The organism is Rhizobium sp. P1_C7 (assembly GCF_056406295.1).
The window spans coordinates 168,382-280,827 of the sequence record NZ_JBFUAL010000006.1 but is presented as its reverse complement, the minus strand read 5'-3'; the positions used below and the strand labels follow the sequence as shown (position 1 = coordinate 280,827).

At 59.5% G+C, this 112,446-nt stretch carries 106 protein-coding genes, 1 tRNA gene, 2 pseudogenes and 2 riboswitches (1 of these 111 only partly in view); of the genes and pseudogenes, 58 read left to right on the top strand and 51 right to left on the bottom strand.

What is annotated here, in order from left to right:
• From AC1D2R_RS12035 to AC1D2R_RS11995, 9 genes are all read right to left on the bottom strand, one after another.
• Window positions 1–8,495, bottom strand: the 5' portion of a protein-coding gene (locus AC1D2R_RS12035; RefSeq protein ID WP_477967496.1) for a glycoside hydrolase family 94 protein. Its footprint begins 25 nt before the window's first position; the window shows 8,495 of its 8,520 coding nt (coding positions 1–8,495); it begins with the start codon at window positions 8,493–8,495; its stop codon lies beyond the left edge, outside the window.
• Between the two features lie 366 nt (window positions 8,496–8,861).
• Entirely contained in the window at window positions 8,862–9,026 is a 165-nt protein-coding gene (locus AC1D2R_RS12030) for a DUF1328 domain-containing protein (RefSeq protein WP_477967495.1), read from the bottom strand.
• Window positions 9,027–9,446: 420 nt separating this feature from the next.
• Complete coding sequence (locus tag AC1D2R_RS12025) at window positions 9,447–9,629, bottom strand: hypothetical protein (protein ID WP_477967494.1); 183 nt, start codon at window positions 9,627–9,629, stop codon at window positions 9,447–9,449.
• A gap of 161 nt (window positions 9,630–9,790) precedes the next feature.
• A complete protein-coding gene (locus tag AC1D2R_RS12020; protein ID WP_477967493.1) occupies window positions 9,791–10,540 on the bottom strand; it encodes an ABC transporter ATP-binding protein in 750 nt (249 codons plus the stop codon).
• Complete coding sequence (locus AC1D2R_RS12015; RefSeq protein WP_477967492.1) at window positions 10,537–11,370, bottom strand: ABC transporter ATP-binding protein; 834 nt, start codon at window positions 11,368–11,370, stop codon at window positions 10,537–10,539. Before AC1D2R_RS12015 ends, AC1D2R_RS12020 begins: the two co-directional genes overlap by 4 nt.
• On the bottom strand, window positions 11,367–12,302 hold the full coding sequence (locus AC1D2R_RS12010) for an ABC transporter permease (protein ID WP_477967491.1): 936 nt from the start codon (window positions 12,300–12,302) through the stop codon (window positions 11,367–11,369). The genes AC1D2R_RS12015 and AC1D2R_RS12010 overlap by 4 nt, the downstream gene beginning before the upstream one ends.
• The gene (locus tag AC1D2R_RS12005) at window positions 12,299–13,366 is read right to left on the bottom strand and encodes an ABC transporter permease (RefSeq protein ID WP_477967490.1); all 1,068 of its coding nucleotides are present in this window, start codon (window positions 13,364–13,366) and stop codon (window positions 12,299–12,301) included. Before AC1D2R_RS12005 ends, AC1D2R_RS12010 begins: the two co-directional genes overlap by 4 nt.
• 18 nt (window positions 13,367–13,384) lie before the next feature.
• On the bottom strand, window positions 13,385–15,022 hold the full coding sequence (locus AC1D2R_RS12000; protein WP_477967585.1) for an ABC transporter substrate-binding protein: 1,638 nt from the start codon (window positions 15,020–15,022) through the stop codon (window positions 13,385–13,387).
• 50 nt (window positions 15,023–15,072) lie between these two features.
• Window positions 15,073–16,131: a dipeptidase gene (locus AC1D2R_RS11995; RefSeq protein ID WP_477967489.1), complete on the bottom strand. Its 1,059-nt coding sequence runs from the start codon at window positions 16,129–16,131 to the stop codon at window positions 15,073–15,075.
• Between the two features lie 190 nt (window positions 16,132–16,321).
• Between AC1D2R_RS11995 and AC1D2R_RS11990 the strand changes: the two genes are divergently transcribed.
• Window positions 16,322–16,831: a DUF1993 domain-containing protein gene (locus AC1D2R_RS11990; RefSeq protein ID WP_477967488.1), complete on the top strand. Its 510-nt coding sequence runs from the start codon at window positions 16,322–16,324 to the stop codon at window positions 16,829–16,831.
• Between the two features lie 6 nt (window positions 16,832–16,837).
• Here AC1D2R_RS11990 and AC1D2R_RS11985 read toward each other — a convergent pair whose 3' ends face one another.
• A complete protein-coding gene (locus AC1D2R_RS11985) occupies window positions 16,838–18,358 on the bottom strand; it encodes an alkaline phosphatase family protein (protein ID WP_477967487.1) in 1,521 nt (506 codons plus the stop codon).
• 10 nt (window positions 18,359–18,368) lie between these two features.
• Window positions 18,369–19,352, bottom strand: a complete 984-nt coding sequence (galE, locus tag AC1D2R_RS11980; protein WP_477967486.1) for a UDP-glucose 4-epimerase GalE — start codon at window positions 19,350–19,352, stop codon at window positions 18,369–18,371.
• A gap of 349 nt (window positions 19,353–19,701) precedes the next feature.
• Between galE and AC1D2R_RS11975 the strand changes: the two genes are divergently transcribed.
• Window positions 19,702–20,475 carry a class I SAM-dependent methyltransferase gene (locus tag AC1D2R_RS11975; protein WP_477967485.1) on the top strand — a complete coding sequence of 258 codons (774 nt, stop codon included), beginning with the start codon at window positions 19,702–19,704 and terminating at the stop codon, window positions 20,473–20,475.
• 181 nt (window positions 20,476–20,656) lie between these two features.
• Here AC1D2R_RS11975 and AC1D2R_RS11970 read toward each other — a convergent pair whose 3' ends face one another.
• The 4 genes from AC1D2R_RS11970 to AC1D2R_RS11955 are packed head-to-tail and all read right to left on the bottom strand — an operon-like array spanning window position 20,657 to window position 23,287.
• On the bottom strand, window positions 20,657–21,310 hold the full coding sequence (locus tag AC1D2R_RS11970; protein WP_477967484.1) for a CDP-alcohol phosphatidyltransferase family protein: 654 nt from the start codon (window positions 21,308–21,310) through the stop codon (window positions 20,657–20,659).
• On the bottom strand, window positions 21,307–21,699 hold the full coding sequence (locus tag AC1D2R_RS11965) for a hypothetical protein (protein WP_477967483.1): 393 nt from the start codon (window positions 21,697–21,699) through the stop codon (window positions 21,307–21,309). Before AC1D2R_RS11965 ends, AC1D2R_RS11970 begins: the two co-directional genes overlap by 4 nt.
• Window positions 21,696–22,646, bottom strand: a complete 951-nt coding sequence (locus AC1D2R_RS11960) for a phosphatidate cytidylyltransferase (RefSeq protein ID WP_477967482.1) — start codon at window positions 22,644–22,646, stop codon at window positions 21,696–21,698. The genes AC1D2R_RS11965 and AC1D2R_RS11960 overlap by 4 nt, the downstream gene beginning before the upstream one ends.
• Window positions 22,643–23,287: a lysophospholipid acyltransferase family protein gene (locus tag AC1D2R_RS11955; RefSeq protein ID WP_477967481.1), complete on the bottom strand. Its 645-nt coding sequence runs from the start codon at window positions 23,285–23,287 to the stop codon at window positions 22,643–22,645. Before AC1D2R_RS11955 ends, AC1D2R_RS11960 begins: the two co-directional genes overlap by 4 nt.
• A 190-nt stretch (window positions 23,288–23,477) precedes the next feature.
• On the opposite strand from AC1D2R_RS11955, the gene AC1D2R_RS11950 reads away from it, so the two are divergent.
• The 10 genes from AC1D2R_RS11950 to AC1D2R_RS11905 all read left to right on the top strand — a co-directional run bounded on the left by AC1D2R_RS11950 (window position 23,478) and on the right by AC1D2R_RS11905 (window position 33,030).
• Window positions 23,478–23,792, top strand: coding sequence for a DUF6074 family protein (locus AC1D2R_RS11950; protein WP_477967480.1), 315 nt, complete (start codon window positions 23,478–23,480; stop codon window positions 23,790–23,792).
• A 485-nt stretch (window positions 23,793–24,277) separates the two neighbouring features.
• Window positions 24,278–25,441 (top strand): isovaleryl-CoA dehydrogenase, encoded by a 1,164-nt coding sequence (locus AC1D2R_RS11945; RefSeq protein WP_477967479.1) that lies wholly within the window; start codon window positions 24,278–24,280, stop codon window positions 25,439–25,441.
• A gap of 38 nt (window positions 25,442–25,479) precedes the next feature.
• Window positions 25,480–27,087 (top strand): carboxyl transferase domain-containing protein, encoded by a 1,608-nt coding sequence (locus tag AC1D2R_RS11940; protein ID WP_477967478.1) that lies wholly within the window; start codon window positions 25,480–25,482, stop codon window positions 27,085–27,087.
• 7 nt (window positions 27,088–27,094) lie between these two features.
• Window positions 27,095–29,077: an acetyl/propionyl/methylcrotonyl-CoA carboxylase subunit alpha gene (locus AC1D2R_RS11935; protein WP_477967477.1), complete on the top strand. Its 1,983-nt coding sequence runs from the start codon at window positions 27,095–27,097 to the stop codon at window positions 29,075–29,077.
• 2 nt (window positions 29,078–29,079) lie between these two features.
• Window positions 29,080–29,961 carry a hydroxymethylglutaryl-CoA lyase gene (locus tag AC1D2R_RS11930; protein WP_477967476.1) on the top strand — a complete coding sequence of 294 codons (882 nt, stop codon included), beginning with the start codon at window positions 29,080–29,082 and terminating at the stop codon, window positions 29,959–29,961.
• Window positions 29,961–30,740 carry a crotonase/enoyl-CoA hydratase family protein gene (locus AC1D2R_RS11925; protein ID WP_477967475.1) on the top strand — a complete coding sequence of 260 codons (780 nt, stop codon included), beginning with the start codon at window positions 29,961–29,963 and terminating at the stop codon, window positions 30,738–30,740. The genes AC1D2R_RS11930 and AC1D2R_RS11925 overlap by 1 nt, the downstream gene beginning before the upstream one ends.
• Window positions 30,741–30,985: 245 nt before the next feature.
• Entirely contained in the window at window positions 30,986–31,120 is a 135-nt protein-coding gene (locus AC1D2R_RS11920; protein ID WP_477967474.1) for a hypothetical protein, read from the top strand.
• A 116-nt stretch (window positions 31,121–31,236) separates the two neighbouring features.
• Window positions 31,237–31,734 carry a hypothetical protein gene (locus AC1D2R_RS11915; protein WP_477967473.1) on the top strand — a complete coding sequence of 166 codons (498 nt, stop codon included), beginning with the start codon at window positions 31,237–31,239 and terminating at the stop codon, window positions 31,732–31,734.
• Window positions 31,735–31,824: 90 nt separating this feature from the next.
• Window positions 31,825–32,457: a DUF3631 domain-containing protein gene (locus tag AC1D2R_RS11910; RefSeq protein ID WP_477967584.1), complete on the top strand. Its 633-nt coding sequence runs from the start codon at window positions 31,825–31,827 to the stop codon at window positions 32,455–32,457.
• Window positions 32,458–32,613: 156 nt separating this feature from the next.
• Window positions 32,614–33,030, top strand: a complete 417-nt coding sequence (locus AC1D2R_RS11905) for a cupin domain-containing protein (RefSeq protein ID WP_477967472.1) — start codon at window positions 32,614–32,616, stop codon at window positions 33,028–33,030.
• Between the two features lie 76 nt (window positions 33,031–33,106).
• Here the strand turns inward: AC1D2R_RS11905 and AC1D2R_RS11900 are convergent, their stop codons facing one another.
• Window positions 33,107–33,433, bottom strand: a complete 327-nt coding sequence (locus AC1D2R_RS11900; RefSeq protein WP_477967471.1) for a hypothetical protein — start codon at window positions 33,431–33,433, stop codon at window positions 33,107–33,109.
• Between the two features lie 520 nt (window positions 33,434–33,953).
• On the opposite strand from AC1D2R_RS11900, the gene AC1D2R_RS11895 reads away from it, so the two are divergent.
• The gene (locus AC1D2R_RS11895; RefSeq protein ID WP_477967470.1) at window positions 33,954–34,661 is read left to right on the top strand and encodes a hypothetical protein; all 708 of its coding nucleotides are present in this window, start codon (window positions 33,954–33,956) and stop codon (window positions 34,659–34,661) included.
• Window positions 34,662–34,993: 332 nt separating this feature from the next.
• On the top strand, window positions 34,994–35,251 hold the full coding sequence (locus AC1D2R_RS11890) for a hypothetical protein (RefSeq protein ID WP_477967469.1): 258 nt from the start codon (window positions 34,994–34,996) through the stop codon (window positions 35,249–35,251).
• A gap of 132 nt (window positions 35,252–35,383) precedes the next feature.
• Here the strand turns inward: AC1D2R_RS11890 and AC1D2R_RS11885 are convergent.
• Window positions 35,384–35,473 (bottom strand) — tRNA-Ser (locus tag AC1D2R_RS11885).
• A 304-nt stretch (window positions 35,474–35,777) separates the two neighbouring features.
• On the opposite strand from AC1D2R_RS11885, the gene rplU reads away from it, so the two are divergent.
• The 4 genes from rplU (at window position 35,778) to AC1D2R_RS11865 (ending at window position 37,747) form a co-directional block, all read left to right on the top strand.
• Window positions 35,778–36,095: a 50S ribosomal protein L21 gene (gene rplU, locus AC1D2R_RS11880; RefSeq protein WP_037067978.1), complete on the top strand. Its 318-nt coding sequence runs from the start codon at window positions 35,778–35,780 to the stop codon at window positions 36,093–36,095.
• A 34-nt stretch (window positions 36,096–36,129) separates the two neighbouring features.
• Complete coding sequence (gene rpmA, locus AC1D2R_RS11875) at window positions 36,130–36,399, top strand: 50S ribosomal protein L27 (RefSeq protein WP_037067980.1); 270 nt, start codon at window positions 36,130–36,132, stop codon at window positions 36,397–36,399.
• A gap of 128 nt (window positions 36,400–36,527) precedes the next feature.
• Complete coding sequence (locus tag AC1D2R_RS11870) at window positions 36,528–37,163, top strand: GNAT family N-acetyltransferase (RefSeq protein ID WP_477967468.1); 636 nt, start codon at window positions 36,528–36,530, stop codon at window positions 37,161–37,163.
• Window positions 37,160–37,747, top strand: a complete 588-nt coding sequence (locus AC1D2R_RS11865; protein ID WP_477967467.1) for a GNAT family N-acetyltransferase — start codon at window positions 37,160–37,162, stop codon at window positions 37,745–37,747. The genes AC1D2R_RS11870 and AC1D2R_RS11865 overlap by 4 nt, the downstream gene beginning before the upstream one ends.
• Before the next feature lie 32 nt (window positions 37,748–37,779).
• Here the strand turns inward: AC1D2R_RS11865 and AC1D2R_RS11860 are convergent, their stop codons facing one another.
• Complete coding sequence (locus tag AC1D2R_RS11860) at window positions 37,780–38,646, bottom strand: endonuclease/exonuclease/phosphatase family protein (RefSeq protein ID WP_477967583.1); 867 nt, start codon at window positions 38,644–38,646, stop codon at window positions 37,780–37,782.
• A gap of 80 nt (window positions 38,647–38,726) precedes the next feature.
• Here AC1D2R_RS11860 and obgE point away from each other — a divergent pair, with 80 nt between their 5' ends.
• The 7 genes from obgE to modC all read left to right on the top strand — a co-directional run bounded on the left by obgE (window position 38,727) and on the right by modC (window position 45,969).
• Complete coding sequence (gene obgE / locus AC1D2R_RS11855) at window positions 38,727–39,794, top strand: GTPase ObgE (RefSeq protein ID WP_477967466.1); 1,068 nt, start codon at window positions 38,727–38,729, stop codon at window positions 39,792–39,794.
• Window positions 39,787–40,956, top strand: coding sequence for a glutamate 5-kinase (gene proB, locus AC1D2R_RS11850; RefSeq protein ID WP_477967465.1), 1,170 nt, complete (start codon window positions 39,787–39,789; stop codon window positions 40,954–40,956). The genes obgE and proB overlap by 8 nt, the downstream gene beginning before the upstream one ends.
• Window positions 40,949–42,232 (top strand): glutamate-5-semialdehyde dehydrogenase, encoded by a 1,284-nt coding sequence (locus AC1D2R_RS11845; protein ID WP_477967464.1) that lies wholly within the window; start codon window positions 40,949–40,951, stop codon window positions 42,230–42,232. Before proB ends, AC1D2R_RS11845 begins: the two co-directional genes overlap by 8 nt.
• A 37-nt stretch (window positions 42,233–42,269) precedes the next feature.
• A complete protein-coding gene (locus AC1D2R_RS11840) occupies window positions 42,270–42,857 on the top strand; it encodes a nicotinate-nucleotide adenylyltransferase (protein WP_477967582.1) in 588 nt (195 codons plus the stop codon).
• A 486-nt stretch (window positions 42,858–43,343) separates the two neighbouring features.
• Window positions 43,344–44,129: a molybdate ABC transporter substrate-binding protein gene (gene modA / locus AC1D2R_RS11835; protein WP_477967463.1), complete on the top strand. Its 786-nt coding sequence runs from the start codon at window positions 43,344–43,346 to the stop codon at window positions 44,127–44,129.
• Window positions 44,130–44,203: 74 nt separating this feature from the next.
• Complete coding sequence (gene modB, locus AC1D2R_RS11830; protein WP_477967462.1) at window positions 44,204–44,905, top strand: molybdate ABC transporter permease subunit; 702 nt, start codon at window positions 44,204–44,206, stop codon at window positions 44,903–44,905.
• Window positions 44,902–45,969 carry a molybdenum ABC transporter ATP-binding protein gene (modC, locus tag AC1D2R_RS11825; RefSeq protein WP_477967461.1) on the top strand — a complete coding sequence of 356 codons (1,068 nt, stop codon included), beginning with the start codon at window positions 44,902–44,904 and terminating at the stop codon, window positions 45,967–45,969. The genes modB and modC overlap by 4 nt, the downstream gene beginning before the upstream one ends.
• Here the strand turns inward: modC and AC1D2R_RS11820 are convergent, their stop codons facing one another.
• A complete protein-coding gene (locus AC1D2R_RS11820) occupies window positions 45,970–46,347 on the bottom strand; it encodes a winged helix-turn-helix domain-containing protein (protein WP_477967460.1) in 378 nt (125 codons plus the stop codon).
• Between the two features lie 200 nt (window positions 46,348–46,547).
• On the opposite strand from AC1D2R_RS11820, the gene rsfS reads away from it, so the two are divergent.
• The 6 genes from rsfS to AC1D2R_RS11790 all read left to right on the top strand — a co-directional run bounded on the left by rsfS (window position 46,548) and on the right by AC1D2R_RS11790 (window position 52,301).
• Window positions 46,548–46,994: a ribosome silencing factor gene (gene rsfS, locus AC1D2R_RS11815; RefSeq protein ID WP_196246823.1), complete on the top strand. Its 447-nt coding sequence runs from the start codon at window positions 46,548–46,550 to the stop codon at window positions 46,992–46,994.
• 120 nt (window positions 46,995–47,114) lie between these two features.
• Window positions 47,115–47,597, top strand: a complete 483-nt coding sequence (gene rlmH / locus AC1D2R_RS11810) for a 23S rRNA (pseudouridine(1915)-N(3))-methyltransferase RlmH (RefSeq protein ID WP_477967459.1) — start codon at window positions 47,115–47,117, stop codon at window positions 47,595–47,597.
• Window positions 47,598–47,717: 120 nt separating this feature from the next.
• Window positions 47,718–49,172, top strand: a complete 1,455-nt coding sequence (locus AC1D2R_RS11805) for a murein hydrolase activator EnvC family protein (protein ID WP_477967458.1) — start codon at window positions 47,718–47,720, stop codon at window positions 49,170–49,172.
• Complete coding sequence (locus AC1D2R_RS11800) at window positions 49,162–50,484, top strand: S41 family peptidase (RefSeq protein ID WP_477967457.1); 1,323 nt, start codon at window positions 49,162–49,164, stop codon at window positions 50,482–50,484. The genes AC1D2R_RS11805 and AC1D2R_RS11800 overlap by 11 nt, the downstream gene beginning before the upstream one ends.
• 75 nt (window positions 50,485–50,559) lie before the next feature.
• A complete protein-coding gene (locus tag AC1D2R_RS11795; protein WP_477967456.1) occupies window positions 50,560–51,756 on the top strand; it encodes a divergent polysaccharide deacetylase family protein in 1,197 nt (398 codons plus the stop codon).
• 14 nt (window positions 51,757–51,770) lie between these two features.
• Window positions 51,771–52,301 carry an RNA pyrophosphohydrolase gene (locus tag AC1D2R_RS11790; RefSeq protein ID WP_477967581.1) on the top strand — a complete coding sequence of 177 codons (531 nt, stop codon included), beginning with the start codon at window positions 51,771–51,773 and terminating at the stop codon, window positions 52,299–52,301.
• A 46-nt stretch (window positions 52,302–52,347) separates the two neighbouring features.
• On the opposite strand, the gene bfr is transcribed toward AC1D2R_RS11790, so the two are convergent.
• The 4 genes and pseudogenes from bfr to AC1D2R_RS11770 form a co-directional block, all read right to left on the bottom strand.
• Window positions 52,348–52,833, bottom strand: a complete 486-nt coding sequence (bfr, locus tag AC1D2R_RS11785) for a bacterioferritin (RefSeq protein WP_007528518.1) — start codon at window positions 52,831–52,833, stop codon at window positions 52,348–52,350.
• Window positions 52,799–53,212 (bottom strand): (2Fe-2S)-binding protein, encoded by a 414-nt coding sequence (locus AC1D2R_RS11780; RefSeq protein WP_477967455.1) that lies wholly within the window; start codon window positions 53,210–53,212, stop codon window positions 52,799–52,801. The genes bfr and AC1D2R_RS11780 overlap by 35 nt, the downstream gene beginning before the upstream one ends.
• Window positions 53,213–53,305: 93 nt before the next feature.
• Window positions 53,306–54,598, bottom strand: coding sequence for a Y-family DNA polymerase (locus AC1D2R_RS11775; RefSeq protein WP_477967580.1), 1,293 nt, complete (start codon window positions 54,596–54,598; stop codon window positions 53,306–53,308).
• Window positions 54,498–55,365 (bottom strand): annotated as a pseudogene (locus AC1D2R_RS11770) (hypothetical protein). Before AC1D2R_RS11770 ends, AC1D2R_RS11775 begins: the two are co-directional and overlap by 101 nt.
• Window positions 55,366–55,522: 157 nt before the next feature.
• Between AC1D2R_RS11770 and AC1D2R_RS11765 the strand changes: the two are divergent.
• Window positions 55,523–55,960, top strand: coding sequence for a metallopeptidase family protein (locus tag AC1D2R_RS11765; RefSeq protein WP_477967454.1), 438 nt, complete (start codon window positions 55,523–55,525; stop codon window positions 55,958–55,960).
• Window positions 55,961–55,969: 9 nt separating this feature from the next.
• On the opposite strand, the gene AC1D2R_RS11760 is transcribed toward AC1D2R_RS11765, so the two are convergent.
• Both AC1D2R_RS11760 and AC1D2R_RS11755 read right to left on the bottom strand, forming a co-directional pair.
• Window positions 55,970–56,176 (bottom strand): DUF1737 domain-containing protein, encoded by a 207-nt coding sequence (locus AC1D2R_RS11760; protein WP_477967453.1) that lies wholly within the window; start codon window positions 56,174–56,176, stop codon window positions 55,970–55,972.
• An 11-nt stretch (window positions 56,177–56,187) separates the two neighbouring features.
• Window positions 56,188–57,096 carry an HpcH/HpaI aldolase/citrate lyase family protein gene (locus tag AC1D2R_RS11755; RefSeq protein ID WP_477967452.1) on the bottom strand — a complete coding sequence of 303 codons (909 nt, stop codon included), beginning with the start codon at window positions 57,094–57,096 and terminating at the stop codon, window positions 56,188–56,190.
• 112 nt (window positions 57,097–57,208) lie between these two features.
• Between AC1D2R_RS11755 and AC1D2R_RS11750 the strand changes: the two genes are divergently transcribed.
• The 3 genes from AC1D2R_RS11750 (at window position 57,209) to leuD (ending at window position 58,736) form a co-directional block, all read left to right on the top strand.
• Entirely contained in the window at window positions 57,209–57,451 is a 243-nt protein-coding gene (locus tag AC1D2R_RS11750) for a hypothetical protein (RefSeq protein ID WP_477967451.1), read from the top strand.
• Window positions 57,452–57,567: 116 nt separating this feature from the next.
• Window positions 57,568–57,996, top strand: coding sequence for a VOC family protein (locus tag AC1D2R_RS11745; protein WP_477967450.1), 429 nt, complete (start codon window positions 57,568–57,570; stop codon window positions 57,994–57,996).
• Between the two features lie 131 nt (window positions 57,997–58,127).
• A complete protein-coding gene (gene leuD, locus AC1D2R_RS11740; RefSeq protein WP_477967449.1) occupies window positions 58,128–58,736 on the top strand; it encodes a 3-isopropylmalate dehydratase small subunit in 609 nt (202 codons plus the stop codon).
• 64 nt (window positions 58,737–58,800) lie between these two features.
• On the opposite strand, the gene AC1D2R_RS11735 is transcribed toward leuD, so the two are convergent.
• Entirely contained in the window at window positions 58,801–59,733 is a 933-nt protein-coding gene (locus tag AC1D2R_RS11735; RefSeq protein ID WP_477967448.1) for a pyridoxal-phosphate dependent enzyme, read from the bottom strand.
• Between the two features lie 177 nt (window positions 59,734–59,910).
• Here AC1D2R_RS11735 and leuB point away from each other — a divergent pair, with 177 nt between their 5' ends.
• A complete protein-coding gene (gene leuB / locus AC1D2R_RS11730; protein WP_477967447.1) occupies window positions 59,911–61,023 on the top strand; it encodes a 3-isopropylmalate dehydrogenase in 1,113 nt (370 codons plus the stop codon).
• A gap of 124 nt (window positions 61,024–61,147) precedes the next feature.
• Complete coding sequence (locus tag AC1D2R_RS11725) at window positions 61,148–61,909, top strand: phosphatase PAP2 family protein (RefSeq protein WP_477967446.1); 762 nt, start codon at window positions 61,148–61,150, stop codon at window positions 61,907–61,909.
• A gap of 65 nt (window positions 61,910–61,974) precedes the next feature.
• Here AC1D2R_RS11725 and AC1D2R_RS11720 read toward each other — a convergent pair whose 3' ends face one another.
• From AC1D2R_RS11720 to AC1D2R_RS11710, 3 genes and pseudogenes are all read right to left on the bottom strand, one after another.
• Window positions 61,975–63,861, bottom strand: a complete 1,887-nt coding sequence (locus AC1D2R_RS11720) for an MFS transporter (RefSeq protein ID WP_477967445.1) — start codon at window positions 63,859–63,861, stop codon at window positions 61,975–61,977.
• Between the two features lie 220 nt (window positions 63,862–64,081).
• Window positions 64,082–64,440, bottom strand: a pseudogene (locus tag AC1D2R_RS11715) (VOC family protein); the annotation flags it as partial.
• A gap of 29 nt (window positions 64,441–64,469) precedes the next feature.
• Window positions 64,470–66,233, bottom strand: coding sequence for a glucan ABC transporter ATP-binding protein/ permease (locus AC1D2R_RS11710; protein WP_477967444.1), 1,764 nt, complete (start codon window positions 66,231–66,233; stop codon window positions 64,470–64,472).
• Window positions 66,234–66,526: 293 nt separating this feature from the next.
• Here AC1D2R_RS11710 and AC1D2R_RS11705 point away from each other — a divergent pair, with 293 nt between their 5' ends.
• The 3 genes from AC1D2R_RS11705 to AC1D2R_RS11695 all read left to right on the top strand — a co-directional run bounded on the left by AC1D2R_RS11705 (window position 66,527) and on the right by AC1D2R_RS11695 (window position 71,478).
• Window positions 66,527–67,267 carry a LuxR family transcriptional regulator gene (locus AC1D2R_RS11705; protein ID WP_477967443.1) on the top strand — a complete coding sequence of 247 codons (741 nt, stop codon included), beginning with the start codon at window positions 66,527–66,529 and terminating at the stop codon, window positions 67,265–67,267.
• Window positions 67,268–67,382: 115 nt separating this feature from the next.
• Window positions 67,383–70,847, top strand: a complete 3,465-nt coding sequence (gene pyc, locus AC1D2R_RS11700) for a pyruvate carboxylase (protein WP_477967442.1) — start codon at window positions 67,383–67,385, stop codon at window positions 70,845–70,847.
• Window positions 70,848–70,917: 70 nt separating this feature from the next.
• A complete protein-coding gene (locus AC1D2R_RS11695; RefSeq protein ID WP_477967441.1) occupies window positions 70,918–71,478 on the top strand; it encodes an NADPH-dependent FMN reductase in 561 nt (186 codons plus the stop codon).
• A 21-nt stretch (window positions 71,479–71,499) separates the two neighbouring features.
• On the opposite strand, the gene AC1D2R_RS11690 is transcribed toward AC1D2R_RS11695, so the two are convergent.
• The 3 genes from AC1D2R_RS11690 to AC1D2R_RS11680 all read right to left on the bottom strand — a co-directional run bounded on the left by AC1D2R_RS11690 (window position 71,500) and on the right by AC1D2R_RS11680 (window position 73,819).
• On the bottom strand, window positions 71,500–72,261 hold the full coding sequence (locus tag AC1D2R_RS11690; RefSeq protein ID WP_477967440.1) for an amino acid ABC transporter ATP-binding protein: 762 nt from the start codon (window positions 72,259–72,261) through the stop codon (window positions 71,500–71,502).
• Window positions 72,258–72,938: an amino acid ABC transporter permease gene (locus tag AC1D2R_RS11685; protein ID WP_477967439.1), complete on the bottom strand. Its 681-nt coding sequence runs from the start codon at window positions 72,936–72,938 to the stop codon at window positions 72,258–72,260. The genes AC1D2R_RS11690 and AC1D2R_RS11685 overlap by 4 nt, the downstream gene beginning before the upstream one ends.
• 107 nt (window positions 72,939–73,045) lie before the next feature.
• Window positions 73,046–73,819: an amino acid ABC transporter substrate-binding protein gene (locus tag AC1D2R_RS11680; protein WP_477967438.1), complete on the bottom strand. Its 774-nt coding sequence runs from the start codon at window positions 73,817–73,819 to the stop codon at window positions 73,046–73,048.
• Between the two features lie 243 nt (window positions 73,820–74,062).
• Between AC1D2R_RS11680 and AC1D2R_RS11675 the strand changes: the two genes are divergently transcribed.
• The 3 genes from AC1D2R_RS11675 (at window position 74,063) to ispG (ending at window position 77,434) form a co-directional block, all read left to right on the top strand.
• Window positions 74,063–74,845, top strand: a complete 783-nt coding sequence (locus AC1D2R_RS11675; RefSeq protein ID WP_477967437.1) for a DeoR/GlpR family DNA-binding transcription regulator — start codon at window positions 74,063–74,065, stop codon at window positions 74,843–74,845.
• A gap of 47 nt (window positions 74,846–74,892) precedes the next feature.
• Window positions 74,893–76,086: an MFS transporter gene (locus tag AC1D2R_RS11670; protein ID WP_477967436.1), complete on the top strand. Its 1,194-nt coding sequence runs from the start codon at window positions 74,893–74,895 to the stop codon at window positions 76,084–76,086.
• Window positions 76,087–76,183: 97 nt separating this feature from the next.
• Complete coding sequence (gene ispG, locus AC1D2R_RS11665) at window positions 76,184–77,434, top strand: flavodoxin-dependent (E)-4-hydroxy-3-methylbut-2-enyl-diphosphate synthase (protein ID WP_477967435.1); 1,251 nt, start codon at window positions 76,184–76,186, stop codon at window positions 77,432–77,434.
• Window positions 77,435–77,447: 13 nt separating this feature from the next.
• Here the strand turns inward: ispG and AC1D2R_RS11660 are convergent, their stop codons facing one another.
• Entirely contained in the window at window positions 77,448–78,086 is a 639-nt protein-coding gene (locus AC1D2R_RS11660; protein WP_477967579.1) for a LysE family translocator, read from the bottom strand.
• Between the two features lie 137 nt (window positions 78,087–78,223).
• Complete coding sequence (locus AC1D2R_RS11655) at window positions 78,224–79,138, bottom strand: polyprenyl synthetase family protein (protein ID WP_477967434.1); 915 nt, start codon at window positions 79,136–79,138, stop codon at window positions 78,224–78,226.
• Between the two features lie 134 nt (window positions 79,139–79,272).
• Here AC1D2R_RS11655 and mtgA point away from each other — a divergent pair, with 134 nt between their 5' ends.
• The 5 genes from mtgA to AC1D2R_RS11630 all read left to right on the top strand — a co-directional run bounded on the left by mtgA (window position 79,273) and on the right by AC1D2R_RS11630 (window position 82,392).
• Complete coding sequence (mtgA, locus tag AC1D2R_RS11650; protein ID WP_477967578.1) at window positions 79,273–80,019, top strand: monofunctional biosynthetic peptidoglycan transglycosylase; 747 nt, start codon at window positions 79,273–79,275, stop codon at window positions 80,017–80,019.
• Between the two features lie 97 nt (window positions 80,020–80,116).
• Window positions 80,117–80,836, top strand: a complete 720-nt coding sequence (locus AC1D2R_RS11645) for a DUF1868 domain-containing protein (RefSeq protein ID WP_477967433.1) — start codon at window positions 80,117–80,119, stop codon at window positions 80,834–80,836.
• Window positions 80,837–80,850: 14 nt separating this feature from the next.
• Window positions 80,851–81,498 (top strand): glutathione S-transferase family protein, encoded by a 648-nt coding sequence (locus tag AC1D2R_RS11640; RefSeq protein WP_477967432.1) that lies wholly within the window; start codon window positions 80,851–80,853, stop codon window positions 81,496–81,498.
• 157 nt (window positions 81,499–81,655) lie between these two features.
• Entirely contained in the window at window positions 81,656–81,841 is a 186-nt protein-coding gene (gene rpmF, locus AC1D2R_RS11635; RefSeq protein ID WP_003543812.1) for a 50S ribosomal protein L32, read from the top strand.
• Between the two features lie 143 nt (window positions 81,842–81,984).
• Window positions 81,985–82,392, top strand: coding sequence for a hypothetical protein (locus AC1D2R_RS11630; RefSeq protein ID WP_477967431.1), 408 nt, complete (start codon window positions 81,985–81,987; stop codon window positions 82,390–82,392).
• A gap of 70 nt (window positions 82,393–82,462) precedes the next feature.
• Here AC1D2R_RS11630 and phaR read toward each other — a convergent pair whose 3' ends face one another.
• Complete coding sequence (phaR, locus tag AC1D2R_RS11625; protein WP_477967430.1) at window positions 82,463–83,035, bottom strand: polyhydroxyalkanoate synthesis repressor PhaR; 573 nt, start codon at window positions 83,033–83,035, stop codon at window positions 82,463–82,465.
• Between the two features lie 238 nt (window positions 83,036–83,273).
• Here phaR and AC1D2R_RS11620 point away from each other — a divergent pair, with 238 nt between their 5' ends.
• Together AC1D2R_RS11620 and phbB are read left to right on the top strand one after the other, a co-directional pair.
• Complete coding sequence (locus tag AC1D2R_RS11620) at window positions 83,274–84,455, top strand: acetyl-CoA C-acetyltransferase (protein WP_477967429.1); 1,182 nt, start codon at window positions 83,274–83,276, stop codon at window positions 84,453–84,455.
• Window positions 84,456–84,523: 68 nt separating this feature from the next.
• Window positions 84,524–85,249: an acetoacetyl-CoA reductase gene (gene phbB, locus AC1D2R_RS11615; RefSeq protein ID WP_477967428.1), complete on the top strand. Its 726-nt coding sequence runs from the start codon at window positions 84,524–84,526 to the stop codon at window positions 85,247–85,249.
• On the opposite strand, the gene AC1D2R_RS11610 is transcribed toward phbB, so the two are convergent.
• The 5 genes from AC1D2R_RS11610 to AC1D2R_RS11590 form a co-directional block, all read right to left on the bottom strand.
• Entirely contained in the window at window positions 85,246–85,404 is a 159-nt protein-coding gene (locus AC1D2R_RS11610; protein WP_477967427.1) for a hypothetical protein, read from the bottom strand. The genes phbB and AC1D2R_RS11610 overlap by 4 nt on opposite strands.
• The gene (locus AC1D2R_RS11605) at window positions 85,401–85,688 is read right to left on the bottom strand and encodes a hypothetical protein (RefSeq protein WP_477967426.1); all 288 of its coding nucleotides are present in this window, start codon (window positions 85,686–85,688) and stop codon (window positions 85,401–85,403) included. The genes AC1D2R_RS11610 and AC1D2R_RS11605 overlap by 4 nt, the downstream gene beginning before the upstream one ends.
• A gap of 90 nt (window positions 85,689–85,778) precedes the next feature.
• Window positions 85,779–86,933: an N-acetylglucosamine-6-phosphate deacetylase gene (gene nagA / locus AC1D2R_RS11600; protein WP_477967425.1), complete on the bottom strand. Its 1,155-nt coding sequence runs from the start codon at window positions 86,931–86,933 to the stop codon at window positions 85,779–85,781.
• On the bottom strand, window positions 86,933–87,964 hold the full coding sequence (locus AC1D2R_RS11595; RefSeq protein ID WP_477967424.1) for an SIS domain-containing protein: 1,032 nt from the start codon (window positions 87,962–87,964) through the stop codon (window positions 86,933–86,935). Before AC1D2R_RS11595 ends, nagA begins: the two co-directional genes overlap by 1 nt.
• Window positions 87,961–88,734: a GntR family transcriptional regulator gene (locus AC1D2R_RS11590; protein ID WP_477967423.1), complete on the bottom strand. Its 774-nt coding sequence runs from the start codon at window positions 88,732–88,734 to the stop codon at window positions 87,961–87,963. Before AC1D2R_RS11590 ends, AC1D2R_RS11595 begins: the two co-directional genes overlap by 4 nt.
• A gap of 129 nt (window positions 88,735–88,863) precedes the next feature.
• Here AC1D2R_RS11590 and AC1D2R_RS11585 point away from each other — a divergent pair, with 129 nt between their 5' ends.
• Window positions 88,864–89,493, top strand: a complete 630-nt coding sequence (locus AC1D2R_RS11585) for an IS607 family transposase (protein ID WP_477967422.1) — start codon at window positions 88,864–88,866, stop codon at window positions 89,491–89,493.
• Entirely contained in the window at window positions 89,490–90,713 is a 1,224-nt protein-coding gene (locus AC1D2R_RS11580; RefSeq protein WP_477967421.1) for an RNA-guided endonuclease InsQ/TnpB family protein, read from the top strand. Before AC1D2R_RS11585 ends, AC1D2R_RS11580 begins: the two co-directional genes overlap by 4 nt.
• Window positions 90,714–90,818: 105 nt before the next feature.
• Here AC1D2R_RS11580 and AC1D2R_RS11575 read toward each other — a convergent pair whose 3' ends face one another.
• Together AC1D2R_RS11575 and metA are read right to left on the bottom strand one after the other, a co-directional pair.
• Window positions 90,819–91,841: an aldose epimerase family protein gene (locus tag AC1D2R_RS11575; protein ID WP_477967420.1), complete on the bottom strand. Its 1,023-nt coding sequence runs from the start codon at window positions 91,839–91,841 to the stop codon at window positions 90,819–90,821.
• Between the two features lie 135 nt (window positions 91,842–91,976).
• Entirely contained in the window at window positions 91,977–92,900 is a 924-nt protein-coding gene (gene metA / locus AC1D2R_RS11570; protein WP_477967419.1) for a homoserine O-acetyltransferase MetA, read from the bottom strand.
• A 35-nt stretch (window positions 92,901–92,935) separates the two neighbouring features.
• Window positions 92,936–93,013: riboswitch (SAM riboswitch) on the bottom strand.
• Window positions 93,014–93,164: 151 nt separating this feature from the next.
• On the opposite strand from metA, the gene AC1D2R_RS11565 reads away from it, so the two are divergent.
• A complete protein-coding gene (locus tag AC1D2R_RS11565) occupies window positions 93,165–94,991 on the top strand; it encodes an ABC transporter ATP-binding protein/permease (protein WP_477967418.1) in 1,827 nt (608 codons plus the stop codon).
• Between the two features lie 4 nt (window positions 94,992–94,995).
• Here the strand turns inward: AC1D2R_RS11565 and AC1D2R_RS11560 are convergent, their stop codons facing one another.
• The 4 genes from AC1D2R_RS11560 to AC1D2R_RS11545 all read right to left on the bottom strand — a co-directional run bounded on the left by AC1D2R_RS11560 (window position 94,996) and on the right by AC1D2R_RS11545 (window position 98,814).
• On the bottom strand, window positions 94,996–95,619 hold the full coding sequence (locus AC1D2R_RS11560; protein ID WP_477967417.1) for a DUF5666 domain-containing protein: 624 nt from the start codon (window positions 95,617–95,619) through the stop codon (window positions 94,996–94,998).
• A 139-nt stretch (window positions 95,620–95,758) separates the two neighbouring features.
• Window positions 95,759–97,582 (bottom strand): ABC-F family ATP-binding cassette domain-containing protein, encoded by a 1,824-nt coding sequence (locus AC1D2R_RS11555; RefSeq protein WP_477967416.1) that lies wholly within the window; start codon window positions 97,580–97,582, stop codon window positions 95,759–95,761.
• Window positions 97,583–97,585: 3 nt separating this feature from the next.
• Entirely contained in the window at window positions 97,586–98,242 is a 657-nt protein-coding gene (locus AC1D2R_RS11550; protein WP_477967415.1) for a thiamine diphosphokinase, read from the bottom strand.
• A 41-nt stretch (window positions 98,243–98,283) separates the two neighbouring features.
• Complete coding sequence (locus AC1D2R_RS11545) at window positions 98,284–98,814, bottom strand: MarR family winged helix-turn-helix transcriptional regulator (RefSeq protein WP_477967414.1); 531 nt, start codon at window positions 98,812–98,814, stop codon at window positions 98,284–98,286.
• A gap of 121 nt (window positions 98,815–98,935) precedes the next feature.
• On the opposite strand from AC1D2R_RS11545, the gene AC1D2R_RS11540 reads away from it, so the two are divergent.
• From AC1D2R_RS11540 to AC1D2R_RS11520, 5 genes are all read left to right on the top strand, one after another.
• Window positions 98,936–100,471: an MDR family MFS transporter gene (locus AC1D2R_RS11540; protein WP_477967413.1), complete on the top strand. Its 1,536-nt coding sequence runs from the start codon at window positions 98,936–98,938 to the stop codon at window positions 100,469–100,471.
• A 60-nt stretch (window positions 100,472–100,531) separates the two neighbouring features.
• Window positions 100,532–100,648: riboswitch (TPP riboswitch) on the top strand.
• An 84-nt stretch (window positions 100,649–100,732) separates the two neighbouring features.
• Window positions 100,733–101,716 carry a thiamine ABC transporter substrate binding subunit gene (thiB, locus tag AC1D2R_RS11535; protein WP_477967577.1) on the top strand — a complete coding sequence of 328 codons (984 nt, stop codon included), beginning with the start codon at window positions 100,733–100,735 and terminating at the stop codon, window positions 101,714–101,716.
• Complete coding sequence (thiP, locus tag AC1D2R_RS11530; RefSeq protein ID WP_477967576.1) at window positions 101,716–103,350, top strand: thiamine/thiamine pyrophosphate ABC transporter permease ThiP; 1,635 nt, start codon at window positions 101,716–101,718, stop codon at window positions 103,348–103,350. The genes thiB and thiP overlap by 1 nt, the downstream gene beginning before the upstream one ends.
• Window positions 103,343–104,059, top strand: coding sequence for a thiamine ABC transporter ATP-binding protein (locus tag AC1D2R_RS11525; protein WP_477967412.1), 717 nt, complete (start codon window positions 103,343–103,345; stop codon window positions 104,057–104,059). The genes thiP and AC1D2R_RS11525 overlap by 8 nt, the downstream gene beginning before the upstream one ends.
• Window positions 104,060–104,300: 241 nt before the next feature.
• Entirely contained in the window at window positions 104,301–105,845 is a 1,545-nt protein-coding gene (locus AC1D2R_RS11520; RefSeq protein ID WP_477967411.1) for a M48 family metalloprotease, read from the top strand.
• Window positions 105,846–105,896: 51 nt separating this feature from the next.
• On the opposite strand, the gene AC1D2R_RS11515 is transcribed toward AC1D2R_RS11520, so the two are convergent.
• The 5 genes from AC1D2R_RS11515 to AC1D2R_RS11495 all read right to left on the bottom strand — a co-directional run bounded on the left by AC1D2R_RS11515 (window position 105,897) and on the right by AC1D2R_RS11495 (window position 112,113).
• Entirely contained in the window at window positions 105,897–106,760 is an 864-nt protein-coding gene (locus AC1D2R_RS11515) for an RNA polymerase factor sigma-32 (RefSeq protein WP_037059020.1), read from the bottom strand.
• A 376-nt stretch (window positions 106,761–107,136) separates the two neighbouring features.
• Complete coding sequence (locus AC1D2R_RS11510) at window positions 107,137–107,709, bottom strand: CarD family transcriptional regulator (protein WP_037059021.1); 573 nt, start codon at window positions 107,707–107,709, stop codon at window positions 107,137–107,139.
• 399 nt (window positions 107,710–108,108) lie between these two features.
• Entirely contained in the window at window positions 108,109–108,447 is a 339-nt protein-coding gene (gene fdxA, locus AC1D2R_RS11505) for a ferredoxin FdxA (protein ID WP_477967410.1), read from the bottom strand.
• A gap of 192 nt (window positions 108,448–108,639) precedes the next feature.
• Window positions 108,640–109,044, bottom strand: a complete 405-nt coding sequence (locus AC1D2R_RS11500; RefSeq protein ID WP_477967409.1) for an RNA-binding S4 domain-containing protein — start codon at window positions 109,042–109,044, stop codon at window positions 108,640–108,642.
• A gap of 3 nt (window positions 109,045–109,047) precedes the next feature.
• Window positions 109,048–112,113, bottom strand: a complete 3,066-nt coding sequence (locus AC1D2R_RS11495; RefSeq protein WP_477967408.1) for a helicase-related protein — start codon at window positions 112,111–112,113, stop codon at window positions 109,048–109,050.
• Window positions 112,114–112,446 lie beyond the last annotated feature (333 nt).

The following is a 112,446-nucleotide window of genomic DNA, read 5'->3' as shown; positions in this document are numbered from 1 at the left end:
GGATCGGTGACTTCGCGTCCGTTTATGGTGAGATCGTAGCCTCTCGGATGGGACGATTTTGAGACCGAAATGAGGTATTTGGCACCTACATGCTCAATCTCCGCGGAGAAACCTTCCCAAGTGCTTGGGAGCGCCGGACGTACATGGAGGCGTCCGTTTTTCAGGCGAATGCCGAGGATGCCTTCGACGGCTGCGCGGTAGAGCCAACCGGCCGAGCCTGTATACCAGGTCCAGCCGCCTCGACCGGTCAGAGCGCCCTCGCCATAAACGTCGGCGGCAATGATATACGGCTCCACGCGGTAGCGCTCCGCCGACGTCTGGTCTCGGGCATGGCTGATCGGGTTCAGCAGATCGAAGCAACGCATCGCATCGTCGCCGCGGTTCAGTTCCGCGAGCGCCATCACGACCCAAGTCGCCGCATGGGTGTACTGGCCGCCGTTTTCACGAACGCCGGGGGGGTAGGCCCTGATGTATCCCGGATCTTTGGCCGAGTTGGCAAACGGCGGCGTGAACAGCCGGATGATCCTCGCTTCCCGGTCGACAAGCTTTTCCAGAACCGAGTCCATCGCCTTTGCGGAGTGGGTGGGATCGCCCTCGCCGGAGAGGACACTCCAGGACTGCGCGATCGAGTCGATCTGGCATTCGAGGCTCTCCTTCGAGCCGAGCAGGCTACCGTCGTCGAAGGTTCCTCGGCGGTAATAGGAGCCATCCCAGGCCGCGGTCTCGAGTGCTGCCTTCAGTTCACCGAGATGTTTCGTCCAGCGTTCGACGCGGGCCGCGTCGCCACGCTCTTCGGCGTACGCTCCGAACGAGCGCAGGGCACCCGCCAGGAACCAGCCGAGCCAGACACTCGTGCCCTTGCCGCCGATTCCGACGCGGTTCATTCCGTCGTTCCAGTCACCGCCAAGGAACAACGGAAGACCGTTGGCACCCTTGCGGGCGATCGCAAGATCGAGGGCAAGGGCGGCATGCTCGTATACGCTGACCTTGTCCTCGGACACTTCCGGCCGATAGAACGAGTCATGCTGACCCTCGAGGAGCGCCGGTCCTTCGACGAAGGCCAGTTGCTCGTCCAGAACGCTCTTGTCGCCGGTGACCGTGCAGTAGTGATGTACGGCATAGGCAAGCCACACAACGTCGTCCGAGATCAGCGTACGGACGCCCGCACCTGTTCCGGGCAGCCACCAGTGTTGGACATCGCCCTCGCGGAACTGGCGCGATGCGGCATTGAGGATCTGCATGCGGGCAATCGACGGCTCATGCAGCACGAAGGCCAGCGTGTCCTGTAGCTGGTCACGGAAGCCGAAGGCGCCGCTAGCCTGATAGAACGCGGTGCGCGCCATGATGCGGCAGCCGAGGCTCTGGTAGGGCAGCCAGGTGTTGATCAGGTTGTTCATGCCCTGATCCGGCGTCGAAATCTGCACCTTGCCGGTGAAGCCCTTCCAGAAGGCGCGGTTTGCCTGCACCACGTCATCGAACCGGGTCTGGCGGATATCCGCGATCAGCGCACGCGCTTCCTCCCTCGTTGCTGTGTCTCCGAGGTAGAGGAACACATCGCGTTCCTCACCGGCCGCGATCTCTATATCGATCGCCAGCGCTGCCGCCGGATCGCCATCCGGTTCTATGGTGCCGGACAGTTTGGCGGCCGCATTCAATGCTATCGGCGATTGGATCGTCCCTGTCTTGCCGATGAACTCCCGGCGGCTTGCCGTGAAGCTCGATAGCTTTTCGCTGGCCGCGAAGAAGGCCACGCGGCCAGAGTAGTCAATGCTGTAGTTGTTGCTGGCGAACAGGGCGCCAGTCTCGTCGTCGAGCTGCGAAAGGATGAACGGCGCAGTCTTCTGCGCATTGTTGCCGAGGATCCACTCCAGGTAGCCGTAGAGACGTAGCTTGCGAGGCCTGGCTGCCGTGTTGCGCAGCCGCAGGCGTTGCAGCTTCACCGGCCGTTCGCGGTCGACAGTTTGCGTGAGTTCCAGGGTCACATCGTTCTGGACGCTCGAGAAGACGGAGTAGCCCAAGCCGTGCCGAGCCTCGAATCGGACTTCAGTTTGGCGCGAAAGGGTGGCGAATGGCGTCATTACGGCGCCGCTCTCGCGATCGACCACATAGATCGCTTCGCCCGGGCGGTTGATCACGGCGTCGTTCGACCACGGCGTAAGCTGATAGTCGCGCGAATTCGTGCTCCATGTGAACCCGGCACCTTCGGCCGACACGTGGAAGCCGAATTTCTCATTGGAGATCACATTGATCCACGGCTGCGGCGTGGAATGGCCACCCGGAAGGCGAACGACATACTCGCGGCCATCGCCGGAAAAGCCCCCGATACCGTTCCAGAAGTTGAGGTCACCCTCCTCCTCGATGACAAGCGTCGGTGTAGTGGGAGCCGCTGCGGGGACCACGCGTTTGGTGCGTGTCTTTGCGCTGTCGGTACGCTCCAGCTCCTGTTGCTCTTCCTTCGTCGGAGCAAGGAGCGCGGCGGCTCGGTTGATCTGATCGATGATCTTGCCGTTTTTTGCGTGGAAGGTAGCGCGCGAAGCGGCGATCAAGGCATGGTACGTCGCCTCTTCCATCAAATCCTTGCGGACCGTGAAGATGTGCTGACGCAGGCCGTCGGCCTGACCCAGGCGACGGACATTCTCCGCCATCTGGTCGACCGCATGCTGCATGTCCTGGGCGTAGGAGGATGCCCGCTCGTTCATGATGACGAGATCAGCCGTTACGCCGCGCGAACGCAGGTATTCCTGCGCAAGCAGCGCTTCGCGAGCGATATCGAGATCCATGTCGTCGTTAATACGCAGCGTGAAGATCGGGAAGTCGCCCGAAATCGCAAGCGGCCAAAGAGACGACTGGGATTGCATGCCGGCCTCCACCGCGGCCGCATCCGCACGCAGATACATATCCGGATAAACCAGATGACGACCGAGGTGCTGGAACGCGGCCGCCTGCTGCGACGTGACACCAACATGGCGCATCTGAACCTGCGTACGCGTCCAGGCTTGAACGAGTTCATGGTTGAATGCATCGGCATGACGATAGCGGTCAACGGCCTGGTCGACCTCGTTGCGGCTCGGAGCTGCGATGGTCCAGAAGATAACGCTGACCTTCTTGCCGGCCGGGACACGCACGGTACGTCGAAGCGACAGGACGGGGTCGAGCGTGAAGCCGTCCGTGCCGGAGAGGGTGGCACCGGCATCGAAGGCAGCGGCATTCGAAAGGCTGCGACCGCGACCCAGGAACTTGCGCCGATCAGTCTCGAACTCAGTGTGACGCGTGGTGCCGGCGTTATCCACGATCAGGTGGGCGACCGCCATATTCGGTTCGTTCGGGTCGCGCTTGTTGCGCTCGACGCGAATGACGTCCCCGCGCTTGCCGATTTCCGTCTTCACGAACATGCGGGCGAAGGCCGGATGTGCGTTGTCGGTGTCATCGGAGGCGAGTACCGGCTCCAGATAGGAGGTCACCTCGATAAAGCGGTCTTCGGTGCCGGTGTTGAGCAGTGTGAGACGTCGGCCTTCGGCATCGTGCTCAGTTGCGACGATGCATTCCACCTCGCTGGTCAGATCGCCGATGGTTTTGGTGAACTCGGCTTTTTCATCTGCAAACAGAACCTTGACGCGTTCTCCCTCTATGCTCTTCGGCTCTGCCGTCGTCGACCACCATTCGTTGGTTGCTGTATCGCGCAGGAAGATGAAGGTACCCCAGCGATCCTCGGTGGGGTCGGCCTTCCAGCGCGAAACGGACAGGTTGTTCCAGCGCGAATAGCCGGCACCGGTCGCTGTCAGCATCATCGAGTAGTGACCGTTGGACAGGAAAACGAGTTCCCGATCACGCGACGCCGGGTCGTAGATCTTGCGCAGTTCAGGCCGCAGGAGGTCGTCCTGAATGCTGGCGGGCGTGTCGGACTCGTGCTTGCCGCTCATGACAGGGATGTCGCGCGGCGCCTTTTCCTGCAGCAATAGCTCGGCTGCCTCGATCACAGGATCGGAATGGAAGAGTTCACGCAGGTGGCCGTTGAAGGCGACGTTGGCGACGGCAGCGATCGACATGCCGTGATGGTGGGCATAGTAGTTGTATACCACCGCGCAGGTCTTGCCTTCCGGCACGCGCGTCGGGGTGAAGTCGACGGCATCGTGGAAGCCGAACTTGCCAAGAGCCCCGAGTTTGCGCAGGCGCTCAAGGTTTTCGATCGCCGCCGGCGGATTGTACTGGCTGGCGAGGATCGATGCGTAAGGCGCGATGACGGCATTGTGGCCAAGGCCACGCTTCAGGCCGAGCGTTGGAACGCCGAAATTTGTGTACTGATAGTTGAGGTTGTGGTCGCGCGCGTTGAACGCGGCTTCTGAAATACCCCACGGGATACCAAGCTTGCGGGCGTAGTTCATCTGCTCGACCACGACCAGATTGTTGGTCTGGTTGAGGATACCGCCGCCGCGCTCCTGCATGACGAGAGGCGGCATCAGGTATTCGAACATCGAGCCGGACCAGGACACCAGGGCACCGCGCGAGCCAACCGGCACGACCTGGCGGCCGAGGCGATACCAGTGTTCCGTCGGCAGGTCGCCCTTGGCTATACCGAAAAGGCTGGTAAGACGGCATTCGGAGGCTAGCAGGTCATAGCAGGCCTGATCGAGCTCGCCGCTTTCCACGCGATAGCCGATCGAGAGAAGGCGCCGTTCCGGTCGGAACAGGAAGCCGAAGTCCATCGAGAAGGCGAGATCGCGTGCCTTGTCGCGAAGTGCGATCAGTCGGGGACGCAGAGGATCGATGTTGGAGAGGTCGTAGGTGCTGTCGGATATGTGGGCTTCGCAGACCTTTACCAGCGATTCCGCCCAGCGGGTCACTTCGCCACTCAGCGTCGACTTCACCTCGTGATCGAGGTTGGCCGCAAGCTTCTGAATGTCACGCGCAAGAACCGAGAGGTTGATGATGCGGATAGAGGCGAACTCATGTTCGCGCTTGACCGCTGCCAGTGCGTTTTGGAAGCCGATGATCCGTTCTTCCAGGCGGCGGCGCAGCGGGCGCACGGTCTTGCGATCGTCGGGCAGTTCGGCAAGCACTTCGGCAAGAATGCCGGCGGTGTCGCCGACGCCGTCGAGGTTGCCCTGCATGTGGGCCGACGGTGCTTCCGCCCAGTTGCGGCAGGCAGACGAGATCGCGATCAAGTGGCCGGCGAGGTTGCCGCTGTCGACGGCGGACACATAGCGCGGTCCGAGCGTCTGGAGCGTATCAGTGTGGTACCAGTTGAACAGATGGCCGCGGAACTTCTCCATCTTGTCGATCGTGGCGATCGTCTGCTCTAGCCGATCGATGGTTTCTTCGAACGAGAACCAGCCGAACTGCCGGCCGGACACGACGGACAGCAGGTAAACGCCGATATTCGTCGGCGAGGTGCGCGCTGCGACGATGACATGGGGTGTTTCCTGGACGTTATCCGGCGGCAGGTAGTTCTGCTCTGCCGTAGTGAACGTCTCGAAATAGCGCCATGTCCGGCGAGCGATCTTGCGGAGTTCGTTGGAAACGGAATCGGCGACTTCCAGCCGGTCTTCCGTCTCTGCCGATTGGCTGACGTAGTAGGCGACGAGCGGAGAGAGAATCCACAGCACGGCGAAAGGAATGCCGACCAGAAAGGCTTTGTCGCCGGAAAGCACCGCGAAGCCGAGAGCCAGCAGCGCCAAGACCGGTGCGTGCCACATTGCCTTGTAGTAGGAGATAATCGTTCCTTGTCTGCCGGCCTGAACGCTTGCCGCGGTGCGCCATTGCAGCATTAGCTTGTGGCTGACGAAGAGACGATAGAGAGAGCGGCCGATCGCATCGGCCATCATGCAGGCAGAGTCGGCGATGAAGACGATCCGCAGCGCCACCTGCGCGTTGGCTGCGCGAATATCGGACCAAACGGTGTAGAGGTGAGCGCGCGCAACGATATCGCTGGTGCGCGGTATGATGCCGTTGATGAGCGACAGGGTCGGAGCGACGAACAGGCAGAAGATCAGCAAGATCTGCCAGATGAGCGCGCCGAGCGGGTCCATGAAATACCAGCCGAGGACGGAGGCGAAGAACCAGGCGATCGGTGTCAGCGACCGGCGCAGGTTATCGAACATCTTCCAGCGGCCAAGGGCCGTGACCCCGTACTTCGCCTTGAACATGTAGGGCAGAAGCTGCCAGTCGCCGCGTGCCCAGCGATGCTGACGCGAGGTTTCGACTTCGTAGCGGGTCGGGAAGTCCTCGACGAGCTCGAGATCCGTCACAAGCGCGCAGCGCGCCATGGACCCTTCGAGAAGATCGTGGCTGAGGACCGAGTTTTCCTCGATGCGACCCTTCAGAGACGTCTCGAAGGCATCGACGTGATAGAGACCCTTGCCTGTGAAGGTCCCCTCGCCGGCGAGGTCCTGATAGACGTCGGATACAGTGAAAACGTAGGGATCGAGGCCGCGGTTGATGGAAAACACACGCTGGAAGACCGACGCATCCTTGCCTGTCGTAAGCGAAGGCGTCACGCGCGGCTGCAACACGCCATAGCCGCTCTCGACGCGGCCGGTTTCCGAATTGATGACGGGGCGATTGATCGGATGGTAGAGCTTGCCGACAAGCTTCGTGACGGTATCGCGCATCAGGCGGGTGTCGGCATCGAGTGTCATGACATACTGCACATCGGCGGGCACGATGTTTGCTCCTGGCAGGTAGGTCGTGTCGCGGTCTCCCCGCAGCAGTAAGTTCAGCTCGTGCAGCTTGCCACGTTTGCGTTCCCAGCCCATCCATGCGCCCTCGGCCGGATTGTAGAGGCGGCGACGATGCAGAAGGTAGAAGCGGGTCTTGCCGTCATAGGCATAGCGCGCCGAGAGGTTTGCGACTTCGCGGCGTGCATAATCAAGGACTTCGAGGTCGGCAGGTGTCTCTTCGACCTGGCTGTCGGGCCAGTCGCTCAGCAGGGCGAAGTAGATTTCGCCGCGTGGGTTCGCCAGATAGTGGACTTCGAGGTTGCGGACCAGTTCGTCGACGCTGTCACGGTTCGAAATCAGGCAGGGAACGACAAGCAAGGTCCGGGCGTCTTCAGGAATTCCTTCCTTGAATTCGTAACCAACCAGCCGCGCGGGCGTGACGAAGAACGACAGGACCGTGTTGAAAAGGCCGGTCGCCCCTTCGGATGCGGGCAGCGAGAACATCACCAGCAGCAGGATGATTTCCGCCGGTCCCATGCCGGCGTTCGCCATGAAACGACCGACGATGAACATGGCAAGCACCGTCAACAGAAGAACCGGCAGCGCGATCGACAGCCAGTTGAACTTACGCACAGTGCGGACGAAATGTTGTGTCAACGTTGGGCGGTAGTTGGACCGCGCTTCAAGCTTTGGCCTCTGCATTCCGGTGAGGAATCCGCCAACATTGGGTTCGTGCGGCTGTTCCTCCCCGGAAGCCTTGGCTTCATCGGTCATATCGAGGGCAAGCTGTGCGATTTCCATTTCGCTCATCGTGGAGCGCTTGGCGAGCTTCTCGATCTGCTTGCGATACTTGTTGCGCGAGCCTGAATCGAGAATGCCGTAGTCGGAATGTTCCCAAAGCAGCTTGTCGACATGGCTGACTTGCTCGACCCAGACGGACCATTCGGTATCATCGATCTCGCGAAGGCTGCGGATGATGTTGCCCATCGTGACATTGCCAGACGACAGCCGGCTGTGCTCAGCCATCGTCGTCTCTTCGGTGTCGCGACCGAGGGTCTCCAATTGCTCATCCAGCCATGCGATGGCGACGCTGGAGGCCTGCGAGCCATCGCGCATCCGGTAGAGAAACTGCGTCGAAAACGTATTGTCTTCCGCAAGCGGCTCCAGGGTCTTCAGATATTCGGCTGCCTTCGCCGGGTCCGTCAGCCGGACAAGCTCGTCGGCGGCCTCATTGGCGCGGCGCCGCATGCGGCGGCTGCGTTCGACACGAATTGAGATACGGCGCAGGTTTTCGACCAGCACATAGCGCACCAGTGACGGCAGTGCCCACAGTTCGCCGATCCGCAGCGTCTCGTGTTCTTGGAAGCCATCGACGAGCGCCGTCAGGCTTTCCTGTGAAATGGTGCTGTGCGTGTGCGCCACGTAGAGCCAGGCGAGCGCAAGAGTGCGCGGAATTTGCGCGCCGCCGACGTTGATGGTTGGCAATTCGCGATAAAAGCGCGTTGGGAAGTCGCGCCGGATTTCCTGGATCGCCTCTTCGACAATATAGTGGTTGTCGAGGAGCCATTCGGCGGCAGGCGTGATTGTTTCACCGGATTCTACGTCCGCTGCGGTCGTTCGATAGACACGCAGGATTTCTTTCTCGTTTTCCTTGTGCCGCGCGAAGAAGTCGAAAGGGGCAAAAGCTGGCAGCGAAGCCACCCCGCCACTGGCAACGGATGCGCCCATCGCCTTGATGTCGTCTATGGACATGTAGGCCGAGCGGATCGAATCATTGTGATCGATCTGCTTCGTTTCGGACTCGCGGGACGGGCTCGGAGACGTGTTTGAAATAGACATGGGTTCCGTTCTGGATCCAAACGTAGTGGTGGTGATTAGCGTTGCCTTTTGCACTGCCAAATATGACTGCCGCATGAACACGCCCGGGCTTTATCAAAAGCGACCAGGCTTAGTGCCAACGCCAATCAACAGACAATACGAAACGATTTAGACGCGAACATTCGAGCGGCTACGCGAGAGGGGTTTGGCTGAGTGGTGTTTCTCCCCCCGCAGAGCCAATTCGGAAAGTTGGACACTATTGCAATAATTCAAGTCAAGAGCTTTCACCTAAGGAGACCAGTCGAGCGCCAACAATCGTCTGTGTGGTGCCCAGACACAGAAAATCCGGCGCCTTTCGGACGCCGGATTTGGTCGATGCTGACTGATTCAGGCTCGGCGGAGCAGGCGCGCCAGCAGCGATACGACGAAAAGCGCCAGGAACAAGAAGAAGAGTACTTGGGCAATTGACGCCGACGCTCCTGCAATGCCGCCAAACCCCAGAACGCCTGCGATCAGCGCCACAACAAGAAATACGAGTGCATAGTAAAGCATTTCCATCTCCCTAGTCGTTTTGTGACGGGATAACGATGGTTCACATGATTGGTTCCGCCGAGGGCGAAGGACCTTCATATTGATATATCTATAAGCGGGTGCGATGCAGAAGTGCTTACTAAGCTTGTCCTAGCCAATGATTCCGCAGACGACAGCCGCCAAGAAAACAAACGCCGCTGTCACGAGAGTCGCATTCAACACAAGGTGAACCTTGCTGCGGGTTGTCGCAGGCTTCTTCGAGCGCACGGAACCATACTGGTTCACATGAGTATGCGATATACCCAGGTCTGCCATGTGCTGCCTCCATCTGTTCTAGCGCTCTTCATCGGAGCTTATTTTCTTATAATGTCTATGTGATTGGTAGAGATAAAATTCCACCGGATGCGGAAGGATGAGAAAATCCGTTCGACATCGACGGAGCTAGCAGAGAGTCCGCCAAGCCCAAATCAAAGAACGCTCAACCGCGGTTTCCTGATGTGGCGCGTTGGGGGCCTCGATCAGCCGGCGGTCTCGTTCTGCCGGTATGGACGTTTCATTCGCAGCTCTGTCGGTCTTGGCCGGAGGTGCGAGGTATCCCATGGTCATGCCGCCGAGAAAGAACATGCCTCATCTCCATGATCACGAAAACTAACAGTCGTTAACGCGATCATGACAGAAGCAAGGCAGGTGTCAATAGTCTAGTCGATTGGTCGTGTTTTAACGGACTGTTATTCTTAACGCGCCGACCGACACCAGGGATTTCAATCATTTGAAAATGTTGGCTTTCAGGCTTTTACAAAACCCTTGCTCGCGATCATCAAATTTCTCGTGTAGTCCTCGTGAACCGACGCCCGTGAGAGCTGCAACGCGGTCAGTCGTTCGACGACGGCGCCATTGCGCATAACGGCAAGCCGCTTGCACATATGGGTGATGACTCCGAGATCATGGCTGACCATGACAAATGTCAGCTTTCGTTCATGTCGGACTTCTTCCAGCAGATTCAGGACCTCGGCCTGCACGGATGCATCCAAGGCAGAGGTGGGCTCGTCGAGCAATAGGATGGACGGCTCGACGATCAGTGCGCGGGCGATGGCAACCCGCTGCCGTTGGCCGCCGGATAGCTGATGCGGGTAGCGGAAGCGGAAGCCGTTGCCGAGGCCGACCTCGTCGAGTGCGCGGGCGATGCGCCTTTCGCCGTCGCCGATGCCGTGGATCGCCAAGGGTTCGAGCAGCAGACGGTCGATGGTCTGTCGCGGATGCAGCGAGCCGTATGGATCCTGGAAGACCATCTGCACCTGCCGATAGAATTCCCTGCTTCGCCGTGAACCGACCAACGGCTCGCCGTGAATTCTGATCGCCCCGCTCCTGACCGGTGCGAGACCGGCGACCGCGCGTAGCAGGGTCGATTTTCCCGAGCCGGATTCGCCGACAAGTCCGAACGATTCTCCGGTTTCGATCTCTACGCTTACTTGTTTCAGCGCATGAAAATGGTCGTAGACAACGCTGAGATTGTCGATGGAAAGTGCTGCGCTCATAGGGCCCACTCCGGCTTTCGATCCAGGACCGGCAGCGGATGCCTGTTCTCGCCGATCTGCGGCATGCAGTTCAAAAGCCCCTGCGTGTAAGGATGTTGTGCATTTTTGAGATCCGAGGCCTTGAGCTCCTCCACGACCTTTCCGGCATACATGACGATGACGCGGTCGCAGAAAGACGAGACGAGGCGGAGGTCGTGAGAGACGAAAATCAGTCCCATACCGCGCTGCGAGACCAGGCGGTCCATGATACGAAGAACGTCGAGCTGGACCGTGACATCCAGCGCCGATGTCGGCTCGTCGGCAATCAGCAGCTCCGGATCGGCAATCAGCATCATCGCAATCATAGCTCGCTGTCCCATGCCACCGGAAACCTCGTGCGGATAGAGATCGAACACGCGTTGCGGATCGCGGATCTGCACTGCCTCCAGCATCGCGATGGCGCGGTCGCGTGCTTCTGCCTTGCCGACCTTCTCGTGCGTGCGCAGTGTTTCGCAGATCTGGCGGCCGATCGTCATGACGGGATCCAGAGAGTATTTCGGATCCTGCAGAACCATCGCGATGCGCTTGCCGCGCAGCTGGCGCCGCTGCTTTGCCGGTGCTGCCAGCAGGTCTATGCCGTTGAAATCGAGCGTATCGGCCGTCACGATGCCATGGCCTGGCGTGAGTCCCATGATCGCGCGCCCAGTCTGGGACTTTCCAGAGCCGGATTCTCCGACGATCCCAAGCCGCTCCTTTCCGAGTGTGAAGGAGACGCCGCGCACGGCCTCGATGACGCCGGTGCGCGTGGGATAGCTGACCTTCAAGTTCTTAACGGCGAGGAGAGCAGTCATTGTCCGCTCTCCTTCGGGTCAAGCGCGTCACGCAGCCCGTCGCCGAGCAGATTGAAGCCGAGGCTGACGATCAGGATCGCGATACCGGGCATGGCGGCAACCCACCACTGATCGAGGATGAAGCGGCGCCCCGAAGCGATCATAGCGCCCCATTCCGGAAGCGGCGGCTGTGCTCCGAGGCCGAGGAAGCCGAGGCCGGCTGCCGTCAGAATGATGCCTGCCATGTCGAGCGTTACGCGAACGATCAACGAGGAGATGCAGAGCGGCATGACGTGGCGAATCACGATGCGAAGCGGCGAGGCGCCCATCAGCCTGACCGCGGAGATATAGTCGGAGCGTCGGACCGTCAGTGTTTCGGCACGTGCTATACGGGCGTATGGCGGCCACGACGTGATAGCGATGGCGATGATAGCGTTCTGGATGCCGGGGCCGAGCGCTGCGACGAACGCAAGTGCCAGCACAAGCTTCGGGAAGGCGAGGAAGATGTCGGTGATACGCATCAAAACGGCATCGACCCACCCCCCGGCATAGCCCGATACCGTGCCGACGAGGAGGCCGATCGGCGCGGATATGACGGCAACGAGCACCACCACCATCAGCGTCAGACGGGACCCATAAATCAACCGCGAATAGATGTCGCGGCCCTGATCGTCTGTGCCAAGCAGGAAGCCGTCGGTGCCGGGCGGCAGCAGGCGAGAGTTCTTGAGGTCTCCGATGACAGGAGAATGCGTCGCGAGCACATCGGCGAATGCAGCGACTAATAGCAAAGCTATGATGATCAGAAGGCCGAGAACGGCGAGCGGGTTGGCGGTGAACTGGCGCCAGGTGACGTAAGCCCGTCCGAGGCGAGCCTGGGTGCGGGACTGCGGCCGATCGGACAGCAGCCACTCGCGGCGGCTAAGGGGTGGTGTTTGATTTGCGGGAGCGGTCATCGGCTTCGCGTCCTGGGATCGAGGGAGCGATAAAGTAGATCGGACAGAAGATTGATGCCGATGAACACGGTGCCGATCACGATCGTGCCACCGAGCACCGCATTCATGTCTGCGTTCTGCAGCGAGTTGGTGATGTAAAGTCCAATGCCCGGCCAGGAGAAGACTGTTTCCGTCAGAACCGAGCCTTCGAGCAAGCCGGCATAGGACAACGCAATGACGGTTACGAGGGGCACGGCCGCGTTGCGAAGCGCATGGCCCCAGATCACCCTTGTTTCCGACAGGCCCTTGGCCCGTGCGGCTACGACATATTCCTGGCTGAGCTCGTTCAGCATGAAGCTGCGCGTCATTCGACTGATATAGGCCAACGAGAAATAGCCGAGCAACGATGCGGGCAGGATGATGTGCCGGAACACGTCATAGAATACGTCCCATTGCCCCTGTACCGCGCTGTCAAAGAGATAGAAACCGGTTATCGGGGTAAAGGTGTATTCGAAGACAATATCGATCCGCCCAGGAAAAGCCACCCAGCGCAGTTTGGCGTAGAAAATAACAAGCGAGATAAGCGCCAGCCAGAAAATTGGGACGGAATAGCCGATGAGACCGATGACGCGCACGATCTGGTCGGCAAAGCTGCCGCGCCTGACCGCCGCGAGGACGCCGAGCGGCACGCCGATGACCGAACCGATGATCGTTCCGAGGGTCGCAAGCTCGATCGTAGCGGGAAAGACGCGCCTGATATCGGTCATCACAGGGTTGGTGGTCAGAACCGACGTGCCGAAATCACCCGAGAGGATGCTTCCTAGATAGATATAAAACTGCTGGTAAAGCGGCAGATCGAAACCGAGTTCGCGGCGAACGCGCTCGACGACATGGGCTGGCGCCCGGTCGCCGAGGATCGCGAGAACCGGGTCGATCGGCACAACGCGGCCGATGAAGAATGTCACGGCCAGAAGGCCGAGATAAGTGGTCACGGCGGCGACTAGAAAGCGGCCGATCGCTTTGGTAACAGGAAGAGCACGGCCGGGTTTCGGCCGTGCTTCCGTCTTTGTTTCGACGATGCTCAATGGATCAATCCTGCCGGATCATTCCTTGCCGATCGGGCCAACGTAGTTGGTGTCGAAGCTCGGTCCCAACTTGAAGCCGCTGAGTGCCTTCCGATAGCCGGCAACTTCCGTTTGCTGGAAGATGACCACGAAGGGGCTGTTGGCTAGGAATTTCTTCTGGATGTCTTCATACATCGCCGCACGCTTGGCGCTGTCGCGCTCCAGCAAGGCGGCCTTGGTCTCCTTGTCGAGCTCCGGTGCCTCCCAGGTGTTGCGCCATGCCAGCGTCTTCACCGTACCCGCATCCGAGTTGTCGGGATTCGTGGTGAAGGTGTCGGCATTCGAGTTCGGGTCGAAGTAGTCCGAACCCCACTGGCCGATGTACATGTCGTGGGTGCGGGCACGGTACTTGGTGAGCGTCTGCTTGCCGTCGCCCGGAATGATTTCCATCTTCACGCCTGCCTGCGCGAGTGACTGCTGCATCGATTCCGCAATGCCGGTGACGGGCTGCGTGTTACGCACATCCATCGTTACAGTGAAGCCGTCCTTCAGACCGGCCTTGGCCAGAAGTTCCTTGGCCTTGGCGACATCGAACTTGTACGGGTTCTCGCTCAGAGCGCCGAGCTGGCCTTTCGGCAGGAAGCTCTGATGGATATCGCCGATGCCCTTGATGAGTGTTGCGCCGATCGCATCATAGTCGACCAGATACTTGAATGCTTCCTGGACTTCCGGCTTTTTCAGGTTCTCGTTCTTCGAGTTGAGGCTAACGTAGTAGACGGTGCCCTTGGGGGCGCTTTCCTGAGCAAGATCGGCATTCTTCGCAACAGCGTCGAGATCGTTCGGCTCGAGGTTGCGGGCGATATCGATATCGCCGGATTCAAGCGCCAGACGTTGGGCGGAACTTTCCTTCATGTAGCGATAGATGACGCGGTTGAGCTTGGCCTTCTCGCCGTAGTAATTGTCGTTGCGCTCCAACACGACAACTTCATTCGCGCGCCATTCCCGGAGCTTGAAGGTGCCGGAACCGGCATAGCCCGTCTTAAGCCACTCGTTGCCGAAATCGTTGTCGTATTTGTAGTCGGCGCTCGGCGTGATCGGCTTGACGTGATCCAGAACCAGCTTCTTGTCGACAACGGAGGCAACCGTCGCGGTCAGGCAGTTCAAAACGAAGCTCGGTGAATACGGCTTGTCGACTGTGAAGACGAATGTGCCCGCATCCGCTGCCTTGGCCTTTTCGGCGACGTTGTCGCCGTTGATGCCGAACTGGGTGATGATGAAGGCCGGGCTCTTGTCGAGTTTGACCGCACGCTCGAACGACCAGGCTACGTCTTCCGCCGTGATCGGGTTACCGGAGGCGAACTTCAGGCCGGACTTCAGTTTGAAAGTGTAGGTCAGGCCATCATCGGACACAGACCAGCTATCGGCGAGATCGCCCTTGACCTTCGATGTGTCGTCCATGTCGAGGCGCACAAGCAGGCTGTAGGTGTTGCTGGTGACTTCCGCTGTCGACAGTTCAAATGCCTCGCCGGGATCCATCGTGATGATGTCGTCGATTGCGAAGCCTTCGACCAAGGTGTCCTTGGGGGTCTCTGCGAAGGCGGCTGGTGCAGCCATCAACAGAATGGAAAGTGCAGCGCCTGCGGAAAGCAGACGCAAATGGCTGTTCAGGTTGTTCATTTTCACGGTTTTATTCCCCTTTTTTAAGTTCCACACAAAGCACTACGAGCTCAGACGTCCTCTTCCCTCCACGCCGAAGCCAGTATCCGCAGCCAGTTCCCACTGGCAAGTTTTTCAAGATCGCGCGCGCCGTATCCAGCACGCTCGAGTGCGGCGATCAGCTTCTGATTGCCGGCCGCGTCGCCAATTTCGTCGGGAATCGTCGCTCCATCGAAATCCGAACCGAGAGCCACGCAATCGATGCCGACGCGCTCCACCAGGTAATCAATATGGCGAATCATGTCGCTTAGCGGTGTGTCGCCGTCTGAGCGTCCATCGCTGCGCAGCATCGCAGTCGCGTAATTGACGCCGACGAGGCCGCTGCTCTCCTTGATCGCATCCAACTGCCGGTCGGTCAAATTGCGGGCAACCGGCGTCAGTGCATGTGCATTCGAGTGGCTGGCGACGAGCGGTTGATCCGTGGTCTTCGCCACATCCCAGAAGCCCTTCTCGGTTATGTGGGCGAGGTCGATCATGATGCCGAGGCGATTGCACTCCCGAACCAGTTCGAAGCCGGCTGCCGTCAGCCCAGGTGCCGTGTCCGGCGACATGGGGAAGGCGAACGGTACGCCGTGGCCGAAGATGTTGTGGCGGCTCCAGACCGGGCCGAGCGACCGCAGACCGGCAGCATAGAAGACTTCCAGCGCAGCCAGATCGGCTCCGATCGCCTCGCACCCTTCCATATGCATGACGGCGGCAAATACGCCGTCCGCCATTGCTTGTCTGATACCCTTGCCTGTGCGGCACAGGCGCCAGGCGCCTGCGCTATCCAGACGCAGCGCGATTGCAGCCATTTCGGTCGCCACCCTTAGAGAAGGCAATGGCTCAAGCGGAGCGGCAAATGGTGTGACGTAATGGCCGTTCTTGTCGGGATCGGCGAAAACGAGGTCACCCGACGGCACATAGATTGCGCAGAGTCCGCCCACGAGCCCGCCCGCCTTGGCGCGAGGGGCATCGATGTGACCCGAAGCTATTCCGTTGGAAAACTCAGCGACTGGATCATCGCCTGCCTGCTCGTGTGTCCAAAGCCGGAGAAGAACGTCATTGTGGCCGTCGAATACGAATTGCATGTATGTTCCTGTTTGCCCGGGGGGGCGATACCAAGAGCGCAGAATAGAAAAGTTGGCGAAATACGCCACCCCCCTTCCTAATTATGTTTCTATTTTAGACAGACGGTTGGCGGGATGGAAATGTCATCGGAACTGACTACATGATCCCACGGCAAAGGTGGCTGATCGGCCGCGTTCGATGGAGAGATTTATGCCTATTTCGATGTATCGCCTGACTGTTCCTCTGTTCCGGCGTGGTTTGGCCACCTTGAGTGGCTATCTCGACAAGGCCGAGACGTTTGCCGGCGAAAAGGGCATGAACCCTTCCGAGTTGGTCGCCGTCCGCCTGGTTCCGGACATGCTCCCGTTCTCCGGGCAGTATCAACGGGCGACGGACAGCGCAAAGCTCGCGATCTCGCGCCTGACTGGCGTCGAAGCGCCGAAATTCGAAGACAACGAGACGACGATAGCCGAATTGCGGGCGCGTCTGGCCAAGACCGAGGCTCACCTTGCGACCATTGCGCTGGATGCGCTCGACGGAACGGAGACGCGCGAAGTTGTCATCGCGCCCGGTGGCAACAAGGTTATTTTCCGTGGCGAGGAATATCTTGTGACCTTCGCGCTGCCGAACTTCTACTTCCATATCTCGATGGCGCACGCGATCCTGCGCAATCAAGGCGTGCCCGTCGGAAAGATGGATTACCTCGGTCGTTTTACCTGAGGCTCTTCAGGGCCGGCGTTTGACCGGCCCTCCTTCCGTCAATTCGGTGTAGGCAAGCGTTTGATCGAGATGACGCGCACGTAGAGACAGCAGCTTCTCGGCGTAGGCGAGGCGCGTTGATGCATGAACCGGATCGGCGGCGATGTTGTTCAGCTCCATCGGGTCGTTGCGTAGATCAAAGAGCAGCGGCGGAAGCGCAGTGAAATGCACGAACTTGAACTTTTCGTCGCGCATGACGGCAAGGTTGCATTCGCTGGAGCGCAGCCTGAAATGTGCTTCCGCGGCTTGATGTTCGATGTCGCGGAAATCGAACTCCCAGAAGGCGGCATCGCGCCAGTTCTCCGCCTTGTGCCCGCGGGTAAACGGAAGGAGAGATTGGCCGTCGAGGCTGTTCTTCGGCTCGATGCCGAGACGCTCACAGAGCGTTGGGAAAATGTCCGCAGCGCTCGTGAAATGCAGTACCGTCGTGCCGATTGCCGGCGACCGGGGATCGCGAATAACGAGCGGGATGTGGTAGCTGCCGTCGAAGAAGCCGCCCTTGCCAAACGTCCAGTGATCGCCTGCCATCTCCGCATGGTCGGACGTGAATACCACAACTGTATTTTCCCAGGCGCCGGCTTGCTTGAGCGCTTTCCAGATCTCTCCCAGCTGAGCATCCACTTCGGCGATCATCCCGTAGTAGATGGCCCGGATGTCCGAAAAATCCTGTGCGCCCCAATCGCTGACGGGTCCCGTTGCGCCGTGGATGAAGCTGCCCTTATCGGTTCTCGGCATGGCATAGGACAGATAGGGATGGGACCGTTCTTCCGTTTCGCGAGTGGGCGCCCGTGCGAAATCCGGCCCGTCGCCGCGGCCGAACATGTCGTTGAACGGAGCTGGCGCTGAAAAGGGTGGATGCGGCCGCAGGAAGGATACGTGTGCAAACCACGGCGCATCCTGTTCTCCGAGCCAGCGGATGAATTCGCCGGTCATGAACGCGGTCTGGGTTTCATCCCTGGAATACTCCGTCGGCACCCTCGAAATCTCGCCGGGCTTCGCACCGACGGGAATATGGATATCCCGGCTTGTCGCATTCTCGTGGCCGCGCGAGCGCAACCAGGAAAGCCACTGCCTTTCATGTTCCGGCAGCAGCTGCCGCGCGGTGAAACCTGGGAGAAGTCCCTCGTAGGTCGTCAGATGCGGATCGCGCGCATCGAGACCGCGTGGGTCAGGCGCGGTATCGGTATATCCAAACAGCGTCGGGTCGTAGCCCGCCCGCCTTGCCGCCAGGGCAAGGTTGTCAAAACGCGCATCCAAGGGGGACCCGTTGCGGCAGACGCGGTGGTTCATCTGGTAAAGGCCGGTGTAGAGCGTGGCGCGTGCCGGTGAGCACGGGGCTGCACCGGCATAGTGGCGCGCAAACAGCGCGCCTTCTGCGGCAAGGGCATCCACGTTCGGCGTCTTCACGCAGGGGTGACCGACCGCTGAAAGACAATCACCGCGCCATTGGTCCGCGGTGATCAAGAGAATGTTCGGCTTGCCGCTCATGAAGATCCGCTCAATGCTGATTGGATTTGGCGTGCCAGTTCCAGGCGGAGCTGATGATCGCCGAGAGGTCATGCTGCGGCACCCAGCCAAGTACCTCGCGCGCCTTGTCGTTGTTGGCGACAAGAGTGTGCGAATCGCCTTCGCGGCGACCGACAAATTCGACAGGAAAGGGTTTTGCCGATACCTGCTCGATGGTCGAAAGCAGCTCCTTGACGGTCGTGCCCGTGCCGGTTCCGAGATTGAGGGCAACTGACTCCCCGCCTCTCAGCAGGTACTCGACCGCGCGAACGTGGGCGTCGGCGAGATCCAGCACATGGATGTAGTCGCGCACGCAGGTGCCGTCGCGTGTTTCATAGTCGCTTCCGAAGACCTTGAAGCCTTCGCGTCGACCGAGCGCTGCATCGATCGCGAGCGGGATGGCGTGGGTTTCCGGTTTGTGCCATTCGCCGATCCGGCCTTCGAAATCTGCGCCCGCGGCGTTGAAGTACCGTAGGACCACCGAGCGAAAGCCCGTGTACCTGTCGTAGTCGGAGAGCGCCTGCTCGACGATATATTTGGTACGGCCGTATGGATTGATCGGCACTTGCCGGTGTGTTTCGTCCAGCGGTACACTCAGTGGCAGACCGTATGTCGCGCATGTCGAGGAAAAGACGAAGGCCTTGATTCCCGCTTCCTGTGCGGCCGCGAGCAGCGTAAGCGTGCCGATCACGTTGTTTTCATAGAAAGCGACCGGATCTTTCACCGATTCGCCGACTTCAATCAGAGCCGCAAAGTGCAGGATTGCGGCCGGTTTGTGCTTGGCCAGAACCTCGTCTAGTCGGGCGCGGTCCCTGATATCTCCCTCTTCGGCTATTCCCCATTTGACGAACTCGCGGTGTCCGTTTGAGAAGTTGTCGAACACGACCGGCTTGAAGCCCTTGTTTGCGAGATCGAGACACGTATGCGAGCCGATATATCCCGCACCACCGACGACCAGTATCGTTTCACCTGCCATGCACCACCTTCTGTTGCTGTATTGGACGGGAAAGAATTAAAGTAAGGAGATGGCGATAAAAAGAAGGAAACGACAGACTCGCTGCTTTAATGCCATCATATCGCTAACGCGATTAGCAGATTTTTCGTTTCGCAATGTGACGAAGTCATTCGGCTTGCCTGCGGCAGACAAGTCAACGAAAACGCAACAGATCTCTCAGAACATACTGTCTCTCCGTTAGAATTCTCGTTGTCTTTCTCCGGGCGTATGCAATATTTTTGCTTTATAAATTGGAAATTCTTGTTTTATTGTCGATGGCAGGAATAATATTTCGAATTGAATTCAGCGATGACTTGGAAAGCCATTTCAAATGGATCCTGCGCTTCGGAAATTCGTCTTTCATGATCTTCAGGCGATCGAGGGTTATATAGATCCGCCGGATGCACTCGTTTTTCTGTCTCTTTTACGTTCCCAGGCGTCTTCGGGTCTCGGCGGAGCGGTGGCCGAAATCGGCGTCTACTACGGCCGATCCTATTTTCTATTCAGGAGAATTTGTGGCGACGAGGTTGTGGCAATCGATTCCTTCGACATCGGCGATACGGGCGGTATCGACCAATATGCTCGGTTTGTCGAAAACGGCCGCCGCCTTGGTTTGCCGGTGCGCGAGGATTTGGTGATCAAAAGCGACAGCACGCTGTTGAAGCCCTCGGACATCAAAGACAGGGCCGGTTCGATTCGCTTCTTCAGCGTCGATGGCGGCCATATGCTCTTCCACGTTGCGTCGGACAGCCAACTGGCAGCGAACTCGCTTGCCGACCACGGCATCATCGCCTTCGACGACACGTTCAACCCCACGTGGCCGGAGGTCACGGTTGGCGTTGCAGACTTCCTGCGCGCACAGCAAGGCGCATTCTCCGTTTTCTGCATAACGAAGTACAAGACCTATGTTTGCCGGCAGCCTTTTCATGGGTTCTATTCTCAGGCCATTGCGACATCGCCTGATCTTAGCGCATTCGGTCATGTAGAGACCGAATTTCTGGGCTCAAAGGCGACGCGCCTTGAGAATCCGATGCGGCGCAGAATCGTTCACGAATTTCTCGTTCGCACCGGCATGAGCATCTTATCAGAGAGAGTCTACAGATAGCGTCCGTGGCAATCTCGACAGGGAGTCAGCGCAAGGAGGCGAGGGCTGGAAAAATGCCTCGCCGAAGCGAGGCTAGTCCTAGGCCGCTTCGGGGAAAAGAAGAAGCGGCGTGGCTGTTTTATTGTTGCCCTGTGTTTCCACAAGCGCACTTTCGGCCATTCCGGTACTCTCGCCGCAGACGCTAGAGAGCTGATCGACTGTCCTTCAGTCGCTGAACGAGATTTCGGCTGCGGCGGAGGGCAGTAACGCCTGCGCCAACGGCGACGAGCCACAGAGCGATGGTCAGAACTTGATTTTCCCAGTTCCATAGTGGCTCAACTGTCGAGATCAGCGCGGCGGCGGTAATTGTCGCCATGCGGTGCTGCTTAGCCATCGGACCTGAAAAGTCGCTTGGCTGCCCCGTTGCGCGGCCGAGTTCGCGAACGTAGGCGGTCAAGATCGCAAATGAAGCCGCTGCCCAGCCCAGACCGGGCGATCCGATTCCGGCCCCTGCCCCGACGAGGATCAGGATGTCGGCAACGCGATCGGGAAATTCGTTCCAGAATGGACCGTCCGCTGCACCCTTGCCGCCTTCGACCGCCACCATGCCGTCAAAGAGGTTGCAGAGCAGCCGCACTTGGCAGAATCCGGCGGCCAACAGAAGAAGGATGATCCGCGCCCAACCAGTACTCGCTCCAGACAGGGAGAATGCGCCGCCCGCCAGCGCGGCCGCGAGCATGCTCGCCTGGGAGATCTGATTGGGCGTGACAGATTTCAACGCGAGCCATTGTGCGATCGACCGAGCCCAATGCGTGTCGCGGCTTGCAAGCGGTCTGCGTTCGCCCGGTTGGGTCATGTCCGGTCTCCCTTTCGGTACAAAGAGTAGCTGTAGATCGTCGCGTAGCTCGTAGAGACCGCGAGAGGCAAGGCGATGGTCTTGAGTATCTCAGGTGTCCCGCTCAACGCATGGATTGCCGTGAGAATGGCGCTCGAGGCGACGCATGCGATCAGCGGCGGCGCCCAGAATGCGGTCATTCCCGCGAACCGACCGGAGAGGCGCTCCACGGCGGTCTTGAGGAATAGTGTCAGGCATGCCGACAGAGTTCCCTGCACTGCGCCAGCCAGCAATGTTCGCGGAACCGGATACTCCCGGTTGGCCAGCACCGCCCATCCGCCCATGGCCAAGAACGCGAATGCGACATGGGTAATACTGCTGCTTGCGGCGCGCTGGAGCCCGCGGTTCATGTGTTCGACCACCAATAGCGCACGATGTGGAAGAAAATTGGCGCGGAAAAGACCACGGAGTCGAGCCGGTCAATCAGTCCACCGTGTCCTTCGATGAGATTGCCCCAATCCTTTACGCCGCGGTCCCGCTTGATAGCCGACATGACCAGGCCCCCGAAGAAGCCCATCAAGGTGATGATGAAGGCAAGCAGGCCGGCCTGAATGGGTGTGAACGGCGTGATCCACCACAGCCCGGCGCCAATCAATGTCGCGCTGGCGATGCCGCCAACGAAACCCTCGACCGTCTTTGAGGGCGACAGCTTCGGCGCGATCTTGGTTCGCCCGAACAACTTGCCCCAGACATATTGCAGTACGTCGCTGAGTTGGACAATGATTACGAGGAAGGCGATCAGCAGGACGTTGCGGCCTTCATAGCCTGCGATGTTCAGTGTCAGCAGCGCTGGAACGTGCGAGGCGCAGAAGACGCATATCATCAGCGCCCACTGCACCTCGGCAATCCTGTCGAGAAAGCGTTCGGTATCGCCACGCAAAACGGAGATGATCGGCATCAGAAGGAACGCGTATACAGGAATGAAGATCGAGAATATGCCGTATTGCTTTGCCCAGAGCAGGAAATACTGGATCGGGAGCACGACGAAGAAGGCGGCTGCGAGCGCCCAGTGATCGGCGCGTTTCGTATGGGTGAGGGTGATAAATTCGCGCAAGGCCGCAAACGAGCAGAAACCGAACAGGACAAGAACCCCAATCCGTCCGGCGAGGAAGGCGAGGCCGATCAGGATGGCCATGACCCACCACGCCTTGATCCGCGCATTGAGATTTTCGATGGAGGCGTTCGAGCCATCCGGAGATAAGCGGCGTTGGAGGATGTAGCCGATGGCAGATGCTGCGATCAGCACGGTCAGGATCCCGAGCACGAGTGTCCATAGATCGGAATTGGCCGTGTTCATGCGTTACCGCCTGCCTGTTTGGGGGACAGACCCAGAAGCGCGGTTCGCGCCCTGTTCAGGAACGCCTCCTTGCTCTCGTTGGGTTCGATCCGAAGGGCGCTGCCGAAACTGACCGTGCATATCAACGGGATAGGCACAATTTCTCCCTTCGGCATCACCCGGTTGAGGTTGTTGATCCAGACCGGCACAAGGCAGACATCCGGTCGGCTCGATGCGAGATGAAAAAGGCCGCTTTTAAACGGCAGCAGCGATGCGTCGGTCTGATTGCGGGTACCCTCCGGGAAGAGAATCAACGACGAGCCGGCATCGATTGCGGTTGCCATGACCTCAATTGGGTCATGTGTGCGCTTGTCGCGATCACGCTCTATGAGAACGGCGTCGAAGACATCGCGCCCGATGAATCGGCTTATCGATGACTTGAGCCAGTATTCGGCACCGGCAACCGGGCGGGTGTTTCGTCTCATCCGCGGTGGCAGAACCGCCCAGACCAGGATGAAATCGCCATGACTGGAGTGATTTGCAAAATAGACGCATTGCCCCGCGGGGGCGCCCTCGGCCGGCCAGATCGCGCGAACGGCAGTGATAGCGCGCGCAAACAGAACGATAGCCGCCGCCGCAGGCTTCGCGATCACCTTTCGCACCAATGTCGTCCCCCCTGTCCCGCCTGAAGCAGATTGCAAATGTGTAGCCTTCTTTGCAACCGATCAAAAGCCCGCTTTTGAGGCAGGCCCCGATGCCTGCCCGAAACGGTGCGGCACTTCATCCGACGGGTGGAGGAAAGCGTTAACTATGCTTCGGTAGGAATGACGTCGAACACAACGGAACGAATCGATGTCGGTACAAACACGCAAGAAGCTGCAGGCAATGACCATGAGCGAAATCATCCTCTTTCCGGTTGCCTCGCGTGCGGGCGACATCGATCGATGTGCTGCGGAACTGGAGCGTTGCCATGGTGAAGACGCTGTTCATTTCTGGAAAACGGAATGCCGCCGACTTGCCGATGAGCTCGCCTCGCTCGGCTTCTCTGAAGATCAAGTCCGCCAGCAGGTGATGATCTTCCAGACTGAAGTTCAGCAGGCGCTCGTCGAGCGCTGCCAGGCCCGTGCGATTTCCCAGAGCCGGAGCGGTCGCGCCCTCAAGCGTTAAACGGAATCACGCCTTGATTCTTCGGAGCGTGCCTTCGCTGCTCGCTTCCGAACGAACATATCGCGGCCGCGCGCGGATCTTTTCATTTGCTATAACAAGTTAGCCGTCTTCGTTCGGAAATTCCGCTCGCCAAGTGGTAGTGTGATAACGTCGCGCTGAGATCCGAAAGGGTCGTCCGTGGCGATCAAACAGTCGCGATCGCTGCCTGGGGAGGAGAGCTTATGTTGCATGCGAGCTCGTCGCCTGTGACAACACACGGCTAGAGGCCACGCCACAGAACCAGCTTGCCTCATTCGGGTCGGATCGGTCGATCTCAGGTGAACTCCTGATTGTGCTTGTCATTGCACGGGTCTTGGATGACATTTTAACCCTATTGGCGGCCACGGAGGAGGTTGTCGGCAACGTCACGTAGATTGCCAACCGACTGAAGTAATCGCACGCGGCCGGACGCCGCGTGATCGCGCCGGACAAAAGGGAGGAAGCCAATGTACTCCGGGGGCCTGAAGTTCGCGTTGACTGACGAGATAGAGGCATTGCGCGATGCGGTTCGCCGTTTTGCCTGCGACCGGATTGCACCGATTGCTGTCGAAACAGACGCCAGCAACAGCTTTCCGACACCGCTTTGGCGCGAGATGGGGGACATGGGGCTTCTCGGAATCACCGCCGAGGAGACATACGGCGGCGCGGGCATGGGTTATCTTGCTCATTGTGTTGCTATGGAAGAGATTAGCCGTGCATCCGCTTCGGTGGGTCTTAGCTACGGCGCGCACTCCAATCTCTGCGTCAATCAGCTCAGCCGAAACGGAACCGCCGAGCAGAAATCACGCTACCTTCCCGGGCTGATTTCCGGCCAGCATGTCGGTGCGCTCGCAATGTCTGAACCGTCGGCGGGATCGGACGTCGTGTCGATGCAGCTTCGTGCGGACAAGCGCGGCGACAGATACATCCTGAACGGGAGCAAGATGTGGATTACGAACGGTCCGGACGCCGATATGCTGGTTGTCTACGCCAAGACCGATCCCCAGGCCGGTCCGCGTGGAATCACGGCCTTCCTCGTCGAAAAAGATTTCGAGGGTTTTTCGACTGGTCCGAAGCTCGACAAGCTCGGCATGCGGGGCTCCAATACCTGTGAGCTGATATTTTCCGATTGTGAGGTGCCCGTGGCCAACATTCTCGGCACGCTCGGCGGTGGTGTCCAGGTGCTTATGTCGGGGTTGGACTATGAACGCGTCGTACTTTCGGCCGGACCTCTCGGGATCATGGCGGCTTGCATGGACGTCGTCGTCCCCTACCTTCACGAGAGAAAACAGTTCGGCCGGGCGATCGGCGAATTCCAGCTGATGCAGGGAAAGCTCGCCGACATGTACGTCACGATGAACGCGGCCCGCGCCTATGTCTACGCTGTCGCAGGGGCGTGCGATCGAGGCGAGGCGAGTCGCAAGGATGCCGCGGGCTGTATTCTCTACGCTGCAGAAAAGGCGACGATCATGGCGCTCGAGACGATCCAGGCGCTTGGCGGCAACGGTTATACGAACGATTACCCGGCTGCGCGGCTGCTGCGTGATGCCAAGCTCTATGAAATTGGTGCCGGGACCTCGGAAATCCGGCGCATGCTGATCGGCCGTGAACTTTTCGAGGAGACGGCATGATCGAGAGAATTCACCCGCGAACCTGGCATCGGTGACAAATGACGGTTCTGAAGTCGCAAATTTCGACAAACTCGGAAAACTTCAGGACGAACCGTGCCGCGATGGCGGACGCGGTGCGCGTCGTAGAAGAAGCTGCTGTCGCCGCTGTTCAGGGTGGTGGTCCCGTTGCGCGTGAGCGCCATGTTGGCCGCGGCAAGATGCTGCCGAGAGATCGGGTCGCCGCTTTGATCGATCCAGCCACCCCCTTTCTCGAAGTGGGGCTGACAGCGGCACACGGGATGTATGGCAACGAGGCACCCGCGGCCGGGCTGATCACCGGTATCGGCCGCGTGGCCGGTGGTGATTGCATGATCATATGCAACGACGCGACTGTCAAAGGCGGAACCTACTATCCCGCGACCGTGAAGAAGCACCTGCGCGCACAGGAGATTGCTGCGCAGAACAATCTCCCCTGCATCTACCTGGTGGATTCCGGCGGTGCGAATTTGCCGAACCAGGACGAGGTGTTTCCGGATCGCGATCACTTCGGCAGGATCTTCTTCAACCAGGCGAATATGTCTGCTGCCGGGATCCCGCAAATCGCTGTCGTCATGGGCTCATGTACGGCCGGGGGTGCCTATGTGCCGGCCATGTCTGACGAGGCCATCATTGTCGAAAGACAGGGGACTATCTTTCTAGCAGGCCCACCGCTTGTAAGAGCAGCGACGGGAGAGGTCGTTTCGGCCGAGGACCTCGGCGGCGGCGACGTGCACACCCGGCTATCGGGCGTTGCGGACCACCTGGCGCGCGACGACGCCCATGCGCTTGCGCTTGCCAGGCAGCTTGTCTCCAACCTCAATCGCGCAAAAGCACCGCCAACTGTGATCAAGAATGCAGACGCCCCGCTTTATGATCCGGCGGAGATCGCTGGTATCGTGCCAGCCGATCTCAGGACGCCGTACGACGTCCGCGAGGTGATTGCCCGTATTGTCGATGGCTCGCGCTTTGATGAATTCAAACCGCTCTACGGGGCAACGCTGGTCTGCGGATTTGCCTGCATTCACGGCATCCCGGTTGGCATTCTGGCGAACAACGGTGTGCTGTTTTCAGAGTCGGCACTCAAGGGCGCGCACTTCGTGGAACTCTGCTCGCAGCGAAAGATCCCGCTCGTCTTCCTGCAGAACGTCACCGGCTTCATGGTCGGGCGGAAGTATGAGACAGAGGGAATTGCCAAACACGGCGCCAAGCTTGTCACCGCGGTTGCGACAACTGCTGTCCCGAAGATAACGATGTTGCTCGGCGGTTCTTTCGGCGCCGGCAATTATGGCATGGCAGGGCGAGCTTTTTCGCCGCGTTTCCTCTGGACCTGGCCGAACAGCCGCATATCCGTGATGGGTGGCGAGCAGGCAGCTGGTGTGTTGGCAACGGTGCGCGGCGAAGCGCTCTCTCGCGCCGGCACGCCATGGACGGCGGAGGAGGAAGCCGGTTTCAAGCAGCCCGTTCTCGATCTCTTTGAACGGCAGAGCCACCCGCTCTACGCCTCCGCGCGTCTGTGGGACGACGGGGTCATCGATCCCGCCAAGAGCCGGGACGTGCTCGGCCTGTCGCTGTCGGTTTCGTTGAATACACCGATCGAAGACACCCGCTTCGGTCTTTTCAGGATGTGAGGCGGCCATGTTCCAGAAGATCCTTGTCGCAAATCGAGGCGAGATTGCCTGCAGGGTGATCCGCACGGCAAGGCGCATGGGCATTGCCACGGTTGCCGTCTATTCCGATGCGGATGTCGGCGCGCTGCATGTCGAAATGGCGGATGAGGCCGTCCGCCTGGGGCCGCCAGCCGCGCAGGAGAGCTATCTGTCGATCGAGCGCATTCTTGCGGCTGCTCAGCGCACCGGCGCGGAAGCCATCCACCCGGGCTATGGGTTTCTGTCGGAGAACGCTGATTTTGCTGAAGCGGTTGAAGCGGCTGGTATCATCTTCATCGGACCGCAGCCGTCGTCCATCCGTGCAATGGGTTTGAAGGATGCCGCGAAAGCGCTCATGGAGCAGTCCGGCGTGCCTGTCGTACCCGGCTATCACGGTCATGATCAGCGCGACGGTTTTCTTGCCGATCAAGCCGCTTTGATTGGCTACCCCATCCTCATCAAGGCGCGTGCTGGTGGTGGCGGCAAGGGCATGCGACGTGTTGATCACGAAGACGAGTTCCTGGAAGCCCTGGTGGCCGCGCGGCGAGAGGCGAACGCAGCCTTCGGCGACGACGGCATATTGCTCGAGCGTTATCTGCTACAGCCCCGACACATCGAGGTCCAGATCTTTGGAGATCGACATGGCAGCGTCGTTCATCTGTTCGAGCGCGATTGTTCTCTGCAGCGCCGACATCAGAAGGTGATCGAGGAGGCGCCCGCGCCGGGCATGACGGCGGACATGCGATGGACGATGGGGGAGGCCGCCGTCCGTGCCGCACGCGCTATCGGCTACCGTGGCGCCGGCACAGTCGAATTTATTGCTGATGTGACGAACGGATTGTTGCCGGACCGTTTTTACTTCATGGAGATGAATACGCGGTTGCAGGTGGAGCATCCAGTCACCGAAGCGATCACCGGCGTCGACCTTGTCGAGTGGCAGCTGCGCGTTGCTGCCGGGGAGCCGTTGCCCAAGACGCAGCCCGAGCTTGAGATCTACGGCTGGGCTTTCGAGGCGCGCATCTATGCAGAGGACGCTTCCAAGGGCTTTTTGCCCGCTACCGGGACGATCGGACAGCTGAGCTTTCCAGATGTCAACGCTCGCGTCGATGCCGGTGTTCGCGCCGGCGACGCGATATCGGCCTATTACGATCCGCTGATTGCCAAGATGATTGTGCATGGGCCGAACCGCGCCAGTGCGCTTTCCCGTCTCACCAGGGCGCTAAGGGCTTCGCACATCACCGGAATGACCACCAATCTCGAATTTCTCGCCCAATTGAGCAGCCAGGACGAATTCGTTTCCGGCTATCCGGATACCGGCCTGATTGATCGCAACATCCAGCATCTGACCGCGGTTCAGCCTCCGGAGGATATTGCAATCGCACTTGCAGCTGTCTTGTCGCTCGGCATACCCAAACGACAGGAAGGCGATCCCTGGCAGGCGCTGGGGTATTGGCAGCTCTGGAGCGACATGCAACGGATCGTTACTTTGGAACACGAGGGCGGTCGTTCAAGCTTGCGGATCGCTGCCAGGGGCTTTGATTTCTTCGCCGTTCACGACGGTAAGCGGGTGATTCCGGTGAAGATCGTCAGCCGCCTCGATGACGGATGCCGGACGGAGGTAGACGGTCGGCAGATCGAGGTGAAGGCCACGCTGGCTGCCCATCAGCTCGTCCTGCGAATGGATAGCAAAACGCATGTCTTTCGCCTCCCTGATCCCTTGAATGCCGATATTGAGACCGTTGTTTCCGGCAGCAGGCTAACCGCGCCGATGCCGGGTCTCGTCAAGATCGTACGGACACAACAGAATGCGGTTGTTTCGAAGGGTGCGCCGCTTGTGGTGATGGAAGCCATGAAAATGGAACTAACCCTCGTTGCCCCTCGGGGCGGTACCATCGATACTGTTGAGGTGAATGAGGGGCAGCAGGTAGAAGAAGGTGCCCTGCTCGTCACTCTCAAAGCGGAGGAGGCGTAACCATGCCGACCGGGCATTCCTCCCTACTTCCGCGAGATGTGTCGATCGTTGAGATGGCGCCGCGCGATGGGCTGCAGAACGAGAAGGACCCGATTTCGACGAATAAGAAGATCGAACTGGTCGACGTGATCTCCGATTGTGGCTTCGAACGCATCGAGGTTACGAGCTTCGTCAGCTCCAAATGGGTGCCGCAGCTCGCCGACGCTGCCGAAGTCATGGCCGGCATCCGTCGCCGACCCGGCGTGCGCTATGCCGTGCTGACGCCGAACATCAAAGGCTTCGAGGCCGCGATGGCGGCAGACGCCGACGAGATTGCGATCTTCGCTTCCGCCTCCGAGAGCTTTTCGCGTCACAACATCAACTGTACTATTGCAGAGAGCATCGAACGGTTCCGACCCGTCGCTCAAGCGAGCCGCGAGCGCGGCATTCCCATGCGCGGCTACGTCAGTTGTGTCGTCGAATGCCCCTACGAAGGCGCCGTGGCGCCGGAGGCGGCGGCAGGGGTCGTTGACCAGTTGCATGCGCTCGGGTGCTACGAGATCAGTCTCGGGGACACGATTGGTCGTGGCCGACCGGAGGAGGTCGACCGCATGCTGGTGACGGTTCTTTCCTATGCGCCAGCCACTATGCTGGCTGGTCACTTCCACGACACCGATGGGTGGGCTCTCGACAATATAGGCGTTTCGCTGGAGCACGGTCTTCGCGTCTTCGATGCATCCGTCGGAGGGCTCGGTGGTTGTCCCTACGCGCCGGGCGCAAAGGGCAATGTCGATACGCTGGCGGTCGCGCAGTATCTCGCCCTCAAAGGCTATCGAACAGGGCTGTCGCCCGAAAAGCTGGAACAGGCGGCGGCTTTTGCCCGCAGTCTGAGGAGTGCCGCCTGATGCCGGAAACGCTGAGAATCGAGACCGACAAGCGCGGCGTGGCGCGGCTGACGCTTGCGCGTGCAGACAAGCACAATGCGATGTCTGCAAGGATGATTGATGAGCTCACCGAGGCGGCTCGTCTCCTGGGTACGGACCAGAGCGTTCGCGCGGTCATCATGGCGGGCGCCGGCAAGAGTTTTTGCGCGGGTGGGGATCTGGAATGGATGCGCGCCCAGTTCGATGCCAGTCGAGGTGAGCGAATTGCCGAGGCCCGTCGGCTGGCAATGATGTTTAAGGCGCTGAACGAGCTTCCGAAGCCGCTGATCGCTTCCGTGCATGGAAACGTTTTCGGTGGCGGCATAGGTCTCATAAGCGTCTGCGATACCGTGGTGGCTGCTGAGACGGCGCGTTTCGGCCTGACGGAAGTTCGTCTCGGCCTCATCCCCGCAACGATCAGCCCCTACGTCGTCGCGCGGATCGGCGCCTCAGCCGCGAGGCCGCTTTTCATGTCCGGCAGAGTGTTCGATGCAGAACAAGCCAGTGCTATCGGGCTTGTTGGATCCGTCGTGGCCAACGATGACCTCGACCGTGCGATTGAAGCCGCAGCGAGCGAATTTCTCGCTGCGTCGCCGCAAGCCGCTGCAAGCGCCAAAGGGCTTGTCCGCTCGCTTGGAGCGCCGATCACAGAAGAGATCATCGAGGATGTCGTGCGGCGACTTGCTGATAGCTGGGAGACGCCTGAGGCACGGAAGGGTATCATGGGATTCCTTGAGAAGCGCAACCGGACTTCCCTATAGCTCTCGGTTGGTAGGCGCCAGCACCGTCGGTTGCGTAAGCCAATCAAGAACTGGCGCGATATATTTGCAAATGCTAATACGTGTAACTTGGGAATCGTGACAATTCAATTTCTTGGTCAATGATCCTCGGAACGTGAATTGCAGCCAGTCGGCGAGCCATCGAGTGAATCGCTCGATGGGAGAGCTGTTTTCAACGATATCATGCGGAGGAGGCACCACTGGCTATCAATCTTGTTTCCAATATCATGCAGATGCTGACACCTGACGTGGTTGGGCGGCGTATTGCCACCGCGCTGAGTTTTGAAAGCAGCAAGGTACAGAGCGCTGTCGGTGCTGCCGATGCCCAGATTGATCACGCCGACGCTCAAAGCGCTGTTTGACAAGGTCTGGCCATCCCCGGAGTCTCCGAGATCCTAAAACCGACTATTGATGTTCTGAAGTTCGCGTGATCCCGGCAATTACGTTTGTGGAACCGATAAGCAAAGGAGCGAAACTCATGGCTGACAAGTCGATGTTCACAGTAGACGAATGGAAGCTCTTGCTGGAGAGCGTAATGATGGCCGGCATAGCCGTTACCGCCGCAGAACCGAGCGGCCTGTGGGGAATGCTCAAGGAGAGTATTGCCAACAGCAGCGCGCTCCTGCAGGCGAAGGCCGACGCTGCGGCAAACCCGCTGATCAAAGCGATCGTCGGCGACTTCGAAACGTCGGAAGGGCGAAGTGCGGCCCGTGATGGATTGCAGGCGAAACTCAAGGGAGCCAAGCCACAGGAGATCAAAGCAAGGTGCATCGAAACGCTCCAGCAAGCCCGCACGGTCGTTGAGGCCAAGGCGCCCGCCGATTCGGCGGCCTTTAAAAGCTGGCTCTATCAGATCAGTCAGAAAGTGGCCGAAGCCTCAAAAGAGGGTGGCTTCATGGGCATAGGTGGCGTGACCGTCAGTGAGGCGGAGAAGGCGACGCTTGGGGAGATATCGGCGGCGCTGCAGCTTGGCTAGTACCCGCCGGCGCACTGCTTTTACGCTGTCGCGCTTGCCGGGCTCGGCAACCTTCCAGACACGATCCTGTCGCGATCGATCGTCGTGCGCATGCGCCGTCGCGCCAAAAATGAACCCGTCGAGCCTTTCCAGCGCCGAGAGGTAGAGGCGGAGGCGGAGGGGTTGCGAAAGAGACTTGAGAAATGGGCCGAGAGCGTGCAGCCGTCGTGGCCAGAGATGCCGCCGGGCGTTGCCGACCGGCAGGCGGACGTATGGGAGCCGTTGTTGGCTATTGCGCAGGCGTGTGGGGAGGACTGGCATGAACGCGCCAACGAGGCAGCGATTTCCCTGCTCGCGGCGAGCGTCGATGATGAACATACGCTCGGCGTCCTTCTTCTCCGAGATCTTCGCGCGGTTTTTGCAGATGCCGAGAGGCTGGACACTGCGACGGTGCTGGAGCGGTTGCATGAGCTTGAGGAAAGTCCGTGGCGCGACATCAGGGGGAAGCCGTTGGACACGCGCCGACTGGCGAAAATGCTGAGGCTCTACGGCGTGATGCAAAAACAGGTACGTGTGACGCTTGTGACGGATGTGACGCTTTTTTCAGGGAAGGGAGAGGTGACACAAAAGCGGTTCGACGTGGACAAAGATGAGAGAGAAAAAACACAACAAAAACAATTAAGAGGGTATGAGCGTTCTGACCTCGAAGATCCGTGGAACCGCTACCTGCCTCCCTTGTCCTGAAAATGCGTCACAAGCGTCACATCCGTCACAGGACCTCATGAAGCGGCATGCCATCCGATGGCGTAATGGGTGGCATGGGATGTCTTGTTATGCGGTCGGCGATCAGGCAGTCTGGCCGCGCGGAGCGCCTCCGCCCAATTGGCGCGGGAGGGACCGATGACAGAGACGATCGCAATCGGCGGGCTGACGCTGGAATTCCTGCATGACAAGGAGCAGACGGAGGGCGGCCTCGACATGTTCCGCATGACGGTGCAGCCGAAGGCGCGCGTGCCTGTGCCCCATTACCACGAAAGTTGGGACGAAGCTGTCTACGGGCTCTCGGGAACGCTCGCATTCCGCGTCGGCGGCGAGGACGTATTCCTGTCGCCGGGCGAAAGCGTTTTCATCAGACGCGGCGTCGTGCACAGCTTCCGAAACGACAGCGAAGCCCCTGCCGTCGTGCTGTGCGTTCTGACGCCGGGCGTGCTGGGGCCGCAATATTTCCGGGAGATGGCCGCACTGTTGGCCGACGGACCGCCGGATCCGGCCAAGATGAAGGAGATTATGGCGCGGTACGGGTTGGTGGTGGGATAGGCAGTCGAGACCTTGGCGACTGCGGGTTCCACGTCGGCGCCTTAACTAGTGCTTGTCGGTCGTTCGTCCCGCTTCGCTAAAGCTGTTTGCGCGTCCCTTCCAATTCTTGCCAGTCATAAACGAAGCAACGCTCCTGCTCTCGTTGCACATCCTCGGCGGTTGTAATCCCGAAGCGGCTGTAAATCTCCGCGCCAGTTGAGGGCAGCCCGGTATTTTTTCGGACGACCAAAACCGGAAGCAAGGGCAAACCTCGAAGGTAAAGCGAGGTCGCAATCGCTGTCAGCTTAGGTCCCCACCCATTTGGAATACCGCCAAAGGTCTTCGCCAACTCGCCATAAGTGACTGTCTGACGAGCCGCCGCCGCTTGCTTCAGGAACACTGTCACGCGATCGTAGATAGACAATTTATCAAACCTTCTTTTTGGTAGTGGGGCAAAACTGCACATCGCCAACGGCGCAGTAGGTCCAGCTTGGCTCCCCAGACAAGTCAGCATATCCAGTCGCATCGCGCCTTGAGCGTTTCGAACTGATCTTCAAAAAACGCCACCGCTCCGCCTCAGGGGAAGTGGCGCAATTGTCCAATTGGCGCTCACTTGTTGCCCGGGGGTCATACAGCATTGGGAGACGTTCGGGCTTGCGGTGATCTGACAAAAGTTTGCTTTGAGCTGCCGCGGTTCATATTGCGTCTGGCGTTCACATGAAAACCCTTCTGATCTTCAAAAGCTCCCCTCGAAGCCACACACTAGCCGCAATTTCCCAGACGAGGTATTTTGCCGTCATGCCGCCGCTTCAGAACACGCGACACGAACTTTTCGCTCGAGCCATTGCCCGTGGGGATCCGGCTTATCGAGCCTACGGCGACCTCTACGGCGCTGAAAGCCACGCCGCTGAGGCGAACGGGTCCAGGGTGATGAAAAATGTAGGGTGGCTACTCGGATCGGCGAGCTGAAGGCGCGGACAGCTGTCAGGACTGAAAAAACGGCCGCTTCGCTAGTCAAGGATCTCGACGTCGCCATCGAATTCGCCAAGGCATGCAAGAACCCCTCCGCCGTGGTTCGAGCCATCGTCGCACAGGCGCGGTTGCTCGGTCTCGTTGTCGATCGGAGCGAAGTCAGTGTTCAGCATCGCCCGGCACCATGGCCGACGAAAACCATCGAACTTTCCGAGGCGGAGTGGGTGGCAAAGTTTTCGACGGGACCAGGACCGAGGCCCGCGCTGACCGACCAAGGCAAGCGGCTGGAGGCGGAGAAGCGCAAGCTCAACGGCAACACCCGTCCTGAGCCGATCGGCGAGGACAGATCAGAGAGTTGGCGACCTGCCGCTGGATCGCTCACGGCGATACCGTCCGATGTGCGCGAATGCCAGGCCGAGATACATAAACGCGAGGGTGGCCTCTTCCTTATATGCCACGTCGTCTGCCTTAAGCCGCTGCCACGTCGCAGCTTYTCTGGTCGTCAAAAACCTGCCAATAAAATATACAGCCGCCAGAAGMCACGCCCCRCCAATCAATCCCATTTTGAGCTCTCTTACACCACGTCAAGGGATAATGACACTGCCGGTTGTATTTTTCAAAGCATACGGATGGGGTATAAGGCATGGGTGGGAGCCGTGGTCCTGCCGCAGCGAGATTAGTCGAGTGGGGGCGTTAAGGCGACGGTAAGCCTCTTCGACGTTGCAGCTTGTCGCAGAATTTGACTTTACCGATACTCTCCTCGGTTGCTGGAGGGTCGCAATGCAATATGTGATGGCTGCTGTTGTTGGCGCAGGTGTAGGCTTCTTCGCCTTCTGTTTGCTCGCACCGCTGCTCCAGAGGATGGGCCTTCCCCCGTTAAGATTGGACAACCGCTCAGAGAGCGAGAGGCGCTTCAGAGCGGTCTTTGCGGCAATGGCAAAGGCACAGCGGCAGTCGCTTATTGACTGCCACATGCAAAGGCTGGGGTGCAGCAGGGAGCAGGCAATGCGATATGCGGTTGAAGACAGAGAGCGCGGCTTTGATCGATGGTGAGCTGAGCCAAAGCATCGTCAGAGCGGAAGGACACAAGTGCGACCTTTCGCTTCTTGTCGGTTTGCTGCCGTTATTTGATCTTTCGGCGACCGAGGGCGGCGATCTTAACCAAAGAGCAGTATTGCGCCGTCATCGAGGGCGAGAAGCTGTTGCTGACGAAGACGGTTTGGGAGCAGGCGCGCAGGCGCTGGCATGGCTAAACGCGAACGGAAATTGATAACGCATCCACTCTAGTACTGGTGCAGCCGAAATCCCCCGCCTGCAGAGACGTAGGGTGCAGGGAAAGGTGCAGTGCTCGACTAGATCCTTCCAGAAAAGTATACACTATCAATTAATTATCGGTGATATATGGCGGAGAGGGTGGGATTTGAACCCACGATACCCTTGCAGGTATGCCGCATTTCGAGTGCGGTGCGTTCGACCACTCTGCCACCTCTCCGCAGTTTTGGTCGGCCCATAGGGGCGCGGGCTGTCTCATAGCGAGAGTTTGCCGGGCTGGCAAGACGAAATCTCAAAGCTTTTCATCCTTTTGCCTTGACAGTTTTTTTGGGCTCGCGTATCTGCGCTTCGCAATAGGCGTGGAAAAGTCCGTGCCTTGACAGGCCTTGCGCTCGCGTGGGGTATCACCGGCAGAGAGAGTTCCGGGCGAAAGCCTCTGAAAACCCTGCTTAACTTCGACTGATAAAAAGACGGCCACCTGTTTGATGCGGGTATGAGCCGGAACGAACATGAAAGGATAAAAAATGTTCGCAGTCATCAAGACCGGCGGTAAGCAGTACCGTGTGGCAGCAAACGATGTGCTGACCATCGAGAAGCTTGAAGTCACCGCTGGCGATTCGATCGAATTCACCGAAGTCCTCGTTATCGGCGAAGGCGCCGACGCTGCGATTGGTGCTCCCTTCGTCAAGGGCGCTTCGGTCAAGGCCGAAGTGGTCGAGCACAACCGCGGCAAGAAGGTCATCGCCTTCAAGAAGCGCCGTCGTCAGAACTCGAAGCGCACGCGCGGCCATCGCCAGCATCATACGGTTGTTCGTATTACGGACATCGTGGCTGCCAAGTAAGATCACGGGACTTAAGGTTTAAAGGAGAACTCCAATGGCACACAAAAAAGCTGGCGGTTCGTCGCGCAACGGTCGTGATTCCGAATCCAAGCGCCTTGGCGTGAAGAAGTTCGGCGGCGAAGCCGTCATTTCAGGCAACATCATTCTGCGTCAGCGCGGTACGCAGTGGCATCCGGGTTCCAACGTCGGCCTCGGCAAGGATCACACGATCTTTGCTCTTACCGCCGGCAATGTGAACTACCGAACGAAGGCCAACGGTCGCGTATACGTGTCTGTCATGCCGAAAGCGGAAGCAGCGGAATAAGCCGGTAGCGCTTTATAGCAGCCGGTGTCTCATCGACCCGGCTGAGCGTACAAGGTTCAGTCAAGAAAAAAGGGGAGATGGGGCACCACCCATCTCCCCTTTTTCTTTACCTCAAGGAGGACTGAACCATGCAAGGCGAATTGTTAAGGGAAGGCCAATTGCGGTCTCCCAAGGAGCGGCTGAGGCCGGAGCGGTTAAGGACCGATTGCCCCGTCTTATTATCGGAACGGCTCGTCATGCGCGCGCCGCACGAAGAAGACATCGACGCCCTTGCCCATCTCGCCAACAACGCCAAAGTCGCCACAATGGTATCGCGCATGCCGCACCCATATACGGCCAATGATGCCGCCGACTTCGTGCGCCGCACGAAAGATGGCGAGATTGGCAAGTGCGTCTATGCCATTACCAAAGCTGAAAACGGTGCCTTCATGGGCTGCTGCGGGGTGGAGCCGCATCTCGACGGGAGAACCGTCGAGATCGGGTATTGGCTTGGAGAACCATACTGGAATCAAGGCTTTATGACTGAGGCGTGCCACGCTCTCGTCGATATGGTCTTCCGCACGAGGCAGGATGTCGATCAGATCGACGCCCGTTGCCGGGTGATGAACGTCGCATCGCGGCGGGTCATCCAGAAGTGCGGTTTCCAGTTCCAGGGTTCCGGGCTGGCCGCGTCCCTGGCGCTCGGCAGCAACGTGCCGGTCGAATGGTACCGGCTCGACCGCAAGACCTGGATGTCGCTCAGAAGCTGGGGGAGCGTCCTATGAACGCGATCAGTGTCCAGAGACCCAGGAGCCAGTCTAAGTCACCCGGCCCGCTGCCGGTCATCACGACGGACCGGCTGACGCTGCGCCCGCACAGGCTCAGCGATGCCGACGCCATCGCGCAATCGCTCTCCGATTTCGCAGTTACCCGCATGCTGGCGCGCGTTCCGGCACCTTACGATCGGCAGGACGCGCTCGACTGGCTCGTGCCCGCCACGTCAGGTGGCTTGCCGGATTGGCAGCTGGCAATCACCACAGGCGACGATGCGCATATCGGCACGGTTGCGATCGAGCTTCGGCACGGCCGCTGGCACCTCGGCTATTGGCTGAACCGCTACTACTGGCGGCGCGGCTACATGAGCGAGGCGGTTGCGGCAGCGCTGGAGCGTTTCTCGCGGCGCATGCCGGAGACGCCGGTTCATTCCGGTGTCTTTGCCGACAACCCGGCCTCACTGCGGCTGCAAGAGAAGCTCGGCTTCCGCATGACCGGTTGCAGCGAAATCTACAGTTTCGCGCGCAACACCATGGTCACGCATGTCGAGACGCTACTGAAGCCCGGCGCGTTGCAGATGGGCAAGACGGCCTGACAAGAAGCGCCTCGAAATCTTTTCGCGGCGCTTCATTCACCGATCTCGACCCACACAGGGAAGTGGTCGGAACCTGTGGGCGTCGTGTGGACGCTCGCGGATTTCAGGCGGGGTTCGAGACCGCCGCTCACGAAGCAGTAGTCCAGATGCATGCGTTTGCCATGATCCGCAGGGTCCATCCAACTATAGCTTCCGTGGCTATAGCCGTTCAGCGCAGCGAGCGCGTCGATCGGCGTGCCTATGCGGGACGTGCGACCGTAGTAGCCGTCCTTGTTTCCGGCGAAAGAGCAATATTCCGGCGATTCCGGCACCATGTTGAAGTCGCCCATGACGACGTAGTTCTCTGGCAGCGGAGGATCGCTGACATCGAACTCGATGGCGCCGGTTACCGATCCACCTTCGTGGGTGAAAGCGTTGATGCGGTCGTTGAGATACACAAGCTGGCGGATGCGTTCGTCGGCGGAGACGTGATCGAGGTGAACGGAATAGACGCGCAGGGCGCCGTCAGGCGTGTCGACGACGGCTTCGGTCGCGCCCCGCTGCAGATTGAGCTTGGAGATGGTGCGGCTGCGCGGAAGAAGCAGCGTACGCGTGGACAGGATAGGCCAGCGGGACAGCACCATGTTGCCGAATTGAAAGCGGAATGCGCGCTGTGAAAGCGCCCCTTCGGGCGGTTCGACATGTAGATCGCAGGCGGGGCCATAGACCCAGAAGTGGTCGGGGAAAAGGGCGGCGAGGTCCGCCACCATGTCGGCATGCCGGTTCCTGACGAACCCTCTGGTGACCTCCTGAAGCGCGATGACATCCGCGCCCTGAAGGCTTTCGGCGATTCGCTCGAGATTGTAGAACCCGTCGAGACCGAAGCCGTACTGTATGTTATAGCTCGCAAACCTAACGATAATCTTTGACCTCCGGCTGAACGGCCTATATCGATCAGGCCAAGACGGGCGTCCAACTGACACCGAATGATGGAAGTAAAATGAAATTTCTCGACGAAGCAAAGGTCTATATCAAGTCTGGGGACGGAGGTGCCGGTAGCGTCTCCTTCCGGCGCGAGAAGTTCATCGAGTTCGGCGGTCCGGATGGCGGTGACGGCGGGCGCGGCGGCGACGTGTGGGTGGAAGCTGTCAACGGCCTTAACACGTTGATCGATTTCCGTTTCCAGCAGCACTTCAAGGCGACGATCGGCATGCACGGCATGGGCAAAAACCGCACGGGCGCCAATGGCGACCATGTGACGCTGAAGGTGCCGGTTGGAACGCAGATTTTCGAGGAAGACCAGGAAACGCTTATCTGCGACCTGATTGAGGAAGGGCAACGCTTCTGCCTCGCTCGCGGCGGCAACGGTGGTTTCGGCAACGCGCACTTCAAAACCTCGGTCAACCAGGCGCCCGATTGGGCCAATCCCGGCCTGGCAGGTGAAGAAAAGACGATCTGGCTGCACCTCAAGCTGATCGCCGACGCCGGTCTCGTGGGGTTGCCGAATGCCGGCAAGTCTACCTTCCTCGCTGCGGTCACGCGCGCCCGCCCGAAGATCGCCAACTACCCATTTACGACGCTGCATCCGAATCTCGGCGTGGCAACGATCGACGAGCGGGAGTTCATTCTGGCTGACATTCCAGGCCTGATCGAGGGTGCTCACGAGGGCATTGGCATTGGCGACCGCTTCCTTGGACATGTAGAGCGCACCCGCGTGCTTCTGCATCTCGTCTCCTCGCAGGAGGAGAATGTCGGCAAGGCCTATAAAACGGTGAAGCACGAACTGAGGGCCTATAGCGACGAGATCGGTGACAAGCCCGAGATCGTCGCACTGTCGCAGATCGACGTACTCGATGAGGCTACGCTGAAGAAAAAGACGAAGGAACTGGCGAAGGCATGCGGCAGCACGCCGTTCCAGATTTCGGCGGCAACGGGCAAAGGTATGACCGAGGTGCTGCGTGCGCTTCGCGACATCATCGTCGATGCCAATACGGTCGAGAAGCCAGCAAAAACGCCGAAGCTGCGTCATCGCGATATCGCGGTGGACGAGGGCGAGGCCAATGACTAGCCGAAAGCCGATCGGCAAGTGCCGTCGCATCGTCATCAAGATCGGCTCCGCTCTTCTCGTCGATCGCAAGGCCGGACTGAAGAAGAACTGGCTGGACGCGATGTGCGCCGATATCGCCGGCCTTAAGGCCAAGGGCGTGGAGGTCCTGGTTGTGTCCTCGGGGGCGATCGCGCTCGGGCGCTCGGTTCTCGGCCTTCCGTCCGGGGCGCTGAAGCTCGAGGAAAGCCAGGCGGCGGCGGCTGTCGGGCAGATTGCGCTTGCCCGCGCCTGGTCTGAGAGCCTATCGCGCGACGATATTGTTGCCGGGCAGATCCTGTTGACGCTCGGCGATACCGAGGAACGTCGCCGCTATCTCAACGCGCGTGCGACGATCAAACAGCTTCTGAAGATCGGCGCAGTTCCGATCATCAACGAGAACGATACGGTCGCGACGAGCGAGATTCGCTATGGCGACAACGACCGCCTGGCGGCGCGAGTCGCCACCATGACCGGCGCCGACCTTTTGGTCCTGTTGTCCGATATTGACGGCCTATATACGGCGCCACCGCATCTCGACGCGAATGCGCAATTCCTCGACACCATTGCCGAGATCACGCCCGAGATCGAAGCCATGGCCGGCGGAGCGGCATCCGAACTGTCGCGTGGCGGAATGCGCACCAAGATCGACGCCGGCAAGATCGCGACGACCGCTGGATGCGCGATGATCATTGCATCGGGCAAGACCGACAGCCCGCTTTCGGCGATGGAGAACGGTGCGCGTTCGTCCTGGTTCGCGCCCTCCGGTACGCCGGTAACTGCACGCAAGACGTGGATTGCGGGTCAACTGCAGCCTGCGGGCGAGCTTCACGTCGATGATGGAGCGGTTGCCGCGCTGGGCGCCGGCAAGAGCCTGCTGCCCGCCGGCGTGCGCAAAGTCGTGGGTCTCTTCAGCCGCGGCGACACGGTTGCGATCGTTGGTCCGAATGGAAGAGAGTTCGCACGCGGGCTGGCGGGATACGATGCCGATGAGGCCCGGCAAATCACCGGCCGCAAGTCGGCGGAGATTGAAGCGATTCTCGGCTATGCCGGGCGCGCGGCCATGATCCATCGCGACGACATGGTGATGACGGCGCAGCTCAATTCGAAATCGGAAAGGCAGAAGAAGGACGCAGCCCATGCTTGATACCGTTGTGCAAGGCCCTGACATTGACGCGCTGATGAAGGACATCGGCCGCAAGGCAAAGGCTGCAGCGCGACCGCTGGGCTTTGCGTCCACCGAGGCGAAGAACGCCGCGCTGAACGGGATGGCTGATGCAATCCTTGCCAACAAGGACCGGATTCTTTCCGAAAACGCCAAGGATCTCAAGGATGTTGCCGGCACGGATATGCTCGCTTCGTTCGTCGATCGCCTGACGCTGAACGACAGCCGTATCGTCGACATGGCAGAGGGAGTTCGGGCGATTGCCGCTCTCAGGGATCCGGTCGGCGAAGTGATCGCGGCCTGGGACCGGCCGAACGGCCTTGAGATCGAGCGCGTTCGCACGCCGCTCGGCGTCATTGGCGTTATTTTCGAAAGCCGGCCGAATGTGACGGCGGATGCTGGCGCACTGTGCCTTAAGGCCGGCAATGCGGTCATTTTGCGTTGCGGTTCCGACTCGCGCCGTTCATCGCAAGCTATTCACGACTGCCTCGTCCAGGGGCTGAAGGCTGCCGGGCTTCCCGAGCATGCTATCCAGTTGGTGCCGGTGAGGGATCGCGCCGCGGTCGGGGCCATGCTGGGAGGATTGGACGGCGCCATCGACGTGATTGTCCCACGCGGCGGCAAGAGCCTGGTGGCCCGGGTGCAAAGCGAAGCGAGAGTGCCGGTGTTTGCCCATCTCGAGGGTCTCTGCCATATCTATATCGATGTCTCGGCCGATCTCGACATGGCCAAGAAGGTCGTTGTCAACGCGAAGATGCGTCGTACCGGCATTTGCGGAGCGGTGGAGACCATTCTGGTCGATGCTGCTGCCGCGGATAGGTACCTTGCCCCGCTGCTTGAGGCGCTTTCAAGCGCCGGTTGCGAAATTCGCGGATCATCCGCCGTCGTAGGCGCAGTGCCCGGGACGAAGGCTGCCACGGAGGAAGATTGGTCGACCGAGTATCTTGATGCCATCGTGTCCGTTGCCGTCGTCGATGGGATTTCGGGCGCGATCGCGCATATCCAGAAGTATTCGTCGAACCACACGGAAGCGGTGATCGCGCACGATCCTGGCGTCGTCCAGCGCTTCTTCAGCGAAGTCGATTCCGCCATCCTGCTGCACAACGCATCGACGCAGTTTGCCGATGGCGGCGAGTTCGGCATGGGTGCGGAGATCGGCATCGCGACCGGTAAAATGCATGCTCGGGGGCCGGTGGGCGTCGAACAACTTACCTCCTTCAAATACCGCGTGCACGGCACCGGACAAACCCGGGCCTGACGTGACCACAGGCGACATCGACCGACGCTATCTTCGCATGCCGCACGCAGAGCGGGGAATGGTGGTCGGTCTTTTTGGGGGGTCCTTCAATCCACCGCATCAGGGGCATGGGCTTGTCGCCGAGATCGCCATCAAGCGACTGGGGCTTGACCAGCTCTGGTGGATGGTGACGCCGGGTAATCCGCTGAAGGATCGAAGCCAGCTGCTGCCACTATCGGAGCGTGTCGAACTCAGCGAGCGCCTTGCAAAGCACCCCGCAATCAAGGTTACGGCTTTCGAGAAGGACTTCGGAACCAGCTACACCGCCAACACGCTGGCGCGTGTCAAAGCCTGCAATCCGCATGTACATTTCATCTGGATCATGGGCGCCGACAGTCTGAAGACGTTCCATCGCTGGCAGAAGTGGCAGGACATTGCCCGCACGTTTCCGATCGCGGTCATCGACCGCCCGGGTGCGACGCTGTCGTTCCTATCCTCGAAGATGGCGAAGACGTTTGATTTCGCCCGTATCGACGAAGACGACTCACGGGCGCTATGGAAAAAGCCAGCGCCGGCCTGGACTTTCATCCATGGACCGAGGTCGCGCCTCAGTTCGACCGCGATCCGCGCCAAGAACGGATCGTAGACTTTTATTGGGACGTGCCAGACAGCGAAAAGCCCGACGGGGGAGGATCCGTCGGGCTTTTAAACTTGATCGACAACTGGGAGGAGGAGTGTTGCCGATCCACATCAAACGGCTTTGGGAGGAGGAGATCGCCGTTCGATGGAGATGTTTTACCATAAATCGCCCAGACTGGAAGCTGGTTCGCTGCATTGCAGCAATGCTGGTTTCGCATACCTCAGCGCAAGCGCCGTCTCTAGATGCTTGTTACATTGGCATATTGACTGATTTGTGGGTCTCGTTTCCCGGTCTCCAGCCCAGTTCGCGGGAGATTTGGCGGTTTTATCGACTCGTGCTCTATTTGGTCGCCGACACCTATGCGCTTCACGAATGCGTGATTCAGCGTGATTCCGCACGTCTCCTTCGGTTGTATCGAGCTAAATATATCGCTAGCCAAGCTCGCGATCACGTTATATCTCTGGGGATATTTCGAAGCGCAGGAGCGAATTTATGCATAGCCGTCGTCAATGGATCAAACTTGCGGCTGCGGCCGTTTCGGTTGCCTGGCTGGGCATTGCAGCAACGCCGGCGTTAGCGGCGGAAAAGGTCACAGTCTTTGCGGCAGCCAGCCTGAAGAATGCACTCGACGCGGCGAATGCCGCATGGGCGACCGATGGCGGCGGAGAAGTCATAGCATCCTATGCGGCAAGTTCTGCGCTGGCAAAGCAGATAGAGGGCGGTGCGCCGGCCGATATCTTCATTTCCGCGGATCTGGACTGGCTGGACTATGTTGCCAAGAAAAACCTGATCAAGGCCGACACCCGCTCCAATCTGCTCGGCAACAGCATCGTGCTCGTCGCTGCCAGGGATCATGCCACGCCCGTCGAGATCGCCAAGGGATTCGACCTTGCAGCGTTGCTCGGCGACGGCAAGCTCGCGATGGGCGAAGTCAAGTCGGTGCCTGCCGGCAAGTACGGCAAGGCCGCGCTCGTATCTCTCGGCGTCTGGCCTTCTGTTGAAGCCAAGGTTGCCGGCGCAGAGAGCGTTCGCGCGGCGCTTGCGCTCGTGTCGCGCGGCGAAGCTCCCTTCGGCATCGTCTACAAGACAGATGTCAACGCCGATCCGGGCGTTGCGGTCGTCGGCACGTTCCCGGCCGATTCTCACCCGCCGATCATCTACCCGGTCGCCATTCTCACCGAGAGCAAGAACCCCGCCGCCGCTGCCTACCTGGAGTTTCTGAAGTCGGAGAAGGCGGCGCATTTCTTCACGGATCAAGGCTTCACGATCTTGAAATGATTGCGGATCTAACATCGATAAGCAGCAGGAAGGCCTGCTTCGACGGGCCTTCTACTTTCCGGGAGCGATGACGGTTGGAAGCACTCGGCTTGAGCAGCGACGAATGGACCGCGATCCTGCTCAGCCTGCGTGTGTCGGTGGTCGCGATGCTCGCCAGCCTGCCCTTCGGGATTGGCGTCGCTCTCCTTCTGGCGCGGGGGCGTTTTTGGGGCAAATCCATCCTCAACGGCATCGTCCATCTGCCGCTGATCCTGCCCCCGGTGGTTACCGGGTTCGTGCTGTTGATCCTTTTCGGCCGACGCGGGCCGATTGGCAGCTTTCTCGATCAGCATTTCGGCATCGTCTTTTCGTTCCGCTGGACGGGTGCCGCACTTGCCTGCGCGGTCATGGCCTTCCCGTTAATGGTGCGCAGTATTCGGCTCTCCATCGAGGCGATCGACCGAAAACTGGAGGAGGCGGCCGGGACGCTTGGTGCCAGTCCGCCCTGGGTGTTTCTGACAATAACCCTGCCGCTGGCATTGCCGGGGATCATTGCCGGCATGATCCTTTCCTTCGCCAAGGCGATGGGGGAATTCGGGGCGACGATCACGTTTGTTTCCAACATCCCCGGCGAGACGCAGACGCTTTCGGCGGCGATCTACTCCCTCACGCAGGTGCCGGGCGGCGATGCAGGCGCGTTGCGGCTGACGCTGGTGGCCGTCGTCATCTCGATGGTCGCGCTGCTGGCTTCGGAACACTTTTCGCGCATCGTTGGACGGAGGATCGATCCGGTATGACGCTCGTGGTGAAAGCAAAACACCGGCTCGGCGCGTTTTCGCTTGACGCCGCTTTCACGTCAGAGCGCGGCATCACTGCGCTTTTCGGTCGCTCAGGCTCGGGCAAGACGTCATTGATCCGCATTATCGCCGGTCTTGCTCGGCCACACGAGGGGCTGGTTGCGCTAGACGAGGAGGTGCTGATCGACACGGCTCAGCGGATCTTCGTTGCCAAGCATCGCCGGCGGTTTGGCTACGTATTTCAAGAGGCGCGGCTGTTTCCGCACCTTAGCGTTCGTCACAATCTTTCTTACGGCCAATGGTTCGCCTCGGTCGGAGTAGCGAGGGAGAGCCTCGATCGGATTGTTGCATTGCTCGGAATCGAGGCGTTGCTCGATCGTAGGCCGGAAAAGCTCTCCGGCGGCGAGAAGCAGCGGGTGGCCATTGGCCGGGCCCTGCTGTCATCGCCGCGCCTGCTTTTGATGGACGAGCCGCTCGCTGCGTTGGATGATGCTCGCAAGGCCGAGGTCATGCCTTACCTCGAACGCCTTCGCGACGAGATGGATATCCCGATCGTCTATGTCAGCCATTCGATCGCCGAGGTAGCGCGCCTGGCCGACCAGGTCGTGGTAATGCAGGACGGCAAGGTCGAGGCGGTGGGGTCTGCGATCGATGTGCTGAGTCACCCATTGGCCTCTTTCGACCGCCGCGAAGCCGGCGTCCTGCTTGAAGGCAAGGTGGAGTGCGTCGATGAGCGGCACTGCATTGCCACGATCGCCTTGAAGTCCGCGCAGCTTCATGTTCCCGAGGCCAATTTGCTCCCGGGCAAGGCGGTGCGCGTGCGCATTCCCTCCCGTGATGTTATGCTGGCAACGAAAAGACCGGAGGGGCTGAGTGCGCTGAACGTTCTCGAAGCCACTGTCCGGGAATTAAAGCCCGCCGGCGAAGCGACGGTTGACGTTGTCGTCGATTGCGGCGGTGACGCGATCATTTCCCGGATCACAGGCTTTTCGGCTGAGCGCCTGGAATTGCGGGTAGGCACGACCATCTTCGCCATCATCAAAACCGTGGCGTTGGAACCGTGATCAGCCGCTCGAGCTGCCCCGTCGGGATCGATTGGCTTCCAGCCAGGCCAGATCGTCGGCAAGCGTCGCTCGCAAGGTTTGCTCCATTTGTCTGAAGCGGGCGAGCAGCGCTTCGCCAAACGGCGTCAAAGCTGCACCGCCGCCCTTCTGGCCACCGCGCTGGGATTCGACGACGGGCTCTTTGAACATCCGGTTCATGTCACTAACGAGCAGCCAGGCGCGGCGGTAGGACATGTCCATGGCACGTCCCGCGGCCGATATGGATCCGGTCTCGCTGATGTGTTCGAGCAGATCCATCTTGCCGCGTCCCAGGCGATCATCCTGCGGAAAGCTGATGCGGAGAATGGGAACAAGCGTGTTGTCGGCGTCGTTTTTCATCGGCGGTCTTTGCATTCGGAGAGGAGTCATGACTTTACGCAGGGCTGCATCAACTGTACACAGCCGCCTCACTGCAGTCGTGAGACATAGGTTCCCTCTCCCGCGCCAAATCCGGCATTCACGCATTGTGATCGCACGTGTCTTGAAACGTTAGTGGTTTGGTGCCTATCTTAACCATGATTTGGTTTGCCAAATCAGTGATGTGCATAGTCTGTCATTCCGAGAAAGGGAAAGCACTGACAACAGTACACGCCAAGGGAAGAACGCTTGCCGTTATCCCGAAGAGCCCGGAACGTGGCGTCGATGCCGCTGCCCGCGCTCTGCACGCCGTCCTCGTAAGCCTCGAGGACTCCAAAGCTGAAGATATCGTCACGATCGACATTGCCGGAAAATCGGCGCTCGGAGACTTCATGGTTGTCGTCTCTGGCCGCTCGAGCAGGCATGTCATGGCGATTTCGGACCACTTGCTGACTGACTTGAAAGATGAGGGCTTCGGTACAGCCCGCGTCGAAGGTCAGGAAGGCGGCGATTGGATCCTGATCGATACCGGCGATATCATCGTGCACGTATTCCGCCCTGAAATCCGCGAGTTCTACAACATCGAAAAGATGTGGGCGGCTCCGGACATGGATGAGACCGTGCACTAACCAGTCCGTCTGGACGTCACGTCCGGCGCCTGATAGACGGCAACTGATTGAGCCGGAGTGATGGCACCCGGCTCGCGACTATTTTTGTGTCGCCGGGTGCTGAATGGCGGGAGCAAGCGGATGCGTGTTGGTCTTTTTGCCGTGGGGCGGCTTAAATCCGGCCCAGAGAAAGATCTTGCGGCGCGCTATTTTGATCGTTTTGCCAAGGCCGGTCCTGCGGTCGGCCTCGAATTCTCCCGCGTTGCCGAAGTTGGTGAAAGTCGGGCCTCGAACGCCGAAACCCGCAAGCGCGAGGAAGCGGTCATGCTGCAGAAATCGCTTGCGGATGGAAGTGTCCTCATTCTGCTGGATGAGCGTGGCAAGGCGCTGGACAGCGAAGGCTTCGCCAATCTCCTTGGAAATTATCGGGACCACGGCAAGCGTGATCTGACCATCGCCATCGGCGGCGCCGATGGACTTGATCCTTCTCTCTACGATCGGGCTGACGCGACGCTCTGCCTTGGCAAGATGACGTGGCCGCATCAATTGGTGCGCACACTGATCGCAGAGCAGTTGTATCGCGCCGTGACAATTCTTTCCGGCCATCCCTATCATCGCGTATGAGCCCACCGGATCTCTCACCCAGGCGTGAGTTGCCCGCGGGCCACTGTCTCTCGATCTTTCTGGCAAAGCATGCCAAATCAGCTTAATCTTCGCGCGATTTTAGAGGACCTCCCGACGCGCATGCCAACTCCTGCATTCAAGCGAAAGTATGTGACCCTGGCTGCGGTGCTGGGAGCGTCCTTGATTGCTGCAGGCTGGGTTGATGCGTTCGCCCAAGCACCCCTGTCCGTTCCGGGTGGCGAAGCGGAGATCTCTCCTATTTCTCCTGATACCTCCGCAACGACTGCAGCGACGGTGGCTCGGGCCGAGCCTGCTGATCCAGCCGCCGAACTGGAGAAAAAGCGGGACGAAACCCGCGTCGAGCTCGAGGCCCTGTCCAAGACCATCAGCCTTTCGTCAGAGAAGGTCGGGGAACTGCAGAAGAGCATTGCAGATCTGGACAAGAGTACCAGCAGCGTTCGACAGGCGCTGATCGATTCCGCCGCCCGACGCAAATCGCTGGAGAAGCAGATTCTCGAGAGTGAGAAGAAGCTGTCGGATTTCGGCGTGAAAGAAGACGCCGTGCGCCGTTCGCTGCATGAACGTCGCGGTCTGCTTGCAGAGGTGCTTGCCGCACTGCAGCGCATGGGCCGCAATCCTCCGCCAGCACTTCTCGTGACGCCGGACGATGCGCTAGGCTCGGTGCGCAGCGCCATTCTGCTTGGCGCTGTGGTGCCTGGCATCCGCAAGGAGACCGACAAGCTTGCCGCCGATCTTGGCAGTCTTTCCTCCCTGCAGGCCGCCAGCGCTGCGGAAAAGACCGGCCTGACCGCGACGATGACGAACAGCCTTGAGGAAGAGCGGCGCATGGATATGCTTCTCGTCGAGAACGATAAGCTGAGCCGCAGCAATGCCGCGGAACTTGAAGTCGAGCGGAAGCGCTCCGAAGATCTCGCGGGCAAGGCGACCAGTCTGGAGGGACTTGTCGCGTCGATGGAAACAGAGATTTCCTCAGTCCGCCAGGCAGCCGCCGCAGCGCGTCAGGCGGAGGAAAACCGCAAGCTTATGACCGATGCGCAGCGGGCTCAGGCCAAGGCGCTCGCCGACAGCGGCGTGCCTGATAAAAACCGTATTGCGCCCGCATATCCATTCTCAGATTTGAAGGCGAAGCTGGAATTGCCGGTGGCAGGAGATATGCTTCGCCATTTTGGCGATGCCGATGGAACCGGGCACGAGGCCATGGGAATGACGCTTGCCACCAATCCGGAAACGGTGGTCACCGCGCCCGCAGACGGGCTCGTGGTTTATGCCGGCTCATTTCGTAGTTATGGCCAGATGATCATCCTTGATGCGGGCGACGGCTACCATCTCGTTCTCTCGGGTATGGAGACGATCAGCACCCGCCAGGGCAAGTTCGTTTTCGCCGGTGAGCCGCTCGCCGTGATGGGCGCAAAAAGAGTGGCGAGCGCAACTGCATTGGCGCTGGAAACCAGCCGGCCAACACTTTACATTGAATTTCGAAAAGACGGGAAACCGGTCGATTCCCGACCGTGGTGGACCGCCAAAGACACTGGAAAGGCACGCAATGATTCGTAGGGCTTCTCTTGTTCTGGTTGGCGCATTGATGGGTGCGACTGCCATGAGCGTCATTTATTCCGCGGGCGTGCCTGCGGAAGCGGCGGGGGCGTCCACCTACAAGGAGCTGTCCGTGTTCGGTGACGTATTCGAGCGGGTACGCGCGCAGTACGTCACGCCGCCCGCCGAGGACAAGCTCATCGAGAACGCCATCAACGGCATGCTCTCTTCGCTGGATCCGCATTCGAGCTACATGAATGCGAAGGACGCTGCAGACATGCAGACCCAGACGAAGGGCGAATTCGGCGGTCTCGGTATCGAGGTCACCATGGAAGACGAACTCGTCAAGGTTATCACGCCGATCGACGATACGCCCGCGGCCAAGGCCGGCGTTCTGGCAGGAGACTACATCTCCGAAATCGATGGCCAGTCGGTGCGAGGTCTGAAGCTTGAGGACGCGGTCGAGAAGATGCGCGGCCCGGTCAACACGCCGATCAAGTTGACGCTGATCCGTAAGGGTGCCGACAAGCCGATCGAACTGACGATCGTGCGCGACGTCGTTGCGGTTCAGGCCGTCAAGTCGCGTGTCGAGGATGATGTCGGCTACCTCCGCGTCATCTCCTTCACGGAAAAAACCTACCCGGATCTGGAAAGGGCGATCGAGAAGATCAAGAAGACCGTACCGGCAGACAAGCTCAAGGGCTACGTGCTTGACCTGCGTCTGAACCCGGGCGGGCTGCTCGACCAGGCGATCCAGGTTTCCGACGCGCTGCTGCAGCGTGGCGAAGTGGTTTCGACACGTGGTCGTAACCCTGACGAAACCCGACGCTTCAACGCCGGTCCGGGCGATCTGACGGATGGAAAGCCGGTGATCGTGCTGATCAACGGTGGTTCGGCCTCGGCTTCGGAAATCGTCGCTGGCGCGCTGCAGGATTTGCGCCGGGCCACGGTGCTCGGCACGCGTTCGTTCGGCAAGGGATCGGTCCAGACGATCATCCCGCTTGGCGAAAACGGTGCGCTGCGTCTGACGACGGCGCTCTACTATACGCCGTCGGGCAGGTCTATTCAGGGCACGGGCATCACCCCCGACATCAAGGTAGACGAGCCGCTGCCAGATGCTCTCAAGGGCAAGATGGTGACTGAGGGCGAGTCCAGCCTGCGTGGGCACATCAAGGGCCAGAGCGAAACTGACGAAGGTTCTGGCTCTGTTGCCTATGTTCCTCCGGACCCGAAGGATGACGTCCAGCTCAACTACGCGCTCGACCTTCTGCGCGGCAAGAAGACGGACCCGTCTTTCCCGCCGAATCCAGACAAGGCCGTCAGCGCCAAGTGATGATCGAATGAGGCGTCAGGCCGGATACCATATCCGGCCTGACGCCTTTTTGCTGTCCCGATCCCGGAAACAAGAATGAGCACGGACCTACACGCACCCCTGGGGCAGAATCGCAAACCCGGCCGAAAGAGGCCGGGCATTTTGCGGACGGGCCGCGTGCTTGCCGGTATTTGCCTCATTCTCATTGGCGGATTTTCGCTCTTTACCGCATTTCGCGGTGACGGGGTGACGCGCGAGAAGGCGCCCGCGTGGGAAGAGGCCTCTGCGCCTCCCACCGACACTGTGCAGACGCGGGCTGAGCCGCAAGTGTCACCTGCCGGCAGCATGCCGCGATCCGACCCGCAGTCGGGCGCGACCGTCGAACAGATGGTTGCAGGCGATGGCTCCGTTGTGACCAAGTACAGTCCCAAGACGCGCGACGGCAACGGTCCGGTTCTGGTGGACGCCATGCAGATGGGCCAGGACCCGCGCATGGCGGCGATCCCGAATGATGCCTTGTTGGAAGATACGCCGGCTGGACGGCTGCCGATCGTCGGACCGGATGGCCGTCGGCCGATGGACCAATATGCGCGCCCGTGGTCGGGTGCGCACGGGACGCGTATTGCGATCGTCGTCAGCGGGCTCGGTCTCAGCCAGACCGGCACGCAGCGCGCCGTTCAGCAGCTGCCGGAAGAGGTCACATTCGCATTTGCAGCCAGCGGCAACAGTCTGCAGCGATGGATGCAGGATGCACGCCGGGCCGGGCATGAAATTCTATTGCAGGTACCCTTTGAACCGTTCGATTACCCGGCAAACGATCCTGGCCCCGACACGCTGCTTACCTCGAAGTCTGCCGCCAAGAACGTCGAGAGCCTGCATCGTGCGATGGGCGAGATTACGAACTATACCGGTATCATGAACTATCAGGGCGGGCGGTTCTTGTCGGACCCCGCCGCGCTGGAGCCGGTCATGCGCGATATCAGCAAACGCGGCCTGCTGTTTCTCGATGACGGAACATCGGCGCAGTCAAAGACGGCTGCTATCGCGAAGGGGACGGACCTTCCCCATACCTTCGCCGACGTTCAGCTCGACAGACAGGTCGATGTGAACGCCATCCTGCAGAAGCTGGACGAGCTGGAGCGGGTCGCAAAACGCAACGGACAGGCGATCGGCGTCGCATCCGCCTTCGATGAGAGCATTGACGCAATTTCCAAATGGACGGAAGAAGCGGCTATGCGCGGTATCGAGATCGTCGGCGTTGCCGCATTGACGAATGATCCGAGGAAACCGTGAGCAAAGATACACCGATGAGAAAGTCGATCGTGAAAGCCGAAGATCTGCCCTATCGCCCGTGTGTCGGGGTGATGGTCCTCAATCGTTATGGGCTTGTGTGGGCGGGGCGCCGCATTGCTGAGGAAAACTCCGAATATGACGGATCGCCGCAGCTCTGGCAGATGCCGCAAGGCGGAATTGACAAGGGCGAGGACCCGCTCGAAGCGGCCTATCGCGAGCTCTACGAAGAAACCGGCATGCGAACCGTGACGCTGCTTGCAGAAGCCAGCAACTGGATCAACTACGACCTGCCGCCGCAAATGCTCGGGATCGGGCTCAAGGGTAAATTCCGCGGTCAGACGCAGCGCTGGTTCGCATTCCGTTTCGACGGAGACGAGAGCGAGATCGCGATCAACCCACCACCCGGTGGACATTCGGCCGAATTCGATGCGTGGGAATGGAAGCCGATGGAAAGCCTGCCCGGCCTGATCGTGTCCTTCAAGCGGGCCGTCTATGATCAGGTCGTTGGCGAATTTCGCCATTTGACAGGCTTGAGCACCGCATGATTGCGCCCGGCCGCGGCTTTGATGCGGCCGGTTCTGATTTGGTGTGTTATTCGGCTTCGTTGGCGGAGTCGGCGTTGAGTTGTCCGTATTTGGATTCGCCGATTTTGCCCAGGAGTTCCAGCTGGGTTTCGAGGAAGTCGATATGGCCTTCTTCGTCGGCCAAAAGTTCCTCGAACAGCTTCATGGAAACGTAGTCGCCGGCCTCATGACAGATGTCGCGCGACTTCTTGTAGGCCGTGCGAGCGTCGTATTCGCCGGCCAGATCGGCTTCCAGGACTTCCTTTACGTTCTGACCGATACGAAGCGGCGCGAGTGTCTGCAGATTGGGGTGACCTTCGAGGAAAATGATGCGCGCCACCAGTCGGTCGGCGTGATGCATCTCTTCGATGGACTCGGCCCGTTCCTTCTTGGCTAGCTTGGTGTAGCCCCAATCTTCGAGGAGACGGTAATGAACCCAGTACTGATTGACAGCGCCGAGCTCCAAAAAGAGGGCCTCGTTAAGCCGCTCGATGACTTTTTTGTCGCCTTTCAATGTCCGCTCTCCTGTTTTCTTCATGGAAGTTTCTGAGGCGGGACATGAAATCAAATAATTCGGCTTCCGTCGAGTGGTGACGGGCGTGATATTCCTCTGTGGTCTGGATGATAATGTCGACGACATTGGGGAAGCAGCCGCAGCAACGACCGCGCTTTTCCATGGCGTGGTACACCTTAGCCGGTACGATAAGCTGCCAACAGTCCTGTTCGAGAAGCTCGTTGATGACTTCTCGGATCTCCGTGTCGGTTATATAGTTGCAGCTGCAAACAAGCACGTTCTCATTCCAAACATGACAGTCACTATCGTCTTTTCTGCTAAAGAAGATGATGACTGTCAAGAAAAAATTGTCATCGTTGCTAACGTCGCAGCCGAGCATGCGCTGCGGCTTCCACCGGCATTCTGCCCTGCCTCTTTGATTTTATGGCGGATTCCCACATCAGGCGGCGAGCATGGTCCGGCCTCGTGAAAGTTACGTCCCTTCGGAATGACGCGTGACGTTTCCGAAGCCTTCCGACCGGGGATCGGCACATGCTCCCGGATCGACGGCATCGATTGTCGGAACGGCAATCGCCGCTCTATCCAGTACATGGCTTTGACGCAACTGAAAGGACTGCAGGCAATCTGCGTCAAGCCTTGCGGAGACACGATCGACGAAGGCGGCGAGTGATACGTCCTTCTGCCCGTTACCTTCGATATCGCCTTGCGTCGTATCGAAGTTCTCGTGACGGAGCACATTGATACGAAGGATCTCGAACCCATAGCCGGCATCGAGATCGTCATGCGCAGTCTGCAGGCGTTCGGAAAAGAGGGAGGCAATGCGCTTCGGTTCCCGCAAAGGCTGGGCAGTGCATGCCGAAATACGGAAGACCCTGCCATCGACCCGGAAGAGAACAAGTTCGAAGACTCGGCCTCCGGCGCCTCGGGCCTCGAGCGAAGGCTTCAAAGAAGTGGCGATCTGGCCGGTGAGCGCCAGGATGTCCTCTTTCGCTCTGATCGGCTCGATCAGGCGCCGTTCAGCCGAGAGGCTTGCGACCGGCAGGCGTGGCGATACCGGTTCCTCATCCGTGCCGAGGGCCTGGTCCAGCCGCAGGAGCAGGCCGGCTCCGAAGCGGCGGGCAAGGGACGCGCGCGGTGCGCCCAGCAGATCGCCGACATATTTCAATCCCATCTTTGTCAGAGAACCGACCGTTTCGTCAGAAAGGCGGAGCGAAGCGACCGGAAGCGGTGCAAGAACCATTTCCGCCTGATCCGCGGGGATAACCCCGCCTTGGCCAAACCGGCTCACAGCCCATGACAATCCGGGAGATGAAGAAATGGCACAGCGTACATCCAGTCCCATCTGCAAGAGCCTGGAGAGGATATCGTTGAGGAGCGCCCTTTCGCCGCCGAACAGATGGGCGCAGCCGGTAATGTCCAGAAACAGGCCGTCCTTCCCGTCGAGCGCAACCAGCGGCGTATAGCGGTCGCACCAGTCGGCGAGCCCCTCGAGGAAGCGCCGGTCGGCAGCGGGGTCCTCCTCGATCACATCGATAGTCGGATAAATGGCGCGGGCTTCGGCGACACCGAGGTTCTTCTTCAGGCCGACCGCTTCTGCCGCCTCGTCGAGCGCCGTTAACCGCATGGCATTGTTGAGGCGAGCGCAGCAGGCGATCGGTGGTGCGTCAGGACGACCGCGCGAACGCCAGGAAAGTCCCCATCTCTTTCTGGCAATCCTGTCGGTCGCAAGATGCGGGAAATTGAGCGCCAGAATGCGTTGCGCGATCGTCTGGAAAGCGAGTGTCGGCTGATTGGCGGACAGGGAAAAACCGGCGGTCATGGGGGTTCCATTCCAGAAAGAGGGAGAGGGGAGCCGGATTGCGGCTCTTCTCCAGGGTAAGGCGAAAGACCGGGCTATCGACGCTGCCGCCCAGCATCGAACCATCCGGCAAGGGCCGCGCCTGGGCGGGCGCGGGCTCGGCAAGAAAACGGAAGAAGGCGCTGCTCGCCTCCTCCCCTCCAGCGTGACGCAACAGGAAAAGCGGACGCCTGGAAGCCTTTGCTCTCAGGTTCAGGCGCCCCGCTTTACCCCAGGCCGAGCTTCGGATTGCCTGCTGGAAATACACCGCTTTCGACGGCGGTTTCTGCCAGCCACAGCGCGTCCCACGGCATAGGGTGGCCCCGCCTCCATCGAGGAAACGGTGTCAGAGATCCAAATTATCGGCAGAGAAACGCGCCTGCTCTCTTCGTCCTGCCACTGCGCCATGGGGGCCAGTGCCAGCACGAAGCCGCTGCCTGCGGCTGCATTGCGCAGCAAATGCGTGCGAACCTCGGTGAGCCATCCAGCGGCACGCCGCCATCCGTGGCTTCATCGAGCGCGGGTATTCCGAGCGGAAGACGCAGCGCATTTCCGCCTCCTTCTCCAGCAAAGTTGTGCTCAGTCAAGGCCTGACTTTCCTCTGCCGCCAAGGCAGGCGCGGGCTCTCCTTCAAGCTTTGCAATGGTTTCGCGGAGCGCAAAAAGCCGCTCGCGCGTCACGGCCGGTTTTGCCATCCACTCCACATTCTTGTGTTCCTGTTATGTTCTTATGGATTCCAGAGCTCGGCCGAAGAGTCAACAGCCATTTCCTGTGAATTTATTCCTGTCCTTGATTCCGCTCTCGAAAATCGAGTCCAAAGGTTCTATATGGGCCGAAAGGAAGGGAATTCTTATGGCCCGCGTAGACCAAAGCGATGATTGGCAGGACCGCCACGCGCCGACGATCCGTACTTTTGAGTCCTTGGCGATGGAGGCCTATAGCCATCTGCCGGAAGAGTTCCGTGCATTGACTGCCAACCTTACGATCGAGATCGAGGATTTTCCTGATGACGACGTGTTCGAGGACATGGCGCTGGAAACGCCGTTCGATCTGCTCGGCCTCTTCGAAGGCCGCGGCATTTCGGAGCGCTTCACCATGGAAACCGGCGAATTGCCCAACCGAATCCGCCTCTATCGACGGCCGATCCTGGACTACTGGGCTGAAAATGACGAGACGCTCGGCGATATCATCACGCACGTCCTGATCCACGAGATCGGTCACCATTTCGGCCTGAGTGACGACGATATGGAACGGATCGAGGAAAGTGCCGAAGAGGCGGCTGAGCGTTAAGCGCCAGGCTTACTGCTCAGACAGTTTCATATCCGGATGATAGTCCTTGCCTTCGACGTCCTTGACGATCGCCTGTGCGGCAATCACTTGACCTGTCTGCGCGTTGAAGGTCAGCGACGGCGAGCCCTGCAGCGCCCAGCCCTTATTGAGGGAATCTGTCACGCGGTGGCAGAACGCGGCGTCGTCCTGGCCGGTCAGAAGGCGGTAAAGCTTCATAAAATCGTCTTTCACTTCGGCGGTTGTCGTTCTGCAATCAGACGGGCTTTATGAACCAGACTTTCAGCCTGGACAAGATGCAGCCGCTCGATCATCCGGCCATTGGCATTGATGACGTTAAGACCTTCGGCTGCCGGATCAGCAAAGGCGGCGATAACAGCGTTTGCCTCGGCAATCGCCGCCTCGTCCGGCCCGAAATGGTTGTTGGCGGCCTCGATCTGCGCGGGATGGATCAGCATCTTGCCGTCGAAGCCCATGGCGCGGGCCTGGGTGCATTCGGCGTCGAAGGCATCCGCATCCCTGAAATCGTTGAAGACGCTGTCGATCGCGTCGAGACCGTAAGCGCGTACGGCAATGATGACCTGCATCAGCCACGGCACGAGATAGGTGCGGCCGGGCTGCGGCAATACGCCAGTTTCCTTGCGCAGGTCGTTGAGGCCGACGACGAAGCAGTCGAGCCTGGAGCCGGCGGTTCGTCCTGCTTCGGCGATTGCTGCGGCGTTCAGGATGCCGCGCGGTGTCTCGATCATCGCCCAGATGCGCAGGTTTTCGGGCGCATCGGCATCGGTGAGAAGATCGCTGACCGACATGACATCCTGCGGTTCGTCCACCTTCGGCAACAACACGGCATCGGGTTCCAGCGCCAATATCAGCTCAATGTCGGCCCGGCCAAACGTGGAGGAAATCGCATTGACGCGGATGATGCGCTCTTTGCCCTCAAGCGGCTTGCCGGAGAAGAGGGCCTTCAGGTTTTCCCTTGCTTCCGACTTTTTTTCGGGCGCAACCGAATCTTCCAGATCGAAGATTACGGCGTCGCAGTCCAGCACACGGGTTTTTTCCAGAGCGCGGAGATTGACGGCGGGAACACTCAGCACCGAGCGGCGCAGATTCATGGAACGGGTCAGTGGATTTTGGCTCATCACGAATGTGTGCCAAGCTTTGGATCAAGTGGCAAGCCAACAAAAAGCCATGCTTACCTTGCAGAGAAGGGAACGAAGGACCACATTCCTTTCCGAAGAAAGGTCTACGCACATGCAGAATATCCGTTCCATCTTCCTTATGCTCTCAGGCGTCACCGTCTTTATCGCTTTAGCGTTCCTCACCTTTTCGGTGACGCTCGCTGTCGGCGGCATTCTCACGGTGCTCATGGTGGGCCGCGCGCTTTCGCTGAAGATGAAACCGGCACCGGTCCGTGCCAAGGCACAGAGCAGGCCCCATTCCGGCGCCAACATGCGCATCTGGAATGACGGACGCGGCACGATCATCGATCTCTGATCTTCGTTGTATCTGCAGTTAAATTTTCCGATGCTGTCGGCTCGATTGCTACCCATGCGTCTTTGAAGCGGCAAGGCTTTCGCCTGCTTCAAAAATCAAACGAATGGAGGACCAGCATGGATACCCAAACGCAAACCAGCTCAATGACGCTGCCACCGGTCAGAAACGGCTTGTTGCCCTACGTCACCGTCGATGGCGCTGTGAAGGCTGCGGAATTTTACAAACGCGCCTTCGGCGCGGAAGAAGCATTCGTCGTTCCTGTCGATGAAAACGGACGGACGATGCATGTCCACCTTTATGTGAACGGCAGCTCGCTCATGCTGAGCGATGCCTATCCCGAGCACGGCCATCCCTTCGAGAAGCATCAGGGCTTCACACTGCAGCTCGTCGTTGAAGACATCGATTTCTGGTGGGATCGTGCCGTTGCCGCTGGGGCCGAAGTCGTCATGCCTGTTGAACTGATGTTTTGGGGCGATCGTTATGGTCAGCTTCGCGATCCGTTCGGCGTCAGCTGGGCGATCAACGCGCCAGTTAGGGCGAGATAACTTCGAGGGCGGCCGGCCGCGTCGAATTCGAGCGTGACTGGCCGCTTCATGCAAATTTTCCTTCATTTCGGCGGGAAACTGCACTAAACGCTGAACAACAAAATTATGTCTGCTGAATTGGAGGCCAGGCCATGGATAAATTCGTAAAGCTGACGGGCGTTGCCGCCCCCCTGCCGGTCGTCAACATCGACACCGACATGATCATCCCGAAGGACTACCTGAAGACGATCAAGCGCACCGGCCTCGGCAAGGGCCTCTTCGCGGAAGCTCGCTACAATGAAGACGGATCTCCGAACCAGGATTTCGTGCTCAACAAGCCCGCCTATCAGAACGCCAAGATCCTCGTTGCCGGCGATAATTTCGGCTGCGGCTCCTCGAGAGAGCACGCACCGTGGGCACTTCTCGATTTCGGCATCCGCTGCGTCATCTCGACGAGCTTTGCCGACATTTTCTACAATAACTGTTTCAAGAACGGTATCCTGCCGATCATGGTCAGCCAGGAAAACCTCGACAAGCTTATGGACGACGCTTCGCGCGGCTCCAACGCGATCCTGACGATCGATCTCGAAAACCTCGAAATCACCGGTCCGGACGGCGGCTCGATCAAGTTCGATCTCGACGCGTTCAGGCGCCACTGCCTGTTGAATGGTCTCGATGACATCGGCCTGACGCTGGAAAAGGGCAAGTCGATCGACAGCTTCGAAAAGTCGAACGCCTCATCGCATCCTTGGGCGGCATAAGCGGTCGTTCTGCATCGCATTGTCAAAGCCGGGTTTTCGCCCGGCTTTTTTCTTGGCCCGGCTTTTAGAGCAGCCGTTCCTTCCACATCTTCAGCTTCTCCAGCGAAACGCCGATGCCACCGCAGACTTCGATCAGCGGATTGTTGAAGCGTTCGAGAATGTCGGGATGGGCATCGGCCACCGCCAACGCAGCGCCGCAGGCGGGCTCTACCAGGATGCGATAGGCATCGGCAAATTTCAGGCAGGCTGCGACTGCTTCCGCATCTGTGACTGTCAGGCTTTCGACCGGGTGATGCTTCGGCAAATCGAATACGTGCTGCGCAACCTGGCGCGCGCCGAGCGAATTGGCGATCGAGGTGATGGCCGGGAGGGTGATGCGATCGCCTGCCGCGATGCTGGCATGGAATGATGCAGCGCCTTCGGTCTCGACGGCGATAACAGGCACGTGAGAGAGGCCATTTTTCTTGAGCCCGGCGACAATCCCAGCGAGCAAGCCGCCGCCGCCGACGCTGGCGATGACACAGTCAAAGCCGGCACCCTTCGCCACCACTTCGTCGATCAGCGTGCCGTGGCCTTCCCAGAGGAGCGGATGATCGAAGGGGTGCACGTAGGCGGCCTTTCGGGCATCGGCGAGCTTGATCGCGTAGGCGTTCGTCTCATCGAAGACGGATCCATGCACGAGAACCGCCGCCCCCGTCGCTTCGATCGACTGGCGAACCTCCTCGGAGGTCGTTTCCGGCACGACGATCGTGACCGGCACGCCAAGGGCGCGTCCGGCATGGGCGGCGGCGATGCCAGCATTGCCGCCGGAGGCGCAGAAGATCTCCCGGGCGCCGTTCTCGACCTCGTGCTGACAGAGCCTGCCGACGCCGCGCAGCTTGAAACTTCCTGCCGGCTGCAGGGCATCGAGCTTCAGCCAAAGCGGCCTGTTGCTGGCGCTATAGCTTGCGGTGGTGCGAAAGAGCGGCGTGTCGAGATGGAGAGGGGCAGCGGGCATTGACGACATCCAGATAGCGGTCACGGTAATTCCTTGTTACCCGCGCGCGTCCTGCGGTCAACTCACGTATATTGAACGCCTGGTGGTCGCAAACCGTACCGAATCGGCCGTTGTTCGCTTGATATGCCGTTTCCCGAGGGCTAATAAGCCGCAACTTGTTTTTCTGCGGAGGGTTTCATGACAGCGCGCAATCTTTTCCTGCTGCCGGGCGACGGCATCGGTCCCGAGGCCATGGGCGAGGTCCGCAAGATCATCGCCTATATGAATGAAGTAAACAATGCCGGCTTCGTCACCGACGAGGGTCTTGTCGGTGGTAGCGCCTATGACGCGCACGGTGCCGCGATCTCCGAAACCGACATGCAGAAGGCGCTCGCCGCCGACGCGGTTCTTTTCGGTGCTGTCGGCGGCCCGAAGTGGGATAGCGTTCCCTATGAGGTTCGGCCGGAAGCCGGCCTCCTGCGCCTGCGCAAGGACCTGGAGCTGTTTGCGAACCTGCGCCCTGCCATATGCTACCCGGCGCTGGCAGCTGCTTCCTCGCTGAAGCCGGAGCTGGTCGAGGGGCTCGATATCCTCATCATCCGCGAGCTCACGGGCGGCGTCTACTTCGGTGAGCCGAAGGAGATCATCGATCTCGGCAACGGCCAGAAGCGTGGTATCGATACTCAGGTCTATGACACCTACGAAATCGAGCGTATTGCCGGCGTCGCCTTTGAAATGGCACGCACCCGCGGCAATCGCGTCTGCTCGATGGAAAAGCGCAATGTCATGAAGTCGGGCGTGCTCTGGAATCAGGTCGTCACCGAAATACACAAGGCAAAGTATTCCGACGTCCAGCTCGAGCATATGCTGGCGGATGCCGGCGGCATGCAGCTCGTTCGCCAGCCCAAGCAGTTCGACGTCATCGTCACCGACAATCTCTTCGGCGACATGCTTTCCGACGTCGCCGCCATGCTGACGGGTTCGCTCGGCATGCTTCCGTCCGCTTCACTTGGTGCACCCGATGCGATGACCGGCAAGCGCAAGGCGCTGTACGAGCCCGTGCACGGCTCGGCGCCTGACATCGCCGGCAAGGGCGTTGCCAATCCGATCGCGATGATCGCCTCCTTTGCCATGTGCTTGCGCTACTCCTTCAATCTCGTGACGGAAGCCGACAATCTGGAAAGCGCTATCGCAAACGTGCTCGACAAGGGCATTCGTACCGCCGACATCATGGCCGAGGGTGCCACGAAGGTTGGGACCGTCGAGATGGGCGAAGCGATCCTTTCCGAGTTCAAGGCACTTTCTATCTGATATTTCACGTGAAACAGGTTTCTGGCCCTCCGCATCGCCGGATGCGAAGGGCCTTTGCATTGAAGCAATCGGCTGTCGCGCCTATGTCCATTCCTGCATCGGATTGAAAACCAGCAGGAGAGGCATGAGCGAAGCTGTCGATCGAAAGACCAATTTCTGGACCTTCATGCGCAATCGCTACCAGGCGAGGCGCACGATCCATCGACGGGTTCCCTGGAAAGGGTTCACGCTGTCGGCCATCAATATCGTTGCCATTGCCTTTTTCGTCTTCGATCGCCCTCTCGGGCAGGCATCCAAAAGTCTGGCACCGACTATGGTCTCAATCGCAGGCGATGTGACCGACGTCGGCAGGCTCGCATGGATTCTGGTCGGACTGGCTACCGTCTTGGTGACCGGATATCTTGTCCGCCGCCGCCTGTGGAAGGTTCGCAGGCGTTTTAGCATGGTCTATTTTGCGCAGATGGCCGCTTATGTCGCAACGTCCGTGCTTTTCGCCGCCATCGTTGCCAACATTCTGAAGTTTGCGATCGGGCGGGCGCGGCCGCTGCTTTACGAGCAGGAAGGCATCTTCAGCTTCGCGCCCTTTAATATGAACTTCCTGCATCAGAGCTTTCCGTCCGGCCATTCGGCCAATATCGGCGCTCTCTTCATGGCGCTGGCTCTTCTCTTTCCGCGATTCCGGCTGGCTTTCATCGGCATTGGAACTTGGCTTGGCGCCACACGTATCATTCTCGGGGTGCACTATCCCAGTGACGTTGCCGCCGGTCTCGCGCTCGGTGCCGGGTTTGCCTTTGTCACATCCATCCTTTTTGCGCGCTTCGGCCTGGTTTTCTCGATCGGTCGCGGCGGCGGCTGGCCGACGCCGAGGTGGAGTCGTCTCGTCTGAGCCTCCCAATGAAAAACCCGGCGCCTTTCAAGCGCCGGGCCAATGGTCTTGATGCTCCAGTCGTCTCAATCCATAGCGCTGATATCGCGGTCCTTGGTCTCCGGCAGGAAGATGAGGCCGATGACCAGCGTGATTGATGCGAAGATGATCGGGTACCAGAGCCCGTAGTAGATATCGCCCGTAGCTGCGCTCATTGCGAACGCCGTGGCAGGCAACAGGCCGCCGAACCAGCCGTTGCCGATATGGTAGGGCAGCGACATGCCAGTGTAGCGGATACGGGTCGGGAACAGTTCGACCAGAAGCGCTGCGATGGGGCCATAGACCATCGTCACGTAGAAAACGAGGACGAAGAGAATAGCAATCGTACCGATCCAATTGACGCGTGCCGGATCGGCAGACATTGCGAAGCTGCCACCGCCGGCGATGTTGTAGACCGCCATGTCGGTGACGCCTTTTGCCTCATCGGCCGTCAGCAGCTTGCCGGCAACGAGCTTGTCGGCAGGCATGGCTTCCTTCTGGCCGGCGCGAATTGCGTCGGCGCTGAGTGCTAGCTCCGGATTGGCGGCAATGAAGGCGTCCAGCTTTGCCTCGGGAACCTTGGCGGCGCCGCGGTTGAGCGGATAACCGCCGTCATGAAGAGCGATGTTGACACTCTTTTCGAAAGCAGACGCCAAGCCCTTTGCCTTGTCGCCGGCAGCGATGGTGTCGAAGCTGGCGATGGTGTCGCTGCCGATCTTGACCGTTGCCGGTTGGCCGGCCGGGCCGGCCACGACATCATAAGGTACGGAATTCTTGGTCAGGAACGCCGTGGCGACGTCGCAGGAGCTGGTGAACTTCGAGGTTCCCGTCGGGTTGAACTGGAATTTGCAGTCAGCCGGATCGGCCGTCACCGTCGCATGAACCGACGCCTGGGCTTCAGCAAGGGCGGGGTTTGCAGTCCACGTCATGGCCTTGAACAGCGGGTTGTACGTGACCGCCGCGATCAGCAAGCCCGCCATGATGATCGGCTTTCGGCCGATCTTGTCGGACAGGCCGCCGAAGATGACGAAGAACGGCGTGCCGAGGATAAGTGCCACCGCAACCATGATGTTTGCTGATTGAAGATCGACCTTCAGCACGTTCTGCAGGAAGAAAAGCGCGTAGAACTGGCCACCGTACCACACGACTGCCTGGCCCATCGTTGCGCCGAAAAGCGCGATCAGCGCGATCTTGGCATTCTTCCATTGACCGAAGGCTTCGGTCAGGGGGGCTTTCGAACCCTTGCCTTCCGCCTTCATTTTCTGGAATGCCGGCGACTCGTTCATCTTGAGACGAATCCAGACCGAAACGCCGAGAAGCACCACTGATACCAGGAATGGAATACGCCAGCCCCAGGCGGCGAAAGCTTCCTTGCCCATGAGGAACTGGACGCCGACGATAACGACCAGTGACAGGAAAAGGCCCAGCGTGGCCGTTGTCTGAATCCATGAGGTGAAGTAGCCGCGGCGCCCATTCGGAGCGTGCTCGGCCACGTAGGTCGCCGCACCGCCGTATTCGCCGCCGAGCGCAAGGCCCTGCAGAAGACGAAGGCCGATCAGGATGATCGGGGCAGCGATGCCGATTGAAGCCGCACCTGGAAGGACACCGACCAGGAAGGTGGAGAGACCCATGATGAGAATCGTCACCAGGAAGGTGTACTTGCGCCCAACGAGGTCGCCGATCCGGCCGAAGACCAATGCGCCGAACGGGCGCACCAGAAAGCCTGCGGCAAAGGCGAGAAGCGTGAAAATGTTGCGCGTGGCTTCAGGATACTGCGTGAAAAAGGTCGCACCGATATAGGTAGCGAGCGAGCCGTAGAGATAGAAGTCGTACCATTCGAAAACTGTACCGAGCGACGAGGCGAAGATAACCTTCTTCTCCTCCGATGTCATCGGGCCGGCTTTTGCGCCGTCCGCGCTTGCGACATTTGCCATTGTTTGTCCTCCACAAAGTAGTGTTCATAGCGGTCGCAACCATGCTCTCCTCAAAGCACACCCCAGGTCGCGGCTCACTCGAAGAGATTGTGGCAGAAAAGATCCATTATAAAGAGAGCGGCTTTGGGATTATGACTTTAGTCTAACGCCTTTGCGCAAATTGCCGCAGGCGGAAGCTCTCGTCAGAACCCGGTCGTCGTGGCGAGCTATTTGGCCGTGTGTGTGACACGATGTTGACGAGCGTTCCAAACGGATTGCGGACATAGAAGCGCCGGACGCCAGGGCTCATCGGTCGGGCCGTAAACGATCATAAAACCGGCGCCGCCCATGGCGATGAATGCCGCGTCGACTTCTAGTGGACAGGCTCGGTACCGGCGGTCCAGCGCCACTATCAGTCGCGAAGGTGATCTGGATCGCCATTGTCTGGCTCGATCCGTAAGCTGATATCCACCCGCGATCCATCAGGACCTCGAGCCGGAGGATGTCCTGATAGAAGGCTTTTTGCCTCCCTTCTTCCGTCGATGTCAATTTATGCGGGAAGACGTTCCGAGCAAGAAAAAAGCCGGATGGCAGGACCATCCGGCTTTATATTAGGCTGCGCAGATTTCTCAGGCAGCTTCAGTCGTATGTGCCTTGCGGACTTCCTCGTCCGTCAGAATGCCGCTGGCGCGCAACAGTGCGGCGAAGCGGCCGTTGCTTTGGCTGAGTTCATCGAAGCTCCCTTCTTCGACCACGCGGCCGCTATCAAGGAAGAGAACCTTGTCGGCTTCGCGAACCGTCGACAGGCGGTGTGCGATGATGAAGGTCGTGCGGTTCTGACGCAGATTGTCGATCGCAGCCTTCACGCGGTTTTCCGTTTCAACATCGAGCGCACTCGTGGCTTCATCGAGCACCAGAATCGGCGCGTCCTTGAGGATTGCGCGGGCGATGGCCACACGCTGGCGTTCACCGCCCGAAAGTCTGCTGCCACGTTCGCCGACATGGGTGTCATACTGATCTTCGCGGGTCTCGATGAAGTCTGCGGCGGCAGCAGCTTCGGCTGCGCGACGCATTTCTTCTTCACTTGCGCCCTCGCGGCCGAGGCGGATGTTGTCGCTGATCGAACGGTTGAGTAGGCCGGCATCCTGAAACACGGTGGCAATGTAGCGGCGCAGCGACTTGCGGGTGATCTTCGTGATGTCGTGGCCATCCACGAGGATCTTGCCGCTGTTCGCATCGTAAACACGCTGCAGCAGGTTGACCAGCGTCGTCTTGCCGGCTCCGGTCGGACCGACGATCGCAACCGTTTGACCGGCCTTGACCGAGAAGGAGACGTTGTGCAGGCCCTGCGACGAGTTGTCGAAGCCGAAGGAGACGTCACGGAATTCGACTTCACCCTTCACATCGGAAATGTCGGCATTGCCGGCCGGCTCTTCGCGATCACGCACGGAGTCTTCGAGGTTGTAGAAGTCCTCGAGCTTCGAGCGAGCCTCGAAAATCTGCGTTGCAAACTGGCGCATCTGATCGAGGCGCGAGATCAGCAGGTTTGCAAAGCCTATGAAGGCAATCACGTCGCCGATCCGGAGCTGGCCGGACTGAACCATCAGCGTGCCAATCACCAGAATGATCATCATCGCGATGGTCGATGCCATGCGGTTCATCGCACCCGCAATTGCCCACCAGTCGAGAACAGGATACTGGGCCTGCAGCAGGCGGTCGGCAAATGACTTAAGCGCCTTGGTTTCCGCTTCGATACGGTTGTAGCTGTGCAGAACCGACACGTTGCTGATGGAGTCGCTGACATGCGAGAAAACCGTGTGGTAGTGGTTTTCGACCGACGCCTGGCCATCCTTGGTGCGACTCATGACCAGGCGGCCAATCAGCCAGTAGGCGATACCGAGCACAACGAGCACGCCAGACAGGCGCATATCCATCGACATCGCAGTCGGGATCAGAATGACGATCGCGACGGCCGTTGCCAAGTGATTGCGCATGAACTCAAGCCAAAGGCCGAACAGCGTTTCGCATGCGCGCAGTAGCGTATGCAGCGCATTGGACGTTCCACGCTGTTGGTGCCAGGACAGCGGCATGGAAATGATGCGGCCGAAGGCTTCCGTCAAAAGCGTGGCGCGGCGGCCATGCGCCAGCCGGTCTGCCTCGCGGGCGACCAGAACGAAGGCTATGGTGTTGAAAACGGCAAAGCCGGCCCACATGAAGAGAATGGGTTTGACCTCACCCTTGCCGGAAATTGCATCGATAATACGTCCAAACAGGATAGGCTCGGCGATTGTGATCGCTGCGAGCACGATGTTCGCGACAACGACCAGGGATACGCGGAGCTTGTAGGCGCCGAGATAGCGCAAAGCTCTTGCATAGACCTTGAATAGCGACACGGCGATACCTCTTGTGCATCTGCGAAATATTAGATGTTGCGATGCTACAAAAAATTACCTGAACCGGCGATTAACGGCGCGTTCATTCCTGCAGGCGGCGCCCATCTCGGCGGCGTTGGAATATTCAATGAAATACTGGGGATTTGCAATTATCACTTGCATTGTGATGTCGGCATGGCACACCATAAACTATATTATGGACTGTAGTTTCGATTTCCTGGGTCGCTGCTTTGATATCCAGGTCCCGGGTGGGGCTTCATTTAAAGCACCTATCACCGGAACAGGGGCATTTAGTGAATATTCATTCTTTAATCCAATTACTTGTCTTGGTGGAAGAGTGCCGGAAACCCGAGGCGGTAATCGACGAGCTTCGACATGTCATCACTTCCTACGGGTTCTCTTACTACGGTGTTATCAGGTATCCGAAGCAAACTGAGGATCCGGTGGGCCTGATGCTGGCCGGCCAATGGCCGGACATGTGGCCGCAGATCTATCTCTCCAAGAAGTACGTCTTGAGCGATCCCACTGTGCGCTATCTCGCATATGCGCAACGGCCGTTTCGCTGGAAGGATAGTCTTGCCGCGTTCCGCGAGGATGCGCATTACCGCCGAATGGAGCAGATGATGGCTGACGCGAGCAGCCATGGCCTCAGGGACGGCTACACCTTTCCCATATACGGACGAAACGGCATCCTTGGTTATATGACCCTAGGGGGGCGGCCCGTGGATCTTTCGCCTGTCGAGATTTCCCTGCTTGACGCAATCGCGCGCAAGACTTTCTGGCGTCTTCTGGAATTCAGGGGAGACGCGCAGGCGCTTCTGGAAGTGTCCGGTGCAGACACGCGTCTGACCCGCCGTGAAATGGAAATATTGCAATATCTTGCGGAAGGCATGACCTCGGTCGAGATCGGCAAGCACCTCAAGATTTCAAACCATACCGTCGACTGGTACATGAACGGCCTGCAGCATAAGCTGAAGTCCAAGAACAGGCAGCATGCCGTCGCGGTTGCCTTCCGCCATGGGCTGATTGCGTAGTTCTGAGAAATTCGATTCGCGGGCCGTCGGGGAAATTGAACTTTCCGTGACAGCAGGTTAAGACTCTTCTTCGCGGGTGCAGCATTGCCCGTTTCGATGCCGTGAGGAGACAGCATTGCCGATTTCGAAGATACTTGTTGCCAACCGTTCGGAAATTGCCATCCGCGTGTTTCGCGCGGCTAACGAGCTCGGGATAAAAACGGTCGCGATATGGGCGGAAGAAGACAAACTGGCGCTGCACAGATTCAAGGCTGACGAAAGCTATCAGGTCGGTCGCGGCCCGCATCTTGCTCGCGATCTGGGGCCAATCGAAAGCTATCTGTCGATCGACGAAGTCATCAGGGTTGCCAAGCTGTCCGGCGCTGACGCGATCCATCCGGGTTACGGCCTGCTGTCAGAGAGCCCGGAATTCGTCGACGCCTGCAAGCAGGCCGGCATCATCTTCATCGGCCCCAAGGGCGATACCATGCGCCAGCTCGGTAACAAGGTCGCGGCGCGCAATCTGGCGATCTCGGTCGGCGTGCCCGTCGTGCCTGCCACCGAACCGCTGCCTGATGATGCGAAAGAAGTGGCCCGCATGGCCGAAGAAATCGGTTACCCGGTGATGCTAAAGGCCTCCTGGGGCGGCGGCGGTCGCGGCATGCGCGCGATCCGCGACCCGAAGGATCTCGCCCGTGAAGTGACCGAAGCCAAGCGCGAGGCGATGGCTGCTTTCGGCAAGGACGAGGTCTATCTCGAAAAGCTCGTCGAGCGTGCCCGCCACGTCGAAAGCCAGATCCTCGGCGACACGCACGGCAACGTCGTGCATCTTTTCGAGCGCGACTGCTCCATCCAGCGCCGCAACCAGAAAGTCGTCGAGCGCGCACCGGCGCCCTATCTTTCGCAAGCGCAGCGCCAAGAGCTTGCGGACTATTCGCTGAAAATCGCCAAGGCAACGAACTACATCGGCGCCGGCACCGTCGAATATCTCATGGATGCGGACACCGGCAAATTCTACTTCATCGAAGTCAATCCGCGCATCCAGGTCGAGCATACCGTCACCGAAGTCGTGACCGGCATCGATATCGTCAAGGCGCAGATCCATATCCTCGACGGCTTTGCAATCGGCACGCCGGAATCTGGCGTTCCTAGACAGGAGGACATTCGCCTCAACGGTCACGCGCTGCAGTGCCGCATTACGACGGAGGATCCGGAGCACAACTTCATCCCGGACTATGGCCGCATCACGGCTTATCGTTCGGCCTCGGGATTCGGTATCCGTCTCGACGGCGGCACGTCCTATTCGGGTGCGATCATTACCCGCTACTACGACCCGCTGCTGGTCAAGGTCACCGCCTGGGCGCCGAACCCGTCCGAGGCGATTGCCCGCATGGACCGCGCGTTGCGTGAATTCCGCATCCGCGGCGTCGCAACGAACCTGACCTTCCTTGAAGCGATCATCACGCATCCGAAATTCAAGGACAACAGCTACACCACGCGTTTTATCGACACGACACCGGAGCTGTTCCAGCAGGTGAAGCGTCAGGACCGTGCGACCAAGCTTCTGACCTACCTTGCCGATGTAACGGTCAACGGCCATCCGGAAGCCAAGGACCGGCCGCGGCCGCCTGCCGATGCGGCGATACCGGTCGTGCCGTACACCAATGGAAATGGCATTTCGGACGGCACCAAGCAATTGCTCGATACGCTCGGGCCGAAGAAATTCGGCGAATGGATGCGCAATGAAAAGCGCGTCCTGATGACCGACACCACCATGCGCGACGGCCATCAGTCGCTGCTCGCAACGCGCATGCGCACCCACGATATCGCCCGCATCGCCGGGACCTACGCGCATGCCCTGCCGAACCTGCTGTCTCTCGAATGTTGGGGTGGTGCGACCTTCGACGTCTCTATGCGCTTCCTGACGGAAGATCCGTGGGAGCGCCTGGCGCTGGTGCGTGAAGCGGCCCCGAACCTTTTGCTGCAGATGCTGCTGCGCGGCGCCAATGGCGTCGGCTACAAGAACTATCCTGACAATGTCGTCAAATATTTCGTCCGCCAGGCGGCCAAGGGCGGCATCGATCTCTTCCGCGTCTTCGACTGCCTGAACTGGGTCGAGAACATGCGCGTCTCGATGGATGCGGTGGCTGAGGAGAGCAAGCTCTGCGAAGCGGCGATCTGCTACACTGGCGACATCCTGAATTCGGCTCGCCCGAAATACGATCTCAAGTACTACACGGATCTCGCCGTTCAGCTTGAAAAGGCTGGCGCTCACATCATCGCTCTGAAGGATATGGCCGGCCTGTTGAAGCCGGCTGCGGCCACGGTGCTGTTCAAGGCGCTGCGGGAAGCCACGAGCCTGCCCATCCACTTTCACACGCACGACACGTCGGGCATTGCTGCCGCCACTGTGCTCGCTGCGGTGGACGCGGGCGTCGACGCGGTGGATGCGGCGATGGATGCGCTCTCCGGCAACACATCGCAGCCCTGCCTCGGCTCGATCGTCGAAGCGCTGCGTGGTTCCGAGCGCGATCCGGGCCTCGATCCCGAGTGGATCCGCCGTATTTCCTTCTATTGGGAGGCCGTGCGCAACCAGTACGCCGCCTTCGAAAGCGACCTGAAGGGTCCGGCATCGGAAGTCTACCTGCACGAAATGCCTGGCGGCCAGTTCACCAATCTCAAGGAACAGGCCCGCTCCCTTGGCCTCGAAACCCGCTGGCATCAGGTGGCGCAGGCTTATGCCGATGCCAATCAGATGTTCGGGGACATCGTCAAAGTGACGCCGTCTTCCAAGGTCGTCGGCGACATGGCGCTGATGATGGTGTCCCAGGATTTGAGCGTGGCCGACGTCGTCAACCCCGACAAGGAAGTCTCCTTCCCGGAATCCGTCGTCTCGATGCTCAAGGGCGATCTCGGACAGCCGCCATCGGGATGGCCGGAAGCATTGCAGAAGAAGGCGCTGAAGGGCGATCAGCCTTACACCGTGCGCCCCGGCTCGCTGCTCGAAGACGCCGATCTCGATGCCGAGCGCAAGACGATCGGGGCCAAGCTGGAGCGTGAGGTCAGCGATTTCGAGTTCGCGTCCTACTTGATGTATCCGAAGGTGTTCACCGACTTTGCGCTGGCCTCCGATACTTACGGTCCGGTTTCGGTCCTGCCGACGCCTTCCTACTTCTATGGTCTTGCTGATGGCGACGAGCTTTTTGTCGATATCGAGAAGGGCAAGACGCTGGTCATCGTCAACCAGGCGATGAGCGGCACCGACAGCCAGGGGATGGTGACGGTGTTTTTCGAACTCAACGGCCAGCCGCGCCGTATCAAGGTTCCCGATCGTGCGCATGGTGCCACCGGCGCTGCCGCTCGTCGCAAGGCCGAACCCGGCAATGCAGCTCATGTCGGCGCGCCGATGCCGGGTGTGATCTCCCGCGTCTTCGTCTCGCCGGGTCAGACGATCAACGCCGGCGACGTGCTGGTCTCGATCGAAGCCATGAAGATGGAGACCGCGATCCACGCGGAGAAGGACGGCACAATGGCAGAGGTGCTCGTCAAGGCGGGCGACCAGATCGACGCCAAGGATCTGTTGGTCACCTATGCGGGGTGACCCGCCTGTTCGAAGATAAAGGGCGGCCTTCCGGGCCGCCCTTTGCTGTTTTGCATTGAGGAAGGTCGATATGAGTAAACTTAAGATTGCCGTCATCGTCGGAAGTACGCGTATCGGTCGTTTTGCCGACCATCCTGCAAAGTGGATCGCGGATATTGCCCGCAGCCGCCCTGAACTGGAGGTCGAGGTCCTCGATCTGCTGGATTATCCCATGGCCCTGTTTGGCGAAGCTCGAGCGACAGAAGCCGAAAGCGAGACGGCAGAGCACTGGAAGAAGAAACTGCGCGAATTCGACGGCTACATCTTTACCGTTGCCGAATACAATCACGCGCCGACCGCGGTTCTGAAAAATGCTATCGATCTTGGCGAGTTTATCCAGAAGCCGGTCGCATTCGTAGGCTACGGCGGTGTCGGTGGCGCGCGTGCGGTCGAGCATCTGCGCCTGATTTTCGTCGAGATGAGCGCGGCCTCAGTCAAGACCGGCGTACACATCTCCCTTGCGGATTACATTGCTGTCGCAAGGGACGGCAAAAGCCTGAGCGACTATCCGCACCTCGGCGAAGCCGCCAAGAACCAGCTCGACCAGCTTGTCTGGTGGGGCAATGCCCTGAAGGCCGCGCGTTCCGCTTGAACCAACGGCCGCCCCCCCCGCTTATATGTCGTAGGTGTGGGCGGCGTTGATCGTTGAAATGAAGCGCTTGGTGCGCTCACGCTCCGGCGCGGTGAATATGTTTTTCGCGCTGCCCGTTTCGACGACGCTTCCAGCTTCCAGGAAAACGACGTCGTTGGCGATCTTGGAGGCCAGCCGCAGATCGTGCGTGGCCATCACCATGGTTGTCCCCTCCCTAGCGAGGCGGCCCAAGACATCGACAACCTCGGCGGAGAGTTCGGGGTCCAGCGCCGATGTCGGCTCGTCGCACAAGAGCACGCGCGGCGACGGAGCAAGGGCGCGGGCAATCGCGACGCGCTGCTGTTGGCCGCCGGAAAGAGTTGCCGGCCAGGCGTCGGCCTTGTGAGCCATGCCAACCTTCGTGAGCAGCTCCATGGCGCGGTCGCGGGCTTTCGCCCCCGGCCACTTTAGGACGGTGACCAAGCCCTCCATCACGTTTTCGATTGCCGTTTGATGCGGGAAGAGCTGGAAATTCTGAAACACCATACCCGTCTGCCGGCGGATCTTCTGGATGGCCTGCCACCTGGTTTTCTGACCGGGCGCGAACGTCAGCTGCTCGTCGCCGATACGGATCGCGCCTGCTGTCGGGATCTCCAGCAGGTTGATGCAGCGAAGCAGCGTGCTCTTGCCACCGCCTGACGGGCCGACGAGGGCAGTGACGCTGCCTTCCGGTATGCGGATGCTGATGTCCTTCAGGATGACGGCATCGCCGAAACGTTTTTCAATGTTGGAAAGCTCGATCATGTGTTTGCCTCCAGCATGCCGCCATAGCGCGCGAAACGACGCTCGAGCCTTACCTGCAGCGCGGACAGAACGGAGCTTAGCGCGAGATAGATCAGCGCTGCCTCGATATAGAGGATCAAAGGCTCGTAGGTGGTGGCGACGATACGCTGCGCAGCCTGAAAAAGCTCAGGCACGGTAATCGCGGCGGCGAGTGAGGTGTCTTTTACGAGCGAGATGAAGGTATTGGAGAGAGGAGGAACCGCGACGCGTGCTGCCTGGGGCAATATGGTTCGCGTCATGGCCTGGCGCCAGCTCATCCCGATCGAGTAGGCGGCCTCCCACTGCCCTTTCGGTACCGACGAAATCACCGCGCGTATGATTTCGGAGCTGTAGGCGCCGATGTTCAGTGTGAAGCCGATGAGCGCTGCCGGAAAGGCATCGAGCAGGATGCCGATGCTCGGCAAACCGTAGAAGATCACGAAGAGCTGGACCAGCAACGGCGTGCCGCGAATGACCCACACATAGAAGCGGGCGAGCGCGACCACCGGCCCTGCGCCGAAGAGGCGCGCAATTGCGGTGATCAGGCCAAGGGCAAGGCCGAGCACGAAGGACAGCAATGTGAGCGGAATGGTGAAGACCAACCCGGCCCAGAGAAGCGGCGCGAGCGAATCGGTCATCAGCTGAAGCCATTGCGGCACGGGCATATCCCTCAAAAGCAAGACGCGTTCAGCGAGGTTTCGCTGAACGCTTTCAAAGGCACATATAGAGGATGTCAGGGCGGCGGGAAACTGCCGCCGAAGGCTGATTACTTGGAGACGTCCTGACCGAAATACTTGTCGGCGATCTTCTTGTAGGTGCCGTCCGCCTTAATGTCGGTGAGCGCTTTGTTGATCGCTTCCAGAAGTTCCGGTTCGCTCTTGCGGATGATGATGCCGGAATAGTCGGCATTTTCCTGCTGAGCGACAATCTTCACCGGGGCGTCCGGCTTGTGCTTCTTGAAATCGAGGAAGGAGAGGCTGTCGTTGATCGTCGCGTCGGCGCGCTTGGTCAGCACGAGCTGGATCGACTGGTCGAAGCCGTCGGTGCCGACAAGCTCGGCGCCTGCCTGCTCGGCAAGCTTGCCGAAGTTGCTGGTCAACGATTGTGCCGACTTCTTGCCCTTGAGGTCGGCAAAGGACTTGATGCTGTCATCGCCGTCGCGAACGATCAGCACGGCCTTCGAAGCGATGTAGGGCTCAGAGAAATCGTATTTCTGCTTGCGCGCCTCGGTGATACCGACCTGGTTGATGACGGTGTCGTAGCGCTTGGCGTCGAGGCCGGCGATCAGCCCGTCCCACTTGCCTTCGACGAACTCGGCCTTGACGCCGAGCTTGGCTGCGACGGCTTCACCGATCTCGACGTCGAAGCCAACGAGCTTACCGCTTTCGTCGTGATAGGTGAAGGGCGCGTAGGTTCCTTCGGTGCCGACCTTGAAGACGCCGGCCGATTTGATCGCGGCAAGATTGTCGCCAGCAAGGGCGGGCATGAGCGCGGCAGCATGGATCGATGCAGCTGTCGCGATGATCTTCAGGAGGTTCATTTTTCTATCCAGTTCACCAGATGTGGTCGATGCAGGGAAAATCGCAGAAAAGCAGATGTGAAGATGCGTAGAAAACTGCAAATAGAAACGGCAGCTGCGAATATTTTTCTCATTTTTCATGAATTCGGCGCTGGTTGTTTCACGCGGTGAAAAAACGTGTACGCTCTCTGCTTGCGTGCACGTTTATATCCATTTATGCATGTTTGTATCGATTTTTTGACCCCTGCTGTGGATTAAGCCGAGATGAATGTGAGCGAACTTCTTTTGCAGGAGCGGCAGAGCGCCATCTTGAGCAAGTTGAATACCCGTGGCCGGGTTCTGGCTGGGGAGCTTGCTGTCGAATTCGGCGTATCCGAAGACACGGTTCGCCGGGATCTCCGAGAGATGGCTGCGGCCGGGCTTTGCGAGCGCGTCTATGGCGGCGCGCTGCCGGTTTCGCCTGTTGCCACGAGCATGAACCAGCGCATGAGCATGGCGCGGGATCGCAAGCAGGCACTGGCGCTTGCCGCCGTTTCGCAGATTTCGGCTGGAGCAACTGTGTTTTTCGACGCCGGCAGCACCAATGTCGCCATCGCGGCGGCGCTGCCTGACGATATGGCGTTGACGGCGGCAACGAATGCGCCGGCCATCGCTGCGGCGCTGATCGAAAAACCTCTGGTCAACGTCATTCTGATCGGCGGTCTCGTCGATAGACAGGCTGGGGGCGCGCTGGGTGCCAAGGCCATGCGTGACATGGGGCAGCTTTCGCCCGATCTTTGTGTTCTGGGTGCGTGCGGTATCGACCTTGCGGCGGGGATCACGGCCATCGGCTTCGAGGACGCGGAGTTCAAACGCTTCGCGGCATCAAGAAGCAAGTCGGTTCTCGTTGCGGTCACCTCCGAGAAGTTTGCGACAGCGGCACCGCACAGCGTTCTGTCTGTGGCGCATTGCGACTGCCTGGTGGTCGAGCACGACGCTGATCCAGACGTGCTGGTGCGCTATCGTGACCACGGATGCCGAACGATCGTGGCCGGCGAGGCGCTATAATTCTAGTTTAATCAGCTGCCGGGCAGACAGGCATATTGGGAAGAAACATGGACCATCAAGTGAATACAGCGCCTGTCACCAGGAGCGGCTTCGTGACAAAAAGCAGGGTGGCAGTTTCGCTGCTGTTCCTGATGAACGGCTTCTTCGTCGGCTGCTGGGCCCCGAAAATTCCGGAATTCGCCGAGCGGCTTCAGCTCAGCAAGTTCGAGCTCGGACTGATGATCTTGGTCTTCGGCGTCGGCTCGCTCACGCTTATGCCGATCGCCGGCGGGCAGATTGCCCGGCACGGTTCACGGCTCGTGGCCCAGGTCTCTGCCGTCTGCCTACTGCCCTTTTTGCTTGCGCTGACGCTTTCGCCAAATGTCGTCACCGGAGCAATCTCGATCTTCCTGTTCGGCGGTTTCATCGGCGCGATGGACGTTGCCATGAACGCGAACGCGGTCGCCGTGGAAAAGTCCATGCGGCGGGCGATCATGTCGTCATGCCATGCCTTCTGGAGCCTTGGTGGCCTGATCGGCGCGGCCCTGGGCGGCCTTCTGATTGCCAAGCTCGGCGTACTCTGGCATGCGGGGCTTGCGACGCTTCTTGCAGCGATCATCCTTGGAGTCGCCTGGACCATGATCCATGCCGACCCGCCACATCCCGATGAGAAAAAGAAAAAGACACGGCTGCCGATGGTGCCGCTGCCTTGGCTGCTCGGTCTCATGGCGCTGTTTTCCATGGTCCCCGAAGGCGCGGTGCTGGATTGGGGCGCGCTCTATCTGCGCCAGGAGCTCGGCGCATCGGTCGCTCTTTCCGGCTTCGGTTTTGCGGCGTTCTCGCTGACGATGGCCATCATGCGCTTTGCCGGCGATCTTGTCCGCGACCGGTTCGGCGGTGTCAAGACACTGAGAATCTGCACCCTCTTCGCCATTGCCGGCATGCTATTCGCGGCGCTCGCGCCGAGCGCGGAAATTGCGATCATCGGCTTTGCACTGTGCGGCGTCGGCATTTCGAACATGGTTCCGATCGCCTTCTCGGCTGCCGGCAATATTCCCGGTCTAAAGAACGGCATCGGGCTCTCGGTGGTAACGACGATGGGTTATTCCGGCATGCTGGTTGCGCCTTCCGCCATCGGCTTCGTCGCGGAACATGTCGGCTTCGGTGTCGTCTTCATGGTGCTTCCCGTCTTGCTTGTCGTCGTGCTTTTGTTATCGAACCTGGCACGCTACGCCGACGGCATTTCCGGAGGCGGTCACTGAGGCCGCCGCCAAGCAAAAGTGATGCGCCGGGCGGTTGACAACAAAGCGGGCATGATCCACCTGAAAGAGATCAATTTTAGGGGTTCAAGAACTCTCCATGTCTTCTGCTGCAGATTTTGATCCGAAAGCGCGCCGCGCCTCGGTCGCCGTCGATGTCGGAGGTGTCATCGTGGGCGGTGGCGCGCCCGTCGTCGTGCAATCGATGACCAATACCGATACTGCCGATGTCGATTCGACCGTCGCTCAGGTGGCTGCGTTGTTCAACGCGGGCTCGGAACTGGTTCGTATCACCGTCGATCGCGATGAGAGTGCCGCTGCCGTTCCGAAGATTCGCGAGCGGCTGTTGCGCCTGGGCATGGACGTGCCGCTCATCGGCGATTTCCACTACATCGGCCACAAGCTCCTTGCCGATCATCCGGCGTGCGCCGAAGCCTTGGCGAAGTACCGCATCAATCCCGGCAACGTCGGCTTCAAGGACAAGAAGGACAAGCAGTTCGCCGAGATCGTCGAGATCGCGATCCGCCATGACAAGCCGGTTCGCATCGGCGTCAACTGGGGATCGCTCGATCAGGATCTCTTGACAGCATTGATGGACCAGAACGCTGAAGCAGGCTCTCCGCTTTCGGCGCGTCAGGTTACGCGTGAGGCGATCGTGCAGTCGGCGCTAATCTCGGCCAATCTGGCCGAAGAGATAGGTCTGCCGCGCAACCGCATCATCCTTTCTGCCAAGGTCAGCCAGGTGCAGGACCTGATTGCCGTCTATTCCATGCTGTCCGAACGCTCGGACCATGCGCTGCATCTCGGCCTGACCGAAGCCGGCATGGGAACGAAAGGCATTGTCGCGTCGTCTGCCGCCATGGGCTACGTGCTGCAGCACGGCATTGGAGACACGGTGCGTGTTTCGTTGACGCCGGAGCCGAATGGAGACCGGACGCGCGAAGTGCAGGTCGCGCAGGAGTTGCTGCAAGTCATGGGCTTTCGTCAGTTCGTGCCCGTCGTCGCCGCTTGTCCCGGCTGCGGCCGCACCACCTCGACGGTCTTCCAGGAACTGGCGCAGAATATTCAGAACGATTTGCGCAAGAACATGCCGGTCTGGCGCGAGAAGTATCCGGGCGTCGAGTCACTGAACGTGGCGGTCATGGGCTGCATCGTCAACGGGCCGGGTGAAAGCAAGCATGCCGATATCGGCATTTCGCTGCCGGGTACCGGTGAAACCCCTGCCGCTCCGGTCTTTATCGACGGCAGCAAGGCGTTGACGCTGCGTGGACCGAACATCGCTTCGGATTTCGAGGCGCTGGTCGCCGATTACATCGAAAAGCGCTTCGGACAGAAAACCGCTGCGGAGTAACAGGCTCCAGCCGTCAAATCCGGCTGGTCAGCAGCTTCAGTCCAGCGAAGCAGTAGAAGGCTGCCATCGCGCCTTCGATCCAGCGCCGCAGGCTGCGGTAGATCCTCAAGGCGTGCGGCGTTGAAAAGAGCAGCGCATAGCCCATGAAAACGGTAAAGCCCGTCGCCATGCACACTCCGATGATCAGCCCCGCGACGGATGCCGGGGCGCCTTGCGGCATGCCGAGCGCGATGATCGCGAGCCACGCGAAGATCGCCTTCGGATTGGTGACGTGAATGCCGTAGCCCCGCAGCAGCAATGCCCGGGTCGACAAGCTCTTTTGCACGACAGTCTGCGGCAGATCATCGCTTGAACGCATGGCCTTGAACGCCTTGTAGGCAAGATAGAGCAGGTAGAGACCGCCGAAGATCTTCAGGATCTCCAGGGCGATCGCGTAGGTCTGGAGAATGGTCGCCAGGCCGAGCGCGGCAGCGCAGGCCCAGGTGAAGGAGCCGGCGAATATCCCAAGCGAGATCGTCATTCCGGCCTTTCGGCCATGCATCATCGAGGTCGACACGATCGCCATGATTGCCGGCCCCGGGCTGATGACGGCGATCAGATAGGCGACATAGGCGGGCAGGATCTGCGGCAGGTAGGTCAAGGTCTCATGCATCTTGCGTCTCACGCTCGGGCGACGGGGACCGTTCATCGGAACGCCCGCGTTCTTGTCCATTTCTAGGCCCGGTTCCCAGCCGCCGACAAGAGACTGCGCCTCGTGCCTAGCCTGGAATATTGTCTCGGTGACGCTTTTCAGCACTTACGCTTGGCAATGAAGTGGGCCGTTTCGACCAGAACAGCGCCACGCGCGGCATAGGGCGACAGCAGCGCTTCGGCCTCGCCAATGTGTTCGTCAAGCGTAGCCTCCGCCCATGAAAGGCCATGCAGGCCGACCAGTGTTCCCTTGCCGCGTCCGGCGTCCTTGCCGGTTGCCTTGCCCATCGTCGCTGCATCGGCCGTCAGGTCGAGAATGTCGTCGGCCAACTGGAAGGCAAGGCCGATCTTTTCTCCAAATCTGCGCAGTCTTGCACGATCCTCTGCCGCAGCGCCGGCGATCATCGCGCCGGCCTCGCAGGCGAAGCGGATGAGTGCGCCTGTTTTCATCGCCTGCAGCGTGACGATACCGTGCTCGTCCGGGGATTGCTTCTCGGCCGCCAAATCGAGCGCCTGCCCCCCCGCCATGCCACCAATGCCGGCGGCGCGCGCCAGTGCCATTACGAGCGCAATCTTGCTTGCATTCGGCAAGGCTGTCTGTTCAGAGGCGATGATGTCGAAGGCGTAGGTGAGCAGGCTGTCACCCGCCAGAATCGCAGTCGCTTCGTCGAAAGCGATATGCGTCGTCGGCTTGCCACGGCGCGTATCGTCGTCGTCCATGGCCGGCAGGTCGTCGTGGACCAGCGAATAACAGTGCACGCATTCGAGCGCTGCCCCCACCCGCAGCGCAGCTTGCCTGTTGCCGCCGAGCAATGCAGCTGTCTCGACGACCAGAAAGGGCCGCAGGCGCTTGCCGCCATTCAAGACCGCATAGTGCATGGCGGAACGCAGGCGTTCCGGACGGGCGATTTCGTCATCGAGAACCTTTGTCGAAAGCAGTCCATCCAGGAGGGTCTCGATTTCGCGCGCGTTGGCAGCCAGTCTCGTTTCGAATGCTTTGAAATTTGCGTTCATGGCGCGTTGTTTGGCATGAGCGGCCTTCGGCTTGCAACGGAATTGTCGATGGAGCGGGCAAGATTTCCTTTGTCTCTGGCAATGGCAGTTTGCAGGCGTTATGGAGAATGAGGGAACGTGACTGGGTCGGGGATTTGGACATAGCGCCGGATAGAGAGGACAGCATGGCCGTGCCGCCTTACAGGCAGGTGCTGCTTTGGCTGAGGGATCGCTCGATGATGATGCGCGTTGTTCTTGCGATCGGCGCGCTTCTCGTACTTCCCTACGTCCTGATCTTCCTCTACCTGCTGCCCTTCATCCATCCGGTCTCCACGCTGATGTTGCGCGATCTTGTGCTTATGCAAGGCTACGATCGCCAGTGGGTTTCGATCGATAAGATCTCGCCTGTTCTGGTGCAGTCGGTGATGATGTCCGAGGATGGGCAGTATTGCTTTCACGGCGGCGTCGATTGGGACGAGATGCGGATGCTGGTCACCGATACGCTCGGAGGCAAGTCGACGCGGGGCGGCAGCACGATTCCGATGCAGACGGCGAAGAACCTGTTCTTGTGGAATAGCCGCTCATTCGTTCGCAAGGCCATGGAACTGCCGCTGGCCGTCACCGCTGACTTCGTCTGGTCCAAGCGACGCCTGATGGAGATCTATCTCAATATCGCGGAATGGGGTCCCGGGATCTACGGCATTGAGGCCGCAGCGCGTTATCATTTCAAGGTGCCTGCCTCGAAGCTTACGAGCCGCCAGGCGGCACTCCTGGCGGTCTCGCTGCCCAATCCCATCGACCGCAACGCCGGCAAGCCGGGCAGGGGGCTGCGCAGGCTGGCTGCCGTCATCGAACGGCGAGCGCGAGGCTCCGGCGAATACATCAGATGCATTTATGATTGACATGAGAAGCTGTCGTTGGTGACGACAGGTGTCATCTGGCATTCGTGGTTGAGACGTATGGACGGGCCTCCCGCCAGCAACCACCGGACGCCCAGCGATGATCACCGCCCTTTCCCCAGCGCTTTTGAACTATTTTGAAACTCACAATCCAAATCCGCCAAAGCATCTCGGCACGCGCTACGACGAGAGCGGTACTTTTCTCCGAGAGCCCGGCAATACCGTGGTCTGCCACCTGGTCGAAGGATCGGCATCACAACGTGCAATCATCGACGCACGGCAGCGGCTGCTGGAGATGCCGCAGTCCTTGCAGTTCGCCTTCACCCCGATTTCCAGCCTGCACATGACGCTGTTCCAAGGCATCATCGAATATCGCCGCAGATTGCCCTACTGGCCGCAGGAGATTGCGCTTGATACCGAGATCGATGGCATGACCGATCTCTACCTCGATCGGCTGCAGTCCTTCGCTGCCCTCGAGCCGTTCCGCGTCGGCGTAACCGAGGTGACGCCGGCTGGATTGACTGTTGAAGGGCTTACGGTGGATGACCGACGGTCTATGCACGCTTGGCGTGACGCTCTTGCCAATGTCTTCGGCTACCGGCATCCCGACCATGACAGCTACGTCTTCCATATCACCTTCTGCTACCCGAGACGCTGGCTCAACGAGGCGGCACTGACTGCATGGCAGGCGATGCTCGATGCTGCGCTGGACGCGTTGCGCCGGACCACACCTGTTGTAGAATTGAAACCGCCTGCCTTCTGCAGTTTCCAGGATATGAACCATTTCGAAGAGCGGCTCGTATTTGATAGAGCCATGTAATAGGAGAGAGCCCGTTGGATAGACTGACGCTCTATATCGGCAACAAGAATTATTCTTCTTGGTCCTTCCGCCCATGGATCGCCATGACTGCGGCGCGTATTCCGTTCGAGGAAGTCCTTGTCCCCTTTGACTTTGCCGCCGGAAATCCACGGCTCAAGGAATTTTCGCCGACCGGGCAGGTACCCGTTCTTCAGCATGGTGATCTTCGCGTCTGGCAGTCGCTGGCGATCATCGAATATGTTGCCGAGCTCTTTCCGGAAGCGGAGATCTGGCCCAAGGAGCGTGACAAGCGTGCCGTGGCGCGGGCGGTTTCGATGGAAATGCTCTCCGGCTTCAGGGCTCTGCGCAGCGCCTGCCCGATGAACATCCGGCGGGCAAAGGGCAAGATCGTGCTGGCGGATGGTGTCATGGCCGATGTAGCGCGTATCGAAACGATCTGGCGGGACCTGCGCGCGCATTCGGGAGGACCATTTCTTTTCGGCGCTTTCACCGGGGCCGATGCGATGTTTGCGCCTGTCGTCAGCCGACTCGATGTCTATGATCTGGTGACAGCAGGCGACACATTGAGCTATATGACGGCGGTAAAGGCGCATCCTGCCTGGGAGGCCTGGGAAGAAGCGGCGCGCGCCGAACCCTGGGTCGTAGAAGAAGACGAGGTCTGATCGCGGAAACGTCAGATTCTCCAAAAAATAAAGCTGGGGACTGGTCAAGCCCCTCCAAGGCATGTATAAGCGCGCAAAATTTCCGAAATCGCGATACGTCGTTTCGGCCGCCAGTCTGGCCGTTGGATGTGTTCGCCTGTGAAGTGGAGTAAGAGAAATGGCTGTACCGAAGAGAAAAACGAGCCCGTCCAAGCGCGGTATGCGCCGCTCTGCAGACGCACTGAAGGCTCCGACCTATGTTGAAGACAAGAACTCCGGCGAACTGCGTCGTCCGCACCATATCGATCTGAAGACCGGTATGTACCGCGGCCGTCAGGTTCTGACGCCGAAGGAAAGCGCATAATACTTTATGCGTTCTGCTTCAGCAGGATTTTGCGAGGTCGGCCAGGTGCCGACCTTTTGCTTTTAAGCAAATTATACTCTTTGATGCCTTGAAGTGACACGGCGGTTTACGGCACTATTCTTCTGTCGAGGGAGAATCTGCCAATGCTCAATGCTGTTCCACTGATGATCGTTCCTTTTATTCTCTACAATCTGGCAATGTTAGGCTTGATGGGGGGCGGCGGGCTTCCGTCACTTCACAACGATTTGTTCGTCCTCTCGATGATTTCGGGTGCCATATGGAGCATGTCGCTCGGCGATCTGTTTATCGTCGTCGCGCTCGTCGTGCTGTTCTTCGAGATCCTAAGGGCAACCCTCAATTCCCGCGGCAGCCTCACCAACCATATGCTGTCGATGTTGGTCTTCATTGCGTTTCTGGTCGAGTTTCTCCTCGTCCAGGATGCTGCAACGCAGGTCTTCTTTATTCTGCTGACAATTGCGCTGATCGATGTCGTCGGCGGCTTCGCCGTGTCGATCCGAAGCGCGGGGCGGGATGTTTCGATAGGGCTCTGAGGCGCGCTCCGCCGCGCACAACGCTTCAAGCCGCTGAGCTCGAAGAGATGTGCGCGCACGCCTTGATCGGTCAAAGGCTGTCGAGCTTGCTCTGAAGCGCGCGCAGCTGTTCCTTGAGCTCGTCGATGTCTTTCGCTTCCGCCTTGCGGCTCTCCTTGGCAGGCGGCTTCATGAAGGGCGAAAACATCTGCATGGCCTGCTGGAACATCTCGGTGTTGCGACGTACCTGCTCCTCCACCATCTGCAACGGCAACTGCAGGTTCTTCGTCAGTGGCGTTTCGCCGAAGGCTCGCGTGACCTGCTCCCGCATCTGCGATTGCTGCTCCGTGAAGGCGCGCATCGAATGCTCCAGAAAGCTCGGAACGACCATCTGCATCTGGTCGCCGTAGTAGGTGATCAGTTGGCGAAGGAATGAAATCGGCAGAAGCGTGTTGCCCGTCTTGGATTCCTGCTCGAAAATAATCTGCGTCAGCACAGAGTGAGTGATGTCATCACCGCTTTTGGCATCCTGGACCGTAAAATCCTCCCCCTTCTTGACCATCTCCGCCAGGTCTTCCAACGTCACATACGTGCTGGTGCCTGTGTTGTAGAGGCGGCGATTGGCGTATTTCTTAATTACGATCTGACCCTCATTTTTCGCCATATCAGTCTCCCAAAACCCGTCTGATTGTCATGAAAATTCCTCCACTTGAGAATGTAGACGCAAAAGAAGCTCGGTGACAATCTCTTTGTGCGATGCGGCAACCCCTTTTGCGGCAGGCATAATTTGCCCGAATGTAAGTTGCTGCGAAAATTGGCATATACGACTCTTGCCGTTTGACTTGGCGATAAAGCTTTGTCAGTTTCAACCTATATGTGGTGGAGTTAATGAGGAGACCGTCATGTCCAGTCCGTCCATCGTCATCGCCAGTGCCGGCCGTACCGCAGTCGGTTCGTTCAACGGCGCTTTTGCAACTGTTCCGGCTCATGAGTTGGGGGCGGCTGTCGTCAAGGGAGTACTTGAACGAGCGGGTGTTGAAGCCGGGGAGGTGGATGAGGTCATTCTCGGCCAGGTTCTGCCGGCGGGTGAGGGGCAGAACCCGGCACGCCAGGCTGCAATGAAGGCCGGCGTTCCAAAAGAAGCGACTGCTTGGGGCGTCAACCAGCTCTGCGGTTCCGGTCTTCGTGCGGTGGCACTTGGGATGCAGCAGATTGCCCTTGGCGACGCGAAGATTATCGTGGCAGGCGGCCAGGAATCCATGTCGATGGCGCCGCACGCCGCGCATCTGCGCGGCGGCGTCAAGATGGGAGACATGAAGATGATCGACACCATGATCAAGGACGGTCTCACCGATGCCTTCTACGGCTATCACATGGGCGTAACGGCTGAGAACATCGCCCGTCAGTGGCAGCTTTCACGCGATGAGCAGGACAAGTTTGCCGTGTCCTCGCAGAACAAGGCCGAGGCCGCGCAGAAGGCCGGGCGCTTCAAGGACGAGATTATTCCGTACCTGATCCAGACCCGGAAGGGCGATGTGACGGTGGATGCTGACGAATATATCCGCCATGGCGCCACGATGGATGCTATGGCGAAGCTTCGCCCCGCGTTTGACAAGGATGGTACCGTCACGGCCGCCAATGCGTCGGGCCTGAACGATGGTGCTGCTGCCGCCGTTCTCATGACGGAGGCGGAAGCATCCAGGCGCGGCATTCAGCCGCTTGCCCGCATCGTGTCCTGGGCAACTGCTGGCGTCGATCCGCAGGTTATGGGAACCGGCCCGATCCCGGCATCGCGCAAGGCACTGGAGAAGGCTGGCTGGTCGGTCGGCGATCTCGACCTGATCGAGGCGAACGAGGCGTTTGCAGCTCAGGCTTGCGCGGTCAACAAGGATCTCGGATGGGATACCGCGATCGTCAACGTCAATGGCGGTGCCATTGCGATCGGGCACCCGATCGGCGCATCCGGCGCGCGGGTTCTCAACACGCTCCTATTCGAGATGAAACGTCGCGGCGCCAAGAAGGGACTGGCCACGCTCTGCATCGGCGGCGGTATGGGCGTCGCGATGTGTTTCGAAGCACTTTGAATAGCCTGCGTTTCATGTCTTGATCGAGCTCCACAGGATAGTGGAGCCTTAAATAAGGGGAGCGGAACATGAGCAGAGTAGCTGTTGTCACTGGCGGTACGCGAGGCATCGGCGCCGCAATTTCCATGGCGCTAAAGAATGCCGGCTATAAGGTTGCTGCGAATTATGCCGGCAACGACGAGAAGGCGAAGGCTTTCCACGACGTGACGGGCATCGCGGTGTTCAAGTGGGACGTTTCCGACTACGTGGCTTGCGGCGAAGGCATTGCCAAGGTGGAGGCGGAACTGGGCCTTGTGGAGGTGCTCGTCAACAATGCGGGCATCACGCGGGATGCAATGTTCCACAAGATGACACCGCAGCAGTGGCACGAGGTGGTCAACACCAACCTGACGGGTCTCTTCAACATGACGCACCAGGTTTGGGCCGGCATGCGTGAACGCAGCTTCGGACGCATCGTCAACATTTCTTCGATCAATGGCCAAAAGGGACAGATGGGGCAGGTGAACTATTCCGCCGCGAAGGCGGGCGATCTCGGATTTACCAAGGCGCTGGCTCAGGAAGGGGCGGCCAAGAACATTACCGTCAACGCGATCTGCCCTGGCTACATCGGCACGGAGATGGTTCTTGCTGTTCCGGAGAAGGTCCTGAATGAGCGGATCCTTCCGCAGATTCCGGTGGGGCGGCTCGGGGAACCCGATGAAGTCGCACGCTGCGTCGTTTTTCTCGCGTCGGATGATGCGGGCTTCATCACTGGTTCGACGTTGAGCGCCAACGGTGGACAGCTTTTCGTTTAGCGAATTGAGGCCGTGTGATCGCTGTCGCGGTTGTTGCTTTGCTGCGAATGCGAATGGCTGTGCGGCGTATCGCGCGTTTCATATGGATTGATTGAGGCGGCATAGACTGCGAGCGCGATCGTCAGGAACGCGGCCGCGCCGATGATTCTGGTCATGTTGATACTTCCCGATTCCGGTGAACGCATTCGTGCTGCAGACCGGTGTCGATATTGGGGCCGATTTGAGGAATTATTCGGTCGCTCATCCGTTTGGTTGTTGCCGACCTCTGGCACTGACCGGAACCTTCTGCATCGCCGGAGTCGCGCCGCGCAGTGCGGCAGTTGCCGTGACAATAAAAGCGGTCGACACAAGGATGGCGACCGCCGAATTCAAGATGATCTGAGCCATGGGAGCATTCCTCTTCGACCAGGTCGGCGCTGATTGCGCCGACGCCGTTCATGAAAGAAATATGCGCTTGCGGCCCATTGTTCGATAGATCGACCTTTGGCGACCGACTGTCAGCGTAATGTTGACAATCGCGGCTGTGCGGCTACGCCGTCTCGCCGCCGCTGATCCAGGCTCGCGTGATTTCGATATTGTCCGATATATGCACCAGATCGGCGCGTGCACCAGGCACCAGGCGGCCACGGTCCTCAAGACGAAGGAAACGCGCGGGGTAGAGCGTGGCCATGCGCAAGGCCTCGGCAAGCGTCAGGTCCAGATAGGTGACTCCATAGCGGATGGTCGACGCCATATCGACGTCCGAACCGGCGAGCGTTCCGTCGGACAGGACCAGCTTTGAACAGAAACCACCCCTCTCGCGGCGAACGGTACGACCGTTCAACACAAACTCGTCGCGCTCCGAGCCGACGAGCGACATCGCGTCGGTGACGAAAAAGAGCTTGCCTTCGCCCCGCTTTGCGCGAAGCGCGGTGCGAAGCGCTTTCGGATCCACATGATGGCCGTCGGCAATGATGCCGCACCAGACCGACGGATGGTCAAGTGCCGCACCGACCAGACCTGGAGCGCGATGCCCCAACTGGCTCATTGCGTTGAACAGATGGGTCACACCGCGCGCGCCTGCATCAAAGCGGCTCTCCGCGGCCTCGCTGGAGCAATCGGAGTGGCCGATGCTTACGACGACACCTGCTTCGCTCAGCTCGCTCACCTGCTTCGATGTGACCTGTTCGGCGGCCATCGTCACCATGAGCGTGCCGATCGATTGCTTGGCTGCGACAAGTGTCCTGACGTCCCTTTCCTCGACGGGACGCATCAGTGCGGCGAGATGGGCGCCCTTGCGCGCCGGGGCAAGATGCGGACCCTCGAGATGCAGGCCGGCGACGCCGCGGTTCGTATTCACGGCTTCCTTGGCCGCTTCCAGCGCCGCACGCACCGCATCTGCCGTGTCGGTGATCAGGGTCGGCAAGAGAGCAGTCGTGCCGTAAGGCCGGTGGCCTTCCGCAATCATGTACATCGAGCTTGCGGACGGTTCATCATTCAGCATCCGGCCGCCGCCGCCGTTTACCTGGGCGTCTATGAAGCCGGCCGAAAGTACGCCACCGTCCAGCTGGATTGTCTCTCCTTCCGGAAGCTCATTGCCTGCAGCGATTGTCTCAATGCGCCCATCGGCGATGACGAGTGCCTTGTTGTCGTGGAAACGCTCGCCGTCAAAGATACGAGCGCCAGCGATGATCGTGCGAAGCATCAGATGGTCTCCGTTACCTTAAGCAGGTTTGCCGGCTTATCGGGATCGAAGCCCCTGCGGCGTGTCACCGATTCGATCAGTCTGTAATAGACAAGCAGTGAAACGAGGGGATCGAGAAGGCCATTGCCGGTGGTCGGCACACGCAGATTGATGCCGGCAAGCGGCTGAGACGAGAAGGGAACGGTGGTGGCGCCGAGTTTCTGCAGGCGTTCGAGTGCCTGCACATTGTTGGCAAAGGCTGCGTCGTCCGGCGCAAAGGCAACAATCGGGAATCCGGGCTGCACGAGCCGCATCGGGCCATGCATCAATTCTGCCAGAGAGAAGGCCTCCGCATGCAGGCCAGCCGTTTCCTTGGCCTTGAGCGCAGCCTCGAGAGCAATCGCGAAAGCGGGGCCGCGACCGCCGGTGTAGAGCGACGTGGCGTTGAAGAGGACATCCTCGGCCGCTGCCGTGTCTATCCCAGCCGTTGCCAGGAGCGCCTCGGGCAGCTTGTCCAACGCCGAGTGCAGATCGCGTTTGCCGCCGATTGCCGCCGTGACGCCGCAGAGGGCCGCAACTGCGGCGATGAAGGACTTCGTTGCCGCAACGCTCTTTTCAGCGCCGGCGTTGAGGCCGAGCACGATGTCTGCCTGTTTGGCCAGCGGGCTGTCGGTGACGTTGACGACGGCGATAGTTGTTGCGCCGCCGCGTTTGGCCGCTTCCTGCAGAGCGACGATGTCAGGGCTCGCGCCGGATTGCGACACCGTGAAGTGGATACCGCCCTTCAGGTGCAGCGGCGCACCGTAGACCGAGGCGACCGAAGGGCCGACCGAGGCGACCGGCACGCCGCAGGTTATCTCGAACAGATATTTGAAGAAGGTCGCAGCATGATCGGAAGAGCCGCGCGCGGCTGTGGTGACCACGCTTGGGGCACCTGAGGAAAACAGTTTGGCGATCTCATCGAAAACCGGCTTTTCTTTCTGCAAAAGCGTTGCCACGACATCCGGCGATTGGCCGGCTTCTTGCAACATCAGCGACTGGGTATCACTCATAGGTCCTCTCCAATTCTCAATTCTGCTACAAAATCATATGCATCGCCGCGATAGTGCGAGCGGGTGTATTCAACGACACGCTGGTCATCCAGCCGCGAAACGCGTTCGATCAGAAGTGCCGGTGCTCCCGGCTTCACATCAAGGGCTGCGGCCGATGACGGATCGAGGGTGACGGCCGTGAGCCTTTGCAGGGCGCGTACGGGCCGGTGGCCGCTTGCGGCAAGCGCTTCATAGAGCGAGTCTTCACCGCCACCATTTTCACCAAGGAACTTGACGGGGACCACCGAGCGGTCGATCGCGAGCGGCAGCCCATCGGCGAGACGCAGGCGGTCAAGGCGGAGGACGCGCTCGTCAACGCCGAGACCGAGCAGGAATGCTTCCTCCGGCGAGGGCGTATTGATGGTGCGTGAGAGGATTTTTGCGGCAGGCACGCGACCGCGCGAACGCATGTCGGCGGAGAAGGAGGAAAGCCGCCAGAGCGACTGCTCCATGCGCTCTACCCTGCTGGACACGAAGGTGCCGCTGCCATGCCGCGATTCGAGAGTGCCTGCGTTCAGGAGATCGCGATAAGCGGTACGAACGGTCACACGACCAATTTGCAAGGCTTCGGCAAGATCGCGTTCGCTCGGAAGAGCCGCGCCCGGTTTTAGCAGACCCTCCTGGATCAATCCGGTTAGAGCTTGCGCAAGACGCCTGTAGAGCGGCCCGGTGCGGGTTTCATCGCGCAGACCGCGGCTATCGATCTCTGCTATCAGACTGGTTCTATCCATAGGAAATAAGTAGAACCTATTTGGAACCAATTGCAAGCAAGAAATGATTTAAACAAAAACCCCGCAGCTTCCTGCGGGGGCTGAAACAGATCGCTTGATATCTATTCAATTCTATACCATTATGACCAAATGAGTAAGTATGTTGGAATTGGGGAAGCGGCAAGCATTCTAGGAGTTGCTCCCGTGACGTTGCGGCGTTGGGAGGCTTCTGGACATCTCGTTCCCGAAAGAACGCCAGCTGGCCATCGTCGATATGACGTTGCGGCAATCACCGGAGTAATAAACACTCGGAAAACGGGTCAACTCGATACCCGCAAGACAATCGCCTACGCCCGAGTATCAAGCTCCGATCAAAAGGCCGATCTCGAAAGGCAAAAGCAGGTCCTTGAAATTTACTGCGCCCAGCAGGGATGGACATTCGATCTAATCTCCGACCTCGGCTCCGGAATGAACTACCAGAAAAAAGGTCTGAAACAGCTACTTTCCGACCTCGTCGACGGCAAAATCGGACGCCTTGTGATTACGCACAAGGACCGTCTTCTGCGGTTCGGGGCCGAACTCGTGTTCGCCATCTGCCAGGCGAAAAACGTCGAGGTGGTGATCATCAACCAAGGAGAAGACACCTCGTTCGAGGAAGACCTGGCGAAGGACGTGCTGGAAATTATCACGGTCTTTTCCGCTAGGCTTTACGGTAGCCGTAGCCGAAAGAACCAGAAGCTTATCGATGGTGTCCGCAAGGCTGTTGAGGACGCAACATGATCCTCGCCCATAAGATCGCCCTCGATCCCAACAACAGCCAGCGGACCCATTTCGCGAAGGCGGCCGGCACGGCGCGCTTCGCGTATAACTGGGCGCTCGCCGAATGGCAGAAGCAATACGATGCCTGGAAGCTCGACAACAGCCTCGAGCGGCCACCGCAGTATTCCCTCCGGCGGCAGCTCAACCTAATCAAACGGACCGACTATCCGTGGATGGCCGAGGTCACCAAGAACGCCCCGCAAATGGCGATTGTCCAGCTCGGCGAGGCGTTCAAGAACTTCTGGGCGAAACGGGCCAAATACCCGACGTTCCGCAGGAAGGGCATCGACGACCGTTTCACTCTGACCAACGACCAGTTCATCCTGAACGGCTCTCGCATCCGCATCCCCAATCTCGGTTGGGTGCGGATGCGAGAGCCGTTGCGCTTTGAAGGAAAAATCCAGTCCGCAACGGTCAGCCGCAAGGCTGACCGTTGGTTCGTTTCCTTCAACGTCATCCTCGACAATTTATCGCACCTGCCAAAAGCCGAAAACCAAGGCGCAACAGGGGTGGATGTCGGGCTGACGACCCACGCAACGCTCTCGCACGGGGAAAAGGTCGTAGGACCGAAGCCCCACAAGAAGCTGCTGAACCGTGTTCAGCGGCTGTCGCGCGGTCTCAGCCGCAAGGTAAAGGGTTCGAAGAACCGGACCAAGGCAAAGACGAAACTGGCAGAGCTTCACCTGCGGATCGCCAACATCCGCAGTGACGCTGTGCATAAACTGACGACTGACATCACCAGGCGCTTTCACACGATCGGCGTTGAGACGCTGAACGTCAAAGGCATGTTGAAAAACCGCCGCAGGGCGCGCTCGACCGCCGACATGGGTCTCTTCGAGACCAGACGGCAGATGACCTACAAGGCCGACATGCGTGGCGGGATTGTCGTTGCGGCAGACCAGTGGTTTGCCAGCAGCAAGCTCTGCCATTGCTGCGGCGGGAAGAACGAGACGCTGGCCCTCAACGACCGGAAGTGGGTCTGCGAGGGCTGTGGCACCGAACACGACCGCGACGTCAACGCCGCGATCAATCTGGAGAATTATGCTGTAAGGCATATCGCCGCGAGTTCCGCGGTGGCTGCCTGTGGAGGGGAAGGCGCTGGCCGCCGTCGCAAGACGTCGGTGAAACCGTCCCCAGTGAAGCAGGAAATCAACGTCAAACCTGAAAATGTTTATACATGATCAGGTTTGTGTAAGTTTGATGGAACGGTAGGGTGACGATCCTTACTGGAGCATGGGGCTGGCGATGCGTGCGCACTACTCATCCTTCTGTGGCGAAGGGTGTGGTCAACTCTTCGAGAAAATGTAATCCGTTTCCTGTCGCAGCACTTCTCCCGGACGAACGACCGCGCTCGGGAAACCTTCATGGTTGACCGCGTCCGGCCAGATCTGCGTTTCCAGGCAGAAGCCGGCGAAAGGTCCGTATTTGCGGCCGCCAATCCCGGGTACCGGCACGCTGAGCTTGAAGGCGGCGTAGAATTGCACGCCCGGCTCCGTCGTGCGGACTTCCATCGAAACGCCGGAGTGCAGGCTGCGGGCAAGCGCCACGGAACGCTTGGCGGTGCGTTCGCTTGAAAGGCAGAAATTGTGATCGTAAAGCGCCTGCTGGTCACCGTCGAACCGCCTCATCGAGGACATCTCGCGGAAGTCGAAGACAGTGCCGTCGACCGGGCGTACTTCTCCGGTCGGGATCTGCCTCTCGTCCGTCACCAGATAGCCGTCGGCGGCGATCATGATGTCGTGGCCGAGCGTGTCTTCGCGACCATCCAGATTGAAATAGGCGTGCTGGCAGACGTTCGCGAGCGTCGGCTGGTCAGTCGACGTTTCGTAGGTGACCGACAACTCCCCGTCGCCGTGCACCCAGTATGTGGCAAGGATGGCGCAGTTGCCGGGATATCCGCCGCGGCCGTCAGCGTCAACGATCTTCAGAACAACGCGATCGACGTCGTGTTCGACGATCGTCCAGTTGCGCTTGGCGATATTGTCGCTGCCACCGTGAAGGTGGGTGATGCCGTTCTCGTTCAGATCCAGCTGATAGTCCTTGCCGTCAAGCGTGAACCTGCCGCTGCCAATGCGATTGGCGCAGCGACCCGGAGTCGCGCCGAAATAGGAGGAGTGAACGGGGTAGCTGTCGAAGCTGTCGAAGCCGAGGGTAAGCGGCGCGTCGTGGCCCTCAAGCCGCAAATCCTGGATCACCGCGCCCCATGTCATGACCTTGGCCGTCAGCCCACCACCCTTGATTTCGACGCGATGGACGGGTTCGCCCGTCTTGGTCTGCCCGAAAACTTCCCGCTTCAATGTGTCCGCCATCACCACCGCCTAAATATATCTTCTATTGAGGCACGGAACCTGCCTCCATTTGCCCCAAACCGCAACCGGCACGAGACAAAAAACAGGCATTGCAGGCGAGAGGCCGCAGCGCTTTCTTATCACGGCGATGGATGCTCAGCCGTCCTCGCCAATCTCGTTCAGGTCGTAAGACGTTGTCTGATAGATCTCGTTGATCCAGTTGCCGAACAATAGGTGTGCATGGCTTCTCCAGCGGTTCTGCGGAGCGAGCGACGGATCATTATGCGGGAAGTAGTTCTGTGGCATCTTGATCGGCACGCCGGCGTTCACATCGCGGAAATACTCGTCGGCAAGCGAGGTGGAGTCATATTCGACGTGGTTGAAAATATAGAGTCTCTTGCCCTTCTCTTCGTGGACGAGGCAAACGCCCATCTCGCTCGATTCCATAAAGATTTCAAGATCCTGCGATTTTTCGATGTCGGCACGGCGCACCTCGGTCCAGCGTGAGACAGGTACTTCGAAATTGTCGGAGAATCCGTTGAGGTAGACTGATGACGGTGCAAGGTTCTTGTGGCGGTAAACGCCGAATGCCTTCTCTTTCAGCCCGTGCTTCGGAACGCCGTGGAAGTGATAGATGGCAGCCATCGCGCCCCAGCACACGTTCATTGTCGAATGGACGTTGGTTCTCGTCCAGTCGAAGATCTGCTGCATTTCGCTCCAATAGGTGACGTCTTCGTAAGGCAGCGTCTCTATCGGTGCGCCGGTTATGATGAAGCCGTCGAACTTCCGGTGCTTTACCTCCTCCCATGTCTGGTAGAAGGAGAGAAGATGTTCTTCAGCGGTGTTCTTGGCCTTGTGGTTTCCGACCCGCACGAGCGACAGCTCGACCTGCAGCGGCGAGGCGCCCACAAGGCGTGCCATCTGCAGCTCGGTCTTGATCTTGTTCGGCATGAGATTGAGAAGCCCGATCTGCAAGGGACGGATGTCCTGACGGATCGCTTCCGTCTCGGTCATCACGCGCACACCTTCTTGAACCAGGGTTTCAAAGGCGGGCAGGGTATCGGGAATCTTGATAGGCATTGCGGTCACTCGATGAAAACAACGAAAATATCGCTATCGGTCCGCACGCGGCCCTTTAGCAACTTCTTTAACGTGGCTGCAAGCCGGCCGGCCAAATCACCACGGAATGCCTTAAATAGCGCCAGTCGGGCTGCGAATCAATCACTGAAAAAGACGCGCTCGGGGGCTCGCGGTAACTCACGCATTAAAGCGTGCTAGAATCTGTTGCTGGACAGGCTGAAACACCATGTTATTCAGGTAGGATAGACCGCTTAGGGAAGCATAATGGCAGATGACGTCAAAGGCAGGCCGAGCATTCAAGGACAGGACAGGGTAGGCTACGACCTCAGCCTGGTCTACCGGCTGAAGGTCATGTTCTCAGCGTTTTGGAATTCCAGGGTGCGGGGACGAGTCCTTGTTCTTTCGACTGCGCTGATTGCCATCATCCTGGCCACCGCATATGCCACGGTCATCCTCAATCAGTGGAATGCGCCGTTCTACGATAGTATCTCGCGGCGTGACCTGCCGGGTTTCTTTCACCAGCTCAAAATCTTTGCGGTGATTGCCGGCATGCTGTTGCTGCTCAACGTCATACAGGCCTGGCTCAACCAGATGACGGCGCTTTATATGCGCGAGGGCCTGTCACGAGACCTGGTCGACCAGTGGCTGCAGCGCAAGCGCGCGCTTCGCCTGGCGTCAAGCGGTCTGATCGGTGTCAACCCAGACCAGCGCCTGCACGAGGACGCACGCAATCTTGCCGAAAGTACGAGTGGGCTTGTCATCGGCCTTGTGCAATCGACCATCCTTCTGGTGAGCTTCATCGGCGTGCTGTGGGAACTTTCCAGCGGCTTCGTCTTTCATTTCGGCACCCATAGTTTTTCCATTCCGGGCTATATGGTCTGGGCCGCGATCTTTTACGCTGCCTCTGCCTCCGTGCTCAGCCAGCTCGTCGGCCGCAAACTTGTGAAGCTGAATGCCGACCGCTTCTCCAAGGAAGCAGAGCTCCGCTTTGCCCTGATGCACGCCAACGAAAACATACCCGCCATCACCGCCGCGCGCGGCGAGGAAAACGAGCGGGGTCGCATCAATACCGATATCAGTGCAGTCCTCACCGTTATCAAACGTGTGGCGATGGCAAACGTCAATCTTACCTGGGTTTCGGCCGGCTACGGCTGGCTCGTCGTTGTCATCCCGATCATCGTTGCTGCGCCTGCTTATTTCTCCGGGGGCCTGACCTTCGGCCAATTGATGATGTCCGTCGGCGCGTTCAATCAGGTGAATACGGCTCTTCGCTGGTATGTCTCGAACTTTGGCCCGATCGCCGAATGGCGGGCCACTCTGATGCGGGTCACCGATTTCCGGCAGGCGCTGACCACCATGGGCGACGATGTCGATCTCAAGGAGATGATCGCCTACGAGAGGAGCGCTCCCGGCACGCTGACGCTCGACAATGTGAGGATCGCGGCCAAGATCGATGAACAGATCGATCAGTGCGGCGGCTTCCGGTTGCGTGAGAACAGCGTGACGATCAAGGCCGGTGAGAAAGTCATGATCAACGGTGACCACAACCTCAATCGCAAGCTCCTCTTCCTTGCGCTGTCCGAGCTCTGGCCATGCGGTGGTGGCAAGATCGGCCTTCCGCCCGCAGACGACATGCTTTTCGTTCCGCAGTCGGCCTATATTCCGGGTGGAACGCTTCGCGAAGCCCTAGCATTCCCCGAGCCCGCGCAGACCTACAAGAACGAAGATGTCGAGGCGGTCCTCGAGAAGGCTGGCCTGCACAACCTGATTGCCCGGCTCGACACGCGCGCGCGCTGGGACAAACTGCTCGATTCCGACGAGCAGCGCGCCATCGGCTTTGCCCGGCTGCTTCTCGTTCGCCCGCGCTGGATGGTGTTCGACGAAGTGTTGGAAGGGATGGAGCCGGAATGGCAAGCCACGATGATGAAAGTGCTTACCTCGATGCCAGAGAGCACAATGATCTATATCGGTCGATCCGAGGCTTATGTGGAAGCGTTTCAGCCGCGCGTGCTGCATCTCGAGGCGCTGGACGCGAAGCCTGAAGCGAAGGCCATGGCAAAAGTTCCGAACGTACGGGCGCCAGCGCTGTGACCGTTCACATGGGCGGGACAACGCCGTTGGTGCCGACGGTCAGCTGCGCGGCAGAGATCGTGCCGTCGGTCGCTTTTTCGCCCATAACGATCACCTGTGCACCCGGCGTCAGATCCGTTTTGCCGGCGGGCGTGAAGGTGACGATCGGCGTATCGTCAGCGATTGATATGGTCTTTTCCTTGCCCTGGTAAGTCAGCGTAATGGTGTGGCCGTCGATCGCCTTGACCGCCCTGGCAACGGTCGCATTGGTCATGGTGCTGTTTGGCTTCAAGTCCCAAGGGCGGCTGCCTTCGCCGGTGCCTTTCATCGCCGAAGGAAAGATCAGCACTTCGAGGGCTCCGTCGCCGCCGTCGGCCTTCGGCAGCGACGCAACGCCGACGAAATCTCCCGGCTTGATATCTTCGACCGACGCCTTCTTGATGCCCCCGACTTTCCACTCAGGTTTCAGCGACACCGTCTGGTCGGTGCCCTCCCTTGTCTTGACGACAAGCGTGTCGCCACTGAGGCTTTCGATCGCGCCGCGCACGCGCACGCGCTGCGCGTCTGCGCCGAATACAGTTTGCGATGCGATCGTGAGGGCGCTGGTGGCAAGGACGGTCGCCACTGAGATGCTGAGATTGCGGGACATGGTCTTTCTCCATGCGGTCGTCTGGTCGGTGCGCTGCAACCGCGCGGTCAGATTAGTCCCGGCGCTGGAACACTGGCGAATCAAGGAAAAGTGAGGAGTCGCCTGCGTATCGTGCGGCGCGCTCGGAGGAAGGGCTGATCTAGCCCTCCAACTCCTCCCGCAGCATTTCGAGCTCCAGCCATTCCTCTTCCATCTTCGTCAGGCTGCCGCGGAATTTCTCCATTTCGGCGGCGAGACGGCTGAATGTCGCGGGATCCTTGCTGAAGAGAGAGGGGTCGGCCATCTTTTCTTCGCGCCTGGCGATTTCGGCTTCGGCCTTCGCGATCTCCTTCGGGAGGTTCTCGAGCGCGAACTTCTGCTTGAAGGAGAGCTTGCCTTTTCCTTTTGGCGCCTCAGCAACGGGTGTGGCGTCCGGCGTCTTCGACCTCTCCGCCTTCTCCGATCTTTTGCGTTCGTCGGCAGCGCCCTTGCGCTGTACCAGCATATCGGAATAACCGCCGGCGTATTCGATCCAACGTCCGTCCGGCGCATCGGGTGCGGCGGGTGCGATTGTCGATGTCACCGTACGATCGAGGAAATCGCGGTCGTGGCTGACGAGAATGACGGTGCCGGGAAAGCCGGCGACAATCTCCTGCAGCAGATCCAGGGTCTCGATGTCGAGATCGTTCGTCGGCTCGTCGAGGATCAACAGGTTTGCCGGGCGCGACATGATACGCGCCAGCATCAGGCGTGCACGCTCTCCGCCCGACAGGTTCTTGATCGGCGTGCGCGCCTGCTCGGGCTGAAACAGGAATTCCTTCATGTAGCCCGTGACATGGCGCTGCTCGCCGTTGACGAGCAGGTTGTCGCCGCGGCCGTCCGTCAGGTAGTGGGCGAGTGTTTCGTCGGGGTTGAGCTCATCGCGCTTCTGATCAAGCGTCGCGATTTCCAGGTTGGTGCCGAGTTTGACTGTGCCGCTATCGGGCGAGAGCTGCCCGGTCAGCATTTTCAGCAACGTCGTCTTTCCCACGCCATTCGGTCCAACGAGGCCGATGCAATCGCCGCGATGGACGCGGATCGAGAACGGCGTGACGATCGGCCGGTCGCCGAATGTCTTGGTGATCTTGTCCGCTTCGATGACGAGCTTGCCGGATTCCTGCGCATCGGAAACGGTTGCCTGCACCGTGCCCTGCGGACCCTTGTGTCCACGATGGTTCGACCGCATCGTCTGCAGTTCGCCAAGGCGGCGCATATTGCGCTTGCGCCGTGCCGTGACGCCGTAGCGGAGCCAGTGCTCCTCGCGTTCGATCGCCTTGCCGAGCTTGTGCTGCTCCAGCTCCTCGGCTTCCAGCACCTGGTCGCGCCACGCTTCGAAATGGGCAAAGCCCCTGTCGAGCCGGCGCGAGGTGCCGCGATCGAGCCACACGGTCGCGGTCGAGACTTTTTCGAGGAAGCGACGGTCATGCGAGATGAGGACGAGCGCACTTCGGGTTTTCTGCAGCTCGCCTTCCAGCCATTCGATCGTCGGCAGGTCGAGGTGGTTGGTAGGCTCGTCGAGAAGGAGAATATCGGGCTCTGGCGCAAGGACGCGCGCGAGTGCCGCGCGGCGGGCCTCCCCGCCGGAGAGGTTTTGGGGATCTTCTTCACCCGTCAGGCCGAGATGCGAGAGCAGATAGGTGACGCGATAGGGATCGTCGCCCGGCCCCAGCCCCGCCTCGGCGTACGCTTGCACCGTCTTGTGGGTTTCGAAATCGGGAGCCTGTTCGAGATAGCGGACAGTCGATGAGGGATGGCGAAAGACCTCGCCGGACTGTGCTTCGACCATGCCGGCCGCGATCTTGAGCAGCGTCGACTTTCCGGAGCCATTGCGGCCAACAAGGCAGATCTTGTCTCCGGGCTCCACTTGCAGCGCAGCACCCGCCAGAAGCGGTGCGCCTCCGAAGCTCAGGAAAATATCATCGAGTTTAAGAATGGGGGGCGCCAAAAATCAGACTCCGGAAAGATCATAGGGGCGGGCGAGCACGATGGCGCGGCCGCTTTGAAGAGAGAAGCGTACTGCGCCCTCTGCGACATTGGAAATGGTGCGTGACGAACCGAACGGCAAATTGAAATCGGCCAGCGGATAGCGCGCATTCTCGATGAACAGCCCACGCAGCTCGCTGAAGCCGGGAACCGAGAAGAGACTTCCCTGCGGGAGATCAAGGCTGATCGTGCCTGCGACGAGCGGCACGGCCTCTTCGCTGCCCGAGGTCAGCAGCACGTCCAGGCCCTGTTCGGCGAGGCTGACCGCATAGATCAGATGCTGGAGCGCATGATCGGAGCGCTCGCCGGCAAGTGCGCCGGCAAGAATCAGCCGAGTTGCACCGCGCTTTATGGCCTCGGATACGGCGATCTCACCATCGGTCGAGGCCTTTGCCGCCGGGTAGGGTTGCTTCGGCACATGTGCAAAGGCGCTCTCAAGATCCGCAGGCGTGGAATCGAAGTCGCCGACCCAGAGCTCGGGCATGGCGCCCAGAGCGGCGGCATGGCGCATTCCCCCATCGGCAGCAATGAAGCGCGTGCCCGCGACCGCCTGGCGCAGCCGATCGGTCAGTCGCAACTCGCCGCCGAGAAGAATGGTGAAGGTGGATTGGCTCATGGGCATTGCCCATAGCGCAAAGCAGGGGGGAAGGGAAAGGGCGCAGATCAGCCTTCGTCGGCCACATCCTTCATGCGAGCCTGAAACACAGCCTCGAAGCCGGATATGTATCTGTCGAAAAGCTTCGCAAAGGTGTCGATATCCTCTTTTGGCCAGTCCTCGACGATTTCGGAGACGATAGCAAGCTTCTGGGCCTTCAGTTCCGACAGCAGTCTCTGTCCTAGCGGCGTCATGACCACGACGATCCGGCGAGCATCGGCCTGGGACGCCTTTCGACGAAGCACATTGCGGCTGACCATGTCGGCGACGACACGGCTCGCGCGCGATGGGTCGATGCGCATCATCTCGGCAATGGTGCCGATCGTGACCTCGCCGGCGTCCTGCGCGCGCCGGACTGCGTCCAAGACGTCGAGATGCGAAAGTTCGAGGCCGGGCGCGATGCTCTGTATGGCAAGCCGGCCGATCAGCCGCCGGCCCGTCATGAGCCGCATGCGGGTCATGCTTTGGCCGATGTACGTTACGCCTTCGCTTGTCTCGGCGGGGTCGATATCGGCAGATTCGGTCGCGGTCTCGTTCATGAAGAAAATCATAGCAGAAGGCGTCGGCAATGAGAACATGCAAATGTCATGAATGTGACATTGACAATTATATGCCAATAGCACATAAATCCGGCGTGACCCAACTCGGATAAGAAGCCCCATGGATATGCAAACTGCCCCGGCGCCGCTCGTGACAGATCACCGCCGCCGGCTCGTTCTCTTTCTTTTTTTGATGACCGCTATGTTCATGGCAACGCTTGACAACCAGATCGTCGCGACGGCTCTGCCGACAATTGTCGGCGAGTTCGGTCATCTTGAGCGATTCAGCTGGATCGGTTCGGCCTATCTTCTGGCGGTGAGCGCGGTGATGCCGCTCTATGGCAAGCTCGGGGACCTCTTCGGCCGCAAGTATGTGATGATGGCGGCGATCATGATCTTTACTGTCGGGTCTGCCGTCTGTGGTCTGGCCGTCTCCATGAATACTCTGATTGCCGCTCGCGTCCTGCAAGGACTTGGCGGCGGCGGCATCATGGTGTCCATTTTCGCGGTCAACGCCGACCTGTTCGAGCCGCGCGAACGTGCGCGCTACCAGAGCTATTCGAGCCTCGTGCTGATGGCCTCAGGCGCCATTGGCCCCGTTCTCGGCGGTACGATGAGCGACCTTTTCGGCTGGCGCTCGATCTTCCTAGTCAATGTGCCGATCGGCTTTGTCGTGCTGGCCGGACTTGCCTTCATGCTTCCCTACCGCAAGCCGAACCGGCGTCCGAAGATCGATTATGCGGGCGCGCTCCTGCTTGCCCTGACCACGACATGCGTGGTGCTTGCGGCCGATGGCAGCCAGCTCTTCGGCTCGCTCATCTCCCCGCAAAACCTGTGGATCGTTGCCTTCGGTGTCGTCTGTGCCGTCGCATGGGTCCTCGTCGAGCGCCGCGCGGCCGAACCGATCATTCCGCTGTCGCTGTTCCGCAACTCCACATTCGGCCTGTTGCTCGTCATGTCGATCATGAGCGGCGCGATCGGCATCGGCATGGTGAACTATTTCGCGCTTTTCCTGCAGACGACGACCGGCCTTTCACCGTCGGCAGCCGGCGGCCTCTTCGTTCTTCTGACCGGCGGCATCGTGTGCGGCTCCCTGTCGGCCGGGCGCATCATCTCGGCCACCGGACGATACAAGCCCTTAGCAGTCGCAAGCCTGACCTGTAGCGCGGCCGCGTTTGTGCTGCTTTCTCTGGTTCACGCGGGAACGCCGATCTTTCTGATTGGGGCCGTGATGGCGTTTCACGGCATCGGTGTCGGCCTGGCGCAGCAGGTCCCGATCATCGGCGTGCAGAATGCCGCACCCGCCCGCGACGTCGGTGCAGCGACCGGATCGGTCACACTGTCGCGCATGGGCGGGGCATCGATTGCGATTTCCATGTATGGCGCGATCGTTGGTTCGCAGCTTGGCAGAACGGGCCTCTCCATTCCCGGTGTGACCGACATCGAACAGCTGACGCCTAAGATGATGGCGGCTTTGCCGGATGCCACCCGGCATGCCGTGGCGGATGCCTATTCCAGCGCATTCACGCCACTGTTCATGACCTCCTGCGCGATCGCGCTCCTCGGTCTTCTGGCAGCTCTGATGTTGAAGTCGGTGCAGTTGCCGCGAACAGGGGAAATCAAGAAGCTTGCAGCGGCCGCCGAAGCGGCTGAATAAACAGCAGGAGGCGGGGGACGCCGCCTCTTGCCAGACGCCGATCGCGACGATACACCTTTTCCCGCTCTAACGGGGTGCCTTGTGTCCATCGGACATGGGGCTGAGAGGCTTTGCAGAAGCTAACCCGCGGAACCTGATCCGGTTAACACCGGCGGAGGGATTAGACGCGTGACATCAGGCACCGCCCTTTTCCCCTTCAAGAAAACCTAGAGGAGAGGTGCCATGCCCATATTCAAAAACCACTCGTTCATCGCCGCCGCCATGATAACGCTTGTCGCACTGCCGATGACGCCGGCAAAAGCTGCCGACAAGACGCTGACCGTGTATACCTACGAGAGCTTCACGTCGGAATGGGGGCCCGGCCCCAAGGTGAAGGCAGCGTTTGAGAAGACCTGCAACTGCACCGTCAATTTCGTCAGTGTGGCTGACGGCGTGGCCCTGCTTTCGCGCCTCAAACTCGAGGGGGCCGGCACCAAGGCCGACGTCGTACTCGGCCTCGACACCAATCTCATCACCGAAGCCAAGGCGACTGGCCTGTTCGATGCCAGTGGCGTCGATACCGCCGCCTTGAAGGTTCCGGGTGACTACAGGGACGATGTCTTCGTTCCTTACGACTATGGCCATTTCGCAGTGATCTACGACACGCAGACGATCAAGAACCCGCCGCAGAGCATGAAGGATCTGGTCGAAGGCGATTCGACGCAAAAGATCGTCATTGAAGACCCGCGCACCTCGACGCCGGGTCTTGGCCTGCTGCTGTGGGTGAAATCCGTCTATGGCGACAAGGCGCCGGAAGCCTGGGCCAAGCTCAAGGGCCGAGTCCTGACGGTGACACCCGGCTGGTCGGAAGCCTATGGGCTGTTCACCAAGGGCGAAGCGCCGATGGTGTTCTCCTATACGACATCGCCGGCCTATCATATGGTTGCGGAGAGTACCGATCGCTATCAGGCAGCCGCGTTCTCCGAGGGACACTACATCCAGATCGAAGTCGCAGGCCTGCTGAAGAATGCACCTGACAAGGAACTTGCGCGCGACTTCCTGAAGTTCATGGTAACGCCGGACTTCCAGGATACCATCCCGACCAACAATTGGATGATGCCCGTCTCGGCAACATCCCAGCCGCTGCCCGACGCCTTCGGTAGGCTCGTCAATCCGTCGAGGACCTTTCTCATGAGCTCGGACGAGGTCGCCAAGAACCGCAAGGCCTGGATCGGCGAGTGGCTGGCTGCGATGAGCATGAACTGATGCTGCTGACCGCAGCCGAAAAGCGATCCGCAATAACCGGCGGGGCGGTCAGCCTCGCCGCTATCGTCTTTTTCGTCTGCCTGGCGACGGTTGCGCTGCTCGTGTCGAGTGGTGCGGTTTCGATGTCCGCGGCGCTTTTCGACCCCTACATACTGAGAGTCGTGCGCTTTACGTTGCTGCAGGCACTGCTATCGACCGTTCTGTCCATCGTCCTTGCCATTCCGATTGCGCAGGCGCTGGCGCGCCAGCCGCGTTTTCCCGGCCGCACCTGGATCATCCGCCTTATGGCCGTGCCGATGGGGCTGCCGGTGCTGATCGGCGCATTGGGCCTGATCGGCATATGGGGTAGGCAGGGCATCCTGAATTCAGTTCTGACAAGCGCCGGCATTGCCGAGCCGATCAACGTCTACGGACTTACCGGCATCCTGCTCGCGCATGTCTTCTTCAATCTGCCCCTGGCTTGCCGGCTGATGCTGGCAGCTCTCGAGCGGGTACCGGGCGAATACTGGCTCGTGGCGAGCGGTCTCGGCATGCGGCATGGCTCCGTTTTCCGCTTCATCGAATGGCCCGTACTGCGTTCCATCATCCCGGGCGTTTCGGGCCTGATTTTCATGCTCTGCGCCACGAGCTTCACACTGGTGCTGACCCTTGGCGGGGGACCTGCCGCGACGACCATCGAGGTCGCGATTTACCAGTCGCTGCGTTTCGATTTCGATCCTGGTCGTGCCGTCGCGCTTTCGTTGCTGCAGATCGCGCTCACCGCCATCGTTCTCGGCGTGCTTGCTCTTTTTCCGGCGGCGGGCGATGACGGGCTGACATCGGGCAAAGCCGTACGAAGACCTGATGGAGCGCTGCTTGGCGCCCGCCTCGTCGATAGCGGCGTGTTGGTGCTCACCGTGTTTTTCCTAGGCTTGCCTCTGATGTCCATCGTGGTCGCAGGTCTTCGCGCCAATCCGATGAAACTGATCGCGGAGCCGATCTTCTGGCAAGCGGCTCTCACCAGTGTTGCAATTTCGCTTTCTGCTGCCCTTGTGTCGCTCGCCCTTTCGGGCGCCCTCGTGCGTGCACGCCATACGATCTCTCTGGAGAGGAAAAAGGGCCGAGGCGACCGTGCGTTCTTCGCGGCGATGGGAAGCGCCTCTTCGCTGGTGTTGCTCGTTCCGCCGATTGTCCTTGCGACGGGCTGGTTCATGGCGCTGAGGAGCATCGGCGATGCCGGCACCTGTGCGCCGGCCCTCATTGTCATCATCAATGCACTGATGTCTCTGCCATTTGTGATGCGGGTGCTCGAGCCGGCCTACTCCATTCATCAACGGCGGACGCAACGGTTGCGCGCCAGCCTTGGCATCTCCGGCCTTGCCCGTTTCCGCCTGATCGATTGGCCGGCGCTGTCCAAGCCGGTTCTCACTGCGCTGTCGTTCGCCATGGCGCTGTCGCTGGGTGATCTCGGCGCCGTCGCACTGTTCGGCTCGGACAGTTTCGTGACGCTCCCCTGGCTGGTCTACAGCCGCATGGGCAGCTATCGAACGAACGATGCCGACGGACTGGCGCTGATCCTCGGGGTCATCTGTCTCCTTCTGACGATTGCAGGCACGATGGGTCGGTCCCCCAGGGAGGCTGCGTCGCATGGCTGATGGAATCGAAATGCAAAATGTCGGCCTACGGTTGGGTGGGCACGAGTTTTTCTTCGATTGCGAATTGCCGGCGGTGGCCGTCATTGCGGTGACGGGCGCCTCCGGGGCAGGAAAGTCGACATTTCTCAATTTGCTCGCCGGCTTCGAGGTCCCGACGCAAGGGCGGATCCTAATCGCGGGACATGACGTCAGCGCTGTGCATCCGGCCGGCCGGCCGGTTTCGCTTGTCTTTCAGGACAACAACCTGTTTGCGCATCTCGATGTTTTCACCAATGTCGGGCTCGGTATCGATCCGGCCATGAAACTTTCGCTGGCCGATCGGTCGTCGATCGTTTCGGCATTGGAAAAGGTCGGCCTCCGCGGTTTCGAGATGCGGATGCCGGCGACGCTTTCCGGCGGGGAGCGCCAGCGCGTTGCCTTTGCTCGCGCGCTTGTTCGCAGGCGGCCGGTGCTGCTGCTCGACGAACCCTTTGCAGCGCTCGACCCCAGCCTGCGCAACGATATGGCAGCGTTGCTTCTGGAAATGCATCGGGATACCGGGAACACCGTGGTCATGGTATCGCATGATCCGGACGAGGTTCGCCAGATTGCGGACCATGCTGTTTTCATCGAGCACGGCCGGGTCGCCGTTAGCGCTCAGATTGCAGGGTTCCTGGCGGAGGATGAGCATCCCGGTTTGCGTCAATTTCTGCGCAGTTTACAAATGTAGGCAGAGTAACGGCACTTTCGCCATAATTTGAAGCGACCCAAGAAACTCCTAACCACGTTACGCTTGTTAAAATACAACGGCGCCACATTTAAGCAGAGTCTCGCTATGCAACCGATGCGGAAATCAGTTACAGCAAAGACTTGCGCCCGGTATTTTGCACTGCAAAAACGGGGGTGGACGCCTGTTGAACCCTAAAAAAGACGATCGGATCGTAAAGACAGCGAGCCGGTTGGAACGTACGATGACTTGGAGAGCCAGACTGGACAGCATGACGACGTGGAAAGTGGCCGCGCCTTCCAGTGATGTGTTCTTCGCAGCGTTCCGTTGGGTCCGTCGGGCGTCGCTTGTCTCTGTTGCCAGCGTTGCGCTTTATGGCTGTCAGTCAGCTCTCGAGCAATCCTATCAGCCGAGCGTCGGTCCTTCGTCCAATCCACAGATCGTCGACGAGGTTCAGAAGAATGATCCACGTGCAGCAATGGGTGCGCGCGAGCATCCACGCATCGTTGCGAGCTACGGGGGCGAGTACAAGGACGCTAAGACGGAGCGGTTGGTTGCACGCATTGCTGGTGCGCTGACGGCTGTATCGGAAAACCCCAGCCAATCCTATCGCATTACCATCCTGAATTCTCCGGCGATCAACGCCTTCGCCCTGCCGGGCGGCTATCTCTACGTGACCAGGGGTCTGCTCGCGCTCGCCAACGACGCCTCGGAAGTGGCGGCTGTGCTGTCCCATGAAATGGGCCATGTCACTGCCAATCATGGGATCGAGCGGCAGAAGCGCGAAGAGGCGGAAGTCATCGCCAGCCGCGTCGTTGCCGAAGTGCTGTCGAGTGATATTGCCGGCAAGCAGGCACTGGCGCGCGGCAAGCTGCGTCTGGCGGCCTTCTCCAGACAGCAGGAACTGCAGGCGGATGTGATCGGTGTGCGGATGCTCGGCGAGGCAGGTTACGATCCCTATGCCGCCGCCCGGTTCCTCGACTCCATGGCTGGATACAGCCGCTTCATGTCGGTCGATCCCGATGCCGACCAAAGCCTGGACTTCCTGTCAAGCCACCCGAACTCGGCGCAGCGCATCGAGCTTGCGCGCGACCACGCGCGGGCGTTCGGACAGCAGGGTAAGGTCGGCGACACGGGCCGCGATTACTACCTTGATGGCATTGACGGACTTCTCTACGGCGACAGCCCCGAGGAAGGCTATGTTCGCGGCCAGACCTTCCTGCATGGTGGTCTTGGAATCCGTTTTGACGTGCCGCCCGATTTCAAGATCGACAACAAGGTCGAAGCCGTGATGGCGACCGGACCAGGCGATGTCGCGATCCGCTTTGACGGTGTTGCCGACAACCAGAACCAATCGCTGACGAATTATATTTCCAGCGGCTGGGTCACCGGCCTCGATCCGTCAACTATTCGGCAAATCACCGTCAACGGCATGGAAGCGGTCACGGCGCGCGCGAGTGCGGACCGTTGGGACTTCGACGTGACCGTCGTGCGTAACAATGCTCAAATCTTCCGTTTCCTGACGGCAGTACCGAAGGGCAGCCAGAGCCTGCAGCAAACTGCCGACGTCCTGCGGGCGAGCTTCCGGCGTATGACGCCGGAAGAGGCTGCGTCGCTGAAGCCGCTGCGGGTCAGGGTCGTTACTGTGCGTGCGGGTGAGAACATCACCACCCTCGCAGCCCGCATGATGGGCACCGATCGAAAGCTCGATCTCTTCAAGCTCATCAACGCGCTGCCGACGGGCGCATCCGTTTCGCCGGGCGAGCGCGTCAAGATCATCGCTGAATGAAAAAGGCCCGGCTTGGGCCGGGCCAGTCGCATCACTGGGGAGTAATCTGTCTCAGGCCGATGCGGCCATGTAGGGATCGGCGCTGACGAGCGCGCTGCGAAGCTTCTCCATGGCGCGGCTCTCGATCTGCCGGACTCGTTCCTTGGAAATCCCGAGGTCGGCTCCGAGCTCCTCAAGCGTTGCGCCATCTTCAGCCAAGCGGCGAGCGCTGATGATCTTCATCTCGCGTTCGTTCAGGTGCTTGAGCGCCGAGGCAAGCCAGACACGGCGACGTTCGCCGTCGATCATGTTTGTTACCTGCTCATCCGGTAGAGGCTCGTCGCTGACGAGGAAATCCATCTTCTCCGCGCTGTCTGCATCGCCGGACACGGATGGCGCCTGGAGGGACGCGTCGTTGCTCGATAGCCTTGCATCCATTGTTTGCACGTCGGACAGGCTGACGCCAAGAGCGGCTGCGATCTCCTGGTGGATCGACTGCAGCGTCAGCTGCGTATCGCCCTTGGCAAGCTTGGCGCGAAGCCGGCGAAGATTGAAGAAAAGCGCCTTCTGTGCCGAGCTGGTGCCCCCGCGGACGATCGACCAGTTGCGAAGGATGTAATCCTGTATGGAAGCGCGGATCCACCAGCTTGCATACGTTGAAAATCGGACGTCGCGCTCCGGTTCGAAGCGGGCGGCCGCTTCCAAGAGGCCGACATAGCCTTCCTGCACCAGGTCGCTCATCGGCAGCCCGAAATTGCGAAACTTTGCGGCCATGGAAATCACAAGTCGCATATGCGCCATTGCAATCTGGTTGCGGGCGCCGCGGTCTTCGTTGTGTTTCCACCGAACTGCCAGATCGTGCTCCTCTTCGCGAGCAAGATAGGGAGCCGCCATGGCTATCTTGATCATGCGCCGGTCTGCAGACATGTTCTTCATATCGGTCTCCTGAATTCAGGCTTTAAGCCCCAAAAGGGCAAACAATGTTTGCTTCCGGGCATCGCTGTCCGGATCAAATGCATGGCTTGATGATATGAAGGCCTCGAACTCTGGACGTTTCCGGATGAGGCCCTAGTTTAAAGCTAAGAGTTCGTCATATAGGCAGGCCGGATCGGTTTCGTCACTTTGCCAAACAGGCAAGATGTGCAAGGCATGATCCGCTCCTCATCGAATATTGACTTGAAAGCGAACGTCCGCGGGATCGCTTTCCCGAAGAAGTCCGCACTGACAAGTAAGAAACGTGCGAACTCGGAAAAAGTTCCAATAAAAAACCCGGCTCGAAGGCCGGGTTTTTTGCATGAGAAGGAAGCGTCAATCAGGCAGCTTCATCCTGAGTTTCGTCTTCTTCAATTGCCTTGCCACGCTTCGGACCCTTGTTCAGGTTCGTCTCGACAAGGCGCACGGCTTCGGTTTCCGACATCTTGTTCACAGCAGCGATTTCTCGTGCCATGCGATCAAGCGCAGCTTCATAAAGCTGGCGCTCGGAATAGGACTGTTCCGGCTGGTTTTCGGCACGATAGAGATCGCGCACGACTTCCGCGATGGAAATCAGGTCGCCGGAATTGATTTTGGCATCGTATTCCTGCGCACGGCGGGACCACATGGTGCGCTTGACGCGCGCCTTGCCCTGCACGACCTTCAATGCACGCTCTACGAAGTCGGTTTCAGAAAGCTTGCGCATGCCAATGCTCATGGCCTTCGCAACCGGCACCTTCAGCCGCATCTTGTCCTTCTCGAAATCGATAACGAAAAGTTCGAGCTTCATGCCGGCGACTTCTTGCTCTTCAATGGCGCTGATGGTACCGACGCCATGAGCGGGGTAGACGATCGATTCACCGGTTTTGAAACCATGGCGTGCTGCGGAAGGCTTTTTCTGCTGGGTCGTCATTCTTATCAAAAACTCCCTGTTACGCTTCCGGCAGAAGCCGGAGCCGGGTCAGTCAGGCCCGGATGAGACGGTCGGATCCGTCGGGTGACTTTACTTCTGGTCCCACCGGGCAGAAGCAAACAGACTCAGTCACGCGATCTTGGGACCTGACAGCTCAAGGCGTTGATATGTCACGGAAACCGCGTGTGGATTTGTTTGCTTTCGTGGTGGTTTTGGGGCATGCGACATGCCGCAAATGGATCAGTGTTAGAAAATCTACCACAAAAATATGAGGAAATCAATAATTTACTGCGCATGAGTCATGCGGGCAACACAGGTCACCCATTTGCCCGGAGCAGATTCATGGCCGTGTTGTCAAGCCGTGAACCCGGTGTCAGGGTCTCGGCTTCACCGTTGCGATCAATCGCCAGCGCCCGGCTTTTCAGAAAAGTACTTTTCGAACTTTCCGGTCTCGCCGTCCATTTCCTTGGCCTCGGTCAGCGCTTCCTTCTTGACGGTAATGTTCGGCCAGACGCTTGCATACTCAGCGTTTATCTTCAGCCACTTGTCCAAGCCCGGCTCTGTATCCGGCTTAATTGCCTCCGCCGGACATTCCGGCTCGCAAACGCCGCAATCTATGCATTCATCGGGATGAATGACGAGGAAATTCTCGCCTTCATAGAAGCAGTCCACAGGGCATACTTCCACGCAGTCGGTATATTTGCAGCGAATGCAGTTGTCGGTCACGACGTAGGTCATGAAGAACTCCAGGTATTTCACGCAGGCGGGGCCGGGCAACCTGGAACGTCGCGCCTTTCCCTAGCCGAAGGGTCGCGTTGACAGGCTGGGAGGCCGTCACGCAATCCGGCAAGTTGTGTGTGAAGTATCGGCTTTGGTGGCTGATTTCAAGAATAAACCGATCGCAAAAACACTTGGTTTGGAGAGAGTTTTCTAATCTTCCTCCGACATCAGTCTGTCGATTGCGCGCCGTTCCTTTTTCGTCGGTCGGCCCGCGCCCGCCGAGCGGGTAGCCTGGTCAAACGCGGTGAGGCGTTTTGTCTCATCCGGTGGCGGTGTCAGGTCTTCATAGAGGAGTCGCGCCTCCTCGAAGGGCCCGCGTCGCTCCCCAGCTGACTTAACGATCAGAACGACGTCGCGCCGGTCAAGCGAAAGCTCGACCTTGTCGCCGGGTTTGACCATCTGGCTTGGCTGCGCAACGCGCTCGCCGTTGATCCGCACATAACCGGACTGAATGTGGCTTTGTGCCAGCGAGCGCGACTTGACCATGCGCGTGAAGAACAGCCATTTGTCGATGCGCTGGCGCGAACCGCTTGATGGCTGTATCTCCCCGCCCATCGATTACTTCTTCATCTGCTCCTTCAAGGCAGCGAGCTTGGCGAACGGAGAATCCGGATCGATCGGCTTTTCCTTGCGCGGGGGCTTTGCCTCGAAGCGCAGCGGCTGCGAGCCGCCACGATTGTTGTTGCGGTCGTTACGGTCCTTGCGATCACCGCGATCCTGACGGTCGCCGCGCTGTTCGTTGCGGTCGCCGCGTCCCTGATTGGGCTTTCCGCCGTCCTTGCCGCGATGCTGGCGGTTGCCATCGCGGTTTTCCGCTCCCTCGCCGCCGCCCTGGCGACGATGTCCCTGGCCACGGTCCTGGCCCTGACGCTCCTGTCCCTGGGCCTGGCCGCCACGGCGATCACCATGACGAGGCTGGCGCTGGTTGTCGGTGCGGCCACCAAGACGCCAGAGCAGAACCGGCTTCGGCTCTTCAGCCTCCGCACCTTCAACGGCGACTGCTTCTGCGGCAACATTTTCGGACGCCGCTGCTGGCGCTTCGGCAGTTGTCTCTTCCGATGCGCTGTCGGCATCGTCGTGATCGGCCTTCTCGGCGCTTTCGTCGGCGATTGTCTCGGCAACTGCCGGGGCAGCGGACGCGTCCTGCGTGGAGAGGTGCGCTGTTGCCTCCTCCGCCTTCACGGCATCGGCGCGATAGCCGAGGCCCTTGAGGATTTCTTCCATGTCCTCGAGCGTGGCGCCGAGAATGGAAAGCATGGCAGTCGTCGTCGTGAAACGGCGGCCGTCATAGGCGCCTTCCGGACGATTCGGCTGACCAGGCTTCCACTGCAGGAGCGGCCGGATGATGTCGGCGAGACGCTCCAGAATGTCGATGCGAACAGCCCGTTTACCGAGAAACCGGAAACCTGCAAGCTTGTAGAACATCCGTTCGAAGCCAGGATCGGTGACGACGGAGGTCCGACCGGCCGCCAACACTGGGATGAGATCTCCATAGCCGGTCTTTTCGAGACCGTCGTTTTTCAAAGCCCAGAGCAGCGTGATGAGCTCAGCCGGCGCTGGCTTCAGGAGAGCCGGAACGAAGATGTGATAGGCGCCGAAGCGAACGCCGTAGCGGCGCATCGATGCACGGGCATCCTGATCGAGCGACTTGACCTCCTCCGTCACGTCGCGACGGAAGAGCACGCCAAGGTTCTCTACCAGCTGGAACGCGAGACCCTTTGCAAGGCCCTGCAGGTCTTCGGCGCGCGACAGGTCGTCAAGCGGCTTCAGGACCGTGCTGATGTGGTGGTTCACAAACCGCTCAACGCGCGCCGAAACATGGTCGCGCGCATTGCCCGTCAGCTGCTCGTCCGCAAGAAGGATGACGCGCGGGCGCATGATGTGATCACTACCCGTCAGGCGCGCAACCGGATCGCCCAGCCAACGGATCAAACCATCCGCGCTGATTGCCAGATCGGCATTGCCGGCTGCGTGAATACGCGCTGCGCGCGCCTCGAATTCAAGAGCAAGCGCCTTTTGCGAAGCAGTTTGAACCGCCTTGGCGTCCGGCCCGTCCGCTCCCGATACAGGCGTGAACCGGAATCCGGATAACTGCCCTACATGATGTCCTTCAACGAAGACATCGCCATTTACACTGATTTCAGCTTCCAGCATCGCATTCTCTCTCAGGCGCTTCATGAGCACAGATGTCCTGCGATCAACAAAGCGTTTCGTCAACCTTTCATGTAACGCATCGGACAATCGATCTTCGATTTCCCGCGTCTTTTCCTGCCAGTGTGTCGGATCGGCAAGCCAATTGGGCCGATTCGATACATAGGTCCACGTCCTTATCTGCGCGATTCGCGCCGAAAGCGTGTCAATCTCACCGTCCGTTCGATCGGCGCGGTGCACCTGTTCTGCAAGAAAGTTCTCATTCACCGTGCCATAGCGCACGAGATCGGAAAAGAGGGTGGAGATAAGATCCGCATGTTGTGCCGGTGTAATACGTCGATAGTCCGGCAGCGCGCATGCTTCCCACAGCTTTTCGACCCGCGCCGGCGTGTTGGCAAGATCAATGATCTCCGGATAGCGCGACAGCTGTTCAAGCGCCTGCTGGTCAACAGCCGGCAAAGCGCGCGTCAGTCCGGAAACGCGCGGACTGGTCTCAAGACTCGCCCGCAAAGTCTGGATGGACTTGAAATCGAGGTCCGTGGTCCGCCACTGCAGCACCTTGACGTTGTCGAACTGGTGGCCCTCGATGCGCTGGACGAGCTCTTCGTCGAAGGGTTCCACCTGGCCGGTGACGCCGAAGGTGCCATCGCGGAGATGACGGCCGGCGCGGCCGGCGATCTGGCCCAGCTCGGCGGGATTGAGATTGCGAAATTGATAGCCGTCGAACTTCCGATCCTGCGCAAAGGCGACATGATCGACATCGAGATTGAGGCCCATGCCGATGGCATCGGTTGCCACAAGATACTCGACGTCGCCTGCCTGGTAAAGCGCGACCTGCGCGTTGCGCGTACGGGGGCTCAGCGCCCCCAGTACAACTGCCGCGCCGCCGCGCTGCCGGCGGATCAGCTCGGCAATTGCGTAGACCTCGTCAGCCGAGAACGCAACGATTGCGGTGCGTTGGGGCAGCCGGGTGATCTTTTTCTGGCCGGCGTAAAACAGGTGGGAAAGGCGGGGCCGTTCGACGATGGTCACGCCCGGCAGGAGCTGCTGCAGGATCGGGCGCATCGTGCCGGCGCCGAGCAAAAGGGTTTCGTCGCGACCGCGCAGGTGCAGGATGCGGTCGGTGAAGATGTGGCCACGCTCCAGATCGCCTGCCAGCTGGACCTCGTCGATGGCGACGAAGGCGGCCTTCGTCTCGCGTGGCATTGCTTCAACGGTGCAGACCGAAAACCGTGCATTGGGAGGCGATATCTTCTCCTCGCCCGTGACCAGAGCGACGTTCTGCACGCCGACCTTCTCGACGACACGTGTGTAGACCTCGCGCGCGAGCAGACGCAATGGCAGGCCGATTACGCCGGTGCCGTGGGCGACCATGCGTTCGATGGCATAATGCGTCTTGCCGGTATTGGTTGGACCGAGCACCGCGGTCACGCCGCGCCCGCTCAGTATCATGGGCTGCGATGTCAGTGTCATTGTCCTGCAGATGAGGCGACCACCTCGGAATAAACTCAGCTCCTCACTGAAGCAGACCCACACATGGACAGCCGCTCGGCCAAACGCAAGGGCTGACATGTGGATTTCTGCTGCGCGAATAGCTTGCATATTACCTGTTTGGCGATTCAGAACAGTGCGAGAACGAATCAGAGACGAATCGCTGACTCCCGCTGATTCAGTGTTTGTTCACGGCTAACTATTGATTTTGAATCACTTTTTCGCACTAGATGCTGAATCTGAAGATTCACGCTTGGCGTGCGGACGTGCCTCAATTCTTGTTGGCGAGCACCTGCCGGGCCGTTTGTGTTTTTG

Bases quoted from the DNA above. Each gene is read 5' to 3' on its own strand.
- leuB (WP_477967447.1), top strand. From the start codon at position 59,911: ATGACAGCGCGCAATCTTTTCCTGCTGCCGGGCGACGGCATCGGTCCC.
- AC1D2R_RS11940 (WP_477967478.1), top strand. From the start codon at position 25,480: ATGACGGTTCTGAAGTCGCAAATTTCGACAAACTCGGAAAACTTCAGG.
- leuD (WP_477967449.1), top strand. From the start codon at position 58,128: ATGGATAAATTCGTAAAGCTGACGGGCGTTGCCGCCCCCCTGCCGGTC.
- AC1D2R_RS11590 (WP_477967423.1), bottom strand. From the start codon at position 88,734: ATGGATAGAACCAGTCTGATAGCAGAGATCGATAGCCGCGGTCTGCGC.
- AC1D2R_RS11800 (WP_477967457.1), top strand. From the start codon at position 49,162: ATGATTCGTAGGGCTTCTCTTGTTCTGGTTGGCGCATTGATGGGTGCG.
- AC1D2R_RS11565 (WP_477967418.1), top strand. From the start codon at position 93,165: ATGGCAGATGACGTCAAAGGCAGGCCGAGCATTCAAGGACAGGACAGG.
- AC1D2R_RS11820 (WP_477967460.1), bottom strand. From the start codon at position 46,347: ATGAAAAACGACGCCGACAACACGCTTGTTCCCATTCTCCGCATCAGC.
- nagA (WP_477967425.1), bottom strand. From the start codon at position 86,933: ATGCTTCGCACGATCATCGCTGGCGCTCGTATCTTTGACGGCGAGCGT.
- AC1D2R_RS11845 (WP_477967464.1), top strand. From the start codon at position 40,949: ATGCTTGATACCGTTGTGCAAGGCCCTGACATTGACGCGCTGATGAAG.
- rsfS (WP_196246823.1), top strand. From the start codon at position 46,548: ATGTGCATAGTCTGTCATTCCGAGAAAGGGAAAGCACTGACAACAGTA.
- AC1D2R_RS11595 (WP_477967424.1), bottom strand. From the start codon at position 87,964: ATGAGTGATACCCAGTCGCTGATGTTGCAAGAAGCCGGCCAATCGCCG.
- obgE (WP_477967466.1), top strand. From the start codon at position 38,727: ATGAAATTTCTCGACGAAGCAAAGGTCTATATCAAGTCTGGGGACGGA.
- AC1D2R_RS11660 (WP_477967579.1), bottom strand. From the start codon at position 78,086: ATGCATGAGACCTTGACCTACCTGCCGCAGATCCTGCCCGCCTATGTC.
- AC1D2R_RS11840 (WP_477967582.1), top strand. From the start codon at position 42,270: ATGCCGCACGCAGAGCGGGGAATGGTGGTCGGTCTTTTTGGGGGGTCC.
- AC1D2R_RS11945 (WP_477967479.1), top strand. From the start codon at position 24,278: ATGTACTCCGGGGGCCTGAAGTTCGCGTTGACTGACGAGATAGAGGCA.
- AC1D2R_RS11500 (WP_477967409.1), bottom strand. From the start codon at position 109,044: ATGGGCGGGGAGATACAGCCATCAAGCGGTTCGCGCCAGCGCATCGAC.
- rlmH (WP_477967459.1), top strand. From the start codon at position 47,115: ATGCGTGTTGGTCTTTTTGCCGTGGGGCGGCTTAAATCCGGCCCAGAG.
- AC1D2R_RS11560 (WP_477967417.1), bottom strand. From the start codon at position 95,619: ATGTCCCGCAATCTCAGCATCTCAGTGGCGACCGTCCTTGCCACCAGC.
- AC1D2R_RS11750 (WP_477967451.1), top strand. From the start codon at position 57,209: ATGCAGAATATCCGTTCCATCTTCCTTATGCTCTCAGGCGTCACCGTC.
- thiP (WP_477967576.1), top strand. From the start codon at position 101,716: ATGCTGCTGACCGCAGCCGAAAAGCGATCCGCAATAACCGGCGGGGCG.
- rpmF (WP_003543812.1), top strand. From the start codon at position 81,656: ATGGCTGTACCGAAGAGAAAAACGAGCCCGTCCAAGCGCGGTATGCGC.
- galE (WP_477967486.1), bottom strand. From the start codon at position 19,352: ATGGCAGGTGAAACGATACTGGTCGTCGGTGGTGCGGGATATATCGGC.
- ispG (WP_477967435.1), top strand. From the start codon at position 76,184: ATGTCTTCTGCTGCAGATTTTGATCCGAAAGCGCGCCGCGCCTCGGTC.
- AC1D2R_RS11920 (WP_477967474.1), top strand. From the start codon at position 30,986: ATGCAGATGCTGACACCTGACGTGGTTGGGCGGCGTATTGCCACCGCG.
- AC1D2R_RS11690 (WP_477967440.1), bottom strand. From the start codon at position 72,261: ATGATCGAGCTTTCCAACATTGAAAAACGTTTCGGCGATGCCGTCATC.
- AC1D2R_RS11745 (WP_477967450.1), top strand. From the start codon at position 57,568: ATGGATACCCAAACGCAAACCAGCTCAATGACGCTGCCACCGGTCAGA.
- AC1D2R_RS11960 (WP_477967482.1), bottom strand. From the start codon at position 22,646: ATGAACACGGCCAATTCCGATCTATGGACACTCGTGCTCGGGATCCTG.
- AC1D2R_RS11610 (WP_477967427.1), bottom strand. From the start codon at position 85,404: ATGACCAGAATCATCGGCGCGGCCGCGTTCCTGACGATCGCGCTCGCA.
- AC1D2R_RS11965 (WP_477967483.1), bottom strand. From the start codon at position 21,699: ATGAACCGCGGGCTCCAGCGCGCCGCAAGCAGCAGTATTACCCATGTC.
- AC1D2R_RS11510 (WP_037059021.1), bottom strand. From the start codon at position 107,709: ATGACGACCCAGCAGAAAAAGCCTTCCGCAGCACGCCATGGTTTCAAA.
- AC1D2R_RS11890 (WP_477967469.1), top strand. From the start codon at position 34,994: ATGCGGTTGAAGACAGAGAGCGCGGCTTTGATCGATGGTGAGCTGAGC.
- AC1D2R_RS11670 (WP_477967436.1), top strand. From the start codon at position 74,893: ATGGACCATCAAGTGAATACAGCGCCTGTCACCAGGAGCGGCTTCGTG.
- rpmA (WP_037067980.1), top strand. From the start codon at position 36,130: ATGGCACACAAAAAAGCTGGCGGTTCGTCGCGCAACGGTCGTGATTCC.
- AC1D2R_RS11865 (WP_477967467.1), top strand. From the start codon at position 37,160: ATGAACGCGATCAGTGTCCAGAGACCCAGGAGCCAGTCTAAGTCACCC.
- AC1D2R_RS11675 (WP_477967437.1), top strand. From the start codon at position 74,063: ATGAATGTGAGCGAACTTCTTTTGCAGGAGCGGCAGAGCGCCATCTTG.
- AC1D2R_RS11585 (WP_477967422.1), top strand. From the start codon at position 88,864: ATGAGTAAGTATGTTGGAATTGGGGAAGCGGCAAGCATTCTAGGAGTT.
- AC1D2R_RS11515 (WP_037059020.1), bottom strand. From the start codon at position 106,760: ATGAAGAACATGTCTGCAGACCGGCGCATGATCAAGATAGCCATGGCG.
- AC1D2R_RS11970 (WP_477967484.1), bottom strand. From the start codon at position 21,310: ATGACCCAACCGGGCGAACGCAGACCGCTTGCAAGCCGCGACACGCAT.
- phbB (WP_477967428.1), top strand. From the start codon at position 84,524: ATGAGCAGAGTAGCTGTTGTCACTGGCGGTACGCGAGGCATCGGCGCC.
- AC1D2R_RS11950 (WP_477967480.1), top strand. From the start codon at position 23,478: ATGTCGGTACAAACACGCAAGAAGCTGCAGGCAATGACCATGAGCGAA.
- AC1D2R_RS12030 (WP_477967495.1), bottom strand. From the start codon at position 9,026: ATGCTTTACTATGCACTCGTATTTCTTGTTGTGGCGCTGATCGCAGGC.
- AC1D2R_RS11620 (WP_477967429.1), top strand. From the start codon at position 83,274: ATGTCCAGTCCGTCCATCGTCATCGCCAGTGCCGGCCGTACCGCAGTC.
- AC1D2R_RS11725 (WP_477967446.1), top strand. From the start codon at position 61,148: ATGAGCGAAGCTGTCGATCGAAAGACCAATTTCTGGACCTTCATGCGC.
- AC1D2R_RS11905 (WP_477967472.1), top strand. From the start codon at position 32,614: ATGACAGAGACGATCGCAATCGGCGGGCTGACGCTGGAATTCCTGCAT.
- AC1D2R_RS11780 (WP_477967455.1), bottom strand. From the start codon at position 53,212: ATGCTCGGCTGCGACGTTAGCAACGATGACAATTTTTTCTTGACAGTC.
- AC1D2R_RS11680 (WP_477967438.1), bottom strand. From the start codon at position 73,819: ATGAACCTCCTGAAGATCATCGCGACAGCTGCATCGATCCATGCTGCC.
- metA (WP_477967419.1), bottom strand. From the start codon at position 92,900: ATGCCTATCAAGATTCCCGATACCCTGCCCGCCTTTGAAACCCTGGTT.
- AC1D2R_RS11790 (WP_477967581.1), top strand. From the start codon at position 51,771: ATGAGAAAGTCGATCGTGAAAGCCGAAGATCTGCCCTATCGCCCGTGT.
- AC1D2R_RS11545 (WP_477967414.1), bottom strand. From the start codon at position 98,814: ATGAACGAGACCGCGACCGAATCTGCCGATATCGACCCCGCCGAGACA.
- rplU (WP_037067978.1), top strand. From the start codon at position 35,778: ATGTTCGCAGTCATCAAGACCGGCGGTAAGCAGTACCGTGTGGCAGCA.
- AC1D2R_RS11925 (WP_477967475.1), top strand. From the start codon at position 29,961: ATGCCGGAAACGCTGAGAATCGAGACCGACAAGCGCGGCGTGGCGCGG.
- AC1D2R_RS11760 (WP_477967453.1), bottom strand. From the start codon at position 56,176: ATGAAGCTTTACCGCCTTCTGACCGGCCAGGACGACGCCGCGTTCTGC.
- AC1D2R_RS11985 (WP_477967487.1), bottom strand. From the start codon at position 18,358: ATGAGCGGCAAGCCGAACATTCTCTTGATCACCGCGGACCAATGGCGC.
- AC1D2R_RS11720 (WP_477967445.1), bottom strand. From the start codon at position 63,861: ATGGCAAATGTCGCAAGCGCGGACGGCGCAAAAGCCGGCCCGATGACA.
- AC1D2R_RS11575 (WP_477967420.1), bottom strand. From the start codon at position 91,841: ATGGCGGACACATTGAAGCGGGAAGTTTTCGGGCAGACCAAGACGGGC.
- AC1D2R_RS12025 (WP_477967494.1), bottom strand. From the start codon at position 9,629: ATGTTCTTTCTCGGCGGCATGACCATGGGATACCTCGCACCTCCGGCC.
- AC1D2R_RS11655 (WP_477967434.1), bottom strand. From the start codon at position 79,138: ATGAACGCAAATTTCAAAGCATTCGAAACGAGACTGGCTGCCAACGCG.
- AC1D2R_RS11915 (WP_477967473.1), top strand. From the start codon at position 31,237: ATGGCTGACAAGTCGATGTTCACAGTAGACGAATGGAAGCTCTTGCTG.
- AC1D2R_RS11990 (WP_477967488.1), top strand. From the start codon at position 16,322: ATGCCTATTTCGATGTATCGCCTGACTGTTCCTCTGTTCCGGCGTGGT.
- AC1D2R_RS11520 (WP_477967411.1), top strand. From the start codon at position 104,301: ATGACTTGGAGAGCCAGACTGGACAGCATGACGACGTGGAAAGTGGCC.
- modA (WP_477967463.1), top strand. From the start codon at position 43,344: ATGCATAGCCGTCGTCAATGGATCAAACTTGCGGCTGCGGCCGTTTCG.
- AC1D2R_RS11755 (WP_477967452.1), bottom strand. From the start codon at position 57,096: ATGAGCCAAAATCCACTGACCCGTTCCATGAATCTGCGCCGCTCGGTG.
- AC1D2R_RS11540 (WP_477967413.1), top strand. From the start codon at position 98,936: ATGGATATGCAAACTGCCCCGGCGCCGCTCGTGACAGATCACCGCCGC.
- AC1D2R_RS11525 (WP_477967412.1), top strand. From the start codon at position 103,343: ATGGCTGATGGAATCGAAATGCAAAATGTCGGCCTACGGTTGGGTGGG.
- AC1D2R_RS11805 (WP_477967458.1), top strand. From the start codon at position 47,718: ATGCCAACTCCTGCATTCAAGCGAAAGTATGTGACCCTGGCTGCGGTG.
- phaR (WP_477967430.1), bottom strand. From the start codon at position 83,035: ATGGCGAAAAATGAGGGTCAGATCGTAATTAAGAAATACGCCAATCGC.
- modC (WP_477967461.1), top strand. From the start codon at position 44,902: ATGACGCTCGTGGTGAAAGCAAAACACCGGCTCGGCGCGTTTTCGCTT.
- fdxA (WP_477967410.1), bottom strand. From the start codon at position 108,447: ATGACCTACGTCGTGACCGACAACTGCATTCGCTGCAAATATACCGAC.
- AC1D2R_RS11550 (WP_477967415.1), bottom strand. From the start codon at position 98,242: ATGCCCATGAGCCAATCCACCTTCACCATTCTTCTCGGCGGCGAGTTG.
- AC1D2R_RS12010 (WP_477967491.1), bottom strand. From the start codon at position 12,302: ATGACCGCTCCCGCAAATCAAACACCACCCCTTAGCCGCCGCGAGTGG.
- AC1D2R_RS11995 (WP_477967489.1), bottom strand. From the start codon at position 16,131: ATGCAATTCGTATTCGACGGCCACAATGACGTTCTTCTCCGGCTTTGG.
- AC1D2R_RS11910 (WP_477967584.1), top strand. From the start codon at position 31,825: ATGCGCCGTCGCGCCAAAAATGAACCCGTCGAGCCTTTCCAGCGCCGA.
- AC1D2R_RS11735 (WP_477967448.1), bottom strand. From the start codon at position 59,733: ATGCCCGCTGCCCCTCTCCATCTCGACACGCCGCTCTTTCGCACCACC.
- AC1D2R_RS11495 (WP_477967408.1), bottom strand. From the start codon at position 112,113: ATGACACTGACATCGCAGCCCATGATACTGAGCGGGCGCGGCGTGACC.
- AC1D2R_RS11870 (WP_477967468.1), top strand. From the start codon at position 36,528: ATGCAAGGCGAATTGTTAAGGGAAGGCCAATTGCGGTCTCCCAAGGAG.
- AC1D2R_RS11645 (WP_477967433.1), top strand. From the start codon at position 80,117: ATGATCACCGCCCTTTCCCCAGCGCTTTTGAACTATTTTGAAACTCAC.
- AC1D2R_RS11580 (WP_477967421.1), top strand. From the start codon at position 89,490: ATGATCCTCGCCCATAAGATCGCCCTCGATCCCAACAACAGCCAGCGG.
- AC1D2R_RS11935 (WP_477967477.1), top strand. From the start codon at position 27,095: ATGTTCCAGAAGATCCTTGTCGCAAATCGAGGCGAGATTGCCTGCAGG.
- AC1D2R_RS11695 (WP_477967441.1), top strand. From the start codon at position 70,918: ATGAGTAAACTTAAGATTGCCGTCATCGTCGGAAGTACGCGTATCGGT.
- AC1D2R_RS11795 (WP_477967456.1), top strand. From the start codon at position 50,560: ATGAGCACGGACCTACACGCACCCCTGGGGCAGAATCGCAAACCCGGC.
- AC1D2R_RS12000 (WP_477967585.1), bottom strand. From the start codon at position 15,022: ATGAACAACCTGAACAGCCATTTGCGTCTGCTTTCCGCAGGCGCTGCA.
- AC1D2R_RS11630 (WP_477967431.1), top strand. From the start codon at position 81,985: ATGCTCAATGCTGTTCCACTGATGATCGTTCCTTTTATTCTCTACAAT.
- thiB (WP_477967577.1), top strand. From the start codon at position 100,733: ATGATAACGCTTGTCGCACTGCCGATGACGCCGGCAAAAGCTGCCGAC.
- AC1D2R_RS11930 (WP_477967476.1), top strand. From the start codon at position 29,080: ATGCCGACCGGGCATTCCTCCCTACTTCCGCGAGATGTGTCGATCGTT.
- AC1D2R_RS12015 (WP_477967492.1), bottom strand. From the start codon at position 11,370: ATGACTGCTCTCCTCGCCGTTAAGAACTTGAAGGTCAGCTATCCCACG.
- AC1D2R_RS11975 (WP_477967485.1), top strand. From the start codon at position 19,702: ATGGATCCTGCGCTTCGGAAATTCGTCTTTCATGATCTTCAGGCGATC.
- AC1D2R_RS11605 (WP_477967426.1), bottom strand. From the start codon at position 85,688: ATGAACGGCGTCGGCGCAATCAGCGCCGACCTGGTCGAAGAGGAATGC.
- AC1D2R_RS12020 (WP_477967493.1), bottom strand. From the start codon at position 10,540: ATGAGCGCAGCACTTTCCATCGACAATCTCAGCGTTGTCTACGACCAT.
- proB (WP_477967465.1), top strand. From the start codon at position 39,787: ATGACTAGCCGAAAGCCGATCGGCAAGTGCCGTCGCATCGTCATCAAG.
- AC1D2R_RS11765 (WP_477967454.1), top strand. From the start codon at position 55,523: ATGGCCCGCGTAGACCAAAGCGATGATTGGCAGGACCGCCACGCGCCG.